General features: G+C 43.1%; 105 protein-coding genes and 9 tRNA genes (1 of these 114 cut by a window edge). 78 read left to right on the top strand and 36 right to left on the bottom strand.

Going from position 1 to position 115,343, the window contains the following annotated elements:
• The first annotated feature begins 172 nt into the window (after window positions 1-172).
• The 6 genes from OCV56_RS17910 (at window position 173) to OCV56_RS17885 (ending at window position 3,976) form a co-directional block, all read left to right on the top strand.
• Window positions 173-1,828 (top strand): ATPase RavA domain-containing protein, encoded by a 1,656-nt coding sequence (locus OCV56_RS17910; protein ID WP_050634205.1) that lies wholly within the window; start codon window positions 173-175, stop codon window positions 1,826-1,828.
• 11 nt (window positions 1,829-1,839) lie between these two features.
• On the top strand, window positions 1,840-3,285 hold the full coding sequence (viaA, locus tag OCV56_RS17905; protein ID WP_086714097.1) for an ATPase RavA stimulator ViaA: 1,446 nt from the start codon (window positions 1,840-1,842) through the stop codon (window positions 3,283-3,285).
• A gap of 199 nt (window positions 3,286-3,484) precedes the next feature.
• A tRNA-Cys gene (locus tag OCV56_RS17900) sits at window positions 3,485-3,558 on the top strand.
• Window positions 3,559-3,595: 37 nt separating this feature from the next.
• A tRNA-Gly gene (locus tag OCV56_RS17895) sits at window positions 3,596-3,671 on the top strand.
• Window positions 3,672-3,751: 80 nt separating this feature from the next.
• Window positions 3,752-3,838: transfer RNA gene (locus OCV56_RS17890), tRNA-Leu, on the top strand.
• A gap of 64 nt (window positions 3,839-3,902) precedes the next feature.
• Window positions 3,903-3,976: transfer RNA gene (locus OCV56_RS17885), tRNA-Cys, on the top strand.
• Window positions 3,977-4,740: 764 nt separating this feature from the next.
• On the opposite strand, the gene OCV56_RS17880 is transcribed toward OCV56_RS17885, so the two are convergent.
• From OCV56_RS17880 to OCV56_RS17830, 11 genes are all read right to left on the bottom strand, one after another.
• The gene (locus OCV56_RS17880; protein ID WP_086714095.1) at window positions 4,741-5,529 is read right to left on the bottom strand and encodes a lipase family protein; all 789 of its coding nucleotides are present in this window, start codon (window positions 5,527-5,529) and stop codon (window positions 4,741-4,743) included.
• 105 nt (window positions 5,530-5,634) lie between these two features.
• Window positions 5,635-6,606 (bottom strand): energy transducer TonB family protein, encoded by a 972-nt coding sequence (locus OCV56_RS17875; protein WP_086714094.1) that lies wholly within the window; start codon window positions 6,604-6,606, stop codon window positions 5,635-5,637.
• Between the two features lie 5 nt (window positions 6,607-6,611).
• The gene (locus OCV56_RS17870) at window positions 6,612-7,034 is read right to left on the bottom strand and encodes a biopolymer transporter ExbD (RefSeq protein WP_086714093.1); all 423 of its coding nucleotides are present in this window, start codon (window positions 7,032-7,034) and stop codon (window positions 6,612-6,614) included.
• Window position 7,035: 1 nt separating this feature from the next.
• Window positions 7,036-7,881, bottom strand: a complete 846-nt coding sequence (exbB, locus tag OCV56_RS17865; RefSeq protein WP_086714092.1) for a tonB-system energizer ExbB — start codon at window positions 7,879-7,881, stop codon at window positions 7,036-7,038.
• A 107-nt stretch (window positions 7,882-7,988) separates the two neighbouring features.
• The gene (locus OCV56_RS17860; protein WP_086714091.1) at window positions 7,989-9,470 is read right to left on the bottom strand and encodes a surface lipoprotein assembly modifier; all 1,482 of its coding nucleotides are present in this window, start codon (window positions 9,468-9,470) and stop codon (window positions 7,989-7,991) included.
• Window positions 9,471-9,524: 54 nt separating this feature from the next.
• Window positions 9,525-10,253, bottom strand: coding sequence for a Slam-dependent surface lipoprotein (locus tag OCV56_RS17855; RefSeq protein WP_086714090.1), 729 nt, complete (start codon window positions 10,251-10,253; stop codon window positions 9,525-9,527).
• Window positions 10,254-10,398: 145 nt separating this feature from the next.
• The gene (locus tag OCV56_RS17850; RefSeq protein ID WP_086714089.1) at window positions 10,399-11,778 is read right to left on the bottom strand and encodes a PKD domain-containing protein; all 1,380 of its coding nucleotides are present in this window, start codon (window positions 11,776-11,778) and stop codon (window positions 10,399-10,401) included.
• Between the two features lie 190 nt (window positions 11,779-11,968).
• A complete protein-coding gene (locus tag OCV56_RS17845) occupies window positions 11,969-13,291 on the bottom strand; it encodes a PKD domain-containing protein (RefSeq protein WP_086714088.1) in 1,323 nt (440 codons plus the stop codon).
• A 188-nt stretch (window positions 13,292-13,479) separates the two neighbouring features.
• Window positions 13,480-16,602 (bottom strand): TonB-dependent receptor, encoded by a 3,123-nt coding sequence (locus tag OCV56_RS17840; protein WP_190960449.1) that lies wholly within the window; start codon window positions 16,600-16,602, stop codon window positions 13,480-13,482.
• Between the two features lie 74 nt (window positions 16,603-16,676).
• Complete coding sequence (locus OCV56_RS17835; protein WP_086714087.1) at window positions 16,677-17,612, bottom strand: FecR domain-containing protein; 936 nt, start codon at window positions 17,610-17,612, stop codon at window positions 16,677-16,679.
• Window position 17,613: 1 nt separating this feature from the next.
• Entirely contained in the window at window positions 17,614-18,129 is a 516-nt protein-coding gene (locus OCV56_RS17830) for a sigma-70 family RNA polymerase sigma factor (protein WP_086714086.1), read from the bottom strand.
• Between the two features lie 352 nt (window positions 18,130-18,481).
• On the opposite strand from OCV56_RS17830, the gene OCV56_RS17825 reads away from it, so the two are divergent.
• The 10 genes from OCV56_RS17825 to cobA all read left to right on the top strand — a co-directional run bounded on the left by OCV56_RS17825 (window position 18,482) and on the right by cobA (window position 27,145).
• Entirely contained in the window at window positions 18,482-20,269 is a 1,788-nt protein-coding gene (locus OCV56_RS17825; RefSeq protein ID WP_086714085.1) for a citrate lyase ligase, read from the top strand.
• Window positions 20,270-20,876: 607 nt separating this feature from the next.
• Window positions 20,877-20,963: transfer RNA gene (locus OCV56_RS17820), tRNA-Leu, on the top strand.
• Window positions 20,964-21,028: 65 nt separating this feature from the next.
• Window positions 21,029-21,102: transfer RNA gene (locus OCV56_RS17815), tRNA-Cys, on the top strand.
• Between the two features lie 37 nt (window positions 21,103-21,139).
• A tRNA-Gly gene (locus tag OCV56_RS17810) sits at window positions 21,140-21,215 on the top strand.
• Window positions 21,216-21,295: 80 nt separating this feature from the next.
• Window positions 21,296-21,382 (top strand) — tRNA-Leu (locus OCV56_RS17805).
• A 64-nt stretch (window positions 21,383-21,446) separates the two neighbouring features.
• Window positions 21,447-21,520: transfer RNA gene (locus tag OCV56_RS17800), tRNA-Cys, on the top strand.
• Window positions 21,521-22,201: 681 nt separating this feature from the next.
• Window positions 22,202-24,760 (top strand): nitrite reductase large subunit NirB, encoded by a 2,559-nt coding sequence (nirB, locus tag OCV56_RS17795; RefSeq protein WP_086714084.1) that lies wholly within the window; start codon window positions 22,202-22,204, stop codon window positions 24,758-24,760.
• Between the two features lie 15 nt (window positions 24,761-24,775).
• Window positions 24,776-25,099 (top strand): nitrite reductase small subunit NirD, encoded by a 324-nt coding sequence (nirD, locus tag OCV56_RS17790; protein WP_086714083.1) that lies wholly within the window; start codon window positions 24,776-24,778, stop codon window positions 25,097-25,099.
• Between the two features lie 122 nt (window positions 25,100-25,221).
• Window positions 25,222-26,037 (top strand): formate/nitrite transporter family protein, encoded by an 816-nt coding sequence (locus tag OCV56_RS17785; RefSeq protein WP_086714082.1) that lies wholly within the window; start codon window positions 25,222-25,224, stop codon window positions 26,035-26,037.
• 331 nt (window positions 26,038-26,368) lie between these two features.
• Complete coding sequence (cobA, locus tag OCV56_RS17780; protein ID WP_086714081.1) at window positions 26,369-27,145, top strand: uroporphyrinogen-III C-methyltransferase; 777 nt, start codon at window positions 26,369-26,371, stop codon at window positions 27,143-27,145.
• A 50-nt stretch (window positions 27,146-27,195) separates the two neighbouring features.
• Here cobA and OCV56_RS17775 read toward each other — a convergent pair whose 3' ends face one another.
• Window positions 27,196-27,747 carry a DUF4174 domain-containing protein gene (locus OCV56_RS17775; RefSeq protein WP_086714080.1) on the bottom strand — a complete coding sequence of 184 codons (552 nt, stop codon included), beginning with the start codon at window positions 27,745-27,747 and terminating at the stop codon, window positions 27,196-27,198.
• Between the two features lie 264 nt (window positions 27,748-28,011).
• Between OCV56_RS17775 and OCV56_RS17770 the strand changes: the two genes are divergently transcribed.
• The 3 genes from OCV56_RS17770 to OCV56_RS17760 all read left to right on the top strand — a co-directional run bounded on the left by OCV56_RS17770 (window position 28,012) and on the right by OCV56_RS17760 (window position 30,613).
• Complete coding sequence (locus OCV56_RS17770) at window positions 28,012-28,485, top strand: LabA-like NYN domain-containing protein (RefSeq protein WP_004731130.1); 474 nt, start codon at window positions 28,012-28,014, stop codon at window positions 28,483-28,485.
• A gap of 80 nt (window positions 28,486-28,565) precedes the next feature.
• A complete protein-coding gene (locus OCV56_RS17765) occupies window positions 28,566-29,231 on the top strand; it encodes a response regulator transcription factor (protein WP_017062555.1) in 666 nt (221 codons plus the stop codon).
• Window positions 29,228-30,613, top strand: coding sequence for a sensor histidine kinase (locus OCV56_RS17760; protein WP_086714079.1), 1,386 nt, complete (start codon window positions 29,228-29,230; stop codon window positions 30,611-30,613). The genes OCV56_RS17765 and OCV56_RS17760 overlap by 4 nt, the downstream gene beginning before the upstream one ends.
• Window positions 30,614-30,798: 185 nt before the next feature.
• On the opposite strand, the gene OCV56_RS17755 is transcribed toward OCV56_RS17760, so the two are convergent.
• Complete coding sequence (locus OCV56_RS17755) at window positions 30,799-32,103, bottom strand: dicarboxylate/amino acid:cation symporter (protein WP_086714078.1); 1,305 nt, start codon at window positions 32,101-32,103, stop codon at window positions 30,799-30,801.
• A gap of 559 nt (window positions 32,104-32,662) precedes the next feature.
• Between OCV56_RS17755 and OCV56_RS17750 the strand changes: the two genes are divergently transcribed.
• From OCV56_RS17750 to OCV56_RS17720, 7 genes are all read left to right on the top strand, one after another.
• Window positions 32,663-34,780: a TonB-dependent siderophore receptor gene (locus OCV56_RS17750; RefSeq protein WP_086714077.1), complete on the top strand. Its 2,118-nt coding sequence runs from the start codon at window positions 32,663-32,665 to the stop codon at window positions 34,778-34,780.
• Window positions 34,781-34,958: 178 nt separating this feature from the next.
• Complete coding sequence (locus OCV56_RS17745; RefSeq protein ID WP_086714076.1) at window positions 34,959-35,726, top strand: DUF3450 domain-containing protein; 768 nt, start codon at window positions 34,959-34,961, stop codon at window positions 35,724-35,726.
• Window positions 35,726-37,102, top strand: a complete 1,377-nt coding sequence (locus OCV56_RS17740) for a MotA/TolQ/ExbB proton channel family protein (protein ID WP_086714075.1) — start codon at window positions 35,726-35,728, stop codon at window positions 37,100-37,102. Before OCV56_RS17745 ends, OCV56_RS17740 begins: the two co-directional genes overlap by 1 nt.
• Window positions 37,102-37,662: a MotA/TolQ/ExbB proton channel family protein gene (locus OCV56_RS17735; protein ID WP_086714074.1), complete on the top strand. Its 561-nt coding sequence runs from the start codon at window positions 37,102-37,104 to the stop codon at window positions 37,660-37,662. Before OCV56_RS17740 ends, OCV56_RS17735 begins: the two co-directional genes overlap by 1 nt.
• Window positions 37,659-38,063, top strand: coding sequence for an ExbD/TolR family protein (locus OCV56_RS17730; RefSeq protein WP_004739212.1), 405 nt, complete (start codon window positions 37,659-37,661; stop codon window positions 38,061-38,063). Before OCV56_RS17735 ends, OCV56_RS17730 begins: the two co-directional genes overlap by 4 nt.
• Window positions 38,064-38,082: 19 nt before the next feature.
• Window positions 38,083-38,703, top strand: coding sequence for an energy transducer TonB (locus OCV56_RS17725; RefSeq protein WP_008219721.1), 621 nt, complete (start codon window positions 38,083-38,085; stop codon window positions 38,701-38,703).
• Window positions 38,700-39,878 carry a tetratricopeptide repeat protein gene (locus OCV56_RS17720; RefSeq protein ID WP_086714073.1) on the top strand — a complete coding sequence of 393 codons (1,179 nt, stop codon included), beginning with the start codon at window positions 38,700-38,702 and terminating at the stop codon, window positions 39,876-39,878. The genes OCV56_RS17725 and OCV56_RS17720 overlap by 4 nt, the downstream gene beginning before the upstream one ends.
• Before the next feature lie 128 nt (window positions 39,879-40,006).
• Here OCV56_RS17720 and OCV56_RS17715 read toward each other — a convergent pair whose 3' ends face one another.
• Complete coding sequence (locus OCV56_RS17715) at window positions 40,007-40,327, bottom strand: hypothetical protein (protein WP_086714072.1); 321 nt, start codon at window positions 40,325-40,327, stop codon at window positions 40,007-40,009.
• Window positions 40,328-40,745: 418 nt separating this feature from the next.
• Between OCV56_RS17715 and OCV56_RS17710 the strand changes: the two genes are divergently transcribed.
• From OCV56_RS17710 to OCV56_RS17670, 9 genes are all read left to right on the top strand, one after another.
• On the top strand, window positions 40,746-41,375 hold the full coding sequence (locus OCV56_RS17710) for a PepSY-associated TM helix domain-containing protein (protein ID WP_086714071.1): 630 nt from the start codon (window positions 40,746-40,748) through the stop codon (window positions 41,373-41,375).
• 71 nt (window positions 41,376-41,446) lie between these two features.
• Window positions 41,447-41,965, top strand: coding sequence for a DUF2271 domain-containing protein (locus tag OCV56_RS17705; protein ID WP_143691576.1), 519 nt, complete (start codon window positions 41,447-41,449; stop codon window positions 41,963-41,965).
• A 100-nt stretch (window positions 41,966-42,065) separates the two neighbouring features.
• The gene (locus OCV56_RS17700) at window positions 42,066-42,902 is read left to right on the top strand and encodes a DUF4198 domain-containing protein (protein ID WP_086714070.1); all 837 of its coding nucleotides are present in this window, start codon (window positions 42,066-42,068) and stop codon (window positions 42,900-42,902) included.
• A gap of 115 nt (window positions 42,903-43,017) precedes the next feature.
• Window positions 43,018-43,353: a hypothetical protein gene (locus OCV56_RS17695; protein WP_086714069.1), complete on the top strand. Its 336-nt coding sequence runs from the start codon at window positions 43,018-43,020 to the stop codon at window positions 43,351-43,353.
• Entirely contained in the window at window positions 43,350-43,946 is a 597-nt protein-coding gene (locus OCV56_RS17690; RefSeq protein WP_086714068.1) for a DUF6162 family protein, read from the top strand. Before OCV56_RS17695 ends, OCV56_RS17690 begins: the two co-directional genes overlap by 4 nt.
• Window positions 43,947-43,962: 16 nt before the next feature.
• Window positions 43,963-44,898 carry a metal ABC transporter solute-binding protein, Zn/Mn family gene (locus tag OCV56_RS17685; RefSeq protein WP_086714067.1) on the top strand — a complete coding sequence of 312 codons (936 nt, stop codon included), beginning with the start codon at window positions 43,963-43,965 and terminating at the stop codon, window positions 44,896-44,898.
• The gene (locus OCV56_RS17680) at window positions 44,898-45,632 is read left to right on the top strand and encodes a metal ABC transporter ATP-binding protein (protein WP_086714066.1); all 735 of its coding nucleotides are present in this window, start codon (window positions 44,898-44,900) and stop codon (window positions 45,630-45,632) included. The genes OCV56_RS17685 and OCV56_RS17680 overlap by 1 nt, the downstream gene beginning before the upstream one ends.
• Complete coding sequence (locus OCV56_RS17675; RefSeq protein ID WP_086714065.1) at window positions 45,632-46,507, top strand: metal ABC transporter permease; 876 nt, start codon at window positions 45,632-45,634, stop codon at window positions 46,505-46,507. Before OCV56_RS17680 ends, OCV56_RS17675 begins: the two co-directional genes overlap by 1 nt.
• A gap of 2 nt (window positions 46,508-46,509) precedes the next feature.
• Window positions 46,510-47,433 carry an ABC transporter substrate-binding protein gene (locus OCV56_RS17670; RefSeq protein WP_086714064.1) on the top strand — a complete coding sequence of 308 codons (924 nt, stop codon included), beginning with the start codon at window positions 46,510-46,512 and terminating at the stop codon, window positions 47,431-47,433.
• 117 nt (window positions 47,434-47,550) lie between these two features.
• On the opposite strand, the gene OCV56_RS17665 is transcribed toward OCV56_RS17670, so the two are convergent.
• Window positions 47,551-47,760 (bottom strand): DUF2986 domain-containing protein, encoded by a 210-nt coding sequence (locus OCV56_RS17665; RefSeq protein WP_086714063.1) that lies wholly within the window; start codon window positions 47,758-47,760, stop codon window positions 47,551-47,553.
• A 97-nt stretch (window positions 47,761-47,857) separates the two neighbouring features.
• Here OCV56_RS17665 and OCV56_RS17660 point away from each other — a divergent pair, with 97 nt between their 5' ends.
• Both OCV56_RS17660 and OCV56_RS17655 read left to right on the top strand, forming a co-directional pair.
• Window positions 47,858-48,373: a GNAT family N-acetyltransferase gene (locus OCV56_RS17660; RefSeq protein ID WP_086714062.1), complete on the top strand. Its 516-nt coding sequence runs from the start codon at window positions 47,858-47,860 to the stop codon at window positions 48,371-48,373.
• Between the two features lie 3 nt (window positions 48,374-48,376).
• Window positions 48,377-48,772 carry a nitrous oxide-stimulated promoter family protein gene (locus OCV56_RS17655; RefSeq protein ID WP_086714061.1) on the top strand — a complete coding sequence of 132 codons (396 nt, stop codon included), beginning with the start codon at window positions 48,377-48,379 and terminating at the stop codon, window positions 48,770-48,772.
• 102 nt (window positions 48,773-48,874) lie between these two features.
• On the opposite strand, the gene OCV56_RS17650 is transcribed toward OCV56_RS17655, so the two are convergent.
• Window positions 48,875-50,272 (bottom strand): MATE family efflux transporter, encoded by a 1,398-nt coding sequence (locus OCV56_RS17650; protein WP_086714060.1) that lies wholly within the window; start codon window positions 50,270-50,272, stop codon window positions 48,875-48,877.
• 50 nt (window positions 50,273-50,322) lie between these two features.
• Here OCV56_RS17650 and OCV56_RS17645 point away from each other — a divergent pair, with 50 nt between their 5' ends.
• The 3 genes from OCV56_RS17645 (at window position 50,323) to OCV56_RS17635 (ending at window position 52,288) form a co-directional block, all read left to right on the top strand.
• Window positions 50,323-51,216: a helix-turn-helix transcriptional regulator gene (locus OCV56_RS17645; RefSeq protein WP_086714059.1), complete on the top strand. Its 894-nt coding sequence runs from the start codon at window positions 50,323-50,325 to the stop codon at window positions 51,214-51,216.
• Between the two features lie 252 nt (window positions 51,217-51,468).
• The gene (locus tag OCV56_RS17640; protein WP_390903691.1) at window positions 51,469-51,792 is read left to right on the top strand and encodes a winged helix-turn-helix domain-containing protein; all 324 of its coding nucleotides are present in this window, start codon (window positions 51,469-51,471) and stop codon (window positions 51,790-51,792) included.
• A 154-nt stretch (window positions 51,793-51,946) separates the two neighbouring features.
• The gene (locus tag OCV56_RS17635) at window positions 51,947-52,288 is read left to right on the top strand and encodes a helix-turn-helix domain-containing protein (protein ID WP_086714057.1); all 342 of its coding nucleotides are present in this window, start codon (window positions 51,947-51,949) and stop codon (window positions 52,286-52,288) included.
• A 102-nt stretch (window positions 52,289-52,390) separates the two neighbouring features.
• Here OCV56_RS17635 and OCV56_RS17630 read toward each other — a convergent pair whose 3' ends face one another.
• Window positions 52,391-53,542: an MFS transporter gene (locus OCV56_RS17630; protein ID WP_086714056.1), complete on the bottom strand. Its 1,152-nt coding sequence runs from the start codon at window positions 53,540-53,542 to the stop codon at window positions 52,391-52,393.
• A gap of 268 nt (window positions 53,543-53,810) precedes the next feature.
• Complete coding sequence (locus OCV56_RS17625; RefSeq protein WP_086714055.1) at window positions 53,811-54,836, bottom strand: AraC family transcriptional regulator; 1,026 nt, start codon at window positions 54,834-54,836, stop codon at window positions 53,811-53,813.
• A 367-nt stretch (window positions 54,837-55,203) separates the two neighbouring features.
• Here OCV56_RS17625 and OCV56_RS17620 point away from each other — a divergent pair, with 367 nt between their 5' ends.
• A complete protein-coding gene (locus OCV56_RS17620; protein WP_086714054.1) occupies window positions 55,204-56,811 on the top strand; it encodes a long-chain-fatty-acid--CoA ligase in 1,608 nt (535 codons plus the stop codon).
• Window positions 56,804-58,489, top strand: coding sequence for a GMC family oxidoreductase (locus OCV56_RS17615; RefSeq protein WP_086714053.1), 1,686 nt, complete (start codon window positions 56,804-56,806; stop codon window positions 58,487-58,489). The genes OCV56_RS17620 and OCV56_RS17615 overlap by 8 nt, the downstream gene beginning before the upstream one ends.
• Window positions 58,490-58,595: 106 nt before the next feature.
• On the opposite strand, the gene trxC is transcribed toward OCV56_RS17615, so the two are convergent.
• Window positions 58,596-59,030, bottom strand: coding sequence for a thioredoxin TrxC (gene trxC, locus OCV56_RS17610; protein ID WP_086714052.1), 435 nt, complete (start codon window positions 59,028-59,030; stop codon window positions 58,596-58,598).
• A gap of 121 nt (window positions 59,031-59,151) precedes the next feature.
• Here trxC and OCV56_RS17605 point away from each other — a divergent pair, with 121 nt between their 5' ends.
• The 5 genes from OCV56_RS17605 (at window position 59,152) to OCV56_RS17585 (ending at window position 63,157) form a co-directional block, all read left to right on the top strand.
• A complete protein-coding gene (locus tag OCV56_RS17605; protein WP_086714051.1) occupies window positions 59,152-60,249 on the top strand; it encodes a ketoacyl-ACP synthase III in 1,098 nt (365 codons plus the stop codon).
• Window positions 60,250-60,271: 22 nt separating this feature from the next.
• A complete protein-coding gene (locus OCV56_RS17600) occupies window positions 60,272-60,736 on the top strand; it encodes a GNAT family N-acetyltransferase (protein WP_086714123.1) in 465 nt (154 codons plus the stop codon).
• A 98-nt stretch (window positions 60,737-60,834) separates the two neighbouring features.
• Window positions 60,835-62,067, top strand: coding sequence for a glycosyltransferase family 4 protein (locus OCV56_RS17595; RefSeq protein ID WP_086714050.1), 1,233 nt, complete (start codon window positions 60,835-60,837; stop codon window positions 62,065-62,067).
• Window positions 62,068-62,264: 197 nt separating this feature from the next.
• Window positions 62,265-62,726 carry a YeeE/YedE family protein gene (locus OCV56_RS17590; protein ID WP_086714049.1) on the top strand — a complete coding sequence of 154 codons (462 nt, stop codon included), beginning with the start codon at window positions 62,265-62,267 and terminating at the stop codon, window positions 62,724-62,726.
• Window positions 62,726-63,157 (top strand): YeeE/YedE family protein, encoded by a 432-nt coding sequence (locus tag OCV56_RS17585; protein ID WP_086714048.1) that lies wholly within the window; start codon window positions 62,726-62,728, stop codon window positions 63,155-63,157. The genes OCV56_RS17590 and OCV56_RS17585 overlap by 1 nt, the downstream gene beginning before the upstream one ends.
• A gap of 101 nt (window positions 63,158-63,258) precedes the next feature.
• Here the strand turns inward: OCV56_RS17585 and OCV56_RS17580 are convergent, their stop codons facing one another.
• Window positions 63,259-64,134: an endonuclease/exonuclease/phosphatase family protein gene (locus tag OCV56_RS17580; protein ID WP_086714047.1), complete on the bottom strand. Its 876-nt coding sequence runs from the start codon at window positions 64,132-64,134 to the stop codon at window positions 63,259-63,261.
• Between the two features lie 303 nt (window positions 64,135-64,437).
• On the opposite strand from OCV56_RS17580, the gene nrdD reads away from it, so the two are divergent.
• Both nrdD and nrdG read left to right on the top strand, forming a co-directional pair.
• Window positions 64,438-66,558 carry an anaerobic ribonucleoside-triphosphate reductase gene (gene nrdD / locus OCV56_RS17575; protein WP_019822727.1) on the top strand — a complete coding sequence of 707 codons (2,121 nt, stop codon included), beginning with the start codon at window positions 64,438-64,440 and terminating at the stop codon, window positions 66,556-66,558.
• A 156-nt stretch (window positions 66,559-66,714) separates the two neighbouring features.
• Window positions 66,715-67,185 carry an anaerobic ribonucleoside-triphosphate reductase-activating protein gene (gene nrdG, locus OCV56_RS17570; RefSeq protein ID WP_017058260.1) on the top strand — a complete coding sequence of 157 codons (471 nt, stop codon included), beginning with the start codon at window positions 66,715-66,717 and terminating at the stop codon, window positions 67,183-67,185.
• A 114-nt stretch (window positions 67,186-67,299) separates the two neighbouring features.
• Here the strand turns inward: nrdG and OCV56_RS17565 are convergent, their stop codons facing one another.
• Window positions 67,300-68,685, bottom strand: coding sequence for an MATE family efflux transporter (locus tag OCV56_RS17565; protein ID WP_086714046.1), 1,386 nt, complete (start codon window positions 68,683-68,685; stop codon window positions 67,300-67,302).
• 132 nt (window positions 68,686-68,817) lie between these two features.
• Between OCV56_RS17565 and OCV56_RS17560 the strand changes: the two genes are divergently transcribed.
• From OCV56_RS17560 to OCV56_RS17545, 4 genes are all read left to right on the top strand, one after another.
• Complete coding sequence (locus OCV56_RS17560; RefSeq protein ID WP_086714045.1) at window positions 68,818-69,657, top strand: AraC family transcriptional regulator; 840 nt, start codon at window positions 68,818-68,820, stop codon at window positions 69,655-69,657.
• Window positions 69,658-69,899: 242 nt separating this feature from the next.
• Window positions 69,900-71,084, top strand: a complete 1,185-nt coding sequence (locus OCV56_RS17555; protein ID WP_086714044.1) for an amino acid aminotransferase — start codon at window positions 69,900-69,902, stop codon at window positions 71,082-71,084.
• Between the two features lie 11 nt (window positions 71,085-71,095).
• Window positions 71,096-71,782, top strand: coding sequence for a putative ATP-dependent zinc protease (locus OCV56_RS17550; protein ID WP_086714043.1), 687 nt, complete (start codon window positions 71,096-71,098; stop codon window positions 71,780-71,782).
• 288 nt (window positions 71,783-72,070) lie between these two features.
• Window positions 72,071-73,678 carry an ABC-F family ATPase gene (locus OCV56_RS17545; protein WP_086714042.1) on the top strand — a complete coding sequence of 536 codons (1,608 nt, stop codon included), beginning with the start codon at window positions 72,071-72,073 and terminating at the stop codon, window positions 73,676-73,678.
• A gap of 129 nt (window positions 73,679-73,807) precedes the next feature.
• Here the strand turns inward: OCV56_RS17545 and OCV56_RS17540 are convergent, their stop codons facing one another.
• The 3 genes from OCV56_RS17540 to OCV56_RS17530 all read right to left on the bottom strand — a co-directional run bounded on the left by OCV56_RS17540 (window position 73,808) and on the right by OCV56_RS17530 (window position 77,003).
• Complete coding sequence (locus OCV56_RS17540) at window positions 73,808-75,694, bottom strand: methyl-accepting chemotaxis protein (RefSeq protein WP_086714041.1); 1,887 nt, start codon at window positions 75,692-75,694, stop codon at window positions 73,808-73,810.
• Window positions 75,695-76,003: 309 nt separating this feature from the next.
• Window positions 76,004-76,528, bottom strand: a complete 525-nt coding sequence (locus OCV56_RS17535; protein WP_086714040.1) for a hypothetical protein — start codon at window positions 76,526-76,528, stop codon at window positions 76,004-76,006.
• Between the two features lie 97 nt (window positions 76,529-76,625).
• Window positions 76,626-77,003 carry a YgiW/YdeI family stress tolerance OB fold protein gene (locus OCV56_RS17530; protein WP_086714039.1) on the bottom strand — a complete coding sequence of 126 codons (378 nt, stop codon included), beginning with the start codon at window positions 77,001-77,003 and terminating at the stop codon, window positions 76,626-76,628.
• A 231-nt stretch (window positions 77,004-77,234) separates the two neighbouring features.
• Between OCV56_RS17530 and OCV56_RS17525 the strand changes: the two genes are divergently transcribed.
• From OCV56_RS17525 to modC, 4 genes are read left to right on the top strand one after another with little or no spacing between them, the layout of a single operon-like run.
• Complete coding sequence (locus tag OCV56_RS17525) at window positions 77,235-78,734, top strand: cobyric acid synthase (protein ID WP_086714038.1); 1,500 nt, start codon at window positions 77,235-77,237, stop codon at window positions 78,732-78,734.
• Window positions 78,735-78,739: 5 nt separating this feature from the next.
• Window positions 78,740-79,498: a molybdate ABC transporter substrate-binding protein gene (modA, locus tag OCV56_RS17520; RefSeq protein WP_086714037.1), complete on the top strand. Its 759-nt coding sequence runs from the start codon at window positions 78,740-78,742 to the stop codon at window positions 79,496-79,498.
• On the top strand, window positions 79,499-80,197 hold the full coding sequence (modB, locus tag OCV56_RS17515) for a molybdate ABC transporter permease subunit (RefSeq protein ID WP_019822703.1): 699 nt from the start codon (window positions 79,499-79,501) through the stop codon (window positions 80,195-80,197).
• Entirely contained in the window at window positions 80,194-81,300 is a 1,107-nt protein-coding gene (gene modC / locus OCV56_RS17510) for a molybdenum ABC transporter ATP-binding protein ModC (protein ID WP_086714036.1), read from the top strand. Before modB ends, modC begins: the two co-directional genes overlap by 4 nt.
• A gap of 322 nt (window positions 81,301-81,622) precedes the next feature.
• Here modC and OCV56_RS17505 read toward each other — a convergent pair whose 3' ends face one another.
• Window positions 81,623-82,060, bottom strand: a complete 438-nt coding sequence (locus OCV56_RS17505) for a DUF3069 domain-containing protein (RefSeq protein WP_017069091.1) — start codon at window positions 82,058-82,060, stop codon at window positions 81,623-81,625.
• A 131-nt stretch (window positions 82,061-82,191) separates the two neighbouring features.
• Here OCV56_RS17505 and OCV56_RS17500 point away from each other — a divergent pair, with 131 nt between their 5' ends.
• Both OCV56_RS17500 and OCV56_RS17495 read left to right on the top strand, forming a co-directional pair.
• Entirely contained in the window at window positions 82,192-83,163 is a 972-nt protein-coding gene (locus OCV56_RS17500) for a diguanylate cyclase (protein WP_190960450.1), read from the top strand.
• A 78-nt stretch (window positions 83,164-83,241) separates the two neighbouring features.
• Window positions 83,242-84,252: a Solitary outer membrane autotransporter beta-barrel domain gene (locus tag OCV56_RS17495; protein WP_086714035.1), complete on the top strand. Its 1,011-nt coding sequence runs from the start codon at window positions 83,242-83,244 to the stop codon at window positions 84,250-84,252.
• 124 nt (window positions 84,253-84,376) lie between these two features.
• On the opposite strand, the gene OCV56_RS17490 is transcribed toward OCV56_RS17495, so the two are convergent.
• Window positions 84,377-85,618, bottom strand: coding sequence for a GGDEF domain-containing protein (locus OCV56_RS17490; RefSeq protein ID WP_086714034.1), 1,242 nt, complete (start codon window positions 85,616-85,618; stop codon window positions 84,377-84,379).
• A gap of 461 nt (window positions 85,619-86,079) precedes the next feature.
• On the opposite strand from OCV56_RS17490, the gene OCV56_RS17485 reads away from it, so the two are divergent.
• The 10 genes from OCV56_RS17485 to OCV56_RS17440 all read left to right on the top strand — a co-directional run bounded on the left by OCV56_RS17485 (window position 86,080) and on the right by OCV56_RS17440 (window position 95,145).
• Window positions 86,080-86,448 (top strand): late competence development ComFB family protein, encoded by a 369-nt coding sequence (locus OCV56_RS17485; RefSeq protein ID WP_017060104.1) that lies wholly within the window; start codon window positions 86,080-86,082, stop codon window positions 86,446-86,448.
• A 39-nt stretch (window positions 86,449-86,487) separates the two neighbouring features.
• Window positions 86,488-86,769 carry an HlyU family transcriptional regulator gene (locus OCV56_RS17480; protein WP_004731023.1) on the top strand — a complete coding sequence of 94 codons (282 nt, stop codon included), beginning with the start codon at window positions 86,488-86,490 and terminating at the stop codon, window positions 86,767-86,769.
• 299 nt (window positions 86,770-87,068) lie between these two features.
• Window positions 87,069-88,616 (top strand): Re/Si-specific NAD(P)(+) transhydrogenase subunit alpha, encoded by a 1,548-nt coding sequence (pntA, locus tag OCV56_RS17475; protein ID WP_086714033.1) that lies wholly within the window; start codon window positions 87,069-87,071, stop codon window positions 88,614-88,616.
• 10 nt (window positions 88,617-88,626) lie between these two features.
• Entirely contained in the window at window positions 88,627-90,024 is a 1,398-nt protein-coding gene (pntB, locus tag OCV56_RS17470; RefSeq protein WP_086714032.1) for a Re/Si-specific NAD(P)(+) transhydrogenase subunit beta, read from the top strand.
• 275 nt (window positions 90,025-90,299) lie between these two features.
• The gene (gene vxrA, locus OCV56_RS17465; RefSeq protein WP_048608294.1) at window positions 90,300-91,772 is read left to right on the top strand and encodes a sensor histidine kinase VxrA; all 1,473 of its coding nucleotides are present in this window, start codon (window positions 90,300-90,302) and stop codon (window positions 91,770-91,772) included.
• Window positions 91,747-92,406, top strand: coding sequence for a response regulator transcription factor VxrB (vxrB, locus tag OCV56_RS17460; RefSeq protein ID WP_009845363.1), 660 nt, complete (start codon window positions 91,747-91,749; stop codon window positions 92,404-92,406). Before vxrA ends, vxrB begins: the two co-directional genes overlap by 26 nt.
• Window positions 92,406-93,293, top strand: a complete 888-nt coding sequence (locus OCV56_RS17455; protein WP_086714031.1) for a DUF2861 family protein — start codon at window positions 92,406-92,408, stop codon at window positions 93,291-93,293. Before vxrB ends, OCV56_RS17455 begins: the two co-directional genes overlap by 1 nt.
• Before the next feature lie 50 nt (window positions 93,294-93,343).
• Complete coding sequence (locus tag OCV56_RS17450) at window positions 93,344-94,474, top strand: conjugal transfer protein TraF (protein ID WP_086714030.1); 1,131 nt, start codon at window positions 93,344-93,346, stop codon at window positions 94,472-94,474.
• Window positions 94,475-94,515: 41 nt separating this feature from the next.
• Window positions 94,516-94,668 (top strand): YoaH family protein, encoded by a 153-nt coding sequence (locus tag OCV56_RS17445; RefSeq protein WP_004731009.1) that lies wholly within the window; start codon window positions 94,516-94,518, stop codon window positions 94,666-94,668.
• A 330-nt stretch (window positions 94,669-94,998) separates the two neighbouring features.
• Window positions 94,999-95,145 carry a hypothetical protein gene (locus tag OCV56_RS17440; protein WP_158094628.1) on the top strand — a complete coding sequence of 49 codons (147 nt, stop codon included), beginning with the start codon at window positions 94,999-95,001 and terminating at the stop codon, window positions 95,143-95,145.
• 477 nt (window positions 95,146-95,622) lie between these two features.
• Here the strand turns inward: OCV56_RS17440 and OCV56_RS26150 are convergent, their stop codons facing one another.
• Together OCV56_RS26150 and OCV56_RS17430 are read right to left on the bottom strand one after the other, a co-directional pair.
• Window positions 95,623-95,865: a hypothetical protein gene (locus tag OCV56_RS26150; RefSeq protein ID WP_143691575.1), complete on the bottom strand. Its 243-nt coding sequence runs from the start codon at window positions 95,863-95,865 to the stop codon at window positions 95,623-95,625.
• A 2,054-nt stretch (window positions 95,866-97,919) separates the two neighbouring features.
• The gene (locus OCV56_RS17430) at window positions 97,920-98,378 is read right to left on the bottom strand and encodes a helix-turn-helix transcriptional regulator (protein ID WP_086716348.1); all 459 of its coding nucleotides are present in this window, start codon (window positions 98,376-98,378) and stop codon (window positions 97,920-97,922) included.
• Between the two features lie 120 nt (window positions 98,379-98,498).
• Here OCV56_RS17430 and OCV56_RS17425 point away from each other — a divergent pair, with 120 nt between their 5' ends.
• The 3 genes from OCV56_RS17425 to OCV56_RS17415 are packed head-to-tail and all read left to right on the top strand — an operon-like array spanning window position 98,499 to window position 100,357.
• Complete coding sequence (locus OCV56_RS17425) at window positions 98,499-99,632, top strand: phage/plasmid replication protein, II/X family (protein ID WP_086716350.1); 1,134 nt, start codon at window positions 98,499-98,501, stop codon at window positions 99,630-99,632.
• Between the two features lie 9 nt (window positions 99,633-99,641).
• Window positions 99,642-99,917: a G5P family DNA-binding protein gene (locus OCV56_RS17420; protein WP_016796579.1), complete on the top strand. Its 276-nt coding sequence runs from the start codon at window positions 99,642-99,644 to the stop codon at window positions 99,915-99,917.
• A gap of 14 nt (window positions 99,918-99,931) precedes the next feature.
• On the top strand, window positions 99,932-100,357 hold the full coding sequence (locus OCV56_RS17415; RefSeq protein WP_228761175.1) for a hypothetical protein: 426 nt from the start codon (window positions 99,932-99,934) through the stop codon (window positions 100,355-100,357).
• Window positions 100,358-101,242: 885 nt separating this feature from the next.
• Here OCV56_RS17415 and OCV56_RS17410 read toward each other — a convergent pair.
• On the bottom strand, window positions 101,243-101,701 hold the full coding sequence (locus OCV56_RS17410; RefSeq protein ID WP_086716348.1) for a helix-turn-helix transcriptional regulator: 459 nt from the start codon (window positions 101,699-101,701) through the stop codon (window positions 101,243-101,245).
• Window positions 101,702-101,821: 120 nt separating this feature from the next.
• Between OCV56_RS17410 and OCV56_RS17405 the strand changes: the two genes are divergently transcribed.
• Genes OCV56_RS17405 through OCV56_RS17395 form a run of 3 tightly spaced genes read left to right on the top strand, consistent with a single transcriptional unit; the run spans window position 101,822 to window position 103,680 of the window.
• Window positions 101,822-102,955: a phage/plasmid replication protein, II/X family gene (locus OCV56_RS17405; protein WP_086716350.1), complete on the top strand. Its 1,134-nt coding sequence runs from the start codon at window positions 101,822-101,824 to the stop codon at window positions 102,953-102,955.
• A 9-nt stretch (window positions 102,956-102,964) separates the two neighbouring features.
• Window positions 102,965-103,240: a G5P family DNA-binding protein gene (locus OCV56_RS17400; protein WP_016796579.1), complete on the top strand. Its 276-nt coding sequence runs from the start codon at window positions 102,965-102,967 to the stop codon at window positions 103,238-103,240.
• Window positions 103,241-103,254: 14 nt separating this feature from the next.
• A complete protein-coding gene (locus OCV56_RS17395) occupies window positions 103,255-103,680 on the top strand; it encodes a hypothetical protein (RefSeq protein ID WP_228761175.1) in 426 nt (141 codons plus the stop codon).
• A 229-nt stretch (window positions 103,681-103,909) separates the two neighbouring features.
• Here OCV56_RS17395 and yciH read toward each other — a convergent pair whose 3' ends face one another.
• Window positions 103,910-104,221 carry a stress response translation initiation inhibitor YciH gene (gene yciH / locus OCV56_RS17390; RefSeq protein ID WP_008221404.1) on the bottom strand — a complete coding sequence of 104 codons (312 nt, stop codon included), beginning with the start codon at window positions 104,219-104,221 and terminating at the stop codon, window positions 103,910-103,912.
• A 3-nt stretch (window positions 104,222-104,224) separates the two neighbouring features.
• Window positions 104,225-104,593 (bottom strand): DUF3319 domain-containing protein, encoded by a 369-nt coding sequence (locus OCV56_RS17385; RefSeq protein ID WP_086713968.1) that lies wholly within the window; start codon window positions 104,591-104,593, stop codon window positions 104,225-104,227.
• Between the two features lie 100 nt (window positions 104,594-104,693).
• Here OCV56_RS17385 and OCV56_RS17380 point away from each other — a divergent pair, with 100 nt between their 5' ends.
• Entirely contained in the window at window positions 104,694-105,662 is a 969-nt protein-coding gene (locus OCV56_RS17380; RefSeq protein WP_086713967.1) for a tyrosine-type recombinase/integrase, read from the top strand.
• 112 nt (window positions 105,663-105,774) lie between these two features.
• Here OCV56_RS17380 and OCV56_RS17375 read toward each other — a convergent pair whose 3' ends face one another.
• Together OCV56_RS17375 and OCV56_RS17370 are read right to left on the bottom strand one after the other, a co-directional pair.
• Window positions 105,775-106,770, bottom strand: a complete 996-nt coding sequence (locus tag OCV56_RS17375; RefSeq protein ID WP_086713966.1) for a D-alanine--D-alanine ligase — start codon at window positions 106,768-106,770, stop codon at window positions 105,775-105,777.
• Window positions 106,771-106,949: 179 nt separating this feature from the next.
• Window positions 106,950-107,513: an SPOR domain-containing protein gene (locus tag OCV56_RS17370; RefSeq protein WP_086713965.1), complete on the bottom strand. Its 564-nt coding sequence runs from the start codon at window positions 107,511-107,513 to the stop codon at window positions 106,950-106,952.
• 216 nt (window positions 107,514-107,729) lie between these two features.
• Between OCV56_RS17370 and OCV56_RS17365 the strand changes: the two genes are divergently transcribed.
• Window positions 107,730-110,414, top strand: a complete 2,685-nt coding sequence (locus OCV56_RS17365; RefSeq protein ID WP_086713964.1) for a bifunctional acetate--CoA ligase family protein/GNAT family N-acetyltransferase — start codon at window positions 107,730-107,732, stop codon at window positions 110,412-110,414.
• Here the strand turns inward: OCV56_RS17365 and OCV56_RS17360 are convergent.
• Window positions 110,403-111,290 carry a LysR family transcriptional regulator gene (locus OCV56_RS17360; protein WP_086713963.1) on the bottom strand — a complete coding sequence of 296 codons (888 nt, stop codon included), beginning with the start codon at window positions 111,288-111,290 and terminating at the stop codon, window positions 110,403-110,405. The genes OCV56_RS17365 and OCV56_RS17360 overlap by 12 nt on opposite strands.
• Before the next feature lie 226 nt (window positions 111,291-111,516).
• Here OCV56_RS17360 and OCV56_RS17355 point away from each other — a divergent pair, with 226 nt between their 5' ends.
• Window positions 111,517-113,664: a TonB-dependent hemoglobin/transferrin/lactoferrin family receptor gene (locus OCV56_RS17355; protein ID WP_086713962.1), complete on the top strand. Its 2,148-nt coding sequence runs from the start codon at window positions 111,517-111,519 to the stop codon at window positions 113,662-113,664.
• 339 nt (window positions 113,665-114,003) lie between these two features.
• Here OCV56_RS17355 and galE read toward each other — a convergent pair whose 3' ends face one another.
• Together galE and OCV56_RS17345 are read right to left on the bottom strand one after the other, a co-directional pair.
• Entirely contained in the window at window positions 114,004-115,017 is a 1,014-nt protein-coding gene (galE, locus tag OCV56_RS17350; protein WP_086713961.1) for a UDP-glucose 4-epimerase GalE, read from the bottom strand.
• 82 nt (window positions 115,018-115,099) lie between these two features.
• Window positions 115,100-115,343 carry the end of a sensor domain-containing diguanylate cyclase gene (locus OCV56_RS17345; RefSeq protein ID WP_086713960.1) on the bottom strand. The gene runs 1,733 nt beyond the window's last position, so only the last 244 of its 1,977 coding nucleotides appear in the window; its start codon lies beyond the right edge, outside the window; its stop codon occupies window positions 115,100-115,102.

The following is a 115,343-nucleotide window of genomic DNA, read 5'->3' as shown; positions in this document are numbered from 1 at the left end:
ACCGTTCGTGATGTTACTCTCATATTTGGAATCTATGATTACGCCAAAATTACCGACGTAACCATCTGATATAAATGCAACTCAATAATAAAATACACTTGTAACAAAGTGCTAACAAATGTATAAAAACATATCTACACTCTCAACTGTTCAAAGATTTTCGGAGTAACGCATGAACCCTTCTATTTCCTCACATGCTGACAAGGCGCTACTCTCTGAAAGAATCAACAAATTAGCGCATGCTCTCTCTGATGGTGTCTATGAAAGAGAAGACACGATTAAGCTCTGTTTACTGGCTGCCCTGGCCGGCGAAAGTGTGTTTCTATTAGGCCCTCCGGGTATTGCAAAAAGCCTTATCGCTAAACGTCTCATTCAAGCTTTTGACAATAGTAGCTATTTCGAATATTTGATGACGCGTTTCTCTACTCCTGAGGAAGTGTTCGGCCCGCTAAGTATCCAAGAATTAAAAGACAACGGTCGTTATGTAAGACTGACCGAAGGCTACCTGCCAACAGCGCAAGTTGTGTTCCTTGATGAGATTTGGAAAGCAGGCCCTGCAATCCTAAATACACTTCTAACTGTGGTTAACGAAAAAACCTTCAAAAACGGTAGTGACATAGAGCGTGTTCCAATGCGCTTGTTGGTTTCTGCATCTAACGAACTTCCAGACGAAGACAGTGGCCTAGAAGCTCTTTATGACCGTATGTTGGTTCGCGTGTTTGTAAACCGTATTCAAAACAAACAAAACTTCAAATCTATGCTGACGACGGGTACTTCTCAAGAGGCGGTGATTCCAAAAGGTTTGGCAATTACGGATATTGAATATCATCAATGGCAGAAAGAACTCGATAAGCTGGAATTAACGGATAACTCGTTTAACAAGCTATATGAATTGAAAACGATGCTTGAAGAGACGGTTAAAAAGCAAGGCTCCGCATCAGAGTCCGATTTGTACGTATCAGACAGACGCTGGAAGAAGGCGGTTAAGCTGTTGAAGGCAAGTGCATTCTTCAGTGGTCGCGATAGCGTGAATCCGTTAGATATTATGCTTCTTCAAGATTGTTTGTGGCATAGCCCTGAATCACGCGACGTGGTTCGTAGCGTGGTGAAAGACTTTGCGTTGAACCGAGCGTTTGATCAGCAAGAGTCAAAAGCGCAAATTGAAATGTCTCGTGAAGAGTTAGAAGAGATTCAAGATGATGTTGAATCAACGTTGTCTGTATCGCTTTCTATGGAGTCAACCAGCGGCTTGCTGCGTAAAGACGTTTACCAAAATGATATCAAAAACGCGAAAATGTACAGCGTGGGCAGTGCTTACAACTTAGTGAAGCTGGTAATGCTGCAAAGCAACATGTCGGTGTCTGAATCTGAGAAAGGCGATAGTCGTTGGGTATACGTAGCCAAAGACGATTTTGATCGTGTTCTTAAAGAAGGGCACGGTGATATTTACGGTTATGTAAACGAAAATAAAAACCTATGCCGTTTAAAACTCGACTTGGATGCATCAAACCAACTAGTGATTAAAGACATCGCCAATCGCTCCGTCTTGGTGAGCGTGGTTACCACAGATGGTTTGGATCAAGAACTGTATAACAAGTGGTTAAGTGGCGCTGAAAGAGCGCTGGAGCAGTTAACTGAAGCGGAATTTAAGTTAAAACGCGTTCGTACTGAATTCCATGATGCGTTGCCTCATAACTATATTGACCCTGACTTGCCAAAAGCGATGGAAGCAAGCTTGCAAGCGGTAACGCAAGATCTTGAAACAACTAAAGTGAAGAGTAGCAAGATCGCTCAGCGCATTAAGTTCATGAGCCAGTACTTCGAGTAAGAGGGGAGCATATGTTAGGAGCAGACGGCTTAAACCTCGCTTTGATGGTGGCTGATTCAGGAATTATTGATACAGCGATGAATGATCTCATCGCTCGCTCTCAGGTCATGATGGCGGCTGAGAATAAAGGTGTGAAAACATCAGTGAAAAACCACTTAGTTAAATGGCGCGGTAAAGTAAAAAAACGCGTCACTAAAGTGTGTGAAACCGATCGATTCCAAGAGGAAATCGCGCTTTACCAAGAAGTTATCTACTGGGATGAACCACAGTTTTTTGATGAGATTGACAGTGTCATCAAAAAATTGGAGTGGCACTCAGCGTTCTACCTACAAGCTAGACGTCTTATGGAAAACAACAAAGGCGTTTATAACGCGATGTTTCCACACTACTTTTGCGACCAATGGTACCAATCACTTTCTGATGCGATAAAACAAGCTCAAGTAACCGAACTTGAAACAAGTAAAGAAAAAGTACTAGCCGATCTGTATCAGCGCATGGAAACCATGAAAAACATGGACAAAGTGACGGAATCGGGTGATGAAGGTAGTGTAGGCCGATTGTGGGACATGGCTTCGGCTAAGTTGAGTAAAACTGATCTAACCGTGATGAAACGTCATGCGGAGTTTTTGAACAAGCACAAAGGCTTACAAGAAATTGCTGAAAAACTCGGTCGTATGGCGGGGATGGAAGACGATCCTTCTTTGAACAAAGCGCCTGTAGAAGAACTACAGATGGTTGAAGAGAAAAGCGATGAAGCGGTTGATGATATTGTTGGGATTCATGAAAGTGATGATCTAAACAAAATGCTTCCAAACGAAACCATGTTTTTGGCGTACCCTGAACTTGAGGTTATCTTCTACAAGCATTTGGCTGATAAGCGTTTACTTAGTTACCGCTCTCAAGGTAAATCCCGTACGTTACGTAAAGTTAAGGCTCAAAAACCGGATAGTAAGAACGTTGATATTGAAAAGGGCCCGTTTATCGTCTGTGTGGACGCTTCTGGCTCTATGAGTGGTTTTCCAGAGCAGTCTGCTAAAGCAATGGCTTATGCCTTAATGCAAATTGCTCTAGCGGAAGAAAGAGACTGCTACGTAATTCTGTTCTCTTCTGAACAGATTACCTATGAATTAACTCGACAAGATGGCCTACGTGAAGCAAGTGATTTTCTTAGCTACTCATTTCACGGTGGTACGGATCTAGAACCTGTTTTGATGAAATCTATTGAGCTGATGACGGGCGATAAGTACAAGAACGCAGATTTGATCGTACTTTCTGATTTCATAGCACCAAAACAATCTGATGAAATGATTGCTCAAGTAGAAAAGCTGAAAGAACACAAAAACCGTTTCCATGCAGTGAGTTTATCTAAATACGGCAACCCTCAACTCATGACTATGTTTGACCATTGTTGGGCATATCATCCAAGTTTGGTTGGTCGTTTCATGAAGAAATGGTAACACCAATACATCTTAATTTAATCGATTTTGCTGTGTGTTTTTTGACTGAAGAGATCGAACATGCAGCAATTTGATTTAAATGTCAGCAAACGGAATTTAAATTCACTTTTTTGTTTGACTATCTCTCGTCAATCCGTAAAGTAGGCACCCGAACACAGCGCTGTGGCTTACTTAAGTCCCTAAAGTGTTGAATTAAAAAGGCGCCTTGGCAGAGTGGCTATGCAGCGGATTGCAAATCCGTGGACCTCGGTTCGACTCCGGGAGGCGCCTCCATTCTCTCTTTCATTTTAGAAAGAAGATGAATGAAAATGCGATACTAGCTCAGTTGGTAGAGCGCAACCTTGCCAAGGTTGAGGTCATCGGTTCGAACCCGATGTATCGCTCCAAATTTTGTAATGTTGATTCGTTTCGACATTAAGATGGTGTTTTACTTTTCAGTAATCGGCATCGCAATAAAGAATTGCGTGCCCTGGTGGTGGAATTGGTAGACACAAGGGATTTAAAATCCCTCGACGTTCGCGTTGTGCCGGTTCAAGTCCGGCCCGGGGCACCATCTATTTGATTGATACCTTGTTTGGTAGTAATCAACAGAGTAGTTCTCTTAAAACACTATTGAAGGCGCCTTGGCAGAGTGGCTATGCAGCGGATTGCAAATCCGTGGACCTCGGTTCGACTCCGGGAGGCGCCTCCATCATTCAGAAAAAACCAGCCCTAGTGGCTGGTTTTTTCGTTTCTGAGCTTCCGTTAATTCATCTTGTCTATCTCAAACTTCTGAGTCAGTCCCTTATTATCTTCACGTTATCGTGTGACTCAAAATTGAGCGGTTGTAAGCGTGTGTAATTAAATCGAGCATTACAATAAAACACCGTTCATAATTGTAGAGTAATTAAGAAAAGGAATAGCGAATGTTCAGAAAACTCGTCACAGTATCATTGATAGCCATCTTAAACGGATGCGTTCTATACCCTACAACGAGAGACTATTACAAGCCCATTGTACAGATTGGACAAGTAGAGACAGCAAGTTCAGGGTGTGGTTATCATAAAGCGAAATATGACGCTCTTGAGCAGACTGCTGGGGATATTACAGTACGAGTTTATCCTAGCCTTGCGTCTGAAAAGACATTGATAGTGAACTTTGGATTAGAATCTCCCCAGGACAATGATCATTTAATATTAAATGCCGTATTAAGTAACGACGTTCACTTGAGCGATGAAACTAAGTCACTGACTTTAACGTCGAAGTACTTACACGATGGAGTATATCGCACTTGGTACTCATCAAATCCCCTCCAACTCACCAGTCAGCCGGATCAGCTGACGATCTCAGTATCTGACAGTAATGGAAAGACATATCAATTCATGTTTGAGTTTACTACTCAGTCAGATATCTATTATGCTTCGATTAACTGCTAAGCAATGAAGGCGATTAGAATCGTGTAACATATTTATACCGTTACCTCTTGTCGAAGAAATCCTTATTGCGTATATACTTGCTCATCAAGTGGTAAGAGAAAGGTCTTATCAACCAGCTAACAATAGAGCGTCCAAGGCGAACAAACGTTGGAGTATTCTCATAGATTCTACCGTTGTAGAGCCAAAGCACTTTTCCCACATGCCAATACAGTAAAGGTACGGGTGGCATGAAGGTCACGATGTCGATGTCACAACAAATACGGTAGGTTTTCTTGCTCAAGCGATAGTGCTTTCGAAAATTCCAGTCACCAACGGCAGGTTGGCCAAAAGTCACTATTCGCTTAATACAGCCTGGGTACTTTTGAGCAAAGTAATCAGCGAAGACACAACCGATAGCGCCACCGGAAGAGTGGCCAGTAATAGACACTCTTTTTCCTTGTTCTATGAGAGGTGTGAGCGTGGCTTCCAAGCGTTCGATAACGGTTAAGCCAAGCTGATCTTCATTGCGACTTGGCTGGCTTTCTTGAAATATTAAATGATAGAAACCCGCGTGCACGCGGTAATTGAGCGAAATTCTTTTGCAACTTCTTGTCCATAGAGCAAAGGTAAGTAACCAGTCTGAGATGCTGTGTGATCCTTTGATAACCACAACCACTTCATCTTTGTCGCTGCTCCACAACACTCGAATCATGGTTTTTCCAAATTGGTTCTTTATGATGCGCTGTCCATTGGGATCAAACCCATAGCGAGTTTGTTTAAACACTCTAGGGTAGGCTAGATTACAAAGAACGGCATAGCGCTCATATTGATATCGTTTTAGTGGTTTCACATGTTTACTTCTTAATAATAGTTACTTAGAACTTTAGTCGTTGAATGTGAAATGCACATGAAAACACCACATGCTTGATTCATTACAGAGAAACCGAAATAAGCCTCAAAAGCTAAAGTTGATGGGAAGCGTAAGGCTTAAGCGAGTACCTGCTATGCTCGTCGGGGGTTTAATTAATGGTTGAGCGCGGTAAACAAGGTCGACAGCTTCGTTGTCTAACGAAAGTGTACCCGAACTTTTGACCAACACGACATCAACCACATTACCTTGGCGATCCATTGTAAATTTGATAACAGGCATGCCTTTCTTCTTCATGCGCTTTGCTTTTCTAGGGTAACGCTTTTCTCGCTCAAGGTGTGCATGAAGTGCTTGCTGCCAATTAATTTTGGCCGCTTTCCCCGCTTCAGAAAGTTGTCCAATCCGAAGCGCACTCGCTTGCTGCTGGCTATTTTTAGCCATTAAATTAGGTTGAGATTTTGCCGTTTGCACGACTTGTTGTTGGTCTTTGAGATCATCACTGATTGGACGCGGTTTCTCAATCGGAACGGGTTTCACCATCGCCTTTTGGGGATCGGGGATGACTTTCGGTTTTGTCTTTTTGACAACGGTAGGCTCTGTACGACTTTTAGGCGGCACAGGCGTTTTAGCAATCTGTTTTGGCTCCTCGGGCTTATTTTTCGTCTCTTTTTCCGGCCTAGCCTCTTGGTTTATTGCTGATGAGAGCGCGTTTGCTTTCTCAACCTCAACAAACTTTGGCTGCTCTTTCACAGGTGTTGGTTTGACGAGCGGTTGTATCTCCTCAACCGTTGCAGCTTGGATCATCTGTTCTTGAACAATCTCAGGTTGATTTTCGCCTATCTCCGTATCTTCTACTTGCATTTTTGCCATCGCGAGAGAAGCAACAATTGTAACCTTAATGGGTGCTGCTTGCGGAGGCGGAGCAAAATCGTACTCAGGTGTCCAGAGGTAGTAAACAAGAGCAGATAAGTGAAGGGCAAGACTCAATGCAAAACCGACGACAAACCAACGTCGACGAGGTTTACGTGATCTGACACTTAAGGTGGCAAAAATACTCATGCTTACTACCCCTGCGGCGTTTCTAAACCAACGAGCGCAATCTGGCTGTATCCGGCGCGTACAAGTGTGTTCATGACTTTCATGAGTTCGTCATACGTAATGCTTTTGTCAGCTCTTAGATAAATCCTCTGATTTTGATCCTCGATAATTAGCGGAAGATCAAATGGTAGCTGTTCTAACGTTGAAGTCTTATCCTCACCTAATGTTAGCTCTAGCCCCTTACCAACGGTAAGGAACAAAGGTTCATCAGGTAAAGGTGTGGCTTCAGCAGAAGATGAAGGAAGATCGACGGGCACATTAACGGTCGCCAATGGTGCTGCTACCATCACAATGATGAGTAGAACGAGCATAACATCAACCAAAGGCGTCACGTTGATATCGTGGTTTTCCACCAGATCATCGCTGTCTGAAGATGTTTGAAATCCCATATCACACCACCTGCTTTAATTGTGATGGCGTCTCTTCGTTAGTATCGCGGTCACAATCTCGGCTAACAAGTACCATGGTCGCAACAGACACGTCTGTTAGGAGTGCTTTGTAGTGTCCAATACGTCGAGAAAAATAGTTATACATCATCACCGCAGGAATAGCGGCAACCAAACCGATCGCTGTTGCGAGTAGTGCTTCGGCTATACCAGGGGCCACAACCACAAGCGTCGTACTTTTGGCTTTCGCGATGCCGATAAACGCATTCATAATTCCCCAAACTGTACCAAATAGGCCGACGAATGGGCTAACTGAACCTATGGTTGCCAAAATGCCCGTCAGTGACGTCATGTCTCGGGTTAACTCTGCTTGAACTCGCTCAAGTCTTAATTGAACACGTTCTTTAATGCCGTTATGAGTCGCAGGACCTTGACCGGACATATAGATTTCGTGCTGTGCAGCGGTCACTACGGAGACTTCTTGCCCTGTTTGTAGCGTAAGAGCGGACTCCGCATGCTGAAGAGTGTCTGCGGTCACTAAGGTTGCTAATAGTTGCTTAGTTCTTTTCGTAGCAAGAACGAGCTGTATCTGCTTAGTAATGAAGACTGCCCAGCTCAAAATGGAAGCGACTAATAAAGCGATCATAACCGACTTAACTACCCAATCTGCAGCATGGTACATTCCCATCGGCGAAAGATCGTGGGTGATCAATGGATTTGAAGGTGGGGCAATCTGTTGGTTTGAGACCACAGTATCGGAGATAGGTTGAATCGACGTATCACTCAAAGAATAATGGGAAAACGTCAGCATTAAAAACACTGACGCGATACGAAAAAAAAGCGTTGTCATTAGGTATCACTCACTAGGGATTGAATTAGGCTGGTGGAATAAATTTCCACGTTGTCGCTACCTATACCGAATGAAATTAAAAAAACCGTAAAGAAATTTTAATTATTTTAAAAACGCCTAGTGAACTTGATAGTGATCTCATTTTGCTGGTAGGTGTAGAGCCAATCAACATTGCTTTTTATTCTTTTATGATTCCAAACCAATGAAGGGGTAACACCGAATAACTTGATATCTTTTAGCGAAGCAGAGAGCCCGTAATTTTGCTCTTTATCTCTACGCGTTTCGCTCAGAATGCTATTGAAGCCTTGGTAGTCACGATGTCTAAACGATCCGAAAAGTGTCAGATCAACCCAAGGAATCACACCTGAATTCAAGCCAATTTTACCGCCATAAAGCTCGTAAGCATGGACTTGTTCTTTGTTCTGTTTACCTGTCCAGTCTATGCCACCGAATAACAATAGGTCATGATTAAATTGGTACCAATAAGTAAGATACGAAGCCAGTTGCCAGTCTGTTTGATAGCTGAGCACACTTGGGATGTAATCTTGATAGTCGGCTTTGAACTCGAATTTAAGGGCACTGTTTTGACTGGTTGTTCTAAGCCAGTCTAATTTGATTCCTGAGCTGAAATAAACAGAACTGTTCGCGTAACGACTTAGTTCAAAAGAGGGGCCGATTGATACTTTGTTGAGGCGATCATGAAAACTGTATCCGAAGCCGATTCGAGAGGTATGTTCATTGTAATCACTGTTGTTCTCGTAGTTGGTGCCATAAGTTAGGCCTTGTAAATGAATACCGTGGTGTCGAGACAAAGAGAAACGTTTATTGATACTCGCTTCAAAATCGATCCCATATGCTTTTTCTTTTTTAGGCGTGACACGGTCAAAGAGACACTGACCTGTGTTGGATGTCACTAGGCAGGTATAGGATTCAGAAGAGCTGTTTAAGTTATCATTAAAAGAACCGCCAATCGCCACAGACCCGTTCCAGCTGTCGCGAGCAATAAGCGCTTGGGTAAAGCTGTCGATGGTTCGAATCACACCAGCAGCTCTCGGATTTTGTGAGGGTATTTTTGATTTGATTTGATTGAACAGATTGAGCGCATCTCGGTTTTGGTTACTTTCAAACAAGACTCGTGCTAGCTCTAACTGCGCGGGCATAAAATTGGGTTGTAAGGCTAATGCGTCTTCGAATGCGAGTTGAGCGTGTTCCAGATCACCTTTAGCTCGAGAGATTGCGCCGTCAGCGTAGTTCAGTAACAGTGGGTCAGGCTGTTCAAACTGTCGATAGATTTCCAGTAACTGGCTAGCTTGCACCCATTGACGATAACGAACAGCAAGATGAAGAGATTTCGCGACTTGATTCACATCGTTTGTGTCGATCTGGTATCCAGTTTGGGTTGGTTTTTGGGAGTTAGCTTCGCGCTGGTTCTCTTCTTCAAGTATTGCTTGTTCTTTGTTTTGAGCCGATAGGGCATCTTGTTGTTCAATACGAAACTGCGTATCTGTGTCTTGAGACCAAGAAAGAGGTGAAGAAAAGACGCAAGACAATAGTAGACAACGTAAAAATGGAGTGGTGTTGGAGTTCATGTGGTGCTCATTAAAAAGAAGCAGCCGAAGCTGCTTCTTAGTCATTGAAGGTGATTACTGTTTTGCACCGCCGAATGCAGTATCAAGATCAGAGTTGCCAGCAAAAGTCGCAATACCAGCGAGTGTTGCTGCATCTGCGCCAAAGAAGTGGCCTTGAGAAATACCTTGAGATGTCACACCTGCTTGGTTAGCTGTTGCCGTACCATTGAACGAAGCGCTTGCTGCATCAATCGTGCTATCCACATTGATAGATAGAGACGCATTAGCAATGTCGCCTGTTAGTGTTTGTTGAGCGAAATCAGCAGTAAACGTACCTGAAAGTTGGTTACTACCGCTAAACTGGTTAATACCAGTAATGTTGTACGTCGCGCTACCTGAAGTAGGCACAGTGGTACCAGTATCGTCGCCTACATAGTAAACAGTACGGTTGTTGTATTCTTCATCTTGTCTTCCTTCATACCATTCGCCAAACCAAACATCTTGGTTAGCCGCTTGCGCGAAGTTGTAAAATGATGAACTAAAGTGCTTACTGCCAGAGGTATGTACATTATTTCTCTCTTTACTGCTGAAGATATTACCTGCTAGTCCATCGAAATCGACGCGCTTACCTGTTGAGCTGCCAATGCCGGCTTTACCTTTTGCGTGAAACAGTGGGACGTAAACTTCGGATTCACCAACCTGACGAAGAGAGTCGTCGCTAATCGCGCCATCAAAACCTGCTTGTACAAGTGGGCTAAGGCCAATCATTGCAGCCGCGATCCATGAAAGTTGAACTGGTTTCATTTTGATTCCTTTTAAATTGAGTATGGTAAGTAAAAAAGCAAACCCAACATCCGGTGCGCGCGACAGATGCCGTGCTTGCTTTCAACTATTACACCGTTTAAGAAAGAGAAAACCGTAATAGATAATCGTAATTTTTAATAAAATTTTATCGGCTAATGAAGTTGTATGTACCACCGACTCGCTCTATCAGCGTAAAGTCGTTTGGCCCATTTAAACTCCAAGCAAATTCGAAAATCACACGAGTGGTTTTGCTCTGGGTTGGAGGTGAATACAAAGTTAGGGTTTCACGGGTACCTGCCGGAATCACATAAACATCAGATTTAGCGAGCTCACCAAAAGGGGTTTTTATGATGGGCTGTACGATATCTTTAAGGTCAGTCAAGGAAGTCACGGTAATAGTGATGTCTTTTTCGACGGCTTCAAACGTATAGGATCCTAATGCATAGTATTCAGGCACTTGTCCAGTATCACCGGTCAAATCTATGCTCTTTTCGTCATCAAAAGGTAGAAGTAAAGGTTCGGTTTCATCTCTCAGAAAGACTTTTGCGTGCGGGCCATTTAACGAAGCAACGCGCACGTATGTAGGTCTGCCAGGTAAATCGGTGAACTCGCCGTCACTTACTTCGACATTGACAGCAAATTGCCCGCTCACATCGGCAACAAAGCTTGTGGTTTCAGCACTAGGGTTCGCAATAGTTGCATTGCTCCCTTGCGGTTTTGACACAAAATACCAATTAAAGGTGAGGGGGTCGCCGTCCGGGTCATAACTTTCACTGGCAGTGAAAGAAACCGTCATACCTTCAATGGCCAACATGGCTTGGGTATTATTAGCAGTTGGAGGGCGGTTTTGATGGTTTTCATTAAAGGTGACGGTTGTGGTCGCCTTAGTTGATAAGAAACCATCGGTGACGGTTAATTCCACCACATAGTCACCTGCCACATCAGCGGTTAAGTCGGGGTATTTACCCTCATATTTACTGAGGCTAGGCTGACTCCCATCTGGCTGGTCGATAATTTTCCATTGACGGTACAGTTCATCGCCGTCAGCATCCGTGGATGTGTCAAACAGTTTGACTGATTGCGATAGGGACGCGCTGTACGTTGGGGTAAGTGAGACCACCGGTGGCGAGTTGTCTTGGTCGGGTTTAGCTACTATTTTCACTTGATTTGGGCGGCTGTTGACTTGGCCATCGTTGACCACCAACGAAAGGTAGTAAGTACCAATCTGATCCGCAACGAAAGTCGGTTTGATGGCCTCCAAGCTGGAAAGTTGTGCTTCGCTTCCTGCGGGTTTTTCTGAGAATGACCATGAATAAGAGATGAGGTCGTTGTCATAATCAACACTACGCGTGCCGTCTAAGTGGACGACTTGATTAACTTTAACTTGTTGATTGATACCAGCGATAGCGATCGGAGTTTGATTATTCGAGTCGCTTGTCGGCGATGAATCAGAAGCACTTCCATTACACGCCGTAATGAAAGCGAAAGAGAGAATTATTGGAAACTTGTAAGTATAGCCATGCATTGCAATACACCGTCGAGAGTAGAATGTTAAGTCATCGTTTTTTGTCTTTCTTTTCTATACCGATTGAGAATGAGAAAACCGTAATCGAAAAATGAAAAAAAGCGCGAATACTCGCGCTTTTCGTACTGTTAGTTTGGAAGATGGTGTTTTTAGCTTGGAAGCTAGTGCCTTTTTGGGGGAAATAGTGGGCTTAGTTCGCCTCGGCGCTTAGGTCGTACGCGACCCCCATGTATTTTGTGAAATCACTATCAAGGATGAACGAATATATGACGTTGGTTCGAGTGCCCGTCGTCGGCTTGGCCCACATTTTCACGTAAGCCACATCCCCTGAATGTAGAACTTGGTTAAGTTCTATCCCTGTCATTTTCGGCGCATAATCTTCACCTCTGAAGTCCATCTCAGTAATTTCACTAATTGTGTAGTCCTTACCAACCGCCTCTAGTGTGTACGTAGCCACTTCTACATATTCGGGAACATCACCTATGATGGTTTTATCTAGGGTAATCGGCGTCGGTGTGTAAGGTAGGGCATGTACTGTTTTTTCATCCCCAAAGGTAAAGATGATTTCGCTGCTGCCTGCGGCACTCGCGCTCAAACGAACCATATCGGCTTCGCTGGTGAATTCACCGTCATTTACAGTAAGCGAGAAGAGGTAATCACCCACTTGGTCTGGTGTGAAATCTGGTTTCGCGACTGCTGAGTCTGACAGTTCAGCCGTACTGTTTTCCGGTTTAGAAAGTAGTTTCCACGTGTACGTAATCGCATCTTCATTGCCGTCGTAACTGCCGCTGCCATCTAAGGTTGCTGCTTCTCTAATCTCTAAAGACTTTACGCCACCCGCATTGGCGACTGGAGCAACGTTTTCTGCTGAATAAGACACAGTAACTTCTTGGCTAACGCTTTCGTAACCGTCGCTCACTGTTAATTTCAGTTTGTAGTCGCCGGCTGTGTTCGACAGTAGTACTGCTGTTGATGTTCCGCTGCCCGTGAGTTTCATCGTCGCATTATCCGGTGTTGATAAAAGCGCCCATTGATAAGTTAAAACATCGCCATCAAGGTCGACGGCGTTAGACGGAATTTTGATAGATTTGGTTAGAGCAACACTTGGTGGTGTCGCAATATCGATGATTGGCGCCACGTTTTGTGATGCGTCAGTGACTTCAATGGTTTGCTTTGTGGTATTCGAAGTGCCTGATATTGCACTTTCTAATTCAAATGTGTAATCGCCAACAACATCTGGAGTGAAATAAGGTGCAATGGCCTTGTTAGCGTTAAGTGCAACGTTACTGCCATCAGGCTTGCTTGTTAGCTTCCATTCGAATGTTGTGTTTTCGTTGTAGGTATCTAAACCTTGGGTTGCATCTAAGCGGACGCGCTTGCCTAATTTGGCATAGGATTTTTCGACAGTTGCGTTGTTTGAAGAATCTGAACTGCTGTCGCTGCTCCCACTACCGCATGCGATAAGCGCTGGCATAGCGGCAGCAAGTAAGGTCCATTTTAGTTTTGAAGTCATGTATTTTTTCCTAATCATGAGTGGCAAAGCTGTTTAAAGTCAGCCGTGCAAATGTCAATTTCATTGGGTATACCGAATTCAGATGAGAAACCCGTAAAGAAAAACGCCCAGAAAGGCGTTTTATTATGGTTTTGATCAATACGTTTGATTCCGAACGAGTCTGAAAGGTAATGTCGGTGGTCTTGTTATTAAAACTTACCACTTAATTTGAAGGTTAATGTTCGGCCCGGAGCGGGCATACCTGATACCGAGCCTGTATCTAAGTAATAAACATCAGATAGATTATTACCAATCAGCTCAGCACTCAGTTTCTTTGTGAAGGCATATTTAACGTAGGCATCATAAGTAATGACCTCTGTTCTTTTTATGAGTTCATCTTCATGACTTGCGGAAACATAGTTTGTACGTACGCCTGTTTCTAAGTCGGTATCAAAGAAACGAGTGCCTAGCAAAATACTGCCTGTATATTCAGGTGCTGCATGATCCGCAAGAAAGCTTCCTTCTGAAAATCCGCCACGAACACAAGTTTCTTCGGATGGGGTATTTCCTAAAATCACATCTTTTATATAACCTTGGGCGGCAGAGTTTCTGTCACAAACTTCGTTTCGGAAATTGTAAGCAATTGAGGCATCGCCAAAATAATCGCTGTTATCAAACTGCCCGTTGATCTCAATACCGCTAGTTCGTTGGCTATCTAGGTTGGTGAAGTTATAACTGTCGCGATCTCTGTCCATTACACCGTCAATTGTTTGATCAAAATAGGTCAGCTTAAAGCTCGCATTGTCGAAGTAATGAATGTAAGCCGTTTCGTACAGTTTGGCGCGCTCAGGTTGTAGAGGAGCACTTGCGACAGGGTTGCTACTGAACCCACTGGTACTTTCAAATAGGCTTGGGAAACGTAAAGTCTCAGCGTAACGGGTGTAAATTCGGCTGTTATCGCTGATTAGCCATGTGGCTGTGACAGAAGGCATCCAACCGCTACCACTGGTCTTGTATTGGGTGTTGTATTCTTCAGAAGTCTCAAGCGATTTGGCCTTACAACTGCCTTCGATGTAGTTTTCTTGTTGCATTGCGATACGACAAGCATTGCTTGCCAGATCGAGTTCGTTGTCGCTATTGGTTAACCAACTGGATGCGTGGTGCTCGATGAAAGTGGTTTGATTTTCCGCCGATTCGGTTTCGGTTTGTAGCTTCTGTTGCAATATAGCATCGAAATTAGCGAGTTCTGATTGTCGTGCGTCTAGCTGACTTTGGTACTCATTAGCTTGATCAGGGAACATAACGATCAAGTTTTGCAATCTATCTATCTCAGTATTGAGGTTTTGTTGTGTGAAATTGACTCTCACCTCATGCTTTGCGTTTGCTACATTTTGCGCGATTTCTTCAGGTGCATAGGCCTCTAGCGTTTGATAAGTTAATTGGTAGCCGTCTTTCTTGTACTCCTTCAGAGGATTAATGTCGCCAGAGTTTACTTGATGTTCTATATAGTAATCTGTCGCATTGTAAGAGATGTAACGGACACCAGAATCTAACACTATGGAGTCATGTGGTCGCCATTCAATCTTTACTGCGCCGTTGTATTCTTCTCTTTCACCAGCACGGACTGCACCACCATAGAAATCGATAAGGTTGGCTAGTCCCTCTTTAGGGTTCAATTCGTGCATCATGTAACTGCCGGACAATGTCATATCAATAGAGTCTGTTAGTAGCATCTTGTTATTGAAATCGAATCCGTACCTTTGCTCATCACGGTTAACGACTGACGTGTTGATGATGATATCAGGCGTATCGCTTTTGTAGTTCACGAAGTTAGGGAAGCCATAACCAGTATTGCTGCGAGAATCTGTTTTTGTCAGCCATAAGTTGGTGCTTAGGTTTAGCAAATCTTGTTCAGGATTAGCTCGAAATTTCAGGGTGTAGGCTTGCATTTTTGCGTTGGCAAGCGGCCACTGAGCGAGTCCATCAGAATTTCGGTAGTCTGAACGACTCGCCAATATCTCACCGTGAGTGCTTTCCGTGTATCGGATACTGGCATGCAGTTTGTAGTAATCACTGAAATTGATTGTACCTTTTAATAGTGCTGATTCCATTTCCGCAGATGTGTTGGGTACTTCGTGGCCAGGGTAGTGGACCAATGCCATGTGTTCAGGTCTTAAGATTGGATTTCGCCCCGCGACTTGGTCACTCGAGTCATTGTCAAATGGTTTCGAGTAGAAGTCAGCTTTGCTGGTACCTGAGTAGTAGTTACCTCGATTTCGGTATGCGTATGCGGCTAACCAGTCAAACTTTGGTTCGATCCCGGCGAGTGCGAGGCGGTAGGCGACGTCCTCTCCATTGAAGGGATTATCTGTTTTGTTGTCTCTGGTTTGGAAGCGAACTTCTGGGTCGTCGTACAGTGGAACACCACCTAACTCGGCATAAGCTGGGACATCTTGCCAACGTTTTCCGGTATGCAGTCGCGCTTTGTTTGGCTCGATTGAGTTACTGCTGCTTTCGGCAACTAACTCAATACCAAATTGTTCACCTTCTTCAACGATATCTTGGGGTTGCAATGTCGTAACTTTAACTGCACCACCTGTTGAGGTATTGATCTCTGAGTTTAACTGAGCACCTTGATAAACAGCCATACTGCCGATGAGGTTAGGGTCAATGTAGTTTCTGTTCGATGAACCACGATAGCCGTTATACACTGAAATACCTTGTTCAGTACCATCGATAACTACAGGCACACGACCAAAGCCTTGTACACCACGTACGTTTGGGTCGATACTGCCACCGCCATTTCGTGCTTCGCCACTGTGTGTATTGGCGATGCCAGTGAACAGATCCGCCGCACTGGTGCCTTTGAAACGTTCGATTTCTTCTTTTCCGAGATAAGCGGTTGCGACGTCTTTGTCGTACACATCCATTTCACCGTCAGTGTCTCTTTGATAGGCGTCATCAAAATGGGTTCGAACTTGAATAGCATCGAGTGTCATCGAGTCTGTAGTTGGTACGAGGTAGTAAACACCATCAGACTGTTTTTGTGCTTGCAGACCGGTATTGGTCAACAACAGAGACAGCGCCTGTTCGTTGTCGTATTGGCCGACTAGACCTTGGCTATAGAGCCCTGAAGAGAGTGACGAGTCTAGATAAAATTCGATACCCGATTCTACGGCAAAGTGGTTGAGAGCACTGTCTAAGGTGGCTGCTGGAATATTATATTGGTGGTCTTCTGCAGCGTTGGAAGCAACAGGAAAACTCAATATAACGACACCGAGTTTTATCGTGGTAAGTTTGGAGAGTAGCGAGCGCTGCTTGGCATTTGGCACCGTAATTTCCTTATCGGGATTTCTAACTGACTGTCAGATACACCGAACAAGAATCAGAAATCCGTAATAAAATTTTATTTGGCTGTGATGGTGACCCAAAGAGGGGTACGGTAATGGATTCTTACAGGTAGTATCTGGCTGATATTGTGTAAGGTTTTATCAATATCTTTGGTCGAGAACACACCGGTAAGTTTGAGTGCCGCGGCACTGGCATCGACGTTGATGATGCCGCGTCGATAACGCCCTAATTCGTTGATGAAAGTTTTGAGCTGTGTCGCTTGCGCCATGATTTTATGCTCGAGCCAAAGCATGTCTGAATCTTGGGTCTGGTTTGGCTGCGATACTGTGCGGCGATTGAAGTGTGCAGTTTGCCCTGCAAAAAGATGCGGTTTCCCCATCCCAAGCATAGGTTGAATTTCGACTTCACCTTCATAGACAGAGACTTGAGTGGTATCGATGTGCTCGCGGATACTGAATTGGGTTCCGATGGGCAATACTAAACCTTGCGAAGTAGAAACTGTTAATGGGCTGTGGTGATGTGTGTTGGTGATTATGACTTCGCCGCGTTCGATATGAATATCGCGCTGATGATTATCAAAATCGACAAACAATTTGGAATCGGTGTTGATCGCTAATTGCGTCCCATCGAACAGTGTCATTGAACGAATTTCGCCAGTCGCGGTAGAGTATTCAGTGCCTGTTGGCGTTGGTCTGTAAATCGCCATGCCTGAACCTAATGCGACGAACGAAAGCGTGCTTATGGATAAGAATTCGCGACGGCTGACTCTCGGTGGTTTACGCGTCAAGACCTGCTTGCTGATTTTGCCTTTAGGAATGGCACAAAACTTACTTTGTAGCAGTTCTAACTTTTGCCATGCTAAGGCGTTATTTGGGTGGGCAAGCCGCCAACATTCGAACGAGTCATGATCTTGTTGCGTGGCATCATCAGCCCAAAGACGTGCCATCCAAACCGATGCTTGCTCTATGGTTTCAGGTGGTAATTGCTGCATCTTAACCCTCGTTAAGCATGGCTAACATGCAGCCTTGAAGGCCTGTAGCTACGTACTTTTCAACCGATGATATTGAAACTTTAAGTTCAAATGCAATCTCTTTGTAACTCTTGCCCTCGAGTTGCCTCATGAGTAGTGCTTGGCGAGCTTTGATTGGAAGCTTGTGGAGTAGGTTATCGATCTCTACGAGTGCCTCAACTACTATCGTCTGGTCTTCAGGTGAACTCGCGACGAGAGCTGGCTCTTGCTCAATGAGTTCTAAATACGCACTTTCTACACGACGCTTTCGATAAAGATCAATCACTAACCCTTTAGCGATATGGGTTAGGTACTTTCTTGAATCTTTATATTCAGGCAGCTTACCTCTGGTTAGCAGGCGTAGGTAAGTATCTTGAACCAGATCAGCCGTTGTATCAGGGCACCCTAAGCGTCGTTTAATAAACACCGATAACCAGCTGTGATGCTCTTGGTACATTTGATCAACGCTGTGTGTGGTGTTGTTGCTCGCTACGGTCATTCCCTGATACTCCTTACTAATCTTAATGATAATTATTATCATTGAGGCGATGAATATATCAGAAAATTTCTAATGTGCTACATGTTTTTATAAAGTGGCCAGATTTGAGAGTTCATTCAAGTCTAGCTATTGAATGGTTATTAAGTAGGTAACTGGTTGATCATCAATGCTTGTAGAACTTTTGGCTAAACACCATCAAAGGAAAGCTCAATTAGCAGAAACTGTATGGAAAGCCATACAAAGCCATACAAAGAGCTTACGTATCGTTACAAACAGTGTTTTTTACTAGTGATATATTTATCGTTTATATAAATCTTTCTCAAAGATTCGATTAACCAATCGGTAACAACACATGAATAGAAATCTTACATTTATATCTCGAGTTCTAAGCTATGAGATAACAAAATACTTTAGTAACGATGCGAAAAAAGAAGATATTGACCTGAAACTGGTTAAGCTGTATTCGAGGTTAGGAAAGTATAGTAAAGCGATTGCATGTGCTGAGAATTTATTTATAACCAAAAAAAGAACAGATATAGGTTATGTATTGTCGAATTTGTACTTGTTGAATGGAGATATAACAAGTCGCGATAAGCTACGAATTGAAGAATTGCCCTTAGGAAATGATTTGATATCTAGTATTAACCTCTTTAATGACTGTATAAACCATGACCAAATGTTGTCGTTTATATTAAAATATTTAGAGAACAAAGGAGTTAAGGTATCTTTAATTAACATAGTTAATAAAGGGAAGAAGCTAAAAAATAAATCTAAATCTGAGATGAATCTAATTAACAACCAAGACATGTATGTAAAAGACCGTCCATCATGGTCAAAAGGTTTATTTGCCCCCGAGTACATTCAAGACATATATGGTAAAGATAACAATTATATTTCAAAGGTCTATGAGTCCTCTGTGCCAACATTGAGGTCAACTAAAGTTGTGTTAAAAGACTTAAGTAATGGTGTTGCATCTGTCAAAAATGGATATAGGACAACTACGAATCAGCCAGAGTCTGCAAGAAATCGACTGTTGGTATTCGGTTCTTCGACTACATACGGCCTAGGTTCAAGTGACGAAAATACAATTCCAAGCTTAATACAAAGAGAACTAGAGAACAGATTTCCTGATGTAAAAGTTGAAAACCATGGTGTGGTCGGAATGAACTTTTTGCTAGCGATTAATAATATTCTACAAACGGAAATAAACTCAGGTGACACTGTGGTTCTCTTTGATTTTGATGAGTTTAGAGATGTGTCCTATGCTAAAGTCAATAATATAGACCTTAATAAAATAGACCGTAAAGATGATTTATTTATCGACTTAACTAAGCATCAATGTCATTTTTCGCCTAGAGGAAATCAAGTAATTAGTAAAATAATGTGTAATGATTTTTTGTTTAATTTGATTGAAAGTGATATTTATCACGATAAAAAGTATCATATAGATGGAAGAGTTAAGGCTGTACTCGATAATTTTAAATACTTCCTTTACAAGCAGTCTGCAAAAACTTTCGAAAACTGTGAGATGAAAAGTTATTTATCTTTGTTGGAAAGCCATGTTCCTAGCGAAGAACTAAAAGTGGGTAGTGTAGCTGTCAATTGTAATCCTATTACTAAGGGCCACCTCCACTTATTAGAACATGCATCCCATAGTGTCGATAAGCTATTTATTTTTGTTATCGAAGAAGATAAATCATTCTTTAAGTTCGAAGACCGTCTCCACTTAGTCGCAGAGAGTACTAAGCATTTAGAGAATGCCACTGTACTTAGAGGAGGTAAATTTATCTGTACCGAGTTAACTTACCCAGATTACTTCCATAAAGACACAACAGAAACTAAAGCAGACGCTTCTATGGAAGCATGGTTCTTCTGCGAGTACATAGCAAAAACGCTTAATATTACTAAGATATTCTTAGGTGATGAGCCTAAGTGCATGATCACCAAACAGTACAATGAAAAAATGCAAGAGCTACTCCCAGAGTATGGTATTGAAGTTGAGATTATTGAGCGTATATCAACAAATGGCGATGTGATTAGTGCTTCTAAAGTTAGGGAGTTTTTAGCTAGTAGAGATTTCAGCAGTATAGAAGCAATAGTGCCTAAGCCCACATATCAATTTTTAAAAGAAAATTATTAATCTTGGTTTGGCGCTCAACTATATCTTATAAAAAGACCAGTTTGTTGACTTAATGCTTGTCAGTTAAGAATCGTTTAGCTTCTTCTTGGAGACCTTGTCGCACTACGACAAGGTCTCTCTTTTACATTTCCTGGGTAACTTCTTTCTCGTTTCTCACGTAAAACAAAGCTTCTGATAATTCTGAGAGCCATTGTGGAGACAAGTTATGGATTTGGTCGAGTGGTTGTCTAAGAAGCATAAAAAATCCGAGTGCTAAAAAAATACTCGGACTTTGATATCCTAGGAGAATCGTTGACCAGTCATCTTTTTACTGGTCGACATTAAGTCTGTTGACTGAGTTTTTTATTTTGAATTCGCTATCCATAGTTAAGTCCAATAGATAATCCGAAGTCGAATTAGGCTGTGTATGTAGGGTGTTGTGTGTGCTGTTTGTGCAATCTGTAGTAATTTCAACCTTTAAAGTTCGATAATTAATCACTTGAATTAAAAGATAAAATTTATTGTTGACGAATTTTTTCCATCCGTTAAAGTACACCTCGTTCTCACGGCTTAGGTCGCTGAGAGATGGTGTTTTACTCTTCAGTAATCAGCATCGCAAGATTGCGTTGCCCTGGTGGTGGAATTGGTAGACACAAGGGATTTAAAATCCCTCGGCGTTCGCGCTGTGCCGGTTCAAGTCCGGCCCGGGGCACCATCTATCTAGCTCCTACTATTTAGTAGAGTGTGAACAAAGAGTTGTTCTCTTAAATCACTATTAAAGGCGCCTTGGCAGAGTGGCTATGCAGCGGATTGCAAATCCGTGGACCTCGGTTCGACTCCGGGAGGCGCCTCCATTCTCTCTTTCATTTTAGAAAGCTGATGAATGAAAATGCGATACTAGCTCAGTTGGTAGAGCGCAACCTTGCCAAGGTTGAGGTCATCGGTTCGAACCCGATGTATCGCTCCAAATTTTGTAATGTTGATTCATTTCGACATTAAGATGGTGTTTTACTTTTCAGTAATCGGCATCGCAATAAAGAATTGCGTGCCCTGGTGGTGGAATTGGTAGACACAAGGGATTTAAAATCCCTCGACGTTCGCGTTGTGCCGGTTCAAGTCCGGCCCGGGGCACCATCTATTTGGTTGTTACCTCTCTAGGTAGCATTCAAAAGAGTTGTTCTCTTAAAACACTATTGAAGGCGCCTTGGCAGAGTGGCTATGCAGCGGATTGCAAATCCGTGGACCTCGGTTCGACTCCGGGAGGCGCCTCCACTATTCAAAGTTAAAAGGCCAGCAGAAATGCTGGCCTTTTTGCTATCTGAAATTCCATTTCTTCGCGCTTTCCTAATTTCTAACGCTGTCCATTCATTGAATCGCGCTTCTGGCTAGACGACTCTAATCTGATCGATCTGTTTTACGGAGTTCTACGTTATCAAGTCGCTTTATTTCACCGGTTGTATAAGTTGAACCAAATGTATTTCTGAGAAAGCTGTTGGGAGACAACTCCTAGTAGCTCAGCAAGACAGCCCAAGTTAATCGAGTGTGCGATTTGTAAACGGAGTCGATGGGTAGGGAAGCGGGACGACTGTGTTTTTGGTCATCCAGTTCTTCACATTTATACACAGTTGCTCATGAACCTGTAACGCTTTCATGAGTTATTACACTTCTTATGACTACAAATGAAAATGATTGTCATTTACTTACGTTGTTGCTAGTCTATTGTGAAATATTACAACAAGCATGCTTGTGTGTAAAATTGCCTATAAAACGGCTCTAAACCTTATCAAACCTATGGTTATTCGTTTGCTATGGCGTCAAATTAGCCACTTCTACCTCTTTTGTTCTACCCCTTTTGGGTAGTTCGATTTCGTAATTGATTTACATCATATTTTCATTTTCTTTCATAATTCATTATTCGCTCAGTTAAGAAATATATAACCTTCAGGAATTCTTATGAGCAAGATGAAGCTAGTCGTAATCGGTAACGGGATGGTCGGTCATCGCTATATCGAAGATTTAGTCGAGAAGACAGATGTTGCTAACATGGACATTACGGTGTTCTGTGAAGAGCCTCGCGTAGCCTATGATCGTGTACACCTTTCTTCTTATTTTTCACACCATACTGCGGACGAACTTTCTTTAGTTAAAGAAGGCTTCTACGAGAAACACGGCATCAACATGCTGATCGGCGAACGTGCTATTAACGTTAACCGTGAAAAGAAAACAGTTTACTCAAGCACTGGTCGTGAAATCCAATACGACAAACTCATCCTTGCTACAGGTTCATTCCCATTCGTTCCGCCAATCAAAGGCAACGAAGGTAAAGACTGTTTTGTTTACCGCACAATTGAAGATCTAAAAGCTATCGAAGCTACGGCTAAGAATTCTAAGTCTGGTGTTGTTGTTGGTGGTGGCCTACTTGGCCTTGAAGCGGCAGGCGCACTTAAAGCACTTGGCGTAACCACACACGTTGTTGAGTTTGCTCCTAAGCTAATGGCTGAGCAACTTGACCAAGCGGGTGGTAACCAACTTCGTCAAAAAATCGAACGTATGGGCGTTAACGTACATACAAGCAAGAACACGCTTGAGATTGCTCCTGAAGGCACTGAAGCTCGTAACGTAATGCGCTTTGCAGACGGTACAGAGCTAGAAACTGATTTCATCGTATTCTCTGCTGGTATTCGCCCTCAAGACAAACTTGCTCGTCAAATGGGTCTAGGTATTGCACCTCGTGGTGGTATCGAGATTAACGATCACTGTCAAACGACAGACAAAGATATCTACGCAATCGGTGAGTGTGCGTCTTGGAACCAAACGTTCTACGGCCTTGTTGCTCCTGGTTACAAAATGGCGACAGTTGCTGTTGACCATGTTGTTGGCAACGAAAGCACATTTGAAGGTGCTGACATGTCTGCGAAGCTTAAGCTTCTAGGCGTGAAAGTGGGCTCTATCGGTGATGCGAACGGTCGTACTCCTGGTTGTAAGAGCTACGTTTACCAAAACGAAGAGCAAGAAGTTTACAAGCGCCTAATCGTTTCTGAAGACAACAAGAAGCTTCTTGGTGCGGTAATGGTTGGTGATACGTCTGACTACGGCGATCTTCTACAGCTTATGCTGAACGAAATCGACCTGCCAGAACACCCAGATGCTCTAATTCTTCCTGCGCACGCTGGTGCTGAAAAGCCAACACTTGGCGCAGACTCGCTTCCTGAATCTGCAGTTATCTGTTCTTGTTTCGATGTGACTAAAGGCAAGATCGCTCAAGCGGTTGCTGAAGGTCATCACACAATCGGTGATATCAAAGCAGTAACAGGTGCAGGCACTGGCTGTGGTGGTTGTATTCCACTGGTAACTTCAGTACTAAACGCTGAACTTGCTAAAGCTGGTGTTGAAGTGAAGAACGACGTTTGTGAGCACTTTGCTTACTCTCGCCAAGAGCTTTTCCACTTAATTCGCATCGAAGAAATCAAAACGTTCGATGAGCTACTAGAGAAATACGGTAAAGGCTACGGCTGTGAAGTATGTAAGCCTCTAGCGGGTTCTATCCTTGCTTCTTGCTGGGGTGAACACATCCTTAAACCTGAGCTAGTGAAGCTGCACGATACCAACGATAACTTCCTAGGTAACATGCAAAAAGACGGTACTTACTCTGTTATCCCTCGTATGGCGGGTGGTGAAGTAACACCTCAAGCACTAAGCGTTCTTGCTGATGTTGCTGCAGAATACAACCTGTACACCAAGATCACGGGTGCACAACGTATCGGTCTTTTCGGTGCTCAGAAAGATGACTTACCAGCAATCTGGAAGAAGTTAATCGCTGCAGGTTACGAAACCGGTCAAGCTTACGCAAAAGCACTTCGCATGGCTAAGACATGTGTTGGTTCTACTTGGTGTCGTTACGGCGTTCAAGATTCAGTAGGCCTAGGGGTGATGATCGAGAACCGTTACAAAGGCATCCGTACTCCTCATAAGATGAAGTTTGGTGTGTCTGGTTGTACTCGTGAGTGTGCTGAAGCTCAAGGTAAAGACTTAGGAATCATCGCAACTGACGCAGGTTGGAATATGTACGTGTGTGGTAACGGTGGTATGAAGCCTCGTCACGCAGACCTGCTAGCAAGCGACCTAGACCAAGAAACGCTGATCAAATACATCGACCGTTTCATGATGTTCTACATCCGTACGGCTGCTCCACTGCAACGTACTTCGGTATGGATGGACAACCTAGAAGGTGGCGTGGATTACCTACGTGAAGTGATTGTAGACAACAAGCTTGGCATCAATGACCAACTTGAAACTGACATTGCTGGCCTAGTGGATAACTTTGCTTGTGAGTGGACAGATACAATCAACGACGAAGCTCAACTTAAACGCTTTGCGCACTTCATCAATGCTGATGACCGTGATGAAAACGTTGTGTTTGTTGATGACGGCCGTGAACAACACCGCCCAGCGACATTCACAGAGAAACACCCTGAAGCGAAGGGCGATATCCTTCACGTTGAACTGGTTTAATTGGGAGACGACATCATGGCATTTACCAAAGTTTGTAAGATCGAAGACATTATCCCAGGTACCGGTGTTTGTGCATTGGTTGGTGGTGAGCAAGTGGCTATCTTCCGCCCAACTAAGGCTGAAGAAGTATTCGCGATTAGCAACACAGACCCATACTTCCAATCTAACGTGTTATCACGTGGTTTGATTGTTGAACACAAAGAAGAGCTTTGGGTGGCAAGCCCACTTAAAAAGCAACGCTTTAACTTAGCATCAGGTGTGTGCATGGAAGACGAGAACTTCAACGTGAAAGCGTACAAAGCTCGTGTTACTAAAGGCGCTGTAGAAATCTCTGCTTAATCTTTCGATGAGTAAGATTTGATAGTTCAAGGGTTCTAGTTATCGATATTGCCTTAACTCGGCAACTAGAACCTTTTCCTATCCAATTTTAACTTTTAAATTTAACTTTTAAGGACAACCTTATGTCTACTGATTTTAAACCGGCAGAATTCGTTCAAACTATGATCGATGTAGGTGAAGCTAAAACCAAGACTGGTACTCGCGATCTTCTGATCCGAAGCACTATGGCTGGTATCATCCTTTCTCTTGCGGTTGTAGTGGCTATCACGACTATCGTTCAAACGGGTATCGGCATCGTAGGCGCACTTGTGTTCCCGGTTGGTTTTGTCATTCTAAGTGTCATGGGCTACGACTTAGTAACGGGTGTATTCGGTCTTGCACCTTTAGCGAAATTCGACAACCGTCCAGGTATCACTTGGGGTCGTATTCTACGCTGTTGGGGTCTTGTTGGTCTGGGTAACCTTGTCGGTTCTTTAATTGTTGCTTTCCTAGTTGCGGTATCACTAACAGGTAACTTCTCTATAGAACCAAATGCAGTAGCGCAAAAGTTCATCGCTGTTTCAACCGCTCGTAGCCTAGGTTTCGAGAACATGGGAATGGACGGATGGATCACGTGTTTCGTACGCGGTATCTTCTGTAACCTAATGGTTTGTCTTGGTGTGATTGGTAACATGACAGCGCGCACTGTGTCTGGCCGTGTGGCAATGATGTGGTTCCCAATCTTCATCTTCTTCGCACTAGTATTTGAGCACACAGTAGTAAACATGTTCCTATTCCCACTGGGTATGATTCTTGGCGCGGATTTCGGTATCGCGACTTGGTTGAACTTCAACCTTATCCCAACAATCCTAGGTAACATCGTTGGTGGTTTGTTCCTAACATGTGTACCACTATTCCTAACTCACGCTAGAACAGCTCCTTCTCTAGGCGCTAAGTAATTAGAATACTCTAGGTTAATGAGTAATAGATGAAGTGTGTTAAGCCCCAAACTGTTGATTTGGGGCTTTTTTGATCTCAACACTCTCTACTGAGATAGCAATGCACCTACTATGAGCAATATGTGCTCAAGAATGGTGCAAATATCAGTGTTTTCCAACGTAATAGATTGTTTTGTTATATAAACTTCTATCTTGATTAGAATTAATCGTGAAGTTTTATGGCAACACCTGATAGTCTAAGAAGTAGGGATATTGGCAATTCGCAGCGTCATTGTGAATTGTGATACAGAATTAAGCTTGAAACATAACAAGCTAACTTTCGGAGCAAAGCATGTCAGAAGTATCGCCATCGAATGTTAAAACAGGAAGCAAAGGATTTGTTTCACTAGTAGGTGCAGGCCCGGGTGATCCAGATTTACTTACGCTAAAAGCAGCACGTGTGATTCAACAAGCAGACGTTTTGGTTTATGACCGCTTGGTATCAAAAGATATCTTAGCGATGGCCAACCCAGAGGCAGAAATGCTTTACGTAGGTAAAAAGCTAGATCATCACTGTGTACCACAAGATCAGATTAACCAGTTGTTGGTTACTAAAGCGCAAGAGAACAAGCACGTAGTTCGCCTTAAAGGCGGCGACTCATTTATCTTTGGCCGTGGCGGGGAAGAGTGTGAAACGTTAGCTGAGAATGATGTGAGATTTGAAGTTATTCCTGGCATTACTGCAGCTGCAGGCGCAACGGCTTATGCGGGCATCCCGTTGACACATCGTGATCACGCACAAAGTGTTCAGTTTATTACCGGTCACCTTAAAAAAGATGGTGAAGATATTGACTGGCAATCTCTTGCTCAGCATAACCACACAATTGTTTTCTACATGGGCTTAAAAGAGAGCCCGAATATTCAAAAGAATTTACTTGATAACGGTATGAGAGCAGACATGCCTGTAGCGATCATTGAAAACGGAACTCGCCAAGAACAGAAGGTGTATCGAGGTGGTTTGAGTGACTTAGCTAACCTTGCGAGCGTGGCTAAAAGCCCTGCGTTGATTGTTGTAGGCAGTGTGGCTCAACTTCATGAAAAACTCGCTTGGTTTAACAAACAAGCTTAATCGTTTGATGTGTTAGTAGGCCCTTTAAGTCAAGATTAAGTTACCAAGAATCAAATACTGCAGCGGCTGCTTTGTCGCTGCATTTCTTGTTGGCGCATTGGCATTTCATCGATGATATTGGTGATTTTTTGCCAATCTGTCTTTCCACTCCATCTGTGTTTTTCTTTTCCATCTTTACCAATCAAAACTGCTGTGTGTGATCCTTTAGGGATCTCGTAAATACTGGTAACAGCCTCTAAGTTAAACTCTTCTTCTAGCCAACTAGGAACTGTGTAACCACTCTCTGCGATCACCATAATAACAACATCTCGTTCGTCCAATTGGCAGTTGTTGATTAAGACTTCATTCAGAAATTCTTTAACGACTGAATCTTCCTTTGGAGCGAAATAAATGACACTGCGGTGCGGCAAAGGCTTTGAGTGAGAGTAGGCGGGATAGGCGAGTGCAGAGTTGATGGATAAGCTCATGGTTAACACCGTGCTGGTGGTCAGTAATATCAGTAAATTAAGCCAGAAACTAAATCCTGATGGTTGATCCAGAATTTGCACCGCTTTGGTTGTGTCGATGCTTACGTTCGATTTGTGTGTTTGTCCGTGCAGCATACAACCTCCCTATAAATGCACTAAGCCCAAGTTCGGTTTGAATGTTATGTAAAGAAGATGAAGTTAGGATCATCTAAGAAACGTATCAAACAAATCGAGTTACATTAAGCATAGTTAGGATTATGTTAAAGGCACTTAGCTTAACGCTAAAGATAGTAGGTTTTACGTTAACGATAGCGGAAGGTTCATTTTTATTGAGTAAAGCGACTCGCATTTTACAATTGAATAGAATAGGGTATACGGAAAATCTAAAGGTATGAATTTATGGAAAACATAGCAATTTTGGTCGACGTACAGAACGTTTACTACACGACACGCGATAAATACCGTTCTAACTTCGACTATAACCAGTTTTGGTATGTTGCCACGGAAGGGCGTAATGTTGTTGCCGCTAATGCTTACGCAATCTCAAGCCAAGATCCAAAGCAGCGCCAATTTCACCATATCCTTCGTGGTGTTGGTTTTAATGTTAAGTTAAAGCCGTTTATTCAGCGTCGAGATGGTAGTGCAAAAGGCGACTGGGATGTGGGTATTGCGTTAGACGCAATAGAACTTGCTGAGACGGTTGATACGATTGTTTTAGTATCAGGAGACGGTGATTTCGAAATCCTTGTAGAGCGAATCAAAGAACGTTTTGGCAAACCTGTTGAAGTGTATGGTGTACCGGGACTAACTGCTCAAAATCTTATCGATTCTGCCTCAAAATTTGTACCGATTGAAAAAGATTTCCTTCTATAGGGTAAATCTCTCATTTTATAATTGAAATTAATAATAACGATAATTAAAATGCAAACTATTATTATTTATCGGTTTGTATGATGTCGCGCGTTTTAGTTGTTGATGATGATATTCAGTTGTGTGAGTTATTGGGTGAAGTGTTAGAAAATGAGGGGTATCACGTTGATACTGTCCATTGCGGTGAATCCGCGCTTGAGTTTATTCAATCTCACCCTGTCGATTTAGTTCTACTCGATGTAATGCTTCCGAACCTAAGCGGCATTCAAGTAGCAAGACGTATTTGTCAGCGTTTTGCTACGCCTATTCTTATGCTAACCGCTCTAAACGACGACGCCTCAATGCTTGATGGTTACCAAGCTGGAGCCGACCAGTACATCGCCAAGCCTTTCAATGTTCCAGAACTTTTAACCCGTATTAAGGTTATCTTACGTCGAGTTGGTTTTGAGCGTCAGAGACAATCTTTGGCTTCGTCTAATCACGGTTTGTGCGAACAACTCTCTCGTTTACCCTTAACGGGCACAGAAAAAGACCTGCTTGATTACCTAGTCAAAAACGATGGTATTGTCGTCTCAAAATCTGATCTACAAATCCATGTACTCAAGAAAGAACTGTGTCCTTTCGATCGTAATTTAGATATGCATATCAGCAATATACGTAGAAAGCTTGTTCAGGCTGGTTTGTCTAAGCAACATATTAAAACCGTTCGTGGTAAAGGTTACAGCTACCTAGAGTCGGTTGGAGCATGAGCGTCAAGCTAATACGTTGCCCTGACTTCATTGCTAAGCGGAAAGATGGTTTAACCTTTCAACTGTTTAGTTATCTGACAGTAATTCTAGTAAGTATTTTGATCCTACAAGGTGTAGCAGAGAGAGCGTTGATGAAGGCCTTATTGAAGGTACCTGAATCCGTAAAATCTGAAATGCTCGATCTTGCTTATCAAGCAAACGTGCTGATCGAGGAAGGGGATATGGATGAGCTTGCCGATTGGGGCAACGCTCAACGCTATTATCTTTTTGTTATTGATGAAGATAACCGCCCAATCACACATCGACACATGCACCCGCACTTCGAGTTCAAGTTGAAGTACCTACGTACCTTAGATCATCAACTGAGCGATCGTGTGAGTAAGCCTATATTCGGTTTACCGCTGAATAATGGCAAAACGTTAGTAATTCAACTGCCGCATCAGTTTCACCCGGCTAAGTCCTTTGCACCTTATTCTTACATGTTGAAAGCGGTAATAGCTTTGATCGTGTTGTCGCTGTTCTCCATTATTATGGCGAAAAGCCTGCAACAGCCTCTGGATCGCTTAAGGGAAGCAAGCCGAAGGTTGGCACAAGGAGACTTCTCGGTGAGTGTTGTGTCTGAGCTTGATTCAACCACGCGAGAGTTCAACGAACTTGCTCACGATTTTGACCACATGACGTTTGAGATTAAGTCATTGGCTGAAAAGCAGCGTCGTTTGATTCGGGATGTGTCCCATGAGCTTAGAACGCCATTAGCTAGGCAGAACCTCGCCTTACACCTTTTGCGCAACAAGGTGGATGATAAGAGCATTGGCTTACTTGATCGAATGGAAAGTGAAACGGAAGAGATGAATAAGTTGGTGGGGGAAATCCTTGAATTCAGCCGCCTAGAAACGTCACGTTATGACACCAAGTTAAGCTTGATGCATTTGGAGCACTATTGTTCGATGCTCATTGCGCAGATGCAAAATGACTTAAAGCCGAATCAGACCTTAGTGGGTGATTTAGAGACACCGACATCAATGGTCAACGTTGATGAGAGGTTACTTCTCAGAGTGATTGGTAATTTGGTCGGCAACGCAATTAAATATGCCGGTGAGAATGCTCATGTTGTCGTGACTACTTATGAACTGTTCACCGATAAACGTTACAGTGTCATATCTGTAGAGGATGACGGTGATGGCATTCCTGATAACAAGATTGCAGGTATATTCGACCCGTTTACTCGCATAGAGTCAGCCCGTGATAAACAGTCTGGTGGCTATGGGTTAGGCCTTGCGATTGTTAAAGAAGCGATGGGTGTGATGAATGGGCACGTTACTGCTGAGAATAGAGATGGCGGGGGGCTTAGAGTGAACCTTATGTTCCCAATCGCCGATTAGCTTCCCGTTGTTATCTGTCGTGCTCCATACGTAACTAAGGCTGAAAGCACGCTGAGAAACATTGCCTAATAAAAAACGCCACTGCAGATGCAGTGGCGTTTTTGTTTATACGCTTTTCATTATCAGCTAAGGCATAGCCATTAATTACACCTTAACTCGAAGGCAAGAGCGTCAGAGAAACTAGATTATGCCTGTTGGCGCGCTAGCTTAACTTCTTCTTCTTTCTCGCCTGCTGCTGGGTCGTTGAAGCGAGACTCGTCTAGAGCGCCTTCTGACTTAGCAACGATGATAGATACGGCACTATCACCAGTGATGTTTACAGCGGTACGAATCATATCAAGAAGGCGGTCAACACCCATGATTAGAGCGATACCTTCTAGCGGTAGGCCGACTTGGTTCAATACCATCGCTAACATAACTAGACCAACACCTGGAACACCTGCTGTACCCACAGACGCCAATGTCGCTGTTAGGATGACCATTAGGTAATCGCCCATAGTAAGGTCGATGTTGTATGCTTGTGCGATAAACGCAGTCGCAACACCTTGCATGATTGCAGTACCGTCCATGTTCACTGTTGCACCTAGTGGTACAGTGAATGAAGCGACTTTGTTGTCTACGCCCATACGGTTCTTAGCCGTTTCCATTGTTACAGGAATCGTTGCGTTTGAAGATGCTGTTGAGAATGCAAACATGATTGCATCTTCCATCTTACGTAAGAACGTAATCGGGCTAAGGCCAGTGAATCCTTTAAGCATTGCACTGTAAGTAACCAGACCGTGTAACAGTAGGGTACCCGCAAGCACTAAGAAGTATTCAGCTAGGTTCCAAATTGCACCCAAGCCAAGGCCAGAGAACAGCTTCGCCATCAAGAAGAACACACCGTAAGGAGCAAGGTTCATCAGTAGAGCAACAAGCTTCATGATCACTTCATTCAGATCAGCAAATACAGAAGCGATACGTTCGCCAGGTTTGCCCGCTGCACTAATCGCAATACCGAATAACACAGCAAATACGATAACTTGTAACGTTTTGCCCTCAGCCATCGCCTGAATCGGGTTAGTTGGGAACATGTCGATGATTACTTGGCCCAGAGAAGGGGCATCCGCTGATTTGAAAGAGCTCGCAGCAGTCAGATCCGCACCAGCTCCAGGTTGGAACAGATTACCGATAGTGAGTGCTAGAGTGATAGCAACGGCTGTAGTACCGATATAAAGTGCAAGCGTTTTGCCACCCATACGGCCAAGAGTTGATAAGTCTTTAAGAGAACTTGTACCGCACACCAGTGAAACGAAGACGAGTGGCACCACCAGCATTTTTAAACTGGCGACAAAGATTTGTCCGCCCACTTCAAAGAGTCCGTTAACGATGTAGTTGTTAACAAATCCGCTGTCTGCAAAAAGGGATTGAATGGCAAATCCCGTTAGTATACCTACGACCATACCGAGGATTACTCGACCAGTCAGAGACATAGGTTTCTTGGTATTCATTTAGAACACTCCTTATTATTTGTAACTTTGATACCTTTCCAAAGTGAGCAGGAGATTAGCAGTCGGTTGTTAAAATCGAAAAACAAAAAATGAGTTTGAAATTATAGATGTGATCATAATCACTGATAATTGTGACAATTAAACAAAATAGAACAATACAATTCACTATAAATTTACATTTATCGAGGGTTTTATACATAAGCTTGTCGTTTCAAAGGTAGTAAATAAGAAGAGATGATTTTCTTATTGATCTTCACGCCTCAAATTGACCCAGCCAATAACGCAGTTTCAAAAAACTGGATGGAGACGACCACTTTTTTGCATGACTGTTCTCTAAATATCTGTATTGAATTGGTTTTATTTAACTTTATAAAAACGACTCTCCAATACGCCTTTACAAAACTTTACGAATGCAAAGAATGTAAATTTAATGCAAATGGTAATAGTTATCACTTATATTCTCTCCCGAAATGATTCAGTGGTACCGGAAACGGTTAAGCGAGCACATCGAATAAATAACAAAGTGCTCGTCTAAAAGAATAAAAACGGAGTAAAGGACATGTTTTCAAAGAGCCCATTGGCTTTAGTGATCGGCGCAGTATTAGCTTCACCAGCAGTATTGGCAGAAACAGTAAAAACAGACGAACACATGGTTGTTGAAGGTCGTGACTACGGTTACAAAGCCGACACGAACACAACAGCAATGCGAATGGAGGCAACTCAATTAGAGACTCCGGGACAAGTTTCAGTAATCGATGAACAAATCATCGATGAGCAGCGTGCAAGTACGTTAGGTGAAGTTCTTAAAAATGACGCTTCTGTTGGTGCGGGTTCTAAATCAACGAACCGTGAACGTTTTACGCTTCGTGGCTTTGACCTACAAAGCAGCTCTGGTTACTTGCGTGACGGTGTTCAGCATTGGTCACACTACCGTCAACCAGTAGAGCTTCTAGAGCGTGTTGAAGTACTTAAAGGCCCGGCAGGTCTACTTTACGGTAAATCAGCACCAGGTGGTCTTGTTAACATGGTTTCTAAGAAACCTACATACGAGACTCAAGTAAACGTAAGCCAAGATATTGGTTCTGATAGCTACACGCGTACTACTGCTGATGTAAGTGGTTCATTAAACGATGACCAAACTTTACGTGCTCGTCTTATTGTTTCACAAGAAAACCAAGATTCTTACCGTACACGTTTTGATGGTACAGATGTAGAAACTGACCGTTTTGTTGGTGGTCTATTTGTTGATTACGATATTAACGAAGACATCATGTTGTCAGTTCATTACGACCGTACAATCGAAGAGGGCGATTTAGACAACGGTTCTAAAATTGATACCTCTACTGGTAAGGTTATCGATCCTAACACAGTTAATGATCAACGTTTTGCTCAAACAGATAACGATGTTGCAAACTACGGTGCTTCGGTAACAGCTAACTTGAACGAAACTTGGTCTGTTAAAACAGGAATTAGCCGTCAGTTCTACGAGCGTCAACGTACTGAATCGAACAATACTGTATATAGTGATAAAAACGGCGGTTACGGCTACAAAGTATCAGATCGCCACGACGAGTGGACATTTGATACGGCTTATGTGGATTTTACCGGTGATTTCGATGCACTAGGTGTTAACCACCGTCTGCTTGTTGGTGTTAATGGTCTTCATTACGACTACGAGCGCTTATACGACTCGGGTTACACCTGTGTTAATGCAACTGAAGCCGAAGCAGAAGCTGCATGTGGTAATGGCTTTGATATGCCTTCTAACGTTAGTTATAAGAATGACAATGAAGTATCTCACTCTGAAAGCCAACACTATGGCCTATATGTTCAAGACTTAGTAACGCTTAACGATCAATGGCAAGTTCTTGGTGGTGTGCGTTTTGCTTACGATAAGACAATAAGCAGCTCAGATAAAGAAGAGAGCTACAACAACATTCTTCCTAAGTTTGGTGTAATTTACTCTCCTGCTCCAAATGGATCTATCTACGCGGTTTACTCTGAAAGTTTCGAGCCTGTAGGTGAAATTACAGATCAAGATGACGTTAACTTTGGTCAATCTCAAGATGCTAAGAAAGGCACACTTTACGAGCTAGGCTCTAAGTGGGAGTTGTTTGATGAGCGTTTATTCGTGTCTGGTGCAGTTTTCCAAATCACTCAATCGAACATGCAAGTGACAGAAGATCTAGACCCGGCGAATAACAACGGCAAAGACGCACGTACAACTCAAGTTGGTGAACAAGTTCACACAGGTGTTGAATTGGCAGCGACAGGTTACGTGACGGAAGCATTCTCTGTAAGTGCATCTACAATGTTCCTAGATGCAGAATACCAGAATGACCCTGCTCTTGAAGGTAAAACGCCAGCTGATGTACCAGAGTTTACTGCCAGCATTTGGTCTACCTACTCGTTTAATAACGGTACTGACGTAAATCTAGGTGTTTACCACGTAGGTGAGCGTTACACTGAAGATTCAAATACGTTCAAAAAAGATGCTTACACTCGTGTAGATATGGGTGTCGCACATACAATGAAGTATGACGAGAACCTAGATTTCGTCGCACGCTTCAACGTAGAAAATCTGTTTGATACAGACTACCTTGAAGGCGGCAGCACGAGCAGCGTTGTTGTTGGTGAAGGCCGTAACTACATGGCGACTTTACAGGTGAAATACTAATTTGTTAGTAGAGTACTATTAATAATTTAAATATTAAGGGGAAGGTTTCGACTTTCCCCTTTCGTGATTCTGCTATTTAGTAAAAATATCCCTAGTAATGCGAGTGACTTTTAATGATAATGAGACTGCTTATCAATAAAATTCATTTGACCTTCTTCTATAGTAAATGACTACAATTATGAATCTTTTAAAAACTAGCCTAGCGCTTGCCATCAGTTTGGTTGCAACGTCTTCGATGGCAAACAGCTTGGATCAAGCTCAATCAATTCAAAACAAGACCAATAACGCATCGGCTTCGAGCCAAAAGGTTATTGATAAAAGCTCACAAGCAACTCTATTACTGCAAGCTGAAATTGAGCGTCTCCAAGAAGAAGTCAAAAACCTAGAAATCTATTATGATCACCTTGCTGCACTGGTTGAAAGCCAAAATCAAGAAGCTCAAAGCATTGAAGGGCAGATCGAAGAAATTAAATACACGCGTCAAGGCGTCGTGCCTTTGATGTATCAAATGATCGATGGCCTGCAACAGCTGGTAGAAAAAGACGTGCCGATTAAGAAAGAGCAGCGTCTAGAGAGAGTTGAAAAGCTTCAAGCTATGATGACTCGTGCGGATGTAAGTGATGCTGAAAAGTACCGTCGTATCCTAGAAGCATACCAAATCGAAATGGACTATGGCATTAAGCTAGGTGCTTACCAGGGGCGTGTTGCACTGAACAGCGATAGAACGATTGAAGCTGACGTTTTACATCTAGGTCGCATCTCTTTAGTTGCTCGTAACTTAAACGGCAGCCAATACTGGTCGTGGAATCAAACACAAAACCAATGGCAAGAGCTAGATTCTTCGATGAAATCGGAGCTAGATAAAGCCTACGACATTGCAAGCCAACAAGCAGCACCAAGCTTAATTACTTTACCTGTTTCTCTAACTGTTGCGGAGGTTAAGTAATGAACTTAAAACCATTAGCAGCATTGCTTTGTATTACATCACTTTCATTTTCTGCTTTCTCAGCTTCAGACTCGACGGCTCAGCTCGTTAACAAAGTAAAATCAGAGAATCGTACTCAAGCTTCTCATAACGTAGTGCGCGAAGCTGACTTTAAAAAGACAGAGCAAGAACTGAAAGCGATCAAAGCTCAGCTTGAAGCCAAGCGTACATCTGTTCAAAACGCGACAGACGTTCTTACTCAAACCTTCAGCGATAACGAAAATAAGCTGGCTCGTTTAGAAGAAAAACTGCGCTTGGAAACGGGTAGCCTTGGTGAATTGTTCGGTGTCGTTCGTCAAAACGCGAAAGAACTGGGCGCAGAGCTTAGCTCAACAGTAAACAGCGTAGATCGCGCTGAGCACACAGCGACCGTTGACCAAATTATCGATGCTAAATCCCTGCCATCAATGCCACAACTTTCTGGTTTGTGGATGAGCATGGTTGAGCAGATTCAAGCGAGCTCTGAGCTTAGCAAATCTCAAATTGCATTCATTAATGGTGAAGGCAATACAAACAAGGTTGACGCTTACCGCCTAGGTTCAATTGGTCTTGTGACAGAGCAAGGCTATGTTAGCTGGAACACTCAGCGTGAAGATGCGATCGCTTACCTTAAGCAACCACAAAATGGTCCAACGTTAGCGTCACTTTCTTCGTTAGCGAATGGCGAAGTATCTAACGTGGTTGTCGATCCTTCTCGCGGATTTATGCTAGAGCAATTAGCACTTACGCCAAGCCTAACTGACCGTCTACAAGCGGGTGGTGTAGTTGGTAAAGTGATTCTTGGTCTTCTGGCTATTGGCTTAATTATCGCATTGGTTCGTGGCGTGTCTCTAGCGATTGCTCGTCAGAAAATTCGCGCACAACTTAAGAACCCAGAGCAAGCGGGCAAAAACCCTCTAGGGCGTGTTCTTGCGGTGTACAACAAAGAGCAAAATCAAACGGTTGAAGCGTTAGAGCTACGTCTATTAGAAGCAGTTGTTGATGAGCAGACACACTTAGAGAAAGGTCTATCAATGCTTAAACTATTGGCAGCACTAGCTCCAATGTTAGGTCTTCTAGGTACAGTAACGGGTATGATCGAAACGTTCCAAGTGATCACACAGTTTGGTAATGGCGACCCTAAAGTAATGGCGGGTGGTATTTCGATGGCGCTTGTAACGACGGTACTTGGCCTGGTAGCGGCAATGCCTCTTTTACTTGCACACAACATTCTTAGCACTCAAGCAGAAAACATTCGTAATATTCTTGAGAAACAAGGTATCGGTCTTGTAGCTGAGCAGGCAGAAAAGACAGTTGAATCAAAAGCTATTGTTTCACCAGTTGGGACTGCTGCGTAATGGATATTTTGTCGGCTTCTCTATTACCAGCGAGTTGGTTAACGAGTGACTGGCTGCTGTCTTTATCAAGCTTTATGGAGCAGGGCGGCTTCGTCCTGTGGTGGCTAGCGGTTGTTGTCCTAGTGTATTGGGTGCTTGTGGTGGAACGCGTACTTTATCTTGCGTTCTACTTTCCTAAGCAACGCCAAGCTTGGATAGCAAAGTGGCATGAAAGAGAAGATCACTCTTCTTGGCATGCCAAAGCCATTCGTGAAGGTTGGTTAGGGCAAGCGAGTATCTTGCTTAACCAAAACTTGAATTTTATTAAGCTGTTAGTCGCTATTTGTCCGATGTTGGGCTTGTTAGGCACCGTCACCGGTATGATCTCTGTTTTTGATGTCATGGCGACACAAGGTAGCAGCGACCCTAAATTGATGGCTTCAGGTATCTCGTTAGCAACACTGCCAACCATGGCAGGCATGGTTGCAGCGTTAGCGGGCATGTTTGTTCATGCACGCTTAGCGAAAGTGTGTAACCGCTTAGAATTGAAATTAGAAAAATCTTTAAGGAGTCAACGATGAGACTCGGTCGACGTCATTCTAAAAACGAAGAGGCTCAAATAGACCTTACTTCGATGCTTGATATTGTCTTTATCATGCTTATTTTCTTTATTGTGACCAGTTCATTTGTTCGTGAATCAGGGGTGGAAGTTAATCGCCCACAAGCTTCTAACGTAGTCAGTCAAAAGGATGCGGGCATCTTTGTTGCGATTACTTCTGCGAATGACATTTTTATTGATAAGCGTGTCGTTGATGTTGAACGTGTCCAAGCGACGTTAGAACACTTGTTGCTAGAACAACCTGATGCTTCTTTGGTTATACAAGCGGATGAACACGCTTATAACGGTACGGTTGTTAAAGTGATGGACGCCGCGAAAGGTGCGGGTGTTAAAAATATTGCGCTTGCTGCTGATAAGCGATGATCTTGGAGGATCTTTATAAATGATTCGCCTATTTCTTGCTTTACCACTAGCAGGTGCACTGGGCTTAGCACTGTTTTCTTTCATGGCTTGGATGGTCGACAATGGCCACCAACGTTCACCAGATGATAGCGAGACGTTAAGTTTCAACATGGTGATGGTGGAACAAGAACAAGAAGTTCAAAGAAGACAGCGTGCCGTCCCTGAAAAACCAGAAATGCCAGAGCCACCACCAGAAGCGCAAACATCTCAGTCACAAGCTGAAGTTACGCCTCTGAACTCGATGTCTTCTTTGCCATCATTGGATTTGAATACATCCATTGATGGCCTTGCGATTAACGCACCGACATTCTCTGATTTTGGGTCAAACCAACAGGCAATGCCTTTGTATCGAGTAGAGCCTCGTTACCCAGCGAAAGCGCTTAAGCGTGGTGCTGAAGGTCATGTGATTATGTCTTTTACCATCGATGAAACGGGACGCCCAATTGACATTCAAGTCACTGACGCAAACCCACGTCGTATGTTTGAACGTGAAGCGATGAGAGCACTTAAAAAATGGAAATATCAACCGAAAGTCGTCGATGGAAAAGCGATAGCTCAGGTTGGTCAAACCGTGAAACTAGAGTTTAAGTTGGCAAAATGATGAAACAGATATGGATATTAGTGGGCTTGTTGTTAATGGCCCTTACAACACAGGCACAAGAGCTAACCCAATATACTGCTATTCGTGTTCAAAAGGCGCATAAGCTTGCTCAAGATGAACAGGTTAAGCAGGCCATTGACGTACTTGCAGGCTTGGAGCTTTCTAAAGGCTACGACAAAGCGTACGTGGCTCGCATGCTGGGTGTTTTCTACTGGCAAGACGGTAAAACGGATGCCGCTATTAAGCAGCTTACTTACGCGGTAGACACTAATTTGCTGGTGGATGAACAAGCTTGGGTAACCAAGCGTATGCTTGCCGATCTATTATTAAATGATCAGCAGTTCAAAAACGCACTTCCACATTACTACGAGTTAGTAAAAACAGCGCCAGAGGCAGAAAAGAAAGACGTGCTTTGGATGCGAATTGCACAAGCGGAATACCAAATCGAGAACTGGTCAAAAGTACTAGTAGCGATTGGTAATCGTGACAAGTTCAATGCAAAATCAGAACTGTCGCCTCTGTCTCTAAAACTGGGTGCGCAACTACAGTTAAAGCAGTGGAAGCAATCTATTCCAACTCTGGAAAGCCTGATTGAACTTCAGCCAGAAAAAGACAACTGGTGGCGTCAACTTGTGGGTATTCAGCTAAGACTAGAACGTAACCGCGATGCATTGAACACACTTGCGTTGGCTGATCTTCAAGGTGTAGAGCTGAAAAACTCAGACCGCAGATTACTGGCTCAGCTTTATGCTAAACGTGGTATTCCAGAGCGTGCAGCACAAGAGATCGCTAAATTAGATGATGCGAACAGCGATGTTCAACTTCTGGCTGAGCAAGCCACATACTGGCAGCTAGCGAAAGAGTGGGACAGTGCCATTGAAGTGTGGACGTTAGCGTCTAAAAAAGACACGAAATATCATTGGAATGTGGCTCAGTTATTGGTTCAGCAAGGTTACTACGATCGTGCACTGGTTGTTTTGGATAAAGTGAAAGACAAGAACAAGCAAGCCGATGTTGCTTTAGCGAAAGTACGTTCATGGTACAAGCTAAAGAATCTTGATAATGCTCTTGCTCAAGCTAAACGTGCGAATAACATTGAACCTTCTTCTGAAGCAAAAGGTTGGATTAAATACCTGACTCAGCTAAGAACAGTCAGTGATAACGGCAACGTCTAACTGTTGATAGCACGACAGATACCAAGAGAAAAGGGTGTCATTTGATGGTTCAAATGACACCCTTTTTTAATTTATTTCGTAATTTTGGTGGCTAGGGTTGGTCTAGTTTTACTCATCGGACTGATAGATTACGGATCGCACATCGCGCCGCTTGACGTTGCACTTCGAATCTCACCGCTGGTATCCGCAACCCAGTTAATAGTGCAGTCGCGATAAGGGTTTTTAAAGGCATGCAAGGTATAACCATTGTCTAGTGCTGTTTGAGTTTCAACCCAAGCAAAGTTTCTGGATTCCCAAAAGCTGATAGGACGTGAGCGCTCAGTAAGGTAACGTTCTTGTACATCGGTTATGTCTGAACCGATGTATTGTTGAATATGCTCTTCCGTGCTGGTTATTTGGTTGGTACACGCTGTTGCTAGTGCAGCCAAAGCCAAAATAATAATACGCATTTCAATTCCTTTTTAGCTTAATTAGCTATAACCAAAGCAGTGATTAGTTCAGATTTTAACAAATCGATATCAATCGAAGAATCATCGTTTGGGATGATCTTCAAACAGATCCAACGATCAAATAGTCCCAACTTTCCATCCTTAAAGCCACAACTGTTACCTTAAACCCACCTCAATCAAGCATGATGAGATTGAGGTTTTTTTGAGGTTTGACCCTGTTATCGATAACTTCTAATAGAAAGAATCAAATTCCTTTAGTACACGTTAGCAAGAATATGCATACAGTTCGATTACTTCCCATGTAATGTTATGTAAATTTCCTTACGCTGCTCTGCAAACGTAAACAATGTAAATTGAATGCCAATACGAATGATTATCAACTAAATTGTCGCCATAAAATTTATAGGTATTGGTTTGTATGTCGTTAAAAAGTAGGGCGGTTCAGTCATGGGCTCGTCGACTTCATGTTTATATTTCTATGGCACTTCTGTTCGTGGTTCTTTTTTTCTCAGTAACCGGTATCACCCTGAACCGACCTGAGTTATTTGAATCAAGCCAACCCAATATCCAACGCTCTACGCTAACGCTTCCTTCAAGTTTATTTACGGTTCAAGACGGGCGTTTAAAAGCTGACGAGACAGCCTTTGAAACGTTTCTGTTTGAAGAAGCTAACCTCTCCGGTGTTGCTTCAGGTTTGGACATCTACGCAGAGATTGAAGACGGTGAGTTGCTCATCGGTGAGGTATCTATGGACTTCAAAGGACCAGGCTACAACGCTTCCGTTTTTGTTGACGTTACGTCTGAATTTGTAGAAGTCGAAACCACGAATTACGGCGTTATCGCTTTGTTAAACGATCTACACAAAGGTCGTAATAGTGGTGAAGTATGGAAATGGTTCATCGATATCACCGCGCTATTGATGATCTTCTTTGTGCTTACCGGCGTGTGCTTACTGTTACCTAAGAAAAAGACGCTGAATACTTCTATCAAATGGACGGTGCTTGGGTCTGCAATCTCACTTGTTATCTATTTTGTCGCCGTGCCTTAACGTTTGATTCGATTGACGAATCGGATTGAAGAACGAACTTAAGGTTAAACGGGTTTATAAGGTTGTTAAAAATGAAAAAAATGAACTGGAGTAAGGTGCTTCTTGCCTTATCTCTTTTACCAAGCCTAGGTCTGGCAAAAGCGATTCCTGATACGGCAAAACTGGATGTCAGCTTTGAACTTCCAAAAATAGATACCTCTATGTATGCACGTCCTTATGTGGCGGTGTGGGTAGAGAACAGCGAGCGAAAATCAGTGAAAACCATTGAGCTTTGGGTCGGAAAAGACGAATGGCTTAAGGATCTACGTAGCTGGTGGAGAAAGGTTGGCCGTTACGATCGTGAATTGGTTGATGCTGTGACGTCTGCAACCCGTCCTGCTGGTCAGTACCGTTTTGTTTGGGATGGTAAGAGCGACAGCGGTGAAACGTTAGAACAAGGCGAGTACACGGTTCATATCGAAGTGGTTCGTGAACACGGTGGCCGTAACTACCTTCGCCAAAAAGTATCACTCATAGATTCAAATGCGTCTTACGAATTAAAAGCAACGGAAGAGACGGGTGTAATCACCCTGAACTACATCGCTAAGTAGTAGGTACGAATCGCAAAAGCAAACTGTACAGAATAGACAGTCGTCATCGTAGGCTCAGTTTGAGCGACACGGCTAACAATTATAAATAATGGAATTGAACATGATGAAACAGACAAAAATTAAGGCACTTGCACTAGCGGGTGTTATGGCATTTGGCTTAGCAGCAACGACAACAGCACAAGCTCACCCACGTTGGATTCTGCCATCTCATTTCACAGTATCTAAAGAAGGTGGTGATTGGCTAACGTTCGACGTTACTGCTTCTCACGGCACGTTTGTTTTTGATAAGCCTGCTGGCAGCGAAAATGCTCATGTCATCATGCCAGATGGCCGCAGTGAGCGCCCTAACTTTGTGATTCGCGGCAAGCGTCGTTCAATCTTCGACTTCTATTTTGAAGAAGAAGGTACACACAAAGTGGCGATCAACAACGAACCGTCTTACTACACCCAATACAAAGCGGGTCGCCGTGACACCGTGAAGTGGGTTAAAGCAAACAAGGCTGAGCGCGATTCAGTACTACCAGAAAAGGCACGTGACGTGGTAACACAAATCAGCTTCACACGTGCTGAAAGCTACATCACAGTAGGTAAGCCATCAGATTCAGCCTTCAAAATTGAAGGCAAGCTACTTGAAATGAAACCTATTACACACCCTTCAGACATCATTGAAGGCGAACCAGTAACATTCCAGTTCTTCTACAACGGTGAAGTTCAGAAAGGTGTTACAGCGGAAATCACTCGTGAAGGTACGCTTTACCGCAACCACCAAGAGCAGATTGACGTGGTGAGCGATGAGAATGGTGAAATCACGTTTACTCCAGACGTAGCGGGTCGTTACGTAATGAAGGCGAACTACAAAGGTGAGTTGATTGACAACCCACTGGCGGACAAAGCAAGCGCGAATGTTCACCTAACATTCGAAGCACTGCTTCAATAGTCTGTGATATTTGGGCTAGAGCCCTGATTAAGAACCAAAAAACTTAAGGGCTCATTTGAGCCCTTTATCGCTCAGTTTATAACTGAGAATTTGCACTGTGGCTAGGGTACAAACCATGACAATAAAAACAAAATTTAACGCTTTAATGACTCCTTGCTTAGCATTGGGACTTGGTTTCGCTGCATTACCTGCACAAGCACACTTCCCATTGATGAGTTGCTGGTTTGAAGGCAAAACCGTTGCTTGTGAAGCGGGTTATTCCGATGGCAGCAAAGCGATTGATTACGCGGTTGAGATGTACGATTACGAAGACAACTTGATTGCAAAAGAGATGACAGATAAACGTTCTATCGTTGAATTCCCACATCCTGACACTGAGTTCTACCTTGTGTTTGATTCAGGCCATGAGTTTCCCGTTGAAGTCGATGTTGTTGAGATCAGCGAAAAATGATAATTCAAAGCGTACGTGCTGACACGGGCGGCAGAGAGGGCAAATGGGTAGGGCTGATCATTGTATCTATCCTTTGCTTTGCAACTGTCGCGATCCCATTTCATCAGGCGGAATCTCACGTAAAAGCCGTACTTGACCATCAAATTTTAGTGACGGATGTTGAACAAGAAAATTTGGCGATGCTATCAGAGCTGCGTTTGGCTCATGAAGAAATTCGTGACCTGCGCATGGACTCAGATGGTGAATGGCCGAGTGTAGCGTCACTTAAAGATGAATGGGTTGCCCCATTTGTAGAAGATCAGAGTTGGAAGCGCAAAGGTTCTCATGCTTGGGTACTGGACGAACGTGGTTATTACTTCTCTACTCCAAGTGAGTATGCGACACCAAGCGAGCATTCTACGCCAACCGATCATGGTTCTGCGGATTCCTTTATTTTAAACGCGAACAGCATTTCTCCTGAAATCTGGATCTTTTTGGGTGGCATAGCGAAACAGCCAGTAACTTTTGACCAACACACGCTTGAGTCTACTGGTTGGAAAATGGTTGTGAACGAATCAGAAATTGAACAGCATCATGAAAGCGATGCTCACTAATAATAAGAGAATTACTATGCGAATTATGACCCTGTTCATGTCGTTATTAGCGGTGTTTATGGCACCTCATGCATTAGCAAAAGAATACACGGTCGACAGTAACAAGCTGACGATTGGTATCACACTTCAACCTTACTACAGCTATGTGAAAGCTGTAGTCGGCGACAAAGTGAACATTCTTCCTTTGGTTGACGCAGGTTTCAACCCACATAACTACTTACCACAACCCAATGATTTAAAGCGATTGAGCCAAATGGATGCAATCGTAGTAAACGGTATTGGTCATGATGACTTCGCGCTTAAAGTGATTTCAGCCGCGCAACGTGATGACTTAGTGGTGATCGAAGCAAACAAAGAAGTGCCTTTACTTCCGGCTCTTGGTCAGTCTGTGGGTCAGGGTGCTGTTAACCCGCATACCTTTGTTGGGCTTTCGACAACCATTCAAAAGGTTTACACCATTGCCAGTGAAGTATCTAAGCTCGACCCAGACAACGCTGCGTTTTATCGCAAGAATGCACGTAAGTACGCTAAGCAATTTCGTTTTATGAAGCGTGATGCGATGTTGTCATTAGGTGAGTTAGATACATCAGGCATGAAGGTTGCGACTACACACAACGCTTATGGATACATTCTTCAAGAGTTTGGTGTTGATGTCGCGGCGGTAATCGAGCCTGCACACGGTGTTGAGCCAAGTGCTAGCCAACTTCAAGAGACGATCGAGAAGATCCGCGCATCGGGTATTGATGTTCTGTTTTACGAATTGAACATGCCAAACCGTTTTGTTGACACGATTGAGGCGGAAACGGGCGTTCAACTTTACCGTTTTTCTCACATGACCCACGGCGAATATGAAGACGATAAAGTAGAAGTTGAGATGAAGAAGAACCTAGAGACGTTAATCGAAGCCATGAAATTTGCGGCGGCGAACCAAGCTAAAAGCGGGAACGCATAATGCTAGGTCCATCAATCTCAATTAATAAACTGGGTCTGCAGTACGATAACAATGTGATTCTTGATGATATCTCGCTAGAACTTAAAGCGGGCGAGTGTCATGTGATCATGGGGCCAAACGGCGGCGGCAAAACTTCTTTGCTGAGATCGGTACTTGGATTGACGCCTTTCTCTGGAGCGATCAACATTCATTGGCCAGAAAAGCCAAGTATTGGTTACGTGCCTCAAAAAGCGACATTCGAGTCGAGCTTACCTTTGACGGTCATGGACTTTGTTCTGCTAAATCAGACGCGAATCCCTCTGTTTTGGCGTCGCAAATCTAAGCAATTGGATCTTGCACTCGCGCAGTTAGATCGCGTTGGTATGGCGACTCGTAGCGACCGCCGTATGGGACAGTTGTCCGGTGGTGAGCAGCAACGTGTTTTGTTTGCTCAAGCGTTATTGGATAACCCGAGCTTACTAGTATTGGATGAACCTACGACGGGCATGGACGAGCAGGGCGTTCGCTATCTGGAGTCGCTAATTCGTGAATGCGTTGATGAAGGCCGAACGATTCTAGCAGTTCATCACGATGTTACTGCAGTTCGTCGACTTGAAGCGAACGTACATGTCGTTAACCGATTCTTAGTGGATAGTGGCCCGCATCAAGAAGTTTTACACCCAAGCAAAATCGAGAGCTTGTTTCAGCATTACAGCAGTGGTTCTACCATGACCAAATCGAAGGAGGTTGCGTAATGGATTGGTTACGACAACTTGCCATTATTGGGGTTGAAGCGGGTCTGTTATCAGAAAGCTTCATGTATGCCTTCATGGTAAACGCTTTGGTTGCAGCGTTATTACTTGGCCCTCTATTAGGTGGTCTGGGTACTTTGGTGATTGCCAAGCGTCTGGCTTTCTTCTCTGAGGCGGTGGGTCACGCAGCATTAACTGGTATTGCAATTGGTGTTCTGCTTGGCGAGCCACCAGAAAATCCGATCATTGGGCTGTTTAGCTTTTGTATGATTTTCGCTTTGCTTTTGCACTTTGTAAGAAACCGAACCAACGTGCCATACGATACCTTGGTTGGTGTGTTCCTAGCGCTGGCATTGGCAGTGGGTGCTGCGTTACTGATGTACGTGGCTCGTAAGATCAATATTCACATGCTTGAGAACGTATTGTTTGGTTCGATCCTTACGGTAACAGATCAAGACTTAGCGATTCTCGCAGGCAGTTGCGCGATCATCATTTTGCTTTTGATACCGACATTCAACCGTATCCTGCTTACCTGTATCAGTCCTGATATTGCGAAGGTTCGCGGTTACAACACCAGTTTCTACGACTACCTGTTTGTCATGATGATCACGTTAGTCACGATTGCTGCCGTTAAGATTGTGGGTGCAGTTTTGGTAGGCGCGTTGTTATTGATTCCAGGTGCAACGGCTCGACTATTAACCAAGCGCATGGGTAGCTTTGTGTTGTTATCAGCATTGCTAGCGACCATTGCGTGTTTGGTTGGCACGGTATTACCAATGGAACTTAAATTGCCAGTACCGTCGGGTGCTTCTATCATCATTGTTTCTGCAACGTTTTTCCTTGCAGCAACGCTATACCGAATTGTAAGAAAGGCGTAATCATGACTTCTTTAATGAATCGTATCTCGAGCTCAGTCAAAGCAACGGCTCAAGTCGGTGTGCTTGGCAGTGTGTTAATGGCTGGCTCGTTGGTGTCAATTAAAGCGAATGCTGAAGATATTCTAACGAGTACACCTGTGACTTATGCATTAGCGACGGAGCTAACTAAAGGCACTGACATCACGACTGAGTATCTGCCACCCAAGCGCTACGGTATCGACCGTCTGCCAAATTGGTTTGCTACCAAGGGTGCAAGCAAAGTTCTTAAGTCTGGCGAAAAGGCGACCGTTGCGGTAACGTTGTCATCGATCTGGCAAGCAGACCCTACGTTTGTATACGCAAGACAAGGCAATATCCGTTTGGTTGAGGTTGATGCCGCTCAAGCCATTACACCACGAGCACAAGGCGTTGCAGCCCTTACATTATCGAATGGTGATGTGTCTAAATATGCGTGGTTAAACCCAACCAACTTAACACGTATGGCAGCAATCGTGGCTGACGACTTTAAGTTGTTGTGGCCGACACAAGCTGAAACGATTGATAGCAACCTACAACGAGTGATGTTGGATGTTCGTGAGCTGATTAATAAGCAACAAGCAGTATTGCTCGACAATGACGTGGATTCAGTATTACTACTTTCAGAAAGCTTGGAAGATTTCGCGTCTGGTAGCCAACTGTTTGTTGAAGAACGCATGTTCAAAGCCGAACTGGAATGGGCAGAGGAAGATAAAGCGAAGCTAAAAGCGATGTTTTCAGAAGACGATGCACTTTGGTTAGTCACAGCGAAAAAGCCAAGCAACTTGATTAAATCATTGGTACCGAATGAGCGTATCTTGGTTGTGGATTCAGTTGATCGTTGGGGAAGAGCAGGAATAAACGCAAAAGCACCGTTTGCTCGTTGGGAAGTGCAACCTTTCAAAGGTTAGATGGCTAAAGTAAGTGAGCTAATAAACCGCTCGATCGAAAAAGCAGCCCAAATAGAGGCTGCTTTTTTGTTCATCTGCTCTGTGTATTGAGCTAGACCAAGGGCTGCGAGTATAAACTTACTCTGCAGTTTTTGTCTCTTCAGCTTCAACAGTTGTTTCGACTGTGCCTTCAGCCTGCTCTTGAGCTGCTTTAGCTTGTTCTTCTGCTTCCATTTTTGCACGGTCAGCTTTAGAAATGTAGCGAGGCTTGTTGCTACTATGCAGTTTAGAATTCGCCTGTTTCTGCTTCTTTTTTAGAATTTGATTAATTTTTTTCTTACGGTTCATTGCTGCATAGCCTTGTATTTAGTTTAGGCGGTGGAGGATAATCATTTTAGCTCTAGAACTCAATATTTACATGGTATTCAGCAAGGAAAATATCACTATGCAGGCAGTCGAGACCGAACGTTTACGATTAAGAATGATCACGCCTCAAGATGCGGTGTTTATTCAACGATTATACAGCTCAGAAGATTTCCTGCGTTACATTGGTGATAAGGAAATCAGCAACACTGAAAAGGCTGTCGAATACATCGAAAATAACATTCTTAAGATGCACGAGGAGAAGGGCGTCTGTTTGTTGATGGTTGAAATCAAGGATTCTTCAACACCAATTGGTATCTGCGGACTAATAAAAAGAGACACCTTAGAGTCGCATGATATTGGCTACGGGTTTGTTCCTGAGTTTTATGGTCAAGGCTTTGCTCAAGAAGCAGCGGAAGCGATAATTGAACAAGCTAAGCAGAATGCTGATATCGATCATTTAGTTGCCATCACAACCTCTGATAACATTCGAAGTATCGCACTACTGGCTAAGTTAGGCTTTGTGTTTGAGCGAGTTGAAGATGTGATAAGCGAAAGCGTTAATCTCAACCTGTACGGTTTCTCATTAGGTAATTAAAACATGTTCCAACATAACAATATTCTACAAGGCGAACTTGCGACGGAGTACAAAACCGTTATCGCGATGGTGCACATCTATTGCAAAGATCACCACGGTGAATTTCGTCAGAATAACGCGTTATGTGAGGAGTGTGAGCAACTGTTGCGTTATGCTGAAACGCGGCTTGATAGATGCCCCTATGGCGAAGCAAAACCGACCTGTAACAAGTGTCCGATTCATTGCTATAAACCTGACCCGAAAGAGCAAATGCGTTTAGTGATGCGCTATGCAGGGCCAAGAATGCTGCTTAAGCATCCTATTTTAGCGATTCGACATTTAATTCATGAGAAACGGAAAGTGCCAGAGAAGCCACTGCCGAATGTGTCGAACCGTCATATTCGAATGAATAAAAAGTAACTGGTGTTTTAGAGTAATTTCTAAAGAAACGAAAAGGTCTGATTTCTCAGACCTTTTTGTTTTGAGCGTCATCTTGTTCAGATAGTTGGTTACTTCAAAAGCTTAAGCCGCTTGTGGTTCTTCATAAGTAACCGTCAGGTTGTTGATCCAACGGCGACTCAAATAACGGTGTGAACAAATAGCCAGTTTCACCACTTCTTCCACCAACATCAGACCATAGATGTATTTGAAATCCCATCCAGCGACAAATGCGCCGTAAACACACACTGGAATGCCAACCATCCACATAGCAATGAAATCCATGCGCAAGCAGAATGCATTGTCACCACCAGCACGAATGATACCGTTAATGATCACCATGTTGAGCATGCGAATCACAACCGCAAAGCACATGATCATCATCGCTGGTGAAGCGAGCGGGTATAAAGCGTCTGTGGTTAGGTTTAGCCATGATAGGACATGTTCCTTACCCATAAACAATAGCAAGCCTACCACCGCACCAAAACCAACCACGGCTTTAATAAACGTCAGACCCATACTCATCGCATCATCGAACTCATCACGACCGAGTGAGTGACCAAGCAACACGGAACACGCAACCGAGATACCAAAGAATATCGAGTAACATAACGACTCAAACGGAGCGAGCATTGAGAAAACAGCTAGCTCTGTTGTGCCCATGTGGCCAAAGATCATTTGGTAAGCCATAGTGCCCATTGCCCATAAAACGGCATTCATAGTCAGTGGCAGAGCAATACGACGGTAAGACAACCACAATGATGGACGATGTGGTGAGCTAGGCGTAGTTAACAACCAGTGGTTACGCATACGCATGTAGCCATACATCAAACCCACTTGAATCAAGCGTGCTAAAGTTGTCGCTAATGCAGCACCCGCAACGCCCATTGCTGGAATTCCGAAAGCACCTTTAATAAGAATGAAGTTAAGCGCAATGTTGAGGGCGATTGTAACACCGCCTAACAATAGTGGGGTTACGGTGTCACCTGAAGAGCGCATGCTTGCTTCTACCACGACCACAATATGAGTCAGCAGCAGAACAGGGAAGCCGTACCAAAGGTAAGTGGCACCAAGCTCAATCACGGTTTGATCGCTGGTTTGCAACATCATTAAAAACTGAGAACCAAGAGTGATGATTGCAGTGACAGGCAGCAAAACTTTTAAGCCAAACACCATTGCGATGGATGACACCGTACGCGCACTTTTACGGTCATTCTTTCCCCAGTATTGAGCGACTAATGTTCCGTTTGCTGAGGCCAACCCTGCCATAATCATAATAGCAACGAAGTGCCATTTTGACGCAATTCCCACAGCAGCAGCTGCTTCCATACCAAAATCGCTGACCATTAACACGTCAGCAAGGGCTAAAATAGCAACCAAAGCACTTTGCAATGCAACAGGCAAACCAAGTTTGATGATGCGAGGTAATATGCTCTCTGGCTTGTTATTCATAGATGAGTTAGGGTTGATATTAGTTGTCATAAGCTCTCCGATTTATGGCAGAACTATAGTGACTTGAGTGAAGTAACAACATGTTTAAAAAACAACAAAACCTGTGCGAATCCGTCATTGATAACATGAAGCCAAAATCAACCTGGCAAGATGACGTGTTTCTCGCAGAACAGTGTAAAGAACGTTTTTTGACCGTTGAAGATATCCCAGAGATGAAAAGCTGCGGTGTTTACATGGGGGGAATGGCAAAGCTGTATGATGCGTATTGGGTTGAACGAGAATCGGTGAACGTCCATACATTGATTTTCACTCAAGATGGGGGCGGAATATTAACAACCGCGACCTCAGTACAAGCTATTACTCCTTATACGCTTGTGGTTCTTCCTGCTGAAACGCCATTTCGATTTGAACTTGATCCTCAATACAACTATTGGAAAATGGCGTGGATGCTGACGCCAGATACTTCACAGTGGCAACACATCGTGAGTTTGGGGCAGAGCATTGTCCCTTTCGGAGAGTGTGAGCAAATCTGGTCGCTGATGAATTTGGTTCACTTTGAAATTGGCGGCAGAGCGAGTTATCGAAAACTACTGATGAGTGAAATCATCCGTACGTTAACTGGGTTTGAACCTAAGTCGACCAGTACGACAGCGCGTGTTCAGGCGCTATACAACGAAATTGAAAGTAGTTTGCACCTACCTTGGACGGTTGCTGGGATGGCGGAGCAAGTGTTTATTAGTGAAGAGCAATTAAACCGAGTCACTAAGTCGCTATTCAATGTGTCTCCACGAAGCAAATTGATTCAGTTGAGAATGGATAAAGCAACCAGTTTGCTAAAGCAACAAGATTGGTCGGTGTCGATGATAGCCAATCGTTTAGGCTATAAAGACCCTTACAACTTTTCACATAGATTTAAGAAGCATTTTGGTTTGTCACCGAGCCAATATCGTAAAAGCCACCGGCTTCTATGCTAACTATCTGATCTGAAAAACAAAGTCAAAGGAAAGGTAATATAGGGTACGTATCTAGGCCTAAACCCTATCAAAAACACGATATAAAACAGTGTTCATTTGTGATGTCTGATAACCGAGAAATGCAGTAGATTTACTGTATTTTTCAAGATTGGTGTTATGTAATTTCCCCTCACTTTTATGACCGTAACTAGTCAAATTGCTATGGTTGATCCACAAAATAAGAGGTACGTAATGCCACATGAAGTAACGGATATGCCGGATTTTGGCACTGAACGAAAAATCGTTCTGAACATGAGAGAAGTGAATACTAAAACGAAACTGGTCCGAAAGGAAGACAGTGGCTCAATTGTTGGGACGTTGTCTGAACCTCACCGTAAGGTGCTTTTTTACCTTTATCAGAACAAAGGTGTAGTTATCAGCAAGAACATACTTAAGCGCGTAGGGTGGCCAGGGAAATCGGTAACATCCGCTTCAGTGCTTGTTGCCATTTATGAAATTCGCAGGATGATAGACTGTAAATGTATCTATACCATACCGAATGAAGGTTATTTGTTAGAGCCTAGACCCTGCTGTTGATATTCTGTTCATAATCTAATAATAAAATTTTAATCACTTTACCGTATAAGCTGCTTTCATTATCTTCGATTTGAAACGTCCATTTATAAGTGACGTTATTAAACACACCTCTTAATAAAGTTGTGTCGTTGGTTGCTCTATTAGGGAATATTATATGAATACGGACTCTTCCCCTGTAATTGAAGATAAACGTGTAGAACAAAACGAGGTATTGGAGGTAAACGGCAAAGTTATTGAGCTGAACACAAAGCTCATACGCAATTTAGAAAATGGTTATATCGTAGGAACGATGCCATTGGCTTATAGAAAGATTATTCTTTCTATGAATCGTCACCGTGGACAACTATTCAGTGTTCCACAGCTAAAAGACATTGGCTGGGAAGGTGAGAAGGTCACAAACTCTTCTGTGATTGTCGCTATTTCAGAGATACGCTCAATTCTTGGTGATGGATTGATCCTAACGATCACTGGTGAAGGCTACGTGTTCCAACCTTAGTGTCATCTTCTAAATATCGCGTATAAAAAAGGGCACTTCATTTGGACGTAATGTCTTTAGTGAAGCGCCCCTATGTGTATCGCTCAAAAGTAAGATAATGACTTATTCACCAGCAATTTGTAGGTGAGAGCGTTTAAGGCTTGCGATCAACATGTAAATCGTAGTCGCTAGTAGAGACGCAAACAGGTAAGTAAATAACCCAGCTTGCGAATCCATGAAGCTGTCCGCCACAATCGGACCCGCAACTGAACCTATGCTGTAGCAAAGCAGCATGATTTGAGTCACTGATACCAAGTAGCTTGGATCTAAGTTACGGCAGCCCAAGTTAATTGCAATTGGGTAAAGTGCGAACGTCGCCATGCCTAGTACGAACAGGCTCATGCCTAATACGTAGAAGTCATGATTGATCGTTAGTACGCCAATGCTTGCCACACCGAGTAGGCAGAACAAAGCCATTAACAACACTTGACCTACATGGTGAGATAACCAAGTCACCATCGGCTGTACAGCCATGCCACCCATGATCACTAAAGCCATCAAGCCACCAATGTCTTCATGCGCAATGTTACGTTGAGCAAGCTCTACTGGCATCAAACCGTAAATAGCACCCAGTGTCAGCCCAGACACGATGCAGCCAATTAAAGCGCTGTGGCTCAATTTGCTGATCTGTTTTAGAGACAGAGACTGAGCATCGTGAATCTGTGGTGGTGTCGCTTGTCCGTACATCAACACAATGATTGCACCAAATAGCAGTGTGAACATCGCGATAAAAGGTACGCCGCCAGTGATACCCAGGTAACCAATGCCTAGCTGACCAACTGCAGAACCGCCGTATAGTGAACACATGTAAATCGCTAAGCGTTTTGCTCGTTGTGATTCGTCACCGCTCATTAGCCATGATTCAACAATGACGAAAATACCCGCAACCGACACACCCGCAACAAAGCGCGCAATTAGCCACACTGCTTGGTGTGGGATTAATGGCAACACAAGGATCGTTGCGATGAACACGCTCAGTGCCATTACAAACGCGTCTTTATGACCAATACGAGCAATCGCACGCTCGATCAATAACGTACCCGCTAGAAGACCTGCATAAAAGGCACTCGCCAACCAACTCGATAGATTACTGTCTAGGCCATATTCAGACAGCATTAATGGCAAAGAGCTCATTAAGTAGCCTGAAGCAATCGCGTAAAAAGACAATGCAATAACCGGTACAGTTATGCGAGTTGTTGGTTGGATGTTGTCCAATGCAGGAGCCTCTGATAGTAAAAGAAACGATGAATTTTCCGCGACTATGGGGGAGAAACTGAATTGGGTAAAACGAATAAAAATGGTCGTTAAGATAAAAGAAATTTGTCGACTAGCAAAACTAAAATACCGTTGTGAGATTTTATGATTTATCGAAATTTTATGTGGTCAAAAAGCCGTTAAACCCTTGTTCATCGGTCATTTAATAGAGAAGGCGATAGCATATTAATTACTGTGACTAGAATTTAATTGAATGCGTTATTTTCTGTTAGACCGCTTCTTTTCGGTATTGACGTGGTGAGCTTCCACTCCATTTGCGAAAAGCGTGACGGAAGTTCGCACTGTCAGAAAAACCAACACGCTCAGAAATCTCTTCAATACTCATTTTTGTCGACGAAAGGTAGTGTCGAGAAAGATGGAAACGAACGTGATCGAGTATTTTCTGGTAGCTCGTATCGGCTGCTTTAAGATGGCGACGCAATGTACGAGATGACATGCCCAACTCTGAGGAGATCGACTCTATCGATGGGTAACATCCCGGCCTCTCAAGAAGCATTTGAGAGACTTTTTCTTTTAAGCTGGTGGATGCACTTACTTTTGCCAACATGTCATCACATGATTTAAGACACATCTGCAATGTGATGGTATTGGCCGTAGGGAGAGGTGAGTACAAACTGGTTGCATCAAACTGCCATTCAAGGCGGTCACTATTAAATTCAACAGGGCAACGAAAAACCTCAGTGTAAAGGTCACCGTACTCTGGCTTCGGATAAGGGAAGCGGATCACTTGAGATGGAAAGGGCTGTTGCAGCACTTCTTCACACAGGCTTTGGATCGCCGCAAACCAATATTCGCAACAAAATGGCAGCACAGAATCTAAGTCGATCAGTTGTTCTGCACGAAAGTACCCAACGTTATCCTCTACAGACATGGTCTTTCTCAGCACGGGGCCGGCAAGTTGCAAGTATTTAAATCCGATCAACAAAGCATCTAATAGCGTTTCGCTACTGAACACCGCATAGCCCAACACACCAAAGTCGCTAAATCGGGCCTGCTGGCCAACTCGTAAACCTAATCCGCCTTCATCCGTATTCGCTAGTGCGTTACTGAACACCGCCAACTTTTGCGCCAAAGTAATGTGAGTATCTGGCGTATTGAGTTGAAGATCATCAATATTACTGCCTTCCAGCAACGCTTCGATACTGAGAGCCGGTGACATGTAACGATGCAGTAGTTGAAGGTCAAGAATACCGAATGCTTGCATATCGGGTTCATAGACTGCGGTGTATTCCATAGAATTCCTCTTGTTGAAGTTGGTCATCTTAACCGAACTCTTAACATTTTCGCTTCTTGTCTGTTCTCACTTCCCCAAGTTAATTCAAAATTTTTATTCGTTAGTTCAAAGTTTTACTTGGCTTATTAGAGTTGTGTCCGAATATCACCGGTTTTTGTCTTTTTGAAACCTGTTCGGGATGTTATCAAAATGTTGTAATTTCACAAGTTGCACATTGGTTCGTTTCCAACATTTTCTCAATAATCACTTTTATATACGTGACGATCCAATATGCGACTCCCGTAGCAACAAAGACAAAACTCATTACAACGATTAAACGTCTAAGGCGAATGTGACCGCTAGGTCCAGCCAAACAAGGAGATCATGGATGCACAATCTTGCTGTTAACTTAGAACGTAGCGCTTCACTCTTTCCAACCAAAGCCGCCCTACGTATGGGGGCGGATGAAGTCAGCTTTGCTCAGTTGGAACAACTTGCAGGGAAGGTCGCTGCAAATCTAAAGCGACTTGGACTAAATAAAGGGGATAAGGTTGCGTTGTCGTGTCCTAATGTGACTTATTTCCCCATCGCATATTACGGCATTCTGAAAGCAGGCTGCGTTGTCGTCCCTTTAAACGTGTTGTTTAAGGCGAGAGAAATTGCTTATCACTTGAATGACTCTGACGCGAAGGCCTACCTTTGTTTTGAGGGGACTGATGATCTTCCTATTGGGCGTTACGGGCTACAAGCCTTTGAACAGGCCAATAACTGTGAATATTTTGTCTCTATGCCGCTCCCTTCAGGTAGTGATGCGTGCTCTACAGAAACCGCTGAAAAGAAGGAAATCATGACTGATTGGTTGAGACAACCTCTAGAACCTTTTGAATCTATAGCCTGCCATGGAGATGATACAGCGGTCATCCTGTATACCTCAGGTACTACTGGCCAGCCAAAAGGGGCTGAGCTGTCTCACACCAACATGCAAACCAACGCAATGTCCTCGCAGTATCTGATGAGATTGGAATACAGCGATACAACAATGGCAACACTTCCTCTGTTCCATAGTTTTGGTCAAACCGTAATGATGAACGCGAGTGTGTTGACGGGTTCAACTATGGTCTTGATTCCACGCTTTGAACCATCATTGGTGATTGAACAAATCATTAGCCACAAAGTAAGCGTGTTTGCTGGCGTTCCTACCATGTATATCGCGCTGCTCAGAGCGGGAGAAGAATCTCCTGATACTTCTGAAAACACAAGCAAACGTTCTGAACAGGTTAAGCATAGCTTGAGGTTAGGTGTGTCTGGAGGGGCGTCTATGCCACTTGAGGTTATTCGTCAGTTTGAGTCGCGCTTTGAACTGCCGATATTGGAAGGGTACGGGCTATCTGAAACGGCGCCAGTCGCGACCTTTAATCACATTGATGGTGATCGACTGTCTGGCAGTGTTGGTCAACCACTGTGTGGACATCTTATCAAGATCACTGACGTGCAGGGCAAGTCAGTGGCGATGGGAGAGTTGGGTGAAGTGTGCATTAAGAGCCCAAGTGTCATGAAAGGTTACTATCAACGACCTGAAGCAACGGCAGAAGCGATCAGAGATGGTTGGTTTTTAACGGGTGATATCGGACGGGTTGATGAGAACGGTAACTTGTTCATTGTTGATCGTGTGAAAGACATGATCATCCGAGGCGGTTATAACGTTTATCCTAGAGAAATCGAAGAAGTGTTGATGTGTCACCCGGATGTTGAGATGGTGGCTGTGGTTGGTGAACATCATGAGCAGTTGGGTGAAGAGATTCATGCCCATGTGGTACTACACGAGCATACACAATGTGACAGTAAAGCGTTAATGGCATGGTGCCGAGAACAACTGGCCGATTACAAATACCCTCGTAAAGTATTCATTCGTAGCGCGCTACCCATGACGGCAACAGGAAAAATCTTAAAGCGAGAGCTACATCCTTTAGAAGTTGGGGAGGCAATCAATGGATAACTATGACTTTATTATTGTAGGCGGCGGCTCAGCTGGGTGCGTGATGGCTTCTCGATTGTCAGAAGAACCAAATACTACCGTGTGTTTGCTCGAGGCTGGTGGCAAAGACACAAGCCCCTTTATTCATACTCCAGTTGGCGTTGTGGCGATGATGCCAACCAAGCTCAATAACTGGGCTTTTGAGACGGTTGAACAGCCGGGCTTAAATGGTCGTAAAGGTTATCAGCCGAGAGGGAAGACACTAGGCGGGTCGAGTTCTATTAACGCCATGATGTACGCGCGTGGGCATCGCTATGACTATGACACTTGGGAAAGTTTAGGTAATGCAGGATGGGGCTATGAGTCATGCCTGCCTTACTTTAAGAAAGCTGAAAACAACGAAGTACACAAAGATGAGTATCATGGTCAAGGTGGTCCTTTAAATGTGGCAAACCTTAGGTCGCCGAGCCCAATGTTGGAGCGCTACTTGTCCGCGTGTGAATCGATAGGTGTACCGCGAAATGAAGACATCAACGGAGCTGCTCAGTTTGGTGCCATGCCGACTCAGGTAACTCAGTTAAATGGTGAACGATGCAGTGCTGCCAAGGCTTACTTAACGCCAAACCTATCGCGTTCCAACCTAACTGTCGTAACTAAAGCGACGACTCATAAAGTCTTGTTTGAAGGTAAGAAAGCGGTTGGAGTTGAATATGGTTCAAACGGTAAGTGCTACCAGATTCGATGTAACAAGGAAGTCATTCTATCTGCAGGCGCATTCGGATCTCCTCAACTGTTGTTGCTGTCAGGCGTGGGTGCTAAAGATGAGCTTGCGGAACATAGCATCGAGCAAGTCCATGAGCTACCAGGAGTGGGTAAGAACTTGCAAGATCATATCGATTTGGTTCACTCCTATAAGTGCAGCGAAAAGCGAGAAACTTTCGGTATCTCGTTGCAAATGGCCGCTGAAATGACCAAAGCATTACCTTTGTGGCACAAAGAGCGCCGTGGGAAAATGAGCAGCAACTTTGCGGAAGGCATTGGTTTTCTTTGTTCTGATGATCATATCGCAGTGCCGGATTTGGAGTTTGTATTTGTCGTTGCGGTAGTGGATGACCATGCGAGAAAAATCCATACCAGTCATGGCTTTACATCACATGTCACCTTGCTGAGGCCAAAAAGCCATGGCACCGTGACACTCAATAGCTCTGATCCTTACGATCCTCCAAAGATCGACCCAGCGTTTTTCAGTCACCCTGATGACATGGAAATCATGATTAAAGGGTGGAAGAAGCAATATCAGATGCTAGAAAGCGAAGCGTTTGATGATATTCGTGGGGATGCTTTTTATCCGGTCGATGCCAATGATGACAAGGCGATTGAACAAGATATCCGTAATCGTTCAGATACCCAGTACCACCCTGTAGGAACCTGTAAAATGGGCACCGCCGATGATGTACTGGCAGTAGTGGACAAAGATTTGAAAGTTCATGGGCTAGAGAGTTTACGAGTCATTGACGCTTCAATTATGCCGACACTTGTCGGTGCGAATACCAACGCGCCAACTATCATGATCGCAGAGAAGATTGCTGACCAGATCAAAGAGCAATATGGTTTGAGTGAACAAAGCGACTTGAATCTGAAGAGTGATTTGAACAAGCATGAAGCAGGTGAGAACGCAGAACACGAATTGAGTGTTTAGAGACAATAACGACAAATTGTTGTCTTAATATAGGTTATGAAGCCTTATTCGTTAAGGGCTCATAACCTATTTTTGTTTGCCGGTTAATGAATGATTTTAGGCAAACTTATTTATCCAAAGCTTGATTAAGCCATTGATCAAACTGACCTTTCGGTAAAGCACCGTTGATCGTATCAACTCGTTGACCGTTCTTAAATACCATCACCGTTGGGATGCTTCTGATTTGATACGTAGCCGCCAGTTGCTGTTGAGCTTCGGTATCGATCTTAACAAATCGAACATCGCCAGCGCGCTCTTTAGCGACATCGCTAAATACAGGTGCGAAGCCTACACATGGGTTGCACCATGTTGCCCAAAAATCGACAACCACAGGCTGTGAACTGTTCAAAATAGATTGGAAATTCAATGACGTGCCTTCGATTGGCGCGCCGTCTAGCAATGCGTTTTTGCACTTACCACAAGTAGGGCTTTCTGAAATTCTTTCTGAAGGAACTCGGTTTACGCCACCGCAAGAAGGGCAACGAGTGTTGAATGTAGACATAACTTTCTCTTTTATTGTAACTCCGTGGCTAACGCGATTTACGAATCACGCACGGAACGCTTATACTGTTTAAAACTAGAATACGATACTTAAATAAAAACAAACAATAAACAGGTAAATGATGACAAAATTTTACGCCGAAATTACGGGCTGGGGAAAGTGTCTGCCACCAGCCGTGCTGTCTAATGATGACCTAAGCACTTTTATTGATACGTCTGACGAGTGGATTCGAACTCGAACTGGTATCGAAAACCGTCGTATCAGTCATGTAAATACCTCTGAACTAGCGACTGTTGCTGCTCAACACGCAATGGCGTGTGCTGGTCTTACTGTAGAAGACATCGATCTCGTGATCATCGCAACGTGCAGCCCAGACTCTCTTATTCCAAATACTGCGTCTAAAGTGCAACAGAACCTAGGCATTAAGAGCGCAGCGGCTTTTGACCTTAATGCAGCGTGTACAGGCTTCATCTACGGTGTTGAAACAGCAACTCGATTGATTCAAGCGGGCAACTACCGCAACGCTATCGTTGTCGGTGCAGAGCGTCTTTCATTCTTCATCGACTGGACCAAGCGTGATACTGCGGTTCTATTCGGTGATGGTGCGGGTGCTGTCGTACTTTCTCGCACTGAAGAGCAAGTTGGTCTCCAAGAAGCGCAAATCGGCTGTGATGCGGAAGGCCGAGATATTCTAGCTGTGCCTAAGTTCGGTACTTCAATGGACCGTTTTGCGGCTGATAACGGTTACTGGGACTTCGATTTCGTGGGTAAAGAGATCTTCAAGCGTGCAGTTAAAGGCATGGGTGCGGCTGCCCACACCGTATTGAGCCGCACAGGTATCTCAACAGACAACATTGATGTTGTGATTCCACATCAGGCGAACATCCGAATTATTCAAACGCTTTGCGATATGGCTGGCATTGAGCGCGAGAAAGCCTTTGTGAACATTCAAAACTACGGCAATACGTCGGCTGCGACTGTGCCGATTGCATTGTGTGAATCGTTAGAGCAAGGCTTTGTTAAACCTAACTCAAACATCCTTGTGGCGGCATTCGGTGCCGGTTTAACTTGGGGAGCTGGTCATATTAAGTGGGGCAGCCGTGTTGAACCGCTAGGTCAATCGGATGCTAAGCTTCCAGAAGCGGATAACTCTGCTTTAGAGCTTTTAGAAAGAGCCATTTTACACTGTAAAACGCGTCCCAATTCTGAGAACGAGTAGCATCATGGCGCAAGTTCGTTTTATGGCAGAAGCCGACCTCGATGGGGCGGCTTTAGTTCACCAAGCTACTTTTGTTCGACAGCAAAACTCAAAATATTGGTTACAATGTAACTTAAGTGCCGCACCACGTTTTCTTAACTTTGTTGCTGAAAGCGATGGCGTGATTGTCGGCTACATAATTTGGGTGCAAAAGAGTGGGTTTAGGCCTGAAGCTGTTTTGGAACTAGAGCAACTTGCTGTGGCACCGAGCGCGCAGGGGCAAGGATTGGGTAAAAAGCTGATTCTAGACTCTTTGCCGCAAGTGAAGCAGAAACTAGCAGAGCAAGGCTCGACGCTAAAACATGTATTAGTGACCACCAGAGCAGACAACTTTGCACAAAAGCTTTATCAATCGACGTTGGGCGCAGAGATCGAAACCACGATTTCAAACCTGTACTCTGCGGATGAAGTGCTTATGATAGCTCGCAATGTAGGTGAGCGAATCTGATCGCTGAGTTTTAAAACTAATTATAATCAGCGGTATAAATCGATTTACGTTTAATTAGGGACTTCTACAGTCCCTTTTGTTATTTCTTAGGAAGTGTTTTGAAGAAAGTTTTAGCAATTGGCTACGTATGGCCAGAACCGAATTCATCGGCGGCTGGCAGCCATATGATGTCTCTATTACGTCTATTTAAGAGACAAGGTTGGTCTGTTGAGTTCGCAACGCCAGCTCAAGAAACCGAGCATATGATCGACCTTTCTGAAGAGGGCATCACAAGCCAATCTATTCAGCTAAATTGCGATAGCTTTGACCAGTACATAGAAGAGCTGCAACCAGATGTCGTCATGTTTGACCGTTTTATGATGGAAGAGCAATTCGGCTGGCGTGTTGAGAAGGTATGTCCGAATGCCTTTAAGCTGTTGGATACTGAAGATTTACAGTTCCTACGCAATGCTAGACATGAAGCTGTTAAGAAAGAGGCTGAGCTGACCAAAGAGTACTTGTACAGTGACTTAGCGAGACGTGAAATTGCTGCGATTCTGCGCTGTGATCTTTCGTTGATCATCTCAAGCTACGAGATGGAATTGCTCCAATCTGAGTTCAATATCGATCCAAAGTTATTACATCATCTGCCGTTCATGGTTGATCTCAATACGTTACCTAAAAGTACGAGAAGCTTTGAAGAGCGTAAGCATTTCATGACGATAGGTAACTTTAGACATGCGCCTAACTGGGATGCAGTGCTTCAATTACAGAAGATTTGGCCAAAGATTCGTAAGCAGTTGCCTGATACTGAACTTCATATATACGGTTCATACCCGCCACCAAAGGCAACCGCTTTGCACAATCCTAAAACCGGTTTCCACATCAAAGGTTGGGCTAAAGATGCTCAAGAAGTGATGGAAGAGGCACGTGTATGTGTTGCGCCATTACGTTTTGGTGCGGGCATTAAAGGCAAGTTGCTTGATGCGATGAAGCTGAAAACACCAAACGTGACGAGTGAGATCGGCAGTGAAGGCATGCTACCACAAGGCGAACTGCAATGGCCGGGTGCGGTGGCAGATGATATTGATGAGTTTGTTGAACAAGCTGTCGCTCTCTATGAAGATGAAGAGAGGTGGCTTAAGGCTCAAAGCCAATGTCACTCAATTCTTGAAGCACACTACGATCAGAATCAACTGGGCGACAAATTAATCGAGCGATTGATTGCGCTAGAGTCTGAACTTGAATCTCATCGACTGGATAACTTCTTTGGCTCGATGCTTAAGCACCACAGCATGGCGAGTACCAAGTACATGTCTCAGTGGATAGCTGAAAAGAACAAGACTAAGTAACTGACATACAGTTCAAATGAAACCATAAGCCCTTAGGTTAATGCCTAAGGGTTTTTTTGTGCTGGCTGGATAGTAAATCAAACAAACATAAGCATAAGCGAGGGAATTTATATTAGCATTGACTAATTTATATTTATTAGTAAACTCTAATTTAAAGGTTGTTATGAGTTTATGATGTTCGTTGATAGGAGAGGTCTATGCTTAGTTTGATTCCTTGGGATGCTTTTTTCGGAGGCATGTTGTTAGGCGTGTCGGCCATTGTTTTAATGTTGGGCATTGGTCGAGTTGCAGGTATTAGTGGCATTGTTAGCCGTTTATTACCAGTTGGCACCAGCAACAAAGAGAGCGAAGGCGTGGATACAGATAAAACTGACAAGCATTGGCGTATCGCATTTGTTGTTGGAATGGTCGTAAGTGGTTGGTTGTTGATTCCTACCGGTTACCAACTCCCTCAATTGGAAGAGATGAACCTATTGGTGGTAGTTATTGCTGGTCTGTTAGTGGGTTTCGGCACTAAAACGGCGAATGGGTGTACTAGCGGACATGGCATTGTGGGAATGGCTCGTTTATCTAAACGTTCTATTGTTGCGACCTGTGTATTTATGGGTGTGGCAATCGTAACCGTGTTTATCAAGAATCTAATTGGCTTGGGGGCATAATGAAAAACGCTTCATTTACTATCGTTATTGGTTTGGTCGCAGGTATTCTGTTTGGGTCTGGAATGATCATCTCAGGCATGGTTGATCCTGAGAAAGTGCTCGGCTTCTTAGACATTACCGGTAACTGGGACATGAGCTTGGCATTCGTGATGGGCGGTGCGCTACTGGTGTTCGCTCCATTTTATCACCTAGTTATTAAAAAGCGCGCTAAAGCGTTTAATGGTGAGCCGTTAGATAGCCGTAACAATCCACTAATCGACAGAAAACTGATTCTAGGTTCAACAGCGTTTGGCTTAGGTTGGGGGCTGGCAGGCTTTTGTCCAGGGCCTGCGGTAACTAGTCTCAGTGGCGGTAACCCAACCGTGTGGGTATTTATGATAAGCATGCTGGCGGGAATGTGGTTGGCAGGTCGAACGAATAAAACTTGCTAGTGCTAAACTTATCGCTTATAGAATAGGCTTGATATGACCATTTGAGAGGCTGACACGCTTTAATAAGAAAGCCAGTCAGCCTATTTTTACATCTCTATCTATTATTTGATGGTCGTTGAAACTGGGCAGTGGTCGCTGAGTTTGTAATCCAGCACATCTTGCGTTTCAAATACCTTCTGCTTCGCAGGTGATGCACTTAATGAATCGCTAACGACAATGTGGTCTATTACAGAGCGGAATTGGTGTGTGCGGTGGTTATTACGATTTGAGCGAACCTTACAATCCGCACGGGTCTTTCTTGTCGCCAAACGAGCATCCGTGTTTTCAGTTAAACCCTTCCACATCCAATCTCTTGAGTAGGATAGGTTATGGTTGAAGTCCCCCAGAATCGCGTAGTCCTCACCGTTGCGTTCTCTTTGTTGTATCCACTTATTGAGTTGTTGAGCTTGGTCTTTTAGGCGTGAACAATCGCGGTTAGACTTATACGCCCCACTGCAGCCTGCCTTTAAATGGACAGACAACATGTGAATTGGCTTCGAGCCTGTTTCAATGACCACATAGCTGGCGAACCTAAGCTTGCTGTTGGCACTCGATTCCAGAGGAAAGTCAGCGTAGTCGGTGAGTGTGATTCCTTTACGAACTGCGAAGCCTGTGTATTGGTTCACTTCTTTGAACTGGCGCTTACTGTTTTCTGGTAATGCTCGGTCAGACATCAATATCTTGTATTGATCGCCAGCCACACGCTGAATGGCATCTGCGTCATCGACTTCTTGAAACGCAACCACATCCGCATCTAAAGATTGGAAGTACTCTTTGAGTTTATCGAAATCAGCTTGATCACGTTGGGCGGAAAACTTATTCACAGTCTCGTTGGTTGATAACCATTCGATATTCCAACTGGATATGGTCAAAGGTTCAGCAAATGAGTGGCTACTGAGTAAGCAACCCAACATTATCCAGTTTCGAAGTCGTTTCATGCCAAATATCCCTAATTTTGTCTGCCAATATTGATGAGCCGTTATCCTACAACACTTACCGAAAATTCAACTCTTTTTAGCAGTTTTTTTATTGTTACATTGTTTCTTTTCGACTTGAGAACTCACGTAATAATATTGAATTGATCTTAGTCAGCGTTCTCTTTTTATTGATCCAAATCAATACTCAAAGTTGGTGGTTCTCGTTAAATACGCCACAATATCTAGTGTTAGTTAAACGATAAATCGCTCTATATAGTGTGTTTGTGGATAAGTCTGTGAATAGCTCAAGAGTAAGGAGAAGTGGTGAAATCAATCGTAATCAAGCGTGATGGCTCAAGGGCTCCATTCAGTAGAGATCGCATCCAAGCTGCAGTGGAAGCAGCATCAGACAAAGCCGATAAGGAAATTGCTATTTATGCACTGAATGTGGCATTAGCAGTTGAGTTGAAGCTCGAAGACTACGATGAAGTTCATATCTCTGAAATTCAAACTATGGTCGAGAACGAGCTAATGCAGGGGCCTTATAAGTCTCTTGCTCGTGCCTACATTGAATATCGTCATGACCGCGACATCGCACGTGAAAAGCAAAGCGCTTTAACTCGTGAGATCGAAGGTTTGATCGAAGAAAGCAATGTGGATCTGATCAATGAAAATGCCAACAAAGACGGCAAAGTTATCCCAACTCAGCGTGATTTGCTGGCGGGTATCGTGGCTAAACACTATGCGAAAACTCACATTTTGCCGCGTGACATCGTACAAGCTCACGAGTGTGGTGACATTCATTACCACGATCTAGACTACGCCCCGTTCTTCCCAATGTTTAACTGTATGCTTATCGATCTGAAAGGCATGTTAACGCATGGCTTCAAGATGGGTAACGCGGAAATCGACACTCCTAAGTCTATTTCTACGGCGACTGCGGTTACAGCACAGATCATCGCACAAGTGGCGAGCCACATATACGGCGGTACAACGATTAATCGTATCGATGAGGTTCTAGAACCTTACGTAATGGCAAGCTACGAGAAGCATTTATCATTAGCGAAAGAGTGGGACATTCATAGCCCAGAAGCTTTTGCTATCTCTCGTACAGAGAAAGAGTGTTACGACGCGTTCCAGTCATTGGAATACGAAGTAAACACGCTGCACACAGCTAATGGTCAAACACCATTCGTGACGTTTGGTTTTGGTTTAGGCGAAAGCTGGGGTTCGAAACTTATCCAGCAATCTATCTTGAAAAACCGCATTGCAGGTTTGGGTAAGAACCGTAAAACAGCCGTGTTCCCTAAATTGGTGTTTGCAATCAAAGATGGTTTGAACCATCAGAAGCAAGATCCAAACTACGACATCAAGCAACTAGCGCTAGAGTGTGCGTCTAAGCGTATGTACCCAGACATTCTTAACTACGACAAAGTAGTAGAAGTGACAGGGTCATTCAAAACGCCTATGGGTTGCCGTAGCTTCTTGAATACTTACGAAGAAAACGGTGAGTTGATTCACGAAGGCCGTAACAACTTAGGTGTAGTTAGCTTGAACTTGCCACGTATCGCGATTAACGCGAAGCAAGATATGGTTAAGTTCTACGAACTGCTTGATGAAAAACTCAAGCTTGCTCGTCGCGCATTAGAAACTCGTATCTCTCGTCTAGAAAACGTGAAAGCGCGTGTTGCGCCAATCCTATACATGGAAGGTGCATGTGGCGTACGTTTGAAAGCGGACGACTCTATCGCAGACATCTTCAAGAACGGCCGTGCTTCTGTTTCTCTTGGTTACATTGGTATCCACGAAGCGATGACCGCACTTTACGGTACTGACGTTCACTTGTACGACGATGGCGAAATGCGTGCTAAAGCGCTGGAGCTGGTGGAATATATGAAGCGTGAAGTGGAATCTTGGACGAAAGAGACAGGTTACGCGTTCAGCCTGTACGGCACACCAAGTGAAAACCTATGTAGCCGTTTCTGCAGCATTGATACCAAAGAGTTTGGTGTGATTGATGGTGTAACTGATCGCGGTTACTACACAAACAGCTTCCACCTAGACGTACAGAAGAAAGTGAACCCATACGACAAGATCGATTTCGAGATGCCTTATCCTGAAATATCTAGCGGCGGTTTCATCTGTTACGGTGAGTTCCCGAACATGCAGAAGAACATCGAAGCACTAGAAAACGTATGGGACTACAGCTACACACGCGTACCTTACTACGGCACGAATACGCCAATTGATGAGTGCTACGAATGTGGTTACAACGGTGAGTTTGATTGTACAAGTAAGGGCTTTACGTGCCCTAAATGTGGCAACCATGACTCAACCAAAGTATCGGTAACACGTCGTGTTTGTGGTTACCTTGGTAGCCCAGATGCACGACCATTTAACTTCGGTAAGCAAGAAGAAGTTAAACGCCGCGTGAAGCATCTTTAGTAAGCTCTAAGCTCATCAGCTAGCTTACTTAGAAGAGCTAGGTTTCCAAGAAATAAGATTGGTATCGGCACTATGTCGATACCAATTCATTTGTTTCACTTCTCGCTACTTTTCGAATTCAACCACTAAGCCATCACGAGTTTTCAATACTGCCTTATGAATTATCATCAATATCACCCCATCGACGTTGTAAATGGCCCAGGTACACGCTGCACCTTGTTTGTGTCGGGTTGTGTGCATCAGTGCCGTGGGTGTTATAACCAATCCACGCAAAGGTTGGACTCTGGGCATTTGTTTACTCAAGAACTTCAAGACCACATCATTGCTGATCTGAATGATCCGCGAATCAAACGTCGTGGTTTGTCGCTTTCTGGTGGTGATCCGCTCCATCCTGCGAATGTGTCTGAAGTGCTTAAGCTAGTTCAGCGTGTAAAAGCTGAATGTGAAGGCAAAGATATCTGGATGTGGACAGGCTACGAACTCGACGAACTCGATGAAAAGCAGAAGCAAGTGCTTGAATACGTGGATACATTGATTGACGGTCGCTTTGAACAAGATAAAGCGGACCCAATGTTGGATTGGCGTGGCAGTTCAAACCAAATCATCCATCGATTTACTGATTTATAACTGTTGTCGTGACTTAGCACACCCGTAAAACGAAAAAGGGCGTCATGGTTAGCGCAATGCAACCAATCGGCCCTTGGGTGTGAGTTCTTTTCGTTTGTTAACTCAAACTAGCATTTATACAGCGATTTGATCTGGCTCTTCTATTAAGTTGTTGATCCATTTCTTAGAGTGAATCCGCTGGCTAGTTAAAACGATTTTCGCTAGTTCTTCCAGTAATACAATCATTAGTACCCATTCTAACGACCAGCCAAGCACTAAAGCGGTGAAATAGGCGAGGGGAATACCAATGGCCCATTGGCCGAATATGTCGATGAAGATGCTGTAGTTGATGTCGCCACCGCTTTTTAACACTCCTCCGATACCAACCATGTTGAATACTCTCAATATCATCCCTGCCGCCATCACTAAAGCGACGTTGACCGCTGTATCTTTGAGTTCCAAGTGCGTTAAATCGATTAATTGAACAATGGCTGGCTTGGCGATAAAACACAGCACTGCCACTAAAGTTGCAAGCGCACAACTCACAAGCACATAGCCCCAAGCGGTATTTTCAACTCGTTGATAGTTCTTCGCTCCAATCTCATTGCCTAGAATGATCGAGGCGGCAACTGCAAAGCCCAAGAAGGCTGAAATTAAGATACTTTCCACTGGCGATAACAGTGAGATGATCGCAAGCTCGCCAACACCCATCTGACCAACAATGACGTTGTATATCAGTATTCCACCAGCCCAAGCCGTATCGTGAACTAACATAGGAATCGCGATCTTGAAGTACTTCTTTCTGTGCTTTGGCAAGATGGCATCGCGCCAACTGCCGATTGTAGGGAACAAATGTGAATAGTGTTTTCTTGCCATCACTACCAGTGCAACAGTTTGAAAGCATCGTGAAACCGTGGTGCCGATAGCAGCGCCAACCACACCTAGCTCAGGAAAGCCAAACAACCCGAAGATAAGCAGTGCATTTAGAATCGCATTCACGATGATCGCCCAAATACTGATCTTAGTGGGCAATTTAGCTTCACCGACTGATCGCAATGCGCTTTCTAGCGGCACTACTATCGCGGTACCAATAAGGCTGGCGCCTGTTATCCAAAGGTAATCCGTTGCCAAGCGGACGTAATCAGGGTCTGAGGCCACCACAGACACGACTGATTCAGGAACCAGTGTATAAATCAAAACAAAAGGGATGATGGCAAAAATAGACAAAGCCCAAGATTGCGACAACACACGTCGAATGCCATTGAAATCACCCGCTCCAAAATATTGCGAAGCTAGCACACTAACTGCACCGCTAATTCCGGATACCATGATTAAGTTAAAGAAGAATATACGGTTGCCAACGCCGACTGCTGCGGTTGCCGCATCACCAAGCTGATTGACCATGAAAATATCGACCACGCCGAGCAATGAAAACAACATGGTTTGCAATGAGACAGGTAAACCGATGTGTAATAGCTTTTGCCAAAATTCTTTGTCTAAATGACGATATGTCGAGAGCATCGCATTTTCCCTCTAGTGAATATGCGAGAAGTTTATCGGCATTTGTTTTAGCTGTATTGTTCAGACTCATCACAAACTTTTGTCAAACTATCCACTTTAGTGGTTTGGCGACATGAGCGAGCTAGCAGTGGAATGAGCGAGAAACAAGAACGGTACGAGATCTCAGAAAAAACGCATCAAGAGTTTGTCGATCAAAGCCATGTATTGGCATTCGAAGAGCTAGGTATCGTTCAATGTGGGACAGCATCGTGCCGCGATTTCTTCTCTGTCTACAGAAAGAACCAACAAAAACACATGTTGCTGTATACCGTAAGAGGCAAAGGGTGGCTCGAAAGTGAAGGGTGTCGATATATTCTCGAGCCAGGTTCGTGTATTACTGTGCCTGCAGGCGTTGAGAACGGTTTTGGTATTGAGGAAGAAACATGGCAGATCGCGTGGATTTTTCTATCGCCTGACAAGCAATGGGATAATGTCGTCAGTGATGAGGTGAGTTATACGCTCTCTCCAGCAGCAGAAGTTGTTTCGTCTTGTATTCATACATTGCTGAGAAGTATTGCCTTGCCCATTGATTTAGGCGGGGCGATTGCCATTCACAGCGTAGCGCAAATAGAGTTCATGATTAATGCGCCCGTCCCGCAGCAGCAATCTCGAAATTTGATTCGCTTGAGACGTGTGTTCGATAACGTGCAAAAGCAGCTTCACAAAGAGTGGAATGTGCATGAGCTAGCAAACCTATTCCCGTGTTCAGAGCCGCATTTCCATCGCTTGTGCCAACGTTATTATTCTCATAGCCCGATGACGCATATTATGCGTATGAGAATGGAATACGCTGCTCGATTGCTCAGGTCGAGTGATTGGTCGATTCAACACATCGGTGAGATAGTCGGATATCCAAATGCCGCTAACTTTAGTACTCGGTTTAAGGCGTGGTCAGGAATGACACCAAGACAATTCAAACAAAGTGCCCAATAACAATTTTAATCGGGCACACGGAAACATAAGAAAATAGGAACATAAGACGGATATAAATAAAGAGCTTTGAATTGTGCAATGGGTCATTAGGTGTTTGAAATTTGCACTATTTATCCGTTTGAAACGACCAATATCTGATTACTTATGGTAACTAAGCGCTTCTATTAAAAAATGTTTCTGATTTTAGTACGAAAATGTTAACGTGAAATCCATTACTTGAATTTCAAAGGGTTGTGACTTTCATGTTTTCACATCTACCAAAACCAACTTTAGATCCAATTCTATCTCTTTCTGTTGCTTACCGCGGCGATACTCGCACTGACAAAGTCGATTTAGGCATTGGCGTTTACAAAAACGACCAAGGTGAAACACCGATCATGAAAGCCGTTTCGAAGGCTCAAGATATCGTTGTTGAAACTCAGAAAACCAAAGCTTACGTTGGCCTAGCAGGCTGTGAAGAGTTTAACCAGAGCATGGTTGATCTGTTGCTTAAAGGGACTTCTGCAATGGATCGCGTTGCTGCGATTCAAACACCGGGTGCAAGTGGTGCACTTCGTATGTTGGGAGACTTAATGAAAGTTTCTCAACCAGACACGACGGTTTGGATTTCAAACCCAAGCTACGTTAACCACAAACCGGTGATGGAAGCAGCAGGCTTAAAAGTTCGCTACTACAATTACTTCAGTCCTGAAACGAAGCAAGTTGATACTGCAAAAATGTTGGACGACCTTTCAAAAGCCGGTCCATCAGACGTGGTACTACTGCACGGTTGCTGTCATAACCCAACGGGTGCTGACATTAACTTCGAAGCGTGGCAGGAAATCACTAAGTTATCGCAAAAGAATGGTTTCTTACCGTTCGTTGATATTGCTTACCAAGGCTTTGGAGACGGCCTAGAAGAAGACGCGAAAGGTCTTCAACACATGGCAAATAACGTTGAAGAGATGCTTATCACAACGTCTTGCTCAAAGAACTTCGGTTTGTACCGTGAAAGAACGGGGGCCGCTATCGTGATTGGCAAGAACAGCGAACACGTTGGCAATGCTAAAGGTAAGCTTCTTACTCTTGCGCGTTCAACTTACACAATGCCACCAGATCATGGTGCAGCTTTGGTTAAAACAATTCTTCAGAATCAAGACCTAACATCGATTTGGAAGCAAGAATTGAGTGAAATGCAGCAACGTTTGTTAAATCTGCGCCAAAGTTTATGTGATGAATTGCGAAATACTTATAACACGTCACAATTTGATTTCATTGAAAGCCATAAAGGCATGTTTAGTGTACTAGGCTTTAAAGAAACTCAAATGAATCAATTACGTGAAGAATATGGAGTCTATGGTGTTGGTGACGGACGCATTAATATCGCAGGCCTTTCTGAATCTCATATTCCTTATGTAGCTAAAGCGATAGCTAACGTTTCAAAATAGAAGGTGACTGAATGTATAACTGGAAAGCGATTGTAGTTTTAATGCTAAGTGGTGGCTTGTTTGCTTGTTCGACGACGACTCAAGTGCCTGCCGAGCCTGAGCAAAAGCCTCAAGTAGAACAACCTGCTGTGGATGATTCTTCAAAGACTGATGCAACTGAAGATCAGAAAGTAACGGAACCTACAGAGAAGGCTGAAGAAGTAAAACCAACTGAACCAGAAGCGAAGCCAAAGCCTGAAGAAAAGCCGGCTCCAAAGCCGACTAAAACAAGCGATGGCAAACTGATCCTTGGTGAAGAAGAGTGGGTGTTTGTACCTGGTTTGAAAGAAGCGTTTAAAGCGCGTGTTGATACTGGTGCGACTACATCTTCAATCAGCGCCGTTGATATTGTTGATTTTGAACGTGACGGTAAAGATTGGGTTAAGTTCAAAATTGAACATGACGGCATTACAACTGAAGAGATAAGCTTACCAGTAGAACGCTGGGTTAAGATCAAGCAATCAAGCGCGGAAGGTACACAACGACGTGCTGTTGTTGTTGCTTCGATTCAAATTGGTGATCTAAAAGACAAAACTGAATTTACGCTAGCAGACCGAACGCATCTTTCTTTCCCACTTCTGTTGGGCAGAAGCTTCTTTAGAGATGTTGCAGTTGTAGACGTAAGCAAAAAATACGTTCAGAAGAAAATAACTAAATAGATTTAAGTCGATGAGTTGTGACTCAACCTGACATTTCTGTTTTGATAAATCGAATCCCTGCTAACGGAATTAGCGGGGATTTTTTCTATTTATGGCGTAATAACCGATGAAATGCATTTAATTGTGCATTGTTCGCAATCCGTTAACTCTTTAACCTCGACAATGTGATCCTGATCTCTATATAATCCGCGCTTCGATTTTTGTTTAATCCATACTTTCGTACTTCATATTTAGGCACGTCTTTCTGCCTAATAATTATCTGTCAGCACACGCTTAGGAATTAGTTCTTTGATATCTACCGCGAACATCACAATGCAATTTGGCGCAGAGCCGCTGTTTGAAAACATCTCTGCTAAATTTGGTAACGGCAACCGTTATGGTTTGATCGGCGCCAATGGTTGCGGCAAATCAACGTTCATGAAAATCCTAAGTGGCGCACTAGCGCCGAGTTCGGGCAACGTTTCTATCACCCCAGGAGAAAAACTGGGTGTGCTAAGCCAAGATCAGTTCGCCTTCGAACAATACAGCGTTATCGACGTTGTAATCATGGGCGACAGAAAACTGTGGGAAGTAAAACAAGAACGTGACCGTATCTACTCTTTGCCAGAAATGAGCGAAGACGACGGTATGAAAGTCGCTGAGCTTGAAAGTGAATTCGCAGAAATGGACGGCTACACAGCGGAAAGCCGTGCTGGTGACATCCTAATCCAAGCGGGTATCGAAGAAGAGTTCCATTTTGGCCTGATGCAGCAAGTTGCTCCGGGTTGGAAACTGCGTGTGCTATTGGCGCAAGCTTTGTTTGCAAACCCAGACATCCTGCTTCTTGATGAACCAACCAACAACTTGGACATTCACACGATCAACTGGCTTGCTGAAGAACTCAATCAGCGTAAATGTACAATGATCATCATTTCGCACGATAGACACTTCCTGAACTCTGTGTGTACGCACATGGCAGATATCGACTACGGTGAGCTTCGTATTTACCCAGGTAACTACGAGTATTTCCTAGAAGCGTCTGGTTTGATTCGTGAACAACTTCTAGCAAGCAATGCTAAGAAAGCGGCTGAAATCAGTGAGCTTCAAGATTTCGTGAACCGTTTTGGTGCTAATGCATCTAAAGCAAAACAAGCAAGTTCACGAGCTAAGAAAATGGACAAAATTACGCTTGATGAAGTGAAATCATCGAGCCGTATGAGCCCATCAATTGATTTCGGTGAAGGTAAGAAACTGCACCGTCAAGCGCTTGAACTTCAAGAACTTGGTCACGGATTCGATGGCGAAACACTGTTTGCTGGTGGTAATTTGCTGCTTGAAGCGGGTACGCGCCTTGCGGTTATCGGTGAGAACGGTGTGGGTAAAACCACGCTGCTACGTTGTCTCGTTCAAGAGCTAGAGCAGAACGAAGGTATCGTTAAATGGTCTGAAAATGCTTCTGTAGGTTACTGCCCACAAGACAGCACTAAGGACTTTGATAACGACCTGAGTATCTTCGATTGGATCTCACAATGGCGCACTGCGAAGCACGATGACCTAATGGTACGTGGCATTCTAGGTCGTCTACTGTTTACGGCTGACGATGCGAACAAGAAAGCTCGCAACTGTTCTGGTGGTGAGAAGAACCGTCTGTTATTCGGCAAGCTAATGATGCAGGACATCAACGTGCTTGTGATGGACGAGCCAACCAACCACATGGACATGGAAGCTATCCAAGCCCTAAACGATGCACTTAAGGTTTACACTGGTACGCTTATCTTCGTGAGCCATGACCGTGAGTTTGTATCTTCATTGGCAACACACATCATTGATGTGAAAGACCAACAGCTAGTGAGTTTCCAAGGTAGTTACGAAGAGTACCTAGATCACCAGAAAAAGATGTTGATGGTTAACCTATAACAGCTAACGATTAATATAGAGTTGTGTAGGTGAACTGTCGTTAACGGTTCATCGACACGAACATATAAAAAGCCCCCGACCACTTATGTGTTCGGGGGCTTTTTGTTTAGGTTAGATCTAAACGTCTAATTAGTATTTGAACAACTGCACTTGGGTATTCAACTGTTGGGCGATGCCTCGTAGCTCTTCAGAAAGTTGACGAGAGTTATCTGCCTCAGTCGACATGCTGTCTGACACGTCATTAACTAACTGAATGTTCTTACTCACTTCGCCAGTTACAGTTCTCTGTTCAGAAGCCGCGTTTGAGATGTGTGAGGCCATATCGGAGATCTGTTGGATCGACGTCGCGATCTCTTCTAGTGCTGTCGTCGCGTTGTTTGCATCGTCGACACTGGATTGTGCCAAGTCTTGGCTGCGCTGCATTGATTCAACCGCACTCATACTGTTTTTCTGTAGAGTTTCAATCATTTCACGAATCTCATCAGTAGAGCTATGAGTTCGTTGAGAAAGAACACGCACCTCATCTGCTACAACTGCGAAGCCGCGACCTTGTTCACCAGCACGTGCCGCTTCAATTGCTGCATTAAGAGCGAGTAGGTTAGTTTGTTCAGCAATATCAGAAATGGTCGAAAGAATCGTATTGATATCCAGTGCGTTCTTTTCGAGCTCTTGGATGATACCAGAGGCATTTTCTACTTGCTGTGCAAGGTTGGTGATCGAATCTTGGTTACGAATGATCACTTGTTTACCTTGCTCACAGTTCTCTGTGGAGCTAATTGCCGAGTCAGCGGTCATTTGTGCGTTGTTTGCCACTTCTTCTGCCGTTGCTGACATCTCATGCACAGCGGTAGCAATTTGAGATATTTCATGCAGTTGAACCGACAACCCATCACTGGTTTGGCGAGCAACATTGGTGCTAACTTCAGATTGCTCGTTCAATTGACTCGAAGAGTCTGCGATATCACGAACAATTTCTTGTAGTTTGGCGATGAAAGCGTTGACGTGGTGCGCTAGGGTACCGATCTCATCTTTGCTATTTACTGTAATACGTTGTGTTAAGTCGCCATCACCTTTAGAGAGTGCTTCCATTGCTGAGCTGAGCGTTGTTAACGGCGCGAGTGCTTTTTTGATGATGAACATTGCCACAAATGCGATAACGGCAAGTTGAATCAGGCCAAAAATCACCGATTGGCGTAACAATGAGCGGTAAGAGGCAAAAGATTTGGTCTTGTCGATTACGACAGTAAAGTACCAATCGGTATGTGGGACTTTCTGAGCGGAAAGGAGAGACTCAGCACCGTCAATCATCAGTTCTTCAAATTCAGTGTTTTGAGAAAGTGACCTGATTTTTTGCGCTGATAGGTTATTTGATACGTTAGACACGGATTTCAGGGCTAAGCTACGATCTCTGTGGGCAACGACATTACCTTTGCCATCGACAAGGAATGCGTAAACGCCTGGCTGTTCAATGCTGACTACATCGTTGATCAATGTATTGAGATTAAGATCCGCACCAATTACTCCAGAGTAACCATTGGTACGAAATGGGCTCGCAATGGTCACAACAAGGTCGTTGGTCGCCACATCAATGTAAGGTTCGGTGACGACAGTTTGTCCGGTAGCCATAGGAACTTTGTACCAATCACGAGAGCGAGGGTCATAACCTTCAGGTACAGGTAAATCGACACCTTGTAAGAATTGGCCATCAGAAAGGCCTGCGTACGCAATTTGGAATCGACCTGCATTGGTGCTCTGTGTGAAGTAACTTCTAGGATCATCAGTGTATTTGAAGGCATCTTTGGCAGCGTTTACCACGTTAATGCGCCCTTCAATCCATTTTTCAATACCCGCGACATTAGCATTCGTTAAGGTTGTCGAATATTGCTGGATTGAACGGTATGTTTCGTTAAGAAGCTGCTTCCCTGTTATATACGTCTGAATCATTGTCATTGCGAAAATAATGACAACAAATATCAACGTTAATTTGTTCTTGATTGAAATGTTGCTAACACCCATTTACAGTACTTCACTCTATTAAAATTTGGGGGAGAGATTATCAGTACGTCATACTATCGTAAAGCTGTTTTATCAATGGGGCTTTACTAATCAGTTAATCATATGCAGTGGCTTTAAAACGGAAGGTTAGGCTAGAAGTAGATCAAAAAGGTTTTAGAGTTATTCCCAAACAGGGCGGAAAAATAGAAAGTACAGCGTGAAGGATATTAAAGGCCAATATGTATCAATACTTATTAGCCTTTAAGGTAGTCATTATAAGTAAATAGCATGAGAATTAGTTACTTACAACGCTAAAAGTGCTGGGGGATATTAGAATCCGAATCGAGCCGACATTAAGATTTGGTGACCATAAGTACCATTGTTTCGCAGATCTACACCAACAGAAAGTTGATCGGTTGAGTGAAAGCGAGCACCAAAACCAACAATTGAGCTGCTGTTATCGTTATCTATCAGCTGACCAAGACGTGCATTAACTTCAACATTTGCAATGAGCCAGGCTTTTACGCCGATGTTTACTTCCGTTTTAATATCGTTTTCGTCGTTGCGCTCAATGTTGTGTAATAGCATCTGGCCATAGATATCGGCAAACTGCCCAATAGGACCATTAAAGCCAACACCGGCTGCTGCGTCCCAGTCACTTTCGAAACCAGTATCAATACGACCGATAAAATGAGCATTTTGAGTAAATAGTGTTGTGAATTCACCACCAAACGTACTAGGGCTAGCCCCCATGCGTAGCTCGAATGTGTTGTAGTTAAAGTTGTTTGCAGACGCAGAGAAAGAACACAGTGCAGCTAGTCCTAAAAGGACAGTCTTATTAGTGCAACCTAGCATGGTGACTCCATATAAATTGTATTTGCGGCAGTATAATACAAAAAGCCTGCAATATGCAGGCCAATTATTTGAAGTTAGTATGCTTTGTATTTACCGCTTATAGAACCTGGATATGATCCACTTCGATTTCAGGTGTTTTGCCGCCTTCATATTCACCAAAGATACGCACTTTTGTGTCAGCGGTTAGTGGCTGTGCTAGGCGGATGTCATCATCCAGTTCGATTTGAATTTCACTCTGCCCATCAGAGAAGACAAATGTGTCATTCTTTAGTTGGCGAACAATCTTGCCATCCACAATTGCTTCTTGCTCAGCGAACATGCTTGTGTCTGCTAGTAGGGTCGCAACAGAAACGGTCTCAATTGGTCCAGTGTAAGCAATAGAGCTCTCGTGCTTGTTGCTGTTATGGTCACTAGCCATTGCGAAAGTAGGAGCAAGGATAATAGTAGATGCGATAGCTAATACAGTTTTTTTCATGGTGAATCCCTTAATGTTGTTTTTTAGTTGAAACGTTTTTTAAAGTTAAATGAACTTCTTTGGTAGAGACGTTTCGTTTCGATGGAGCTATTAAACAACACTGGGGTTGAATCCAGAGTGAGTAACACATTCATTTTCCATTCATTTTATTGAGCATCTACTCGGCAATGACGTTAAGATGGTCTGAGAGATATATCGCCTGCGGGCTGAAAGTTAAGGATTTTAGTAAAAATGCTAGCACCATTAAGCGCCCTTATGGTTCAAGGAACCACGTCGGATGCCGGAAAAAGTGTATTGGTGGCAGGTTTATGCCGTGTTTTAGCAAGGAAAGGTGTCAAAGTGGCACCTTTTAAGCCACAAAACATGGCGTTAAACAGTGCTGTGACGAAAGATGGTGGGGAAATTGGCCGCGCTCAAGCCGTTCAGGCTCAAGCATGTAATATCGAACCATCGGTTCACATGAACCCTGTATTGCTTAAACCCAACTCAGACACTGGTGCTCAAGTTATTCTACAAGGCCGTGCGTTAAGTAATATGGAGGCTACGGGCTACCATGATTACAAGAAAGTTGCGATGAATACGGTTATTGATTCATTTGATCGACTTTTAAAAGAATTCGATAGCGTGATGATTGAAGGTGCTGGAAGCCCAGCCGAAATTAACCTTCGGGAGAATGACATCGCGAACATGGGGTTTGCTGAAAAGGCCGATATACCAGTGATCATTGTGGCTGATATCGACCGCGGAGGCGTATTTGCACACCTGTATGGCACATTAGCTCTGTTATCTGAATCTGAACAAGCTCGCGTAAAAGGGTTTGTGATTAATCGTTTTAGAGGCGATATTGCTCTGCTTCAGTCGGGCCTTGATTGGCTGGAAGAGAAAACTGGTAAGCCTGTGATTGGTGTGTTGCCATATTTGCATGGTTTCAATTTAGAAGCTGAAGATGCGATTACCTCTGCTCAAGAGTCCGATGGAGAGGCCAAGCTTAAGGTCGTGGTACCAGTCCTTACTCGGATCAGCAACCACACTGACTTCGACGCGTTAAGGCTGAATCCTTCTATTGACCTTCGCTACGTGGGTAAAGGCGAACGTTTAAACAATGCCGATTTGATCATCTTGCCGGGCACTAAGTCTGTAAGAGCCGATTTAGATTACTTGAAACAACAAGGCTGGGATCAAGACATTCAACGTCACCTGCGTTTAGGTGGCAAAGTAATGGGTATATGTGGTGGTTATCAGATGCTCGGTAATCTTATCCACGATCCTGATGGTGTTGAAGGCGAGCCGGGCAGTAGTGAAGGGTTAGGTTACCTTGATGCTGAAACCACGTTAACGCAACAGAAAACGTTAACTAACGTGCTTGGGACTTTAAGCCTAAATGGACAGTCGGCACCAGTAAAAGGGTATGAAATTCACGTAGGTAGGACTGATGTCAATGAAATGGCATTACCGGTTCAGTTAGAATCTGGCAGCTTTGATGGCGCGATAAATTCAGATAACTCGATATTTGGTACTTACTTGCATGGTGTATTGGATAACAGTGGTGCGCTATCACTGATTTGTGAATGGGCAGGGGCTAATGAAGTAGCATCGATTGACCACGAACAACTGAAAGAGTTGGGTATTAATAGAATCGCGGACGCCATCGAAGAGCACTTAAATCTTGACCTGCTTTGGCCTGAGTTGAAACAAACTGGTCTAGATATCAAAAGAACAACAGATAAGTGAGAGCAATGAAAAAACTAGTCACTCTTTTAGCGGTAGCGTTAACCACTTCGTTGAGTTCCACTCATGCTTTGGCTACCGAGAAACTACGTGTTTATGCGGCATCATCGATGACCAATGCGGTTAATCTGTTAGTTGAAGAGTTTGAGAAAAACCATTCTGTTGATGTTATTCCTGTCTATGCCAGCACATCTTCATTGGTGCGACAGATCGAAAGAGGTGCGCCAGCTGACATATTTATCTCGGCAAATGAAAAGTGGATGACTCATCTAGTCGATCGAAACTATGTTTCTAGTGACAATGTCACAAATCTATGTGAGAACGAGCTTGTGCTAATCTCTCCAAAGGAATATTCAATTTCATTTGATATTTCAAAAGGTGAACAGTGGTCTGAACTTCTTGATAATGAAAGACTTGCGGTTGGCAACACCATGTCGGTTCCTGCTGGTATTTACGCAAAAGAAGCGTTAGAAAACTTGGATGTATGGGACGATGTGAAGGATCGATTAGCACCAAGTAACAACGTTCGTATGGCGTTAGCCTTGGTAGAGCGTAGTGAAGCAAAACTTGGCATTGTCTACAAAACGGATGCGTTGCTTTCTAAGGAAGTAAACCTGGTATCGACGTTCCCAACAGATTTACATACACCAATACGTTACCCTGTAGCGAAGTTGAGCGATAAAGTCGTTGCAGAAGAGTTCTATACTTTCCTCAATAGCGAAAAAGCGAAAGACACCTTGAACAGTTTTGGATTTGAAGTGCGTTAAATGATGTATTTATCTGAATACGAATACCAAGCCTTAATGCTGAGTTTGAAAGTCGCTGGGTTTGCCATCTTATGGCTTATTCCGATCGGCATTGGCTTGGCGTGGTTGCTCGCTAAGAAACAATTTGTTGGTAAAAGCATTGTTGAGAGTATTGTCCATTTGCCTTTGGTACTTCCCCCTGTGGTCATTGGCTATTTACTGTTAGTGATGATGGGTAGGCAAGGCATCATCGGCTCGTGGCTCAATGATGTGTTTGGTATTGTATTCAGCTTTAGTTGGAAAGGTGCGGCACTCGCTTGCGTGGTTGTGGCGTTGCCGCTGATGGTTCGCTCTATCCGATTGAGCCTAGAAACCGTCGACAGTAAGCTTGAAGAGGCCGCTGCTACATTGGGCGCTTCACCTCTTCGTGTATTTTTTACGATCACTTTGCCCTTAATGATCCCAGGGATCATTACTGGCACCATGCTTTCATTCGCAAGAAGCCTAGGTGAGTTTGGTGCGACCATCAGCTTTGTTTCAAATATTCCCGGTGAAACTCAAACCATTCCATTGGCCATGTATACCTTTATCGAAACCCCTGGTGCTGAAATGGAAGCCGCGCGTTTGTGTGTCATCTCTATAGTGATAGCGCTGGGTTCATTGATGCTCTCTGAGTGGCTAAACAAAAAGTCGGCACAACGCTTAGGAGGTAATGCATGAGTGCTTTGATCCTCCAATATCAGCAACAACTTGGTGAAACGTTCTTTGATATTGACTTGGAGTTACCAAGTAGTGGTATTACTGCAATTTTCGGTCGTTCTGGTGCAGGTAAAACATCCCTTATCAATGCGATTAGTGGTCTCAAACAGCCAGATAAGGGCTTGATTAGCGTATCGGGAACCATCTTGTTCGACAGTGATAAAGGCATTAACCTGCCGACTCACAAACGCAACGTCGGTTATGTGTTCCAAGAGTCACGATTGTTCCCACACATGAAGGTGGCGGCAAATCTTAAGTACGGAATGAAAAGCGTCGATAAAGCGCACTTTGAGCAAATAGTCTCACTGTTGTCTTTGGGCTCATTGCTTGATCGCTATCCAGCTCGTTTGTCTGGCGGTGAGAAGCAACGTGTGGCGATCGGACGCGCATTGTTATCAAAGCCTAGCATTTTGTTGATGGATGAGCCTTTGGCGTCTCTCGACTTGCCCCGCAAGCGTGAAGTGATGCCGTTTCTGGAGAATTTATCTGAAACCGTGCAAATACCGATTATCTATGTCACTCATAGTCTCAATGAAATTTTGCGCTTGGCAAATCACCTTGTGATCATTGATCAAGGCAAAGTTATTTCATCGGGCGTGACGGAAGAGGTTTGGGCATCGAGAGCCATGCAACCTTGGCAATCTTTCTCAGAGCAAAGCTCGTTGTTTGAAGCGACTTTAGCAGAACATAATGATGATTATGCGCTGTCTCGCTTAAGGTTAGGTCAGTCGACGTCATTATGGGTTCAGAAAGTGTCGAGTGAACTTGGTACTACAGTGAGGCTGCAAGTTAGGGCAAATGATGTCTCTATCACGCTAGAGCAGCCGAAAGGGACTTCGATACGTAATATCCTTCCTGTCACCATTAAAAGCGTAGAGACGCATCAACAAGGCACGAATAAGCAGAGTGTGGCTGTTGAACTGGAGTTAGAGTCTGGATGCTACCTATGGGCAACCATTACGTCGTGGGCACTGAATGAACTAAATCTAGAAATCGGCCAACGTGTTTTCGCGCAAATTAAAGGTGTGAGTGTTGCTCAGAGAGATATCGCGGTAACGCACTAAGCTAACGCGATAACTCATTCAGAACTAACGGTGAACTTCGTTTCCTGTTTTATTTTAGAACGGATAAAATTCGATCTTGATTCCATGAATGGATACATGCGTCATTTTTATTCGGTATAAGTGCCAGTTTTGCGCGACACTTTATGAGTGCTAAGGCATATTGTTTGTGTAGTCACATGAACAACCATAGCAAGAACAAACAGACGTAACGCTCATCGAGCAGAAAGTAGCGGATATAAAAAAGCCGCGTGTTTAAAGTAACATGCGGCTTAATCTCAAGTATTACTGTTAACGCTCAGCCTAAGTTTAGGCGATTAGCGACTTACTTAGTAAAAACTTCTTTGAAATCACGTTTCAAGATTGCGTCACGACGAGCTTTCTTGATTTGTTTAACCATGTCTTTTACACAGTTGTGTAGAACTTGGTCAAGCAGCTGAGCACGGTACTCTTCTTTTTCTTCGTCAGTCATGTCTTCTGGAAGTTTAAGAGTAGGGAACTCTTCCATTACGTTTACACCAGCGAAAGCTTGGCTAACTGAGATTAGAGCGTGGAACTGCTCGAAGTTGTCTAAAACATTTTGTGCGCTTGCTGGAAGGCTGTCCCAAGCTTCGCGCACTGCTTCTTCAGACACTTCGTGAATAGACGTAACCATAAAGTGCATCTCTTTTGGTACGCCATCAAATTCGATAACTTGACGAAGCTCAGGTGAGATAGTGGTTAAATCGATTTCTTGTTGTTCGTTGTTTGTAGCGTCTGACATAGTATTTCTCTTTAAAAAGAAACAATGCTAAAAAGATCTGTAAAAAAGTCAATATAATATAGAGATTAGGGCATGATTTAAGCCCAAAAATGAGCTACTTTGAATATTCAACACTAGATAAAGGTGATGTGATGATAGAAAAGGGATCTTCGATGCGCATATTGCTGGTTGATGATGTTCAGCTAGACAGAATGCAACTTGCCATTCGACTCAAGCAACTGGGTCATATTGTTGAAGCTGTCGGTAGTGGTAAAGAAGCCCTAAACGTTTATTCTGGTTTTGATCCTGAGCTTGTATTACTTGATATAAGTATGCCTGATATGGACGGGTTTGAAGTGGCTAACGAGGTCCGTGAACGTTTCCCAGAATGGGTTCCTATTATCTTTCTAAGTGGCCATGAAGAACCTGAAATGATCGCCAAAGCCATTGATGCTGGTGGTGATGATTACCTGATCAAACCGGTAAACAAGGTTGTTTTAAACTCTAAGCTAATTGCGATGCAACGTATTGCGTACATGAGGCGAGAGTTAAAACAGAGTACCGCCAAACTCGAAGAACTGAACATCCTTCTGCAACAGCAAGCCAACGAAGATGGTCTGACTAAATTGTATAATCGTCGATATATGGATACTAAGCTTGAAGAGAGCATAGCGTGGCACGGAAGACGTAGTATATCCATGACTGTGATACTTCTAGATGTAGACTTTTTTAAGCCTTACAATGATAATTATGGTCATATTCAAGGAGATAAATGCTTGCAAGCGCTTGCGAATGCCTTGAAACAGCTGTTTGTTCGAGCGGGAGAATTTGTAGGCCGTTATGGCGGTGAAGAGTTTGTTGTTATCTTGAGTGATACCGATAGTGATGCTGCTGAACAGCAGGCGATTCGGATTAAAGAGGCGCTCTATGATATGAACTATGCACATGAATACTCAACCATCTCTGACAGAGTGACAGCGTCACAAGGTGTATTGTCATTTATGCCTGAAGGGGGGGAATCTATCGCCTCTATTTACGAAAAGGTCGATCAAGCGCTTTATCAAGCGAAGCAAAGTGGTCGGAATACCTTTGTACAACGCAACATTTTGGAGCTTGCTCGTTAGTTGGCGAGCTCTTTTATATATTTAAATTTATACTTCTATTAGCGTTTCAGCTAGGAAGTGTTTTAAGTGATAAAAGAAATGCCACATTCAAAGTCATTTTCTATGACTAACACATCTTGGACGCTAGCGGTTCCACTTATTTTTACCGCTTTGCCGACCACTGTTAATGCTAATTCGCTATCAGATCTTTTTCGAAAGGATTTAGAGCAGAGCTTCGCCACTAGTGTATTGCTCAATGACACCGATGTATTCACTTTTGGTATCAATAACTTTGATCCCAACAAAGTATTTAGTTTGGATAATGAAGATATTGGTTCGAATGATTCGGTGAGTCGTCGACAAAATATCACCTCCCTCAGCTTGCCTTATACATTTGAATTATCAAGTTATATTGAAGACAATCATCAAGAGGTGACGTTACGCCTGTCTGCGTTACGGATTGAGAACGATGTTGAGTACGCGTCTACAATCAAAAGCGATTTTCAAAAAGAGTCGGTTGTTTCTGGTTATGTAGAATTCGCGAATGTGTCCCAGTTAGACGAATATTGGAGTTTTAGTGCAGCAATTGGTAATCATATCTCTTACTACCGTAATGACTATGAATATCGCTCTTCACTGCTTGAGCCTATCCAAGACCAACTGGATGGTGTGTATTTAAATACTGATGCTTGGGCTTACATTATCGAGCCTAAAATCAAACTGACTTACGAAGATAAGAATGACTGGGGAAAGTACAAACTGAGTACCAGTTGGCATTACTTTAATGGCGTTGGTTGGGGGGAAGCTAATAACGGTAATATTGGTCATCCCGAGGGGTGGTATATCGCCAACGAAGCCAAGGTTTTCTATGATCTGGTACGTTGGGATAAGAACATCACATCGATGTACTCGAGTATTAAAAGAATTGATATTGGTGGTGATACCGTGGCTTCTATGGGCACCACGTCATACTACGAGGGCAGTGTAGGTTGGTTGCTTAACCCAAACATGTTCAATGAATGGGTCGATAACGTGGGAATCGGTTTTACGATTAACTATGGAAGTAGCTTAAAAGGTGGCAGCTTGGTTATCTTCTTCAACCAAGATTAAGTTCTCATTTTTTGTTCAGCCGGCATAGCCTCAAATTAATGGGGCTGTACTTGAAAGTGATAGTTATTAAGGCAGACCATTATTAACGTCTATAGTTATGTAATTCCCTAAGCGTTCAATATTTTTAACTATCAACACACAGCTTATTTCGCCCAGTTTCTTTTGCTTTGTACAATGCCTTGTCAGCAAGCTTCAACACTTCTTCAGGATGTCTGGTGGTTGTACTATCGGACAGTCCAATACTCACCGTAACATTCACTACTTTCGACGGTTTTCCGTTCTTACCTCGCTTTTTCATACCCACTTCATGATCATCAGGGCGATCCTGGCTATTCCGAATCGTCATGTCGTAGTTTTGGACTTCGGAAATCAGAGCTTGAAGGTGCTCTTTAACTTGTTCCGAATGTTTGCCTTTAAAGATAATTGTGAACTCTTCACCCCCATAGCGATAAGCTTTCGCGCCACCGGTAGTCTCTCTCAGGATACGAGCCACCAGTTTTAACACATCGTCTCCAATATCATGTCCGTAGGTATCGTTGAATTTCTTAAAGTGATCGATATCGACCATCGCCATCGAAAATTTACGCCCTAAATGCTTCATATCAACCTCTAAGGCGTGTCGACCTGGGATGTTAGTTAGTTGGTCATTAAAGGCCATATCATGACTGGCAGACATCACATAGACGATGATCAACGTGCCTGACAACGAGAACATGGTGCTGGAGATGTACTGAACGTCAAAGAAGATGAACGTACAAGAAGAAAGCAAGATAGCGCTATAAACCACAACATCGATAGAGCGGTTATAGACCAACACTAGAATGGCAGTAAGGCCAAGCAAACAAAGGCTATACAACACCAAAACAAAAGGCAGCTTGGAGAAGTCTCTTACAATAAACAGAAGACCTTCACTCCACGATTCAAAACCACCGGCATGGAAGTGAGAGACGATTAATTGTGCCCACACCATGAACAGAACGAGAACGATGGAGTAGAGAAGCATCGACTTGGAGTTTACGCCATTATCAGGGAAGGCATAAACAAGTAAGCAAGTGACAGGTACTAATGCCGCAAGTAAAGAAAGCTCTAATAGTGTAGTGCCGGTATTGAGAGGTGTCTGTAAGCGCACTTGGATTATTAGATAAGCGACAAGCATGGTCACTGATACCATCGCCATTCGACCTTGTCTGAATGTGTGGCATAGCAGAACCGCAACGCTCAGTAAAATGTAAGGAAGGTTGCTAGCAAACCCTAAATTTGAGTCCGTCACGAGAATGACGTTGTCCATACCAGCGAACAAAATGGTTAACAGGACTAAAGGGAAGCAAAATCGAAACATGCTCGACGTTACAAAAGATGATGCCATTTATGTGGTGAGCCTAACTATATTGATGATCTTATTATTTAATAATATGCGTAGGATACGGTTAAACAAGCGATTGCCAAGCTTTTTACCTAAATTAGAGCAAAAACATAGTCATAGGTCGCTATTGGTGCAATCATTTTTATATGTATTTGAGTTGCTATTAACCATAGAACGAACTACACAGTATATATGAGAAATTAATTAGTCGTTATAGATACTTAACAAAATCTGCTCCGCTGCTTTTATGTTGGTGCTGTCATCTAAAGGGCTTGATGATTACTTATAATAGAGTTATGTAAGTTCTGTAATGAAGTCATAGTAAGATTAAATAACGCCCCTTAGTTTCAACTATGGACAGTGAAACCTATAACTGAGTGGCAGGGAGCTTTTAGGGATTTCATGGTTTCAAGTAAATTCAAAAGCGACTGCGACTAGAAAACCGCAACAAATGGAGGTGTGATATGCAAATTAGTGTTGATGTACATAACTATATGGAAACTCTGGTGGGTCATGTTTTGGCTACCGAAGAATATGTGTCTAGTTATACCAACGAACAATTGGCCGATCTTGCGTGTTTGGCTTTAGGTCAGCTTAAACCGATCTATATTCGTTTTGATATCGATTTTCTTTCAGCATTGCCAGAAGATAAATTGGTGCTTTATAAACGCAATAGTGAGATCGCGGTCAAAAATGCAGAAAGCATGATTATTGATGATCGAAGACGCGAACGTGACGACAACGTACCGGTTATATTTAGTCAACACAATTTTGATGATGACGTAGAATTACAATGGTATGAAAAGCCGTTGTTGAACCGTAAACAGTCATGATAGTTTACGGTTAGTACGGTCATTTAAGGAGTAAAAAACGTGGGATTCTTTTCTAGATTATTTGGTGGCAAAGAAAAAACCGAACAAAAAGTAGAGATTGAGCCAGTCGAATATAAAGGCTTTAATATCTATCAAGATGCCATTGCAGAATCTGGTCAATACCGTGTTGCTGGGCGAATAGAGAAAGAATTCGATGGTGAAATCAAAACCCACCGTTTCATTCGTTCAGATGTTGTTTCAAACAAACAAGATGCCGATGAATTGATGCTTAAGAAATCGCAGATGTTCATCGACCAAATGGGCGACAATATATTTAGCTAACCAATTAGGGTTAGAATTGATGTTGGTCATAATTTAGAGAGCTTTCAGTGTATATGCTGAAAGCTCTTTTTAGTTTTAGGGATAAAGAACAGCTAGAAGGTTGTTATTTAAAGGATTATTTTCAAGTGGTTTGACCTCTTTGTTCGAGAGGCTCGACATTTCTTCAAATGAAGCGCTCAAAATCCATCCAAATTGTTATAAGTAATAACTTTTCCTGTTCTTTGAACAAAACGCTTGAAGTATTAGTTGTCGTTAGATACAAACGAATAAGTCATTGTGCCAATAGTCAAGGAATAGCTATGCAAATTGGTGTACCAAGAGAAACACTCGCAGGTGAAACGCGAGTCGCTGCTTCGCCGAAATCGGTAGAACAGCTTCTAAAATTAGGATTTGAAGTTTGTGTTGAATCACAAGCAGGTGCGTTAGCAAGTTTTGAAGATGCAGCTTATGAACAAGCTGGAGCAAAAGTTGTAACCGCAGATGAAGCTTGGAAATCCGATATTATCTTTAAAGTTAACGCTCCGATCGTTGACGAGTCTAAAAATGAAATCGACCTGCTTAAAGATGGCGCAACATTGGTCAGCTTTATTTGGCCTGCTCAAAATCCAGAATTAATGGAACAATTGTCCAGCCGTAATATCAATGTGATGGCGATGGACTCTGTACCTCGTATTTCAAGAGCTCAAGCGCTAGATGCATTGAGTTCTATGGCTAACATCGCGGGCTATCGTGCGGTTGTTGAAGCAGCACATGAATTTGGTCGATTCTTCACGGGTCAAATTACCGCTGCAGGTAAAGTTCCACCGGCAAAAGTACTGGTTGCTGGTGCGGGTGTTGCTGGTCTAGCGGCAATTGGCGCTGCGGGTAGTTTGGGTGCGATCGTTCGTTCGTTCGATGTCCGTCCTGAAGTAAAAGAGCAAGTCGAGTCTATGGGCGCTGAATTCTTGGAAGTCGATTTCAAGGAAGATACCAGCGCGGGTGATGGCTACGCAAAAGAGATGTCTGAAGCATTCAACAAGAAAGCTGAGGAGCTTTATGCGGCTCAAGCTAAAGATGTCGACATCATCATTACAACGGCACTAATTCCAGGTCGCCCGGCACCTAAGCTGATTACCAAAGAGATGGTTGACAGTATGAGTGCAGGTAGCGTGATCGTGGACCTTGCCGCTGCGAATGGCGGTAACTGTGAATATACGGTTGCTGATCAAGTGATCACAACGGCTAATGGCGTGAAGGTGGTTGGCTATACAGATATGGTTGGTCGACTGCCGACTCAGTCATCTCAATTGTATGCAACGAACCTAGTTAACTTGCTGAAACTGCTTTGCAAAGAGAAAGATGGCAACATCAATATCGACTTTGAAGATGTCGTTCTGCGCGGTGTTACTGTGGTTAAAGAGGGCGAAGTCACTTGGCCAGCTCCGCCAATTCAAGTTTCCGCTCAGCCACAACAGGCCAAACCGGAAGAAGCTAAAGCTCCACCTAAGGTCCAACAACCTGTGTCCCCGGTCAAGAAAGTAGCCGGCATCGCAATAGCGGTTGGTGCTTTCGCTTGGATAGCATCGGTTGCTCCTGCCGCGTTCTTATCTCACTTTACCGTTTTTGTTCTCGCTTGTGTGGTGGGTTATTACGTAGTTTGGAATGTAAGCCATTCTCTGCATACGCCTTTGATGTCCGTGACTAACGCGATCTCAGGGATCATTGTTGTAGGTGCGCTGTTACAGATAGGACAAGGAAGTGGCGTCGTCACGTTCTTATCATTTATTGCCGTATTAATTGCAAGTATCAATATCTTTGGTGGCTTTACCGTGACCAAACGTATGCTTGAAATGTTCCGTAAAGACTAAGGAGTAACAGATGTCTGAAGGATTAGTACAAGCAGCTTATATTGTTGCTGCTGTATTCTTTATTATGAGCTTGGCCGGGTTGTCGAAACAGGAATCTGCACGTGCAGGTAACTATTACGGTATCACGGGTATGGCAATCGCATTGATCGCGACGATCTTTGGCCCTCATTCTGCAGGTATTGTATGGATCATCATAGCGATGGTGATCGGTGGTGGTATTGGTATCCACTACGCAAGAAAAGTAGAAATGACTGAAATGCCTGAGTTAGTAGCAATCCTGCACAGTTTCGTAGGTATGGCTGCAGTACTTGTGGGTTACAACAGCTACATCGATCCACCTGCTGCTGTTTCTATCAACCCTGCTGATATTCATGCTGAGCACGTTATCCATCTGGTAGAAGTGTTCCTTGGCGTGTTTATTGGTGCGGTGACGTTCACGGGTTCTATTGTTGCGTTTGGTAAGCTTCGCGGCGTTATTTCTTCGTCTGCATTGAACATCCCTCACAAGCACAAGTGGAACCTAGCGGCTATCGTAGCTTCTACATTGTTAATGATTATGTTCGTTAAAGCGGATGGCAGCATGTTAGCGCTTATGGTGATGACACTTATTGCATTCGCATTCGGTTACCACCTGGTGGCATCGATTGGCGGCGCAGATATGCCAGTGGTTGTATCTATGCTTAACTCGTACTCAGGTTGGGCAGCAGCGGCGGCAGGTTTCATGCTTGCAAACGATCTGCTTATCGTAACAGGTGCATTGGTTGGTTCGTCGGGTGCGATTCTTTCTTACATCATGTGTAAGGCGATGAACCGATCTTTCATTAGCGTTATTGCTGGTGGATTCGGCCAAGAAGTGGTTGTGTCTGATGGCGATGAAGAGCAGGGTGAACACCGCGAAACATCAGCTGAAGATGTGGCAGATATGCTGAAAAACTCAAAGTCAGTCATCATCACTCCTGGGTACGGCATGGCAGTAGCTCAAGCTCAATACCCAGTGCATGAAATCACTGAGAAGCTACGAGCTCAGGGCATCAATGTTAGATTTGGTATCCATCCTGTAGCGGGTAGGTTACCGGGTCACATGAACGTACTGCTTGCTGAAGCAAAAGTGCCTTACGATATTGTTCTTGAAATGGACGAAATTAACGATGATTTCGATGAGACAGATACTGTATTGGTTATTGGTGCGAATGACACCGTAAACCCGGCAGCACTTGAAGACCCAAACAGTCCAATCGCTGGTATGCCAGTACTCGAAGTTTGGAATGCCCAGAATGTTATCGTATTTAAGCGTTCGATGAACACGGGTTATGCGGGTGTACAAAACCCACTATTCTTCAAAGAGAACACGCAGATGCTGTTTGGTGATGCGAAACAGAGCTGTCTAGGTATTCTAGAGCATTTATAGAAAACACTTTGTAATAATAATTAGGAGCTCACTGAGCTCCTTTTTTTGATTCTTAGAAAGTATCCTTATTCTGAATTGAATAGCGAACTAGCCAAAGAATTAATGGCACAACCTCATTCGAATGAAAATTGGATTAGTTAATCAACAAACGGTTACCCTTGTGCCTCACGATACTGATATTACGTAATTTACCGCTATAACTCACCACTCCCACTGTTTTCATGCGGTTAAAAATTTATCTTTGATAGCGAATGGTATATATTTGGTTGATCTATATGAATTTGCGTTGGTTTGTGATCATCAAAAGAACATTTACTCTTCTTATCGCTACGTTGTCTGTGTCAGCAAACGCATTTGCTGACTCTTTGCCTGAGCGTATCGATAATTTCACCAAACTCTTTGATCACGAAACGGCAATCGAATCTTACGATATTCGAGTGTTACAGGCGGATTATCCAACACGTTTGATCATGCCGTCTTCTATGTTGCCACAAACAGCAGAGTACCCGTTAAAAGACATCCAACGCTTATACCAGCTATCAAAAACCTGTAGCGGTAAGTTACCGTTAAGCCCTTTGATCACTGAGCCCCTAGTTTTTACTCGTGCAATGTGTAAAGGCACTAAGCTTTCTGACCGTTGGTTTAGCCGTAGTGGATTGATTCATCCTGGTGGTGGTTCTTATGCTGCACGATATGTTGAAAAGTACCCAGAAAAGTTCGACTCCTTGAAACGATTTATGCATATCCAGGAGAGACCAAACACAGAACACGACGAACTGCTTTCTCGCCTACAACAAATGGATAGCGAAGCCATCACTGCGCTGTTAGCCGGTGCGAGCATGTTTGTTGAACTTGATGAGATGTGGGTAAAGCGTGGCGACAGATATTACCTGTATAAAGAATCAGTTTGGAACGAGAACGCGACACTTGCTGGGTTATCGTTTAGCTTGTCTTCAGAAGGCAATAGCTGTTTTGTCCAACGTGGTAACGTGTGTTGGGAAATAGAAGACCATTCAGAGCTTCTACAAGTTGCCATGTTTATCTTGGTGATCGCCAACATCATGCTTGTTTTGGGGTGGGCAATTTACCGTTGGAACAGTAAGAAACAAGAGATGAAGAGCCGAATGTTAGTTCTTCAAATTCTAACGCACGAATTAAGGACACCGATTGCGAGTTTATCGTTGACGGTTGAAGGGTTCAGACGTGAATTCGAACACTTACCAGAATCGGTATATGATGAGTTCCGTAGATTATGTGAAGATACACGCCGTTTAAGACAGCTAGCCGAAGCAAGCAAAGACTATTTGCAGTCAGACAATCAACCGCTCGCGACAGAGTGGGTGCCAAGTGTTGAAGAGTGGCTTCAATACAAAGTTGAAGAAGACTTTGCACCGGGTATTGAACTTCGTGTAAACAAAGACATTGCTGCAAAAGTGAACGTATATTGGTTAGGAACGTGTATCGATAACCTGATCAGAAATGCCGTAAAATACGGTGTGGCTCCAGTGATACTAGAACTGAATACTTCTGACAAGAAACTGACATTCAAAGTTATAGATAATGGAGACTTGTCTCGCAAAGATTGGGGGCAATTAAGAAAGCCATTCGTAAGTAAGAGTGGACTCGGTTTAGGCCTGACGATAGTAGAATCTATGGTCGGTAAAATGGGCGGTCACATGACGCTTATCGGCCCCCCAACAACATTTATTTTGGAGATACCTTGTGAAACAGACATTGCTTCTCGTTGAAGATGATAAAAATTTAGCTGACGGTTTATTAGTTAGCCTTGAGCAAGCTGGATATGAATGTTTGCATGCAGAACTGATCTCTGAAGTTGAAGGCTATTGGGAACAAGCGGATCTAGTTATCTTAGACCGTCAACTCCCTGATGGTGACTCAGTAGATTCACTTCCAGGTTGGAAGAAAAAGAAAGATATCCCTGTCATTTTGCTAACGGCTCTCGTGACAGTAAAAGACAAAGTAGCGGGTCTAGATTCAGGAGCAAATGATTACCTAACTAAGCCTTTTGCAGAAGCCGAATTGTTTGCTCGAATCCGCGCGCAACTAAGACTACCAGATGCTGAAGACCAAGACGCATCGAAAGTGATGGCTCAAAATCTAGTTATCGATAAAGCGACACGAGAAGTGTTTTTCAATGAGCTGGAAGTTACGCTAACGCGTACAGAGTTCGACTTACTACTATTCTTGGCAAGTAACCTAGGCCGTGTATTCACACGTGATGAATTGCTTGACCATGTATGGGGTTACAACCATTTCCCAACGACACGTACGGTTGACACGCACGTTCTGCAACTAAGACAGAAACTGCCGGGTCTAGAAATTGAAACGCTGCGTGGCGTTGGTTACAAGATGAAAGCGTAATGAAAAAAGCCTTACTTCCACTATTAATGTTGTCTTGCGTAGTGAACACCGCGCAAGCTGCGGATTGGTTTAAGAGTAGTGATGCTCTGACTCAAGTTCATAAACATCTGTTAGATAATGACTTACCTCAGATGTTTGATTCACTAGTGGAAGTTTGGCAAATCAACTCTTCTCAGTCGCGAGAAGATCACCTCAATGAACTGTTCGATCAGGCATTGAATAAAGATTGTGGTAAAACCCTTACTAGAAAAACACTTCCAGATTGGATTAGTTCAGTCGTCGTTAAAAGACACATTATTCAAAGCCCTGGCCGAGATACCTTTCGCGTATCGATTAATGTCGAATCCGAAAACGACATTAAAGACATTACCTTCGAGAAGTGGGTCGATAAGATTGTTTCGTCGGACAGTGAGTTAACCAAAGACAGTGAAGTGGTAAACAACGCATCGGTGAATCTATATCGCAAGCGTTACAATTTAGCCTCTCAACTTGAATCCGGTTTGTATCGTTTAAGCGTAAAAGGTGATGGCGGCGAGTCTTGGAGCACTTGGATTGTTCTTGGTGAAATAGCCATGCGCCAACAAGTTCGCTGGGCATCAAAAGATACGTGGCGAATTGATAAAAAAGAACTGTTAAACCCTTACTGTCCACTCCCTAAGCTCGACATCGGTTTGTACGACTATATTGATGAACACTATGAACAAATGTGGGGCAAGAGTTACGAATCTGATTATCCAATGAACCTCTCTGGTGAAGAACTTCCCAATGATCGCTACGTCTTGGCGGTTTCAATGGTGCATTCACGGTGGCAAGGCGACATAGCGATAGAACAAGCCCAAACTATCAGTAAAACTTATGATATTTCTAGCGAAGAAGAGTTAAAGTAATTTAAAATTGTGCCGTTAACTATGTAAGGGATCTAACAAAGATAAACGGCATGAAAAAAACTACTAAACTACTCGCAGTGTCAATTGCATTCGCCAGTCTTCCTCTTTCAGCAGCAAACTACGCCATTGAAGCGCGTGGTGATGCGATGGGTGGCGTTGGTGTTGTTTCAGCAAACTTCCTAACCGCTCCATTTTATAACCCAGCACTTGTTGCCATTTATCGTCGTAATGATGACATGGGAATGATCACGCCAAGTTTTGGTGGTAGCTATAACGACCCTGACGACATGAAATCGAATATCGATGCAGTGCTCGATGCTTCAGGTAGTGATATTACGGATGGGTTAAAGAAACTTGATGGTAATCAAGCGAACTTTGACTTGGGGGGTGTCGTAGCTTTTGCACTGCCTAATCAATTTATCGCTGCGAACATGTTTGGCAAAGCGTACACCGAAAGTTTTGTAACACCAGATGTATATACGGCAGGAAGTGATACAGACAATTTGCAGCGTTCGGCAGTAGAAGCTGTTTCAATTGGAGTCACTGAAGTCGGTATATCCTTAGCTAAGTATCAAACTTTTATGGGACAGCACTTATCATTTGGCATCTCACCTAAACTACAGCGTATCTACACGTACAATTATGTTGCATCGGTAAACGACTATGACTTGTCTGATGTACGTGAAAATGGTGATGGTGACACGACGTTTAACGTTGATGCTGGTGCACTTTGGTTTTTTGGCCCGTTTAGAGTTGGGTTCGCAGCGACTAACCTGATCTCTCGAGACATCGAAACAAAAGACTCTACAAAAGAAATCGTTCCTGGACATTCAGTTGGTGGTAAATATGCCTACAAATTAGAGCCAGTTTACACAGTTGGTGCTGGTATCGTGTCTGACTATTTTACGTTAAGTGTCGATTACGATTTGAACGAGACAGAAAAGTTCACGTCATTTGATGATAACGAGCAGATGATTCGTGTGGGTACTGAAGTCGACCTGCTGCGTCAACTTAAGCTAAGGGGAGGGTACTACAAGAACCTGGCGTATTCAAATTCGGAAGGAACAGTGACGGCCGGTATTGGTTTGTCTCCACTTAATTTATTCCAGTTAGATATCAGTGCTAACTATACGAATGAAAATGCTATGGGTGCCTCAATCAATTTCCTTGCTAGTTACTAACAGTCCTTATATAGTTCTGCTCCTAAACAGAGGAGCAGAACATGCTAAACGACTTACCAACTCTTTCTCACGAAGAACAACAGAAAGCTGTTGAACGAATTCAAGAAATGATGACTCAGGGCATCAGCACAGCGCAAGCCATTAAAATCGTCGCTGAGCAAATTCGTGAAGAAATGAGTAATAAAGAAGAGTAGGGCATCAGCCCTTCTTTTTTACTAACTTGGTGCACTATAACTAAAATCTATTCCCTTTAGTATATTATCTCGCACATAACAACCCTACAGTAACCCTAAATTCCAACCTGTCAAAAAACCTCAAATACAGCTTATTCAATAAGTTACATCAGGATGATCAACCTTTGAGACTTTCCTTAGTCTAGGGTTGTAATTAAATTACAGTGAGATCTGAAAGTAAAACAATCGCCATTTTGGGTGTCAGTATTTATGACGCCTAATCTAAGCGGGTAAATATGTGGCAATTTTTGAGGCTAGTGACGTTGTGACTTGTATTTTTGGTGGGTACGAGTGTATGAATATTCACAAGCAGAGAAATGTAAGAACAGAGCGAGAGAAGTAATGACGGTAATGTTCAAACCCGTACCGCGTGTGACTGACCACCGCTTAGAGCAAGCTTTACTCGGCAAATACGCGACTTTAAGAACAAGTGCTTAGTAAGGAAGAGCTGCTTATAGAGCGATTCAGGAGCGATACGTATCAACCTGATAATGTTATTGGTTACAGATAGTGTTATTTCAGATGATGAAAGTGCGCTTAGAGGTATCCAAATTGATTAGAATTCTGATGAGACAACAAAGCTTATGGGTTTGTTTAGTCAGCAGTTAAAAATCTAACGGGTTCTTGAGTGGAGAGTTGATATCGACAGAGTTTTCGCGCGTTGATAAAGTTGTGGCCGAGAGTTGAATATGTAGGTTCAGTCCAGTCTAGCGAGCCTTAATAAAATGTTACGACTTAGTTTCGTCCGTTGTCCTTCGCTTCATACAGCACTTTGTCTGCACGTGTAATCACATAACGTATCGAATCATTCTGCTTTACACCATTAGAAGCCGTTATACTAATCGTGTTAGGCCGTGCATTTTTGTTCATAGCCAGGTACAGAACATCGATTAATTCGTGACACTGTAGCGCCACTTATTCTAGCCAAACGAGTAGAAACTCCTCACCACCCCAGCGATAAGGCAAATACTGCTCGCCAAGTGTTTCATTTGCGGTAGTGACAAATTGGATGAGAACCTTAGCTCGCTTAAAGTCACACTGTAACTCAATTCCATCTTTTGAACTGCGTAATAAGCCAATTGTGCCATCATTATGAGTGCTATCAGTGTTAACCAGCGTAGGGTATTTGTCTGGATCAATGATGTAGCTCTTGTTCATAATCTTATCAAAAGAGAGTTACACAGAAGGTTTATTGCTAGTCAAAAAATCGAGAGAAATATGTAGCGTTTTCGGAATGCTTTGTCGCTCGTGATGTTAATCCGTACACGTGATTCGAACCCAATGCGCATTACTTTAGAGTAGGTTCAATCAAAGTTAGAGTATTTGTATTCGTAGAATCGCTATACCCTAAAAATTAGTTCTGAGCTGTTCTTTATACAGAAAAGAGAGCCATTAAACCAAATAGAAGTTCAAAAATTGAGCAAAGAACGTTGATTTTGAACGTGTTTTACTCAGTAAGTCCCGTTCTTGCGGGGATATAAATTTAACTGTATGAATGTACAGTTAAATTGCGCGGGTAGCTTTTTATCATTAGAGAGAATCTAAGCCCTTTATAAGCTCTCCAAGTAGCGGGCCATCAACTAATGTTCTTTAAGTTGAATTCAACAATGTTGCACTGTCACTTTTTAAAATATGTACTTTACAGTGAGTAAGTAGAACGTGTCGAGATAACCTCAAAAATAAACACCTGAATTGTTAGAGTTATACATGATCGGAGCCTGATTTCTTTGTACATTTGAGCGCTGGCCAAGTTGAACTTGCGGCTGGTGATAAACAAGATTTGGTAACGGCGAGGTTTAAGGCCTTAAAACTCGGTGGTTCAAAGGCAAAGCTAGTACGAAGCGTAGGTTTCCACAGAGTAGGATCAAATGTAAAGATTCTAGTGTATTCGTAGATGGTTTTGCCATGGGACTCACGGCGTTAAAGCTAGAAACAACCAATCTTAGGTAGCATAAAACCAAGTATCTAGATTTCGTTTGTGTAGTTAACCTAGTCGCGTGTGTGAAATCTAAAACAGAACAGCAGAATTGCTTACAAAACTTACGCTCAGCTCTGTGTAGCCATCGGTATAAGTTAGGAGGAGTTTAACGTGTTAGATATTCAGTGGTTTGCATCAGATGAGAATTGCTTTTTCGTGAACAAAGCAACGTAATGGTCTGGCGGGCATCTGTAATGATCTAAAGCCAAATTTTAACAGGCGCTTTGTTTAGAGCTTGAAAGTATTTAACCGGTGCTGTGAAAATGGCGTGAGTTATTTGGAGCTAACGTGTAGCTAAATCCAAATGCGTGAATTTACGCAGCGCGTACGTAAAATCTACCCAGAGCAAGGTCTCGTAATCCTCGCAGATTTTAATGCCTCGACTGCGTATTATGGGTCTAAATTATGTTTAGAGGTTTGCTGAAAGCCTGAATGAAATCAAACGTGGGCGAGGGATATGCTCAATTAGAAAGGTCAGCTTGCTGGCCTTTTTTAATGCTCATCGTGAGAATCGTTTTACGATTGAAGCCCGTAATATAATTTGCATAATACGCGGGTTCTTGTTTTAACGATTAGATAGTCTTATGATTACTTGGCAAAAGAAAGCCCAAAGAGCTGTAACTCTTCAGGCTTGGATAGATTAGTTTTTGCTTTTTATGATTTTGACTAGGGCTGTTATTGCGGTTATCACAGCAGCTATTGCCAATAGTAGGTTTGTCAGGTCTTCGATATAGTTGATCTCCCTAAATTAAGAGCCCTGAGCCGAATGCTTAGGGCTTTTTTGTAACAGTACCGTCGAAGAGTCAAATTATATCAAAGCTCTCTTTAGGCAACCTGTATGTTTAAGGAAGTAACATAATTTATTGTACGGTAATCATATAAAGCATAAGCTCAAGCATTTGATTTTATTAGCATTTAATTTTCCGTAAAATATTTTGTGATACAGATCTCAAATTTTATCGTGCAGTTTATGTTTGTCTATTTAACTCGATTTTCACTGCTATAAGCTACGCTTGTAGAGCGAAAATGAGTCGACAAGCGAAGCGCGTCAGAAAGGAAAGCCTAACTTTATAGCTGGGCTTTTTTATTACTTGGTATATAAGCCAACTATCCAACCCCCCAGTCATGATCATGATGAGAGAGAGGCAGATTTTGGGAGGCAAGCGTAGCGCGCAAAACTGGCGCTCTCAGGTTCGGGTTCCTGTAACACCCGAATTAAGTCCGGAATTCCGGATTACGGTAACCTTTCCCAGTTAGACTCACCACTTAGCTCTGCTTTTTCTTGAGCTTTAAACGAAACCTCATCTGACACATTTTCCATGTCTTTGATGTTTATACCGTGCTGCTTTCGCATCATTAAATCTAGTTCAGAGAGAAATTCATTTTTGTCTAAAATGAATTTATGAAGAATTGATGTAAAAGTGACACTATCAATATACCTTTGCATCGATGCAACAGTTTTCATGAACTCTACTTGTTCGTGAGCATCAACGTCGAATAGTTCACCACGGCAAATCTCCATTTCACTAACTTTTAAGATTTCGGCTAAGTTTTTGATATTACTAGCCTTAGGCTCGTTCTTCCCATTTTCCCATTTCATATATGTTTGGGGGGTCACACCAACAAACTCTGCAACATCACTTTGTTTTAAATTTAGTAGGTCTCGCCTAGTTTTAAGTACATCTTTAAGCATCCGAAACTCCTGTGAATATCATTTTTAATAATTATACATGCTATTTTTCATACCTCGACTTTACATGTCTAAAAGTAAAGTTTAAGCTGTGATAAATCATAGTTGACAGGGTTTTTTACATTGTTCTTTATCGACCGTTTATTCATGCAACAAGATCATCATTCAGGCGGGCTTCCGCTTGTTGGTCGTCATGTTATTGAGCGAGTTGATTTGGAAACTGGTGAGAAACTACCTCCCTCAGTGAATCAAAAAATACTTGAAGGTTCTTTCAGTACAAAGTTGACGATTAGATGTGATGGATACCGTGTAAGAGTTGAAGGAAACCCATCTCGCTGGCAGCGTCAGGACAATCTTTTTGGACTCGAAACTATCGAGCAGTGTGTGGAAATCTATAACCATATTTTATCCAAATATGACCTACCGCCATTTACAAAAAATACCCGCCTATCACATAGACAATCCCCTGATGGTAAAGCTTCTTCACTTGTAGGTGATGGGGCTGAAATTACGAGTATCGACTGGACTCGAAACATGTCAGTAGGCAAGGGCAGTGAACAATCTTTTATACGAGGAATGTCCTCAATCCAAATGGGACGCGGTCGTAAACCAAAACTCTATCCGGATGGTACTAGTTGCTACTGGGGCGAGGGGTCAGAATGGGAGGTAATTAAGCTATATACAAAAGGCGTCGAGTTACGCCGTCACATGAAAAAAGTCAAAAATCTAGACGCTGATACACTTAGTTATATCAATCAACTAATTGAATACTGTGAAAAAAATGGAGTCGTTCGACTAGAAAGTAGCTTAAGGCAGAAGTTGTTGAAGAGATACAACCTGCAATTTTACGGCTACGTAAAAGAGCATGACTTCTTACCACACTTACAAAACTTCGAGAATGCTATGAACACAATATCAGTCTCACATGATCACCACGAAACGATAGCTCAACAACTTTTATCTTGTGGAGTTGTCGATACAGTTCGCAAAGCAAATACAACCATGAATTACTTCACGTTATGGCAGAACGGCACTGACCTTAGAGAAACACTGAATCGCTCTCAGTTCTATGAACATAAAGCCAGATTGAAAAAAATCGGTATCGATATCGGTCAACAGTTCGATGTCTCTAGAATGTGTCCAACGTTGAAGCGTTCGAAAGAAATAGAAGTTCAACCATTACTGGTACCAGCTTGGTATCAACTACCAAAGGCTGCGCAGTCAAACGTGCTGCCGTTTAAAGCTTACGTAGCTTAAGGAAAAGATATGTTGAAAGTAGAAATCTTCCCAGAACATGAACAACCAATCACAAGAACATTACCAGGCAAAGATGGTAAACAAGCTAGAACGATAAGAGAACAAGTCGGATATGCATATCTAGGTGGTAAGTTCCCAGTCGAAATGAAGCTATCGTTACAAGACGACCAATCTGCATATAAATCAGGAAACTACGAACTTGATAGCTCAAGCTTTACCGTGAATAACTTCGGTGGACTGGAATTAAAACGCTTCGGCATTAAGCTCGTGAGGTCGATGAAATAATGGAAGATCAAGTCATGAAATCTGATGAGCTCCAAGAAGTCATTAACTGGTTACACAACGATGTAGATAAAGCCGTTGATGATGCCAATGATGTAGTTGCCAAGCGTCAGTACAAAAAAGTCTTCGACAGCTTAGAGTTACTAAAAGAAATGCTGCTCATGAGTGAGTCCAACAATAACTATGTACAGATGCTCGGTTATCGAGATGACACAGACCAAGTTCAATGTATGGTGTCGAATGTTGTTGGCTTAAACTTCCAAGAAGTGAATGAACTTGCTGATGAGATATTCTTGGTTGGTGACTGGTTCATGTCAGTGACAAGCGTTGATAAAGATGAAAACCACAACGTAAAAATCTATGGGCCATATGAGACAGACCAGCAAGCAATGGAACATGCTCGTAAAACCTTGTCAGTAACAACGTTCAGAATCTCTGTATGAGCCCAGAAAGCCCCTCAAAAACAAACTAGCCTAAGTGCGTATTATGGGTCTAAATTATGTTTAGAGGTTTGCTGAAAGCCTGAATGAAATCAAACGTGGGCGAGGGATATGCTCAATTAGAAAGGTCAGCTTGCTGGCCTTTTTTAATGCTCATCGTGAGAATCGTTTTACGATTGAAGCCCGTAATATAATTTGCATAATACGCGGGTTCTTGTTTTAACGATTAGATAGTCTTATGATTACTTGGCAAAAGAAAGCCCAAAGAGCTGTAACTCTTCAGGCTTGGATAGATTAGTTTTTGCTTTTTATGATTTTGACTAGGGCTGTTATTGCGGTTATCACAGCAGCTATTGCCAATAGTAGGTTTGTCAGGTCTTCGATATAGTTGATCTCCCTAAATTAAGAGCCCTGAGCCGAATGCTTAGGGCTTTTTTGTAACAGTACCGTCGAAGAGTCAAATTATATCAAAGCTCTCTTTAGGCAACCTGTATGTTTAAGGAAGTAACATAATTTATTGTACGGTAATCATATAAAGCATAAGCTCAAGCATTTGATTTTATTAGCATTTAATTTTCCGTAAAATATTTTGTGATACAGATCTCAAATTTTATCGTGCAGTTTATGTTTGTCTATTTAACTCGATTTTCACTGCTATAAGCTACGCTTGTAGAGCGAAAATGAGTCGACAAGCGAAGCGCGTCAGAAAGGAAAGCCTAACTTTATAGCTGGGCTTTTTTATTACTTGGTATATAAGCCAACTATCCAACCCCCCAGTCATGATCATGATGAGAGAGAGGCAGATTTTGGGAGGCAAGCGTAGCGCGCAAAACTGGCGCTCTCAGGTTCGGGTTCCTGTAACACCCGAATTAAGTCCGGAATTCCGGATTACGGTAACCTTTCCCAGTTAGACTCACCACTTAGCTCTGCTTTTTCTTGAGCTTTAAACGAAACCTCATCTGACACATTTTCCATGTCTTTGATGTTTATACCGTGCTGCTTTCGCATCATTAAATCTAGTTCAGAGAGAAATTCATTTTTGTCTAAAATGAATTTATGAAGAATTGATGTAAAAGTGACACTATCAATATACCTTTGCATCGATGCAACAGTTTTCATGAACTCTACTTGTTCGTGAGCATCAACGTCGAATAGTTCACCACGGCAAATCTCCATTTCACTAACTTTTAAGATTTCGGCTAAGTTTTTGATATTACTAGCCTTAGGCTCGTTCTTCCCATTTTCCCATTTCATATATGTTTGGGGGGTCACACCAACAAACTCTGCAACATCACTTTGTTTTAAATTTAGTAGGTCTCGCCTAGTTTTAAGTACATCTTTAAGCATCCGAAACTCCTGTGAATATCATTTTTAATAATTATACATGCTATTTTTCATACCTCGACTTTACATGTCTAAAAGTAAAGTTTAAGCTGTGATAAATCATAGTTGACAGGGTTTTTTACATTGTTCTTTATCGACCGTTTATTCATGCAACAAGATCATCATTCAGGCGGGCTTCCGCTTGTTGGTCGTCATGTTATTGAGCGAGTTGATTTGGAAACTGGTGAGAAACTACCTCCCTCAGTGAATCAAAAAATACTTGAAGGTTCTTTCAGTACAAAGTTGACGATTAGATGTGATGGATACCGTGTAAGAGTTGAAGGAAACCCATCTCGCTGGCAGCGTCAGGACAATCTTTTTGGACTCGAAACTATCGAGCAGTGTGTGGAAATCTATAACCATATTTTATCCAAATATGACCTACCGCCATTTACAAAAAATACCCGCCTATCACATAGACAATCCCCTGATGGTAAAGCTTCTTCACTTGTAGGTGATGGGGCTGAAATTACGAGTATCGACTGGACTCGAAACATGTCAGTAGGCAAGGGCAGTGAACAATCTTTTATACGAGGAATGTCCTCAATCCAAATGGGACGCGGTCGTAAACCAAAACTCTATCCGGATGGTACTAGTTGCTACTGGGGCGAGGGGTCAGAATGGGAGGTAATTAAGCTATATACAAAAGGCGTCGAGTTACGCCGTCACATGAAAAAAGTCAAAAATCTAGACGCTGATACACTTAGTTATATCAATCAACTAATTGAATACTGTGAAAAAAATGGAGTCGTTCGACTAGAAAGTAGCTTAAGGCAGAAGTTGTTGAAGAGATACAACCTGCAATTTTACGGCTACGTAAAAGAGCATGACTTCTTACCACACTTACAAAACTTCGAGAATGCTATGAACACAATATCAGTCTCACATGATCACCACGAAACGATAGCTCAACAACTTTTATCTTGTGGAGTTGTCGATACAGTTCGCAAAGCAAATACAACCATGAATTACTTCACGTTATGGCAGAACGGCACTGACCTTAGAGAAACACTGAATCGCTCTCAGTTCTATGAACATAAAGCCAGATTGAAAAAAATCGGTATCGATATCGGTCAACAGTTCGATGTCTCTAGAATGTGTCCAACGTTGAAGCGTTCGAAAGAAATAGAAGTTCAACCATTACTGGTACCAGCTTGGTATCAACTACCAAAGGCTGCGCAGTCAAACGTGCTGCCGTTTAAAGCTTACGTAGCTTAAGGAAAAGATATGTTGAAAGTAGAAATCTTCCCAGAACATGAACAACCAATCACAAGAACATTACCAGGCAAAGATGGTAAACAAGCTAGAACGATAAGAGAACAAGTCGGATATGCATATCTAGGTGGTAAGTTCCCAGTCGAAATGAAGCTATCGTTACAAGACGACCAATCTGCATATAAATCAGGAAACTACGAACTTGATAGCTCAAGCTTTACCGTGAATAACTTCGGTGGACTGGAATTAAAACGCTTCGGCATTAAGCTCGTGAGGTCGATGAAATAATGGAAGATCAAGTCATGAAATCTGATGAGCTCCAAGAAGTCATTAACTGGTTACACAACGATGTAGATAAAGCCGTTGATGATGCCAATGATGTAGTTGCCAAGCGTCAGTACAAAAAAGTCTTCGACAGCTTAGAGTTACTAAAAGAAATGCTGCTCATGAGTGAGTCCAACAATAACTATGTACAGATGCTCGGTTATCGAGATGACACAGACCAAGTTCAATGTATGGTGTCGAATGTTGTTGGCTTAAACTTCCAAGAAGTGAATGAACTTGCTGATGAGATATTCTTGGTTGGTGACTGGTTCATGTCAGTGACAAGCGTTGATAAAGATGAAAACCACAACGTAAAAATCTATGGGCCATATGAGACAGACCAGCAAGCAATGGAACATGCTCGTAAAACCTTGTCAGTAACAACGTTCAGAATCTCTGTATGAGCCCAGAAAGCCCCTCAAAAACAAACTAGCCTAAGTGCGTATTATGTATATTATGTTAAATCAAGCTCAGTATTTAAAAGGCAGAACTATTTTTGGGATGCCCTGCCTTTTATCGATGCCGATACTCTCTGAACTATACTGTGTATTTAACCATAATGGCTATTTACCATAAAATACCTAATAACCAGTGATAATAATCTTCGATTTTAACCCTGATATTAGTTAGAGATTAACCGCCAGCAAACTTAACTTTGTAGCCTTTCTTTTCAAGATGCGCTTTGATCTTGTCACGCGCATCACCTTGAATTTCGATGTTGCCGTCTTTTACTGAACCGCCGCAGCCGCAAACTTTCTTGAGTTCTGCAGCCATTAGTTTTAATGGTGCGTCATCTAGGTCTAAGCCAGTTACGACAGAAACACCTTTGCCTTTACGGCCTTTGGTTTCTTTTTGGATTCGAACGATACCATCGCCTTTAGGACGTTGGACTTTCTCTTCTTCAGGCTTAATTCGACCTGTTTCTGTTGAATATACTAGGCTCATAATTTACTTCTTTTGTTGCTCTGCTTTTTGTTTTGCGAGTAAGTAAGCTTCTATATGGCGTTGGATTGCAATCTTGCCGCCTTTAATTAAGCGACCGTTAAACATGCAGTACCACGCATTAGGCTCACCGGTGTCATTTTTGATTTGGTAGCCGTTGAAGTTTTCCGTCGAGCCACCAGTTCCTCTCGACTTATTTAATGACGTGAATTCTTTTGGATCAATAATAGATGCGGTGTCAATCCACCAATCAATACTCTTTTTCACGGCAGCTAAGTTGCCCTGAATAACGTTGTTTTTTAACTTAGCACGCCAAACTGTGTTGTTAGCATCTATCGATTGAAGATGGACGCTTCGGTAAATTGAATTAGCCATATCTATTAATCATCTTTTTGTTTTCACTACATTAATCATAAGTATACTTATAATGATATCAAGCATAATATGGTAAAAACACCTGTCGAGGTACGGTAATTTGAGAAAAAAAGTCCCTATTTTAACCGACTCTGTGATAATTAATTCATTTGTCGAAAAATTAAACAGGCACGCCACAATTGAAATTATAGATGAGTTGACAGGATTTCAATACTCTCATAACTCGCTGCTGAGTATCTATAGTGATTGGAATCGCTACCATGCGTTCTGTACTAAATATCGTATTAACACTCTTCCCGCGTCTATAACCGCTGTGCGTCGTTTTCTTGAGACTGAGTCCAATGATAGAAAGTATGCCTCATTAAAACGTTACACTGCAACGCTAAGTATGCTACACACCGTGCTTAACTTTCCCAATCCAATAAAGCACAGACAAATTCGATTTACCCTGCTCCACTTACAATCACAGATGGCCGGTGATGCTAAGCAAACCAATGCTATGACATCTTTGCATCTCGCTGATTTAAATGCGCTACTCTGCCATGAGAAAGCAAATTTAAAAGAGATCAGAGACATCGCTATTTATAATGTGATGTTCGAGTGCGCATTAAAGCGCTCAGAGCTTAAGGCGTTATCGATGAGTGATGTTAAATACGTTGAAGAGCATTACCAAGTAATAGTAAAAGATTCGGTTTATCAGCTGTCACAAATAGCCAGTACTTCACTTCAACGTTGGCTTTCATTTATTGGTACAGAAGATGAGTTTCCAGTGTTTCGTGCAATAGACAAGCATGAGAATATTGGTTTGCAGCCTTTAGATGATTCGTCCATTTACCGGATTTTAAGAAGGGCAAGTGACTTACTCCAACTGCCCGAAAATTACCATTTTTCTGGAAATTCGATTCGTGTTGGTGCCGCGCAAGAGTTGTCGAAACGAGGTTTTAAGGTAAAAGAGATTCAGGACTTTGGACGTTGGCTGAGCCCTGCAATGCCAGCCCAATATGTGGGTTATTCGGGTACAGCTGAAAGTGAGAAGATGAAGTTTAAGGCGCTAATACCATGGCAATAAGCCATTGCAACTAGTCAATAGACTGAAAAGATGGAAGTAAAAAAAGCGACTTGGAAGTAACCCAAGCCGCTTTTTATTGTGAATTGGTTATACGAAACCTTAGAAAATACCCTTAAGAAAGGCTGGTTCTCACACAGTTTTCAAGGAACTGAGCGAACTTATGTCCGTCGTGTTCAACCATTTTTGGGAACATTGAAATTGGTGTCATGCCTGGGAAGGTATTAACTTCGTTTAGGTAGATCTCGTTGTCCTGCGTTAAAAAGAAGTCGATACGAGACAAGTGACGAAGCTTCATCTGAGTGAAGACTTTACGTGCGCTGTCTGCAATCAATTCACGCTGTTCGTCTGTTAAGTTACTTGCTTCAACTTCAGTGATCGAGTGACTGTCTGCACTGTACTTCTCTTCGTAAGAGTAAAACGCACCATTAGGTGCAATCACCTCGCCCGGCTTGCTGATATGTAGCTCGCCATCGATTTCATAAGCAGCAACTTCTAGCTCTCTAGGCACAACTGATTTCTCAACCAATACTTGGTCCGAGAAAGTGAACGCCTTGTTGATGGCCTCGCTTAAATCTTCGACTTGGTTAACTTGGTAACAACCTACAGAAGAACCTTGACGAGCAGCCTTTACGAACACTTTCCCCCATTTTTCAAAGGCTTGAGTTGCTTGTGAGTGAGCTTGATCATTGTTGTCTGATAAGAACAGGTACGGCGTGTTTGGAATGCCGAGAGCATCGTACCAAAGCTTTGACGTGATTTTATTAAAGCTGTTGTTACTAGCTTCTGAACCACAGCCTAGGTATGGAATTTTAGCCATTTCAAACAATGATTGTATATCACCGGTTTCACCTGGGAAACCGTGGATGCAAGGAACAATGAAATCGACTTTAGATGCTAAACCTTCACCGCGTAAGGTTTGGTCGTTAATATCAAGATAAACCAATTCACCTGAATCAAGACACCAGCCTTCGTTTTTAATTTCAACTCTCACAACGTTAAAATCTGAAACGCTATTGAGTTGTTCAAAAAGGTAATTGGCTGAAACTAAAGACACTTCATGCTCTGAAGATCCACCGCCGCAAAGTAGAAGGATGTTTGTGGTGTTCATGGGTAAATTCGGTCCTTGAAACTAGGAATACTGACTTCAATGATAAACAAAAGTCGAGATAGGTACAGTGTTTTGATTGTCAAAATTGCGTTCGAAAGAACGAGCGATTAACTATTAAACAAAACAGCGAGTCTTAAAACAAAAGAAGGAGCATTCGCCCCTTCTTTATGAATCAAAACTTAGTTTAACTTGTTAAGCGTCGGGTATTCAGAGTTCTTGATGTCATCAATGCTCTTAACGAATGGCTTCAAGTTTTGGAAAGTGGTTGGCAGCGTTGAGATTGCTTTTTTAGCTTCTAAGCGTGTTGCGTAATCACCATAAAGTACGGTGAACCACTTAGTTCCGTTAACCATTTTGTAGTTTTCCCAAACTGGTTGAGAAGTCGTAGGTAGCATTTTCACGAAAGAATCGACTTTACTTTGGCTGCCAACAGCAACAACTTGAACTGTGTAACCAAAACGCTGGTTCATGTCTTGTTGTTTTTTGGTTGGACCTGTCACTACTGCAACTGGCTTCGCTTTAGTCGTTTGAGTGACTTTCTGTTCGACAGGCTCGGTTCTAATAACGTTGACAACATTTTCTTCAACAACGCTTGTTTGCTCAGATTGAGATACAACTGGAGCTTCAACTTTTGCCGTTTTGTACTCTTCTTGATAACTATCTGAAGTTACATTAGTAACGTAGTCATCAGATACACATGCAGCCAAGAGCAGTGGCAAAGTCACAATTGCAAATTTTTTCATGGAAAGCTCTATATCCTTAATATTAATTACTATAAATCATGCCGATACGTCGGTTTAGAATCAAGTTAACTTTGAAATTATACACCATTAGTGGGTGACCTATTTCACAAACTTTATGCAGTGTTTGCTTATTCATCTGAATTCGGTGAAATTGCCATCAACCCGTGAGTGAAAAGTAAGTTACGATGAACTTACGTGCATTGCTAGGATATGTCTATGAATCATCTTGATCCCCTACTTAAACCCCGTTCAATAGCTGTTGTTGGTGCTTCTCAACGAGAAACGCGTGCGGGATATATTGTTATGAATAATTTGTTACACGGGGATTTTAAAGGTGCGGTGATGCCGGTTACGCCAAAATATGACTCGGTGGCAGGTGTCCTCTCTTACAAGAATATTTTATCGCTACCGATCGTTCCTGACCTAGCAATTTTATGCACCAATGCGACTCGTAATGTCGCCATTTTTGAAGAGCTAGCAGAGAAAGGCATTGCTTCTGTCATCGTGCTTTCATCCGACATGCAGCAAGAAAGCGACAATGGCGAGACGTATGATGAACGATGCCTCGCGATTGCCAAAAAGTACAATATTCGAGTGCTTGGTTCCAATAGTTTGGGGGTTATTATCCCTTGGTTAAATTTGAACGCCTCGTTCTCTCCAGTAACAGCGTTACCCGGTAAAATAGCCTTTGTTTCTCAGTCGGCAGCTGTATGTACAACTATTCTCGATTGGGCTAATGACAAAGAGATCGGTTTCTCGGCGTTTATCTCTATAGGCAATGGTACCGATATCGAATTTTCGGAGTTATTGGATTATCTGAGTACCGACTCTCACACCGAAGCGATATTACTTTATGTAGATAGCATTACTGATGCGAGGCGCTTTATTTCTGCAGCGCGTGCGGCTTCTCGTAACAGACGAATCCTTGTATTGAAAGGGGGCCGCACCGCGAAAGGTCGAGCGGCAGCAATGGCTCATACGGGTGGCGCCGATACGTTGGATATTATCTATGACTCAGCGATTCGACGTAGTGGTATGCTAAGAGTTAAGAACTTACATGAACTGTTTGCTGCGGTAGAAACTCTAACTCACTCAGTCCCATTACGCGGTGAGAGACTGGCTATTGTCACGAATGGTGGTGGCCCTGCGATTATGGCTGTTGATACGTTATTCGAACGTGGCGGTAAACTCGCTGAGCTATCGGAAGAGACACTCGAGAAACTTAATAAGGTGTTACCTTCAAGTTGGTCGCATAACAATCCTATCGATATTGTTGGTGATGCGGGTGATCAGCGTTATATAGATACCATCAACACACTACTCGATGGCGACGAAGCGGATGCCATTCTCATCATGCATAGCCCTTCTGCTATCGCCCATTCTGCTCAAACCGCAGAGCGCATCATTGATGCGATTAAAAAGCACCCTCGCCATAAGCGATTCAATATTCTTACCAATTGGTCTGGTGAACTGACGGCAAGGCCTGCTAGAAAGTTGTTTACCGAGGCTGGTATTCCAACCTATCGAACGCCAGAAAGCTCAGTAGTCGCATTCATGCACTTGGTCGAGTACCGCCGCAACCAACGCCAGCTTATGGAGACGCCAACGACGGCTGAGAAAGTCCATATTGAAGACTTAGCCGATGCTAGAAATTGGATAGAACGCCAACTACTGGATAAAGATACAGTTAGCCTTGATACCCACCAAAACAGTCAGTTTTTCAAGCACTTCAATCTGGATGTGTTACCTACTTGGATCGCTTCTGACCCCAGTGAAGCGGTGCATATTGCAGAAACGATTGGATACCCTGTCGCAGTCAAACTTCGTTCACCAGATATTGCGCACAAGTCTGACGTTCAAGGCGTGATGCTTAATTTAAGAAACAGTAGCGAGGTCGCGAATGCAGCTCAAGCAATCCTAGATCGCTCTCAGTTATCATTCCCAACAGCGCATATTCACGGTTTGTTGGTTCAAGGTATGGCGAAACTTGCTGGCGGACAAGAGCTTCGCGTTAAGGTGACAACTGATGAAACATTCGGTCCTATTATTCTACTCGGTCAAGGTGGTTCCGAATGGGATGAGTCGATTGACGCGGCAGCTGCTTTCCCTCCTCTTAACATGACATTGGCTCGTTACTTGATCATTCGAGCCATAAAGAGTGGCAAAATCCGTCTACAAAAGCTACCTAACCCTATCGACATCGAAGGCTTGTCGGAGTTGCTGGTTCGCATTTCTCAAATGGTAGTGGATTGCCCTGAAATACATGATCTGGATATACACCCAGTACTTGCGAATGGAGATAAGTTCACAATATTGGATGCAGATATCATATTGAAAGCTTACGAGGGGGATCCGCAAGAAAGACTAGCGATTCGCCCTTACCCTGTGGAGCTTGAAGAACGTATCCAGTTAAAAGATGGCACAGAAGTGTTGCTCCGCCCTATTCTTCCTGAAGATGAACCACTTCATGCCGATTTCATTAACCGAGTGTCTAAAGAGGATCTGTACAAACGCTTCTTTAGTGATGTGGGTGAATTCAATCATGAAGCGTTAGCTAATTTCACTCAGATCGATTTCGATAGAGAGATTGCTTTTGTTGTAGTGCGTGAAGAACAAGGCGTTCCGGCAATCATTGGTGTTTCTCGGGCTCTGATTAACCCAGAGAATACGGATGCTGAATTCGCAATATTGATTCGCTCTGATCTTAAAGGCGTTGGTTTAGGGCGAATTCTTATGACTAAGGTTATTGATTACTGCCGTGCCAAGCAGACTAAACAGATGTCGGGAATGACGATGCCAACCAATAGAGGGATGCTGACACTAGCTCAAAAACTCGGTTTCAAGCTAGATATCAGTTTTGAAGACGGTACAGCAGATATGGTGCTTCCGTTACTTGAGTGACCATGTTTTTTTAAGGTGTTGGATGCACCATGATTTGGCATCGCCCATTTTATTACGTCGCCAAGCCATGACGATATCGATCGGCTGTGGTTCTGTACCTGAAATCTGCTGTAAAACGCCGGATTCAATTAGCGGCTTAGCAATACTACTAGGTAAGGTACCAATACCTAACCCGCTGGTTAACGCTTCTACTTTTGCCGGAAAGCTCGTCACCGTCAAACGCGGCTGCTTCTCTAAAATATTGATGCTTAATGCTGGCTGATCACGAGCCGTATCCGCGATTGCAATAACCCTGTAACTTTCTCTAGCCTTTTGGTCAAACTCACCAGAACGCTTATGAACGTAATGATTGGATGCCGCCACCCAAACCATTTCCATTTTCCCAATTACGTCACTTTTCATGTCATTTGGAATTGTGTCTACCTTTGGACAAACTAGCAAGTCAGCACGGCCATCTGACAGTGACTCCCAACATCCCGCTAAGATCTCTTCTTGTAAACGGACACGCGTTTTACTGATTTTTCCTAGTTCATCAACAAGTGGGAAGAAATTAGCAATTGGGATAATGCCGTCAAAAGCAATAGTTAAATCCAACTCCCATCCATTAGCTAGAATGCTGGCCTCGTTGACGAGCCTTTCAGTTGCACCAAGGATTACTCTACCTTGCTCGAGTATCAGTTGACCGGCCTCTGTAAAGTTTGCGCGATGGCCAGAACGGTCAAAAATCATGATATCTAAGTCTTGTTCAAGCTTTTGAATTTGGTAACTGAGTGATGAAGGCGCGCGGTCCATTTCGTTGGCCGCAGCAGCGAAACTTCCACGCCTGTCGATAGCGTCTAGGATGTGTAACGCTTCAAGTGTTATTGGGCTATGCATCATTATCCAACTTTATAAATGAGGGCTCGATCACAAAAATTGAAGTATTCATCAGCTAAATGGAACGTTTAAAGCTTTTTAAATACAATGAGTTATACGGTTTAAGTGGGTTTCTAATAATAAAATCACAAACAAATTGAAATGCAAATAATAGTAATTATCATTTAGATCCAATATTATCTTTCGCGAAATCAAGATAATACTATGGAATTAAGGTAACTATCAGATGTATAAGCAATCCCTACTCTCTGCTTCAATCGTTTTAGCGCTTTCATCAACCTCAGCCTTAGCTGAAGATTATGCCCTATTTGATGAGGTTGTTGTATCTTCGACTCGTACGAATCAAACACTTATCAATACTGCTGCTTCTATCACCGTCATCTCTGATAAGCAAATCGAAGAGAATATGGCAAAAGATGTTAATGAAATCTTCGAATACACGCCAGGTGTAACGATGAACTCAAGCTCACGCCAAGGTGCCCAAACCATTAACATCCGTGGCATGGAAGGTAAACGCGTTAAGATTTTAGTAGATGGCTCATCGCAACCTGGTTCATTTGATGGTGGTCCCTACGCCTTTATCAATTCTAGCGGTATTTCAATTGATCCCGACATGCTTAAAAGTGTCGAAATCATCAAAGGTGCTGCTTCAAGTTTACACGGAAGTGACGCAATTGGCGGTGTTGCCGCCTTTGAAACTAAAGACCCTTCTGACTTCTTGAAAGATGGCAAAGACTTCGGTGGTCAAGCTAAGCTCTCTTACTCTTCTGAAGATAACTCATTCAGTGAACATGTTGCATTAGCTAATCGTTTTGGCGATTTAGAAACTCTTGTTGCTTATACTCGCCGTGACGGTGAAGAGCTTCAAAATTTCCGCAACTCAAGTGATTTAGAGAACTACGCGGTAGAAAATCAAGATACGTCAGCAGATAACTTGTTGGTAAAACTGCAATACCAATTGAATGAAAGCCATCGCATTGAATTCCTAGCGGAGCTAATCAAAGATACCTCTGATTCAGACATCTACCACTCTAGTTATGACAGCTACAATGGTGAAGATGACACGAAACAAAATCGATTCGCAATCAAGCATATTTGGTTTGCAGACGGCGCTATTGCTGACACTGTGACGAGTAAAGTATCGTATATTTCTAAAGAAGAGAATGGAGTAACAAAACGCTTTAAACCAGCAGGCCCTGGTATGCCACCTTGGGTTCCAGCTAACAACGACAATTTACAAACAAAAGACTACGAGTACACCGAAGATAAGCTTGAGATCGAGACGCAGTTAGACAAAGAAATTAACAACCATTATCTAGTGTATGGTGCGACTTATACACATAGTGACATTAGTAACACCAACATGGAGTACAACTCTGATCCAGCTACTGATGATCAGCTTTATGTATACACTCCCGATGCTAAAGAGCAAAAGTTTGGTTTGTTTGTTCAAGATGAAATCAGTTTAATGAACAATAAACTGGTTGTGACTCCTGGTGTTCGTTTTGACTATTTCTCTACTGATCCAGGTAATAACACAACTGAATCACTGACTGATTTCTCAGATTCTGCGGTAACGGGGCGTTTAGGTACAACTTACAAACTGACAGATACCGGTACTGTGTTTGGTCAAATTAGCCAAGGCTTTAGAGCTCCTTCATTTGACGAACTGTACTATACATATGACAACCCTGGGCACGGTTACGTCAATGATCCAAACCCTGATCTTAAGTCAGAAACAAGCATCTCGTACGAGCTAGGCTACCGTCACAATACACAGGCTTCATCGTCTGAGATTGCAGCTTACTACAGTGATTATGATGATTTCATTGAAACTGTAGTAACGAAAAAAGTCGGTGGTACGACACACTACTCTAACGTTAACTTAGAATCAGCAACGATCAAAGGCATCGAGTTCTCGAACACGCTACTTTGGGATGTGTTAGTGGGTGCGCCAGAGGGTATTTCGACTCACTTTGTGGCGTCATACACAGAAGGTGAAGACGGAAACGGAAATGCACTAAACAGTGTTAACCCTTGGAACGCAGTGTTAGGTCTGAACTACGATGCGCCTAACCAAAATTGGGGTACGAGCCTTAAATTAAATTACACAGCGGATAAATCTGGGTCAGACATTAACTTTGATGACGAGAATGGCGGTAACGCAGGTCAGGCTGAGCTTCCAAGTGCAACCGTTGTTGACTTAACAGCTTACTACAAACCAATGAAAGATTTGACGATTCGTGGTGGCGTGTTTAACTTAACCAACGAAGAGTACTACCGTTGGAATGACATTCGCGGCGATGATGAGCTCTACAAAGAGAACTCTCAAGCAGAAAGAAACTACGGTATTTCTGCTAAGTACGAATTCTAATTTGTTAGAAAGCTAAACAGCAGAAACTAAAAAGCCAGCTATAAGCTGGCTTTTATCTATTTCACTAAAAATTGTATCAAAAAGGGATAAGTGAAATTACTTCTCTGCCATTTCTTTCTTAACCATTACTGCTGCAGCAACGATGAAAGTGATGATTAGGCCTAGTTCCATGATTAACTCCAAAGAAAATTAACATTAAACATATAATTCGCGAGCATAGTAACACAAAGAATACAGAATGATACTTTTTAACCACTAATTTACTTTTTATTCGATTTAGATCAAAAAAGATGCCCTAGAGCATCTTTTTATAAGTTAACCATTCATGAAACAGCTAGGTTAGCCTGGGAAACCATTAGGGTTTGTTGACTGCCAGCGCCATGTATCTTCGGTCATTTCAGCTAGAGTGCGTGTCGCGTTCCAACCAAGTTCCTTCTGAGCTTTAGCCGGATCTGCCCAACATTCTGCGATGTCACCAGGACGTCGTTCAACAAGCTTGTATGGGATTTCTTTGCCACTTGCTTGCTCAAACGCTTTAACCATATCTAATACACTTGAACCGTTGCCAGTACCAAGGTTGTAGATATGAAGCCCCTCTGTACGCCCTACTTTCTCAAGTGCGGCGATGTGGCCATCAGATAGATCCATTACGTGGATGTAGTCACGAACACCAGTACCATCTTTCGTTGGGTAATCGCTGCCAAATACAGATAAGAACTCACGTCGCCCCACAGCTACTTGAGATACAAATGGCATTAGATTGTTTGGAATGCCTTGCGGGTCTTCGCCTAGCTCGCCACTTGGGTGTGAACCTACCGGGTTAAAGTAACGAAGTAATGTGATACTCCAGTCGGGATTCGCTTTTTGGAAATCCGTTAGACACTCTTCAACCATAAGCTTGCTACGACCATAAGGGTTTGTCGCACTCGTTGGGAAATCTTCAGTAATTGGAACACTAGCAGGATCACCGTACACCGTTGCTGAAGAGCTGAATACTAAGGTTTTAACACCAGCATCACGCATTGCATCCACAAGAACTAACGTGCCGTTTACGTTATTGTCGTAGTATTCAAGAGGCTTTGCCACGGACTCACCCACCGCTTTAAGGCCAGCAAAATGGATAACGGCTTCGATGTTATGTTGCTTCATGGTTTCAGTTAAAAGCGCCTTATCACGTACGTCGCCTTCAACGAAACTAGGGCGAACCCCCGATACTTTTTCGATACGTTCTAGAACGCTTGGTTTGCTATTGTACAAGCTATCAAAAAGTACAGGTGTCATACCTGCGTTAATCATCTGGATACTTGTATGGCTACCAATGTAACCCATGCCACCTGTAACTAAAACATTCATGCTTAGCAGACCTTTTAATTAAAATTATTCAACCTATCACTTATGATACAACAACTTAGGGTGAGCTCACAAACAATGGAGCCTATTTAACCTCACGAGAGAACACAAACTGACCTTTTCCTTTGCGTTTCGCTTGGTACATCGCCTCATCGGCAACTTTTAGAATCACGTCAATATCACGTTCAGTGCCATCAACTAAATGGATTCCCAAGCTCGCTCCAACATGAAGTGAACGCTGTTTATAATTCACTTCTTGCCCAATCAGGTCTAACAGTCGCTCGGCTAACTTAGCTAACAAGACTTTGTTGGTCTGTTTAATAATAAGA

The organism is Vibrio gigantis, from assembly GCF_024347515.1.
In the GTDB taxonomy this organism is placed as follows: domain Bacteria; phylum Pseudomonadota; class Gammaproteobacteria; order Enterobacterales; family Vibrionaceae; genus Vibrio; species Vibrio gigantis.
The sequence above is the reverse complement of the archived record's forward strand: the minus strand, read 5'-3'. Positions and strand labels throughout refer to the sequence as shown.

Coding starts and splice junctions, on each gene's coding strand:
- OCV56_RS17910 (WP_050634205.1), top strand. CDS start 173: ATGAACCCTTCTATTTCCTCACATGCTGACAAGGCGCTACTCTCTGAA.
- viaA (WP_086714097.1), top strand. CDS start 1,840: ATGTTAGGAGCAGACGGCTTAAACCTCGCTTTGATGGTGGCTGATTCA.
- OCV56_RS17875 (WP_086714094.1), bottom strand. CDS start 6,606: ATGAGTATTTTTGCCACCTTAAGTGTCAGATCACGTAAACCTCGTCGA.
- OCV56_RS17870 (WP_086714093.1), bottom strand. CDS start 7,034: ATGGGATTTCAAACATCTTCAGACAGCGATGATCTGGTGGAAAACCAC.
- exbB (WP_086714092.1), bottom strand. CDS start 7,881: ATGACAACGCTTTTTTTTCGTATCGCGTCAGTGTTTTTAATGCTGACG.
- OCV56_RS17860 (WP_086714091.1), bottom strand. CDS start 9,470: ATGAACTCCAACACCACTCCATTTTTACGTTGTCTACTATTGTCTTGC.
- OCV56_RS17855 (WP_086714090.1), bottom strand. CDS start 10,253: ATGAAACCAGTTCAACTTTCATGGATCGCGGCTGCAATGATTGGCCTT.
- OCV56_RS17850 (WP_086714089.1), bottom strand. CDS start 11,778: ATGCATGGCTATACTTACAAGTTTCCAATAATTCTCTCTTTCGCTTTC.
- OCV56_RS17845 (WP_086714088.1), bottom strand. CDS start 13,291: ATGACTTCAAAACTAAAATGGACCTTACTTGCTGCCGCTATGCCAGCG.
- OCV56_RS17835 (WP_086714087.1), bottom strand. CDS start 17,612: ATGCAGCAATTACCACCTGAAACCATAGAGCAAGCATCGGTTTGGATG.
- OCV56_RS17830 (WP_086714086.1), bottom strand. CDS start 18,129: ATGACCGTAGCGAGCAACAACACCACACACAGCGTTGATCAAATGTAC.
- OCV56_RS17825 (WP_086714085.1), top strand. CDS start 18,482: ATGAATAGAAATCTTACATTTATATCTCGAGTTCTAAGCTATGAGATA.
- nirB (WP_086714084.1), top strand. CDS start 22,202: ATGAGCAAGATGAAGCTAGTCGTAATCGGTAACGGGATGGTCGGTCAT.
- nirD (WP_086714083.1), top strand. CDS start 24,776: ATGGCATTTACCAAAGTTTGTAAGATCGAAGACATTATCCCAGGTACC.
- OCV56_RS17785 (WP_086714082.1), top strand. CDS start 25,222: ATGTCTACTGATTTTAAACCGGCAGAATTCGTTCAAACTATGATCGAT.
- cobA (WP_086714081.1), top strand. CDS start 26,369: ATGTCAGAAGTATCGCCATCGAATGTTAAAACAGGAAGCAAAGGATTT.
- OCV56_RS17775 (WP_086714080.1), bottom strand. CDS start 27,747: ATGCTGCACGGACAAACACACAAATCGAACGTAAGCATCGACACAACC.
- OCV56_RS17770 (WP_004731130.1), top strand. CDS start 28,012: ATGGAAAACATAGCAATTTTGGTCGACGTACAGAACGTTTACTACACG.
- OCV56_RS17765 (WP_017062555.1), top strand. CDS start 28,566: ATGTCGCGCGTTTTAGTTGTTGATGATGATATTCAGTTGTGTGAGTTA.
- OCV56_RS17760 (WP_086714079.1), top strand. CDS start 29,228: ATGAGCGTCAAGCTAATACGTTGCCCTGACTTCATTGCTAAGCGGAAA.
- OCV56_RS17755 (WP_086714078.1), bottom strand. CDS start 32,103: ATGAATACCAAGAAACCTATGTCTCTGACTGGTCGAGTAATCCTCGGT.
- OCV56_RS17750 (WP_086714077.1), top strand. CDS start 32,663: ATGTTTTCAAAGAGCCCATTGGCTTTAGTGATCGGCGCAGTATTAGCT.
- OCV56_RS17745 (WP_086714076.1), top strand. CDS start 34,959: ATGAATCTTTTAAAAACTAGCCTAGCGCTTGCCATCAGTTTGGTTGCA.
- OCV56_RS17740 (WP_086714075.1), top strand. CDS start 35,726: ATGAACTTAAAACCATTAGCAGCATTGCTTTGTATTACATCACTTTCA.
- OCV56_RS17735 (WP_086714074.1), top strand. CDS start 37,102: ATGGATATTTTGTCGGCTTCTCTATTACCAGCGAGTTGGTTAACGAGT.
- OCV56_RS17730 (WP_004739212.1), top strand. CDS start 37,659: ATGAGACTCGGTCGACGTCATTCTAAAAACGAAGAGGCTCAAATAGAC.
- OCV56_RS17725 (WP_008219721.1), top strand. CDS start 38,083: ATGATTCGCCTATTTCTTGCTTTACCACTAGCAGGTGCACTGGGCTTA.
- OCV56_RS17720 (WP_086714073.1), top strand. CDS start 38,700: ATGATGAAACAGATATGGATATTAGTGGGCTTGTTGTTAATGGCCCTT.
- OCV56_RS17715 (WP_086714072.1), bottom strand. CDS start 40,327: ATGCGTATTATTATTTTGGCTTTGGCTGCACTAGCAACAGCGTGTACC.
- OCV56_RS17710 (WP_086714071.1), top strand. CDS start 40,746: ATGTCGTTAAAAAGTAGGGCGGTTCAGTCATGGGCTCGTCGACTTCAT.
- OCV56_RS17705 (WP_143691576.1), top strand. CDS start 41,447: ATGAAAAAAATGAACTGGAGTAAGGTGCTTCTTGCCTTATCTCTTTTA.
- OCV56_RS17700 (WP_086714070.1), top strand. CDS start 42,066: ATGATGAAACAGACAAAAATTAAGGCACTTGCACTAGCGGGTGTTATG.
- OCV56_RS17695 (WP_086714069.1), top strand. CDS start 43,018: ATGACAATAAAAACAAAATTTAACGCTTTAATGACTCCTTGCTTAGCA.
- OCV56_RS17690 (WP_086714068.1), top strand. CDS start 43,350: ATGATAATTCAAAGCGTACGTGCTGACACGGGCGGCAGAGAGGGCAAA.
- OCV56_RS17685 (WP_086714067.1), top strand. CDS start 43,963: ATGCGAATTATGACCCTGTTCATGTCGTTATTAGCGGTGTTTATGGCA.
- OCV56_RS17680 (WP_086714066.1), top strand. CDS start 44,898: ATGCTAGGTCCATCAATCTCAATTAATAAACTGGGTCTGCAGTACGAT.
- OCV56_RS17675 (WP_086714065.1), top strand. CDS start 45,632: ATGGATTGGTTACGACAACTTGCCATTATTGGGGTTGAAGCGGGTCTG.
- OCV56_RS17670 (WP_086714064.1), top strand. CDS start 46,510: ATGACTTCTTTAATGAATCGTATCTCGAGCTCAGTCAAAGCAACGGCT.
- OCV56_RS17665 (WP_086714063.1), bottom strand. CDS start 47,760: ATGAACCGTAAGAAAAAAATTAATCAAATTCTAAAAAAGAAGCAGAAA.
- OCV56_RS17660 (WP_086714062.1), top strand. CDS start 47,858: ATGCAGGCAGTCGAGACCGAACGTTTACGATTAAGAATGATCACGCCT.
- OCV56_RS17655 (WP_086714061.1), top strand. CDS start 48,377: ATGTTCCAACATAACAATATTCTACAAGGCGAACTTGCGACGGAGTAC.
- OCV56_RS17650 (WP_086714060.1), bottom strand. CDS start 50,272: ATGACAACTAATATCAACCCTAACTCATCTATGAATAACAAGCCAGAG.
- OCV56_RS17645 (WP_086714059.1), top strand. CDS start 50,323: ATGTTTAAAAAACAACAAAACCTGTGCGAATCCGTCATTGATAACATG.
- OCV56_RS17640 (WP_390903691.1), top strand. CDS start 51,469: ATGCCGGATTTTGGCACTGAACGAAAAATCGTTCTGAACATGAGAGAA.
- OCV56_RS17635 (WP_086714057.1), top strand. CDS start 51,947: ATGAATACGGACTCTTCCCCTGTAATTGAAGATAAACGTGTAGAACAA.
- OCV56_RS17625 (WP_086714055.1), bottom strand. CDS start 54,836: ATGGAATACACCGCAGTCTATGAACCCGATATGCAAGCATTCGGTATT.
- OCV56_RS17620 (WP_086714054.1), top strand. CDS start 55,204: ATGCACAATCTTGCTGTTAACTTAGAACGTAGCGCTTCACTCTTTCCA.
- OCV56_RS17615 (WP_086714053.1), top strand. CDS start 56,804: ATGGATAACTATGACTTTATTATTGTAGGCGGCGGCTCAGCTGGGTGC.
- trxC (WP_086714052.1), bottom strand. CDS start 59,030: ATGTCTACATTCAACACTCGTTGCCCTTCTTGCGGTGGCGTAAACCGA.
- OCV56_RS17605 (WP_086714051.1), top strand. CDS start 59,152: ATGACAAAATTTTACGCCGAAATTACGGGCTGGGGAAAGTGTCTGCCA.
- OCV56_RS17600 (WP_086714123.1), top strand. CDS start 60,272: ATGGCAGAAGCCGACCTCGATGGGGCGGCTTTAGTTCACCAAGCTACT.
- OCV56_RS17590 (WP_086714049.1), top strand. CDS start 62,265: ATGCTTAGTTTGATTCCTTGGGATGCTTTTTTCGGAGGCATGTTGTTA.
- OCV56_RS17585 (WP_086714048.1), top strand. CDS start 62,726: ATGAAAAACGCTTCATTTACTATCGTTATTGGTTTGGTCGCAGGTATT.
- OCV56_RS17580 (WP_086714047.1), bottom strand. CDS start 64,134: ATGAAACGACTTCGAAACTGGATAATGTTGGGTTGCTTACTCAGTAGC.
- nrdG (WP_017058260.1), top strand. CDS start 66,715: ATGAATTATCATCAATATCACCCCATCGACGTTGTAAATGGCCCAGGT.
- OCV56_RS17565 (WP_086714046.1), bottom strand. CDS start 68,685: ATGCTCTCGACATATCGTCATTTAGACAAAGAATTTTGGCAAAAGCTA.
- OCV56_RS17560 (WP_086714045.1), top strand. CDS start 68,818: ATGAGCGAGAAACAAGAACGGTACGAGATCTCAGAAAAAACGCATCAA.
- OCV56_RS17555 (WP_086714044.1), top strand. CDS start 69,900: ATGTTTTCACATCTACCAAAACCAACTTTAGATCCAATTCTATCTCTT.
- OCV56_RS17550 (WP_086714043.1), top strand. CDS start 71,096: ATGTATAACTGGAAAGCGATTGTAGTTTTAATGCTAAGTGGTGGCTTG.
- OCV56_RS17540 (WP_086714041.1), bottom strand. CDS start 75,694: ATGGGTGTTAGCAACATTTCAATCAAGAACAAATTAACGTTGATATTT.
- OCV56_RS17535 (WP_086714040.1), bottom strand. CDS start 76,528: ATGCTAGGTTGCACTAATAAGACTGTCCTTTTAGGACTAGCTGCACTG.
- OCV56_RS17530 (WP_086714039.1), bottom strand. CDS start 77,003: ATGAAAAAAACTGTATTAGCTATCGCATCTACTATTATCCTTGCTCCT.
- OCV56_RS17525 (WP_086714038.1), top strand. CDS start 77,235: ATGCTAGCACCATTAAGCGCCCTTATGGTTCAAGGAACCACGTCGGAT.
- modA (WP_086714037.1), top strand. CDS start 78,740: ATGAAAAAACTAGTCACTCTTTTAGCGGTAGCGTTAACCACTTCGTTG.
- modB (WP_019822703.1), top strand. CDS start 79,499: ATGATGTATTTATCTGAATACGAATACCAAGCCTTAATGCTGAGTTTG.
- modC (WP_086714036.1), top strand. CDS start 80,194: ATGAGTGCTTTGATCCTCCAATATCAGCAACAACTTGGTGAAACGTTC.
- OCV56_RS17505 (WP_017069091.1), bottom strand. CDS start 82,060: ATGTCAGACGCTACAAACAACGAACAACAAGAAATCGATTTAACCACT.
- OCV56_RS17500 (WP_190960450.1), top strand. CDS start 82,192: ATGATAGAAAAGGGATCTTCGATGCGCATATTGCTGGTTGATGATGTT.
- OCV56_RS17495 (WP_086714035.1), top strand. CDS start 83,242: ATGCCACATTCAAAGTCATTTTCTATGACTAACACATCTTGGACGCTA.
- OCV56_RS17490 (WP_086714034.1), bottom strand. CDS start 85,618: ATGGCATCATCTTTTGTAACGTCGAGCATGTTTCGATTTTGCTTCCCT.
- OCV56_RS17485 (WP_017060104.1), top strand. CDS start 86,080: ATGCAAATTAGTGTTGATGTACATAACTATATGGAAACTCTGGTGGGT.
- pntA (WP_086714033.1), top strand. CDS start 87,069: ATGCAAATTGGTGTACCAAGAGAAACACTCGCAGGTGAAACGCGAGTC.
- pntB (WP_086714032.1), top strand. CDS start 88,627: ATGTCTGAAGGATTAGTACAAGCAGCTTATATTGTTGCTGCTGTATTC.
- vxrA (WP_048608294.1), top strand. CDS start 90,300: ATGAATTTGCGTTGGTTTGTGATCATCAAAAGAACATTTACTCTTCTT.
- OCV56_RS17455 (WP_086714031.1), top strand. CDS start 92,406: ATGAAAAAAGCCTTACTTCCACTATTAATGTTGTCTTGCGTAGTGAAC.
- OCV56_RS17450 (WP_086714030.1), top strand. CDS start 93,344: ATGAAAAAAACTACTAAACTACTCGCAGTGTCAATTGCATTCGCCAGT.
- OCV56_RS17445 (WP_004731009.1), top strand. CDS start 94,516: ATGCTAAACGACTTACCAACTCTTTCTCACGAAGAACAACAGAAAGCT.
- OCV56_RS26150 (WP_143691575.1), bottom strand. CDS start 95,865: ATGAACAAGAGCTACATCATTGATCCAGACAAATACCCTACGCTGGTT.
- OCV56_RS17430 (WP_086716348.1), bottom strand. CDS start 98,378: ATGCTTAAAGATGTACTTAAAACTAGGCGAGACCTACTAAATTTAAAA.
- OCV56_RS17420 (WP_016796579.1), top strand. CDS start 99,642: ATGTTGAAAGTAGAAATCTTCCCAGAACATGAACAACCAATCACAAGA.
- OCV56_RS17415 (WP_228761175.1), top strand. CDS start 99,932: ATGAAATCTGATGAGCTCCAAGAAGTCATTAACTGGTTACACAACGAT.
- OCV56_RS17410 (WP_086716348.1), bottom strand. CDS start 101,701: ATGCTTAAAGATGTACTTAAAACTAGGCGAGACCTACTAAATTTAAAA.
- OCV56_RS17400 (WP_016796579.1), top strand. CDS start 102,965: ATGTTGAAAGTAGAAATCTTCCCAGAACATGAACAACCAATCACAAGA.
- OCV56_RS17395 (WP_228761175.1), top strand. CDS start 103,255: ATGAAATCTGATGAGCTCCAAGAAGTCATTAACTGGTTACACAACGAT.
- yciH (WP_008221404.1), bottom strand. CDS start 104,221: ATGAGCCTAGTATATTCAACAGAAACAGGTCGAATTAAGCCTGAAGAA.
- OCV56_RS17385 (WP_086713968.1), bottom strand. CDS start 104,593: ATGGCTAATTCAATTTACCGAAGCGTCCATCTTCAATCGATAGATGCT.
- OCV56_RS17375 (WP_086713966.1), bottom strand. CDS start 106,770: ATGAACACCACAAACATCCTTCTACTTTGCGGCGGTGGATCTTCAGAG.
- OCV56_RS17370 (WP_086713965.1), bottom strand. CDS start 107,513: ATGAAAAAATTTGCAATTGTGACTTTGCCACTGCTCTTGGCTGCATGT.
- OCV56_RS17365 (WP_086713964.1), top strand. CDS start 107,730: ATGAATCATCTTGATCCCCTACTTAAACCCCGTTCAATAGCTGTTGTT.
- OCV56_RS17360 (WP_086713963.1), bottom strand. CDS start 111,290: ATGCATAGCCCAATAACACTTGAAGCGTTACACATCCTAGACGCTATC.
- OCV56_RS17355 (WP_086713962.1), top strand. CDS start 111,517: ATGTATAAGCAATCCCTACTCTCTGCTTCAATCGTTTTAGCGCTTTCA.
- galE (WP_086713961.1), bottom strand. CDS start 115,017: ATGAATGTTTTAGTTACAGGTGGCATGGGTTACATTGGTAGCCATACA.